The sequence below is a fragment of the Actinoallomurus sp. NPDC050550 genome, assembly GCF_040655075.1.
Taxonomy (GTDB): domain Bacteria; phylum Actinomycetota; class Actinomycetes; order Streptosporangiales; family Streptosporangiaceae; genus Actinoallomurus.
This window is the reverse complement of the sequence record NZ_JBFAJC010000026.1, coordinates 1-110,214: the sequence shown is the minus strand read 5'-3', so window position 1 is coordinate 110,214 and position 110,214 is coordinate 1. Positions and strand designations below refer to the sequence as shown.

Here is a 110,214-nt window from a genome sequence, read left to right as displayed (position 1 = left end):
CCACCAGGGCAACATCACCAGCCACGCCGAGGCGAACGTCTGGCACGATCCGGAGGCCGCCGAGCTGGTCCTGGGCGCGGGCTGGCCGATCACGCTGGTACCGCTCGACGCGACCCACCCGACGGCGGTCGACGGTGGGTGGCTGGACCGGCTCGCCGAGGCCGACTCCGAGGTCGCGCGCTTCGCCGCCCAGGTCCTGGAGTTCTACGCCACCGCCTACACCCGCTCGCTCGGCGCCCGGGGAGCGGTGATCCACGACGCGCTGGCCGCGATGCTCGCCGTAGACCCGTCCCTCGCGGAGTACGCCGAACGGCCCGTACGGGTCGAGCTGCGCGGCGAGCGCACCCGGGGCACGACGCTGTGGGATCGCCGCCGGTACGCCGACGAGGGCGACCGCCCGGCCGTCAAGGTCGCCGTCGGCGTGGACGCCACGGCCTTCCAGGAACGTCTGCTGGCCGCTCTGCTGTGACCGTCGCGCCCGTACGGGCGCTCGCACCTCGGGAACCGCGGCGGACTCTCGCCACCACGAAACGGCCGAATATCAAATACCGAAAAGTATTCTTCTCCCGAAGCGCCGCGAATCAGTTTTTCTCGGTTAACGGACGAAATTTGCACTATTCCGCTCTACGTTGCCTCTGGGCGATGTAGCGTCTCAGCCTCCTGGAAGTCTCGTTCCGATCAGGGGGCAATGCGTGCTGAGCATCGACGGGTGCCTTTCGCGGCTCATGGGCGTTCCCGGCGCGCGGAGTGTCACGCTCGTCGACTGCGCCACCGGCCTCTGCGTCGCGGCGGCCGGCCGTGAGGACGTGGTCGACCGGCATGAGAACGCCGCGGGCACCACCGAGGTCGTCCGCGCGATCCTGGCCGACCCGGCGATGAGCAGCACCTCCAGCGGCGATGACATCCAGGAGGTCATCGTCTGCGGTGCGAACGGATATCACCTGCTCGCCGCCGTGGACACGGACGTCGACGCATTACTCTTCCTGCACCTGCTGATCGACCGCGCGCAGGGAAATCTGGCATTGGCCCGGCATCGCCTGCAGAGAATGGTCCAGGAAATGGCGGGGCCCGAACGTGCGCGGTGATGACGCGGCCGGGAAAGTTCACGAACCAACGCACGCTGCGGCCGAGACGGTCCTTCCGCCTCCGGTGCCCGATGAGCACACATTGATCTCGGCATTACGCCGGACCGAGCAGAACCGCCGAACCGGCGTGCTGCGGGTCGGCGACGACGGTGTGCTCTACTTCGCAGACGGGGCCGTCACGTTCGCCGAGAGCCGCTGGACGCCCGCACCCGGCACGGCCCCACCGATTCCTGTGGAGCGGTCGCCCGCGCCCGACCAGCCCCGTGACGTACCTCCGCCCGTCTCGAGTGATCCCGTGGAGTGGCACCGGGAGGCGCGCGCGTTGTTGGCGATCTTCGACGCGGTGTACTTCCTGCTCGACTCGGACGCGGTCCCGTCCTTCGCCGAAGGCCCGCCGCGCCGGCCCGCCCCGGAATGCCGGATCTCCCCCGCCGCGCTGCTGCGCGAGTGCGCGCGTCGGCGCGAGGAGCCCGATGGCGGGTGGCCGCCGAGGCTGGTGGACCGGGCTCCGGTCGTCCCGGTCCGCACGGTGCGCCGCCGGCGGATCGTCCTGACGGCGCCGCAGCTCGAGGTCCTCCTCAGCGCGGACGGCCTCCGTACGCCCGCCGACCTGGCGCGCGACCTGGGGCGTACGACGTTCGGATGCCTCACAGCGGTCCGTGCCCTCACTGCCGCCGAGTTGGTCCGGCCGCCCCGGCGCGAGCCCGCCGCGCTTCCGGTCAGGCGGCGCCGTCGGCCGCCGTCAGGGGCCGGCGAAGGCGCGCCGGGCAAGCCAGGTGAGCCAGGCAAACCAGGCCAGCCGGACGGGCCGGGCACGCTGGGCGCGCCGGCACCTGGCCGGTGGGCGCCGGTCGAACTGGACGTGCTCCTCCGACTCCGGGCCGGGCTCGAGGAGCTGACATGACGAAGCGTCGGCTCGGCGGTCTGCGCGAAAGATTGACGAAGGTGACGATGCCCGGCCCGTGGCCCGCCGCATCGCCGATCACCTGGTCGGCACGGCGCCCGGCCCCCAGCGCCCCGCACTCCCATAACCCGAAAGGATCACGCATGTCCAACCTGGATCTGGCCCTGAAGAGCATGATGGCGGTCGATGGCGCGCTCGGCGCCGCCGTCGTCGACTACAACAGCGGCATGGCGCTCGGCATCCTGGGCGGCTCGAAGACGCTCGACCTCCAGGTCGCCGCGGCGGGCAATACCGAGGTCGTACGCGCCAAGATGCGCACGATGGAACAGCTCGGCATCAAGGAGGCGATCGAGGACATCCTCATCACCCTCTCCGGTCAGTACCACATCATCCGTCCCGTCACCGGACGCAAGGGCAAGGGCCTGTTCCTCTACCTGGCACTCGACCGGGCCAGGGCGAATCTGGCACTGGCCCGCCACCACCTCAAGGGCATCGAGGAGGAGATCGAGGTTTGACGTCCACGTCGCACGTACGACCCCGGGCCCCCGGAACCCTCGATCCGGGGGCTCCGGCCCTCCTGGCCCGCCCGGGGTGATCGCCGCGGGCACCGCGGAGGACGCCCTAAGCTCTCGAATCATGGGTGACACGAAACCGCAGGTGGCAGCATTCACGGAACTGGATTCCGGCACCCTCTACGCGCTGCTGAAGCTCCGGGTGGACGTCTTCGTCGTGGAACAGGAGTGCCCGTACCCGGAGCTGGACGGGCGGGACACCGAGCCCGGCAGCCGGCACGTCTGGCTGTCCGGGGACTCTGGGGCTCCGGAGGCGTACCTGCGCGTCCTGGACGATCCGGACGGCGCGCGGATCGGCCGGGTCGTGACGGCGCCGCACGCGCGCGGAGCGGGGCTGGGGGCACGGCTGATGGAGGCCGCGCTGGAGGTCATCGGCGACCGTACGGCCCGGCTCGACGCCCAGACGCAGGTGAGCGGCTTCTACGCGCGATACGGCTTCGTCGTCGACGGCCCCGAGTACATCGAGGACGGCATCCCCCACGTCCCGATGGTCCGCCTGACCGCAGACCGTTAGATCAACGATCACCTTCCTCTCGTTCGGCCAGGAGCAGGTCCAGGGGCGACACGTCGGCCGGTGCGGCGTATCGCGGAAGGCGGTCGAGGTCGCTGGTCGTCGTCGGCTTCAGCCTCAGTAGGCCCTTGGCCACAAGCGGGGAGTACCACCCGAGGGCGCCGGTGTCCGGAAGCAAGAGAGCAATGGCCTTTCCATGTCGGGTGGCCTGCGTCTCCAGCATGCCGCAGAACCGGCCGGCGTGGCGTCGCGCCTGGACAGTGGGCGGCGAATTCACGAAATCTGCTTCGTGGTTAAATGTGGCGAGCGATGACGAACGGAGGAATCGTCACATGTCCGTCACCGACGCACTCCTGGCGAACGCCCGGCGCTACCCCGACCACTTCGCGACCGGTGGGCTGTCGGCGGCACCGGAGCGGCACCTGACCGTCGTGGCGTGCATGGACGCCCGGCTCGATCTGTTCAGCCTGCTCGGCCTGGAGATCGGCGACGCGCACATCGTCCGGAACGCCGGCGGCGTCGTCACCCCCGACGTGATCCGCTCGGTGGCGATCAGTCAGCGGTCGCTCGGCACCAGAGAGATCATGCTGATCCACCACACCGGGTGCGGCCTGCTCAACGTCACCGACGAGGGGTTCCGTGCGCAGCTCAAGGCCGACACCGGCCTCGAGCCCGGCTGGGCGGTCGAGGCCTTCACCGACCTGGACGAGGACGTGCGCGAGTCGATCGCGCGGATCAAGGCCGACCCGTTCATCCCGCACAAGGACTCCGTCCGCGGCTTCGTCTTCGACGTCAAGTCCGGCGAGCTGCGCGAGGTGATTCCCTAGACGAGGCGTCGGGCGGCGGCCCAGCGGGACAGCTCGTGGCGGTTGGACAGCTGGAGCTTGCGCAGGACCGATGACACATGCGTCTCGACGGTCTTGACCGAGATGAACAGCTCCTTGGCGATCTCCTTGTACGCGTAGCCGCGGGCGATCAGCCGGAGCACCTCGCGTTCGCGCTGGGTGAGCTGGTCCAGCTCGGGGTCGATGGGCGGGGCGTCGGTCGCGGCGAAGGCGTCCAGCACGAACCCGGCGAGCCGGGGCGAGAAGACCGCGTCGCCCTCGGCCACCCGGCCGATCGCCTTCGTCAGCTCCGGCCCCGAGATCGTCTTGGTGACGTAGCCGCGAGCGCCGCCACGGATCACGCCGATGACGTCCTCGGCCGCGTCCGACACCGACAGCGCCAGGAACCGCGTCGTCGCGGCCTCGGCCGTGCCGCTGTTGCGGGCCCCGCCGAGGACCCGGCGCAGCACCTCGACGCCACCGCCGCCGGGCAGGTGGACGTCGAGCAGCACGACGTCGGGCCGGGTCGCCGCGATGACCTCGATGGCCTCGTCGACGTCGCCCGCCTCACCGACGATCTCCACCGAGTCGCCCAGCTCCGCCTTCACGCCGCTGCGGAACATCTGATGGTCGTCGACCAGCACCACACGCGTCATGTCCGTTTCAACTCCAGTCTCACTTCGGTGCCCTCGCCCGGAGCCGTACGGATCTCCGCCTTGCCGCCGTTGCGCTCCATCCTTCCGATGATGGACTCCCGGACGCCCATGCGGTCCGCCGGCACGGCGTCGAGGTCGAAACCCCGTCCCCGGTCCCGTACGAAGATCATCACATCGTCCCCGTCCACTTCGGCGTAGACCGAGACGGACGGCGGCGCGGTCTCGTTCCCCGCGTACTTGGCGGCGTTGACCATGGCCTCGCGGGTCGCCTGCAGCATCGCGCCGAGCCGCTCGTCCAGCGGGCAGTCGCCGACGCAGACGACCTCGATCGGCACGCCGTGGTGGTCCTCCACCTCCGCGGAGATCTTCCGTACGGCGGCGGCGAGCGCCTGCTCGGCGTCGGCCTTCGGCTGGTACAGCCAGGCGCGCAGGTCGCGCTCCTGGGCACGCGCCAGCCGCTGGACCTCTTTCGGGTCGTGCGCGTTGCGCTGGATGAGCGTGAGCGTGTGCAGCACCGAGTCATGTACGTGCGCGGCCACTTCGGCCCTCTCTTGTGATCGGATCCGCTCCCGGCGCTCGACGTCCAGGTCGCGCCACATGCGCAGCAGCCAGGGCGTCACGATGACGGCGACGCCGGCGAGGACGATGCCCGAGCCGAGCAGGACCTGCCCGACGTGCTTGAGGTTCTGGACGAGGAAGGCCACCAGCCCCGCGGTCACTAGGGCCGCGCCGACGACGCTGCGGATCCACAGGGAGCGGGTGTTGCGGACCCAGCGCCGCCGGTGTTCGGGGTCGGCCTGCTGCCAGATGATGCCGACGCCGATGCCGCCCGCCACCACCGGCCACAGGGCCCAGGCCTGCGTGGCCGAGGTCATGGTGAACGTCGACAGCGCGCCGATGAGCACGCCGTACGCGAGCAGCTGCGTCCAGTCGCGGGACGGCTGGGACTCGACCCGCGGGGGGACGAGCAGCCACAGCGCGACGTAGGCGATGACGCCCACCCCGGCCGCGACGAGCACGGCGAACGCCACGCGCACGACGACGAGGTCGAGCCCCAGATGTTCGGCCAGGCCACGGCAGACGCCGCCGACGACCCGGCCGTCGGCGCGTCGTTCGAGACGGGGGCGACCGTCGTCGGCCTCACCAGGGTTTTCGGGCACAGGTCGATCGTCACACGTTCCGCGCCGGATCGCATCGGGGCTCTCCCCGGACCGTCCCTCAGGGACGTGTCAGGGGTCTCCCGGATGGTGATCGGTGACGGCGTTCGGGACGATGTGTGCATGACCGAGGACAGCGGCGCGCCGCCGCGGCGGCTCACCCGCTCGAAGGAGGGCCGGCTCATCACGGGGGTGTGTGCCGGCCTGGCGCGTTACACGCGCATCGACCCGCTGGTCTTCCGCGTCGGGTTCGCGCTGCTCGTCCTCGCCACGGGGGTCGGCGTTGTGCTGTACATCGGGGCGTTCCTGCTCATGGGACAGCCCGACGGGGGCCCATCGAAGATCGAGCAGCTCGGTCGCCGGCTGTTCGACGGCGACACCGCGCTCGCGCTGCTCGGCGCCGCGCTGGGCGCGGGCGCCGTCCTCGGGATCGCGGGCGACTGGACCTCGCCCAACGCGCTCGCGGTGGTCGTGGTGTTCGCCCTCACGCTGTTCACGGCGCGCTCCCGCGGCGTCGACCTCGTGCCTCTCGCGCGCAGTCTCCCCGACCGCGTCAAGGGCCGGCCCCTGTCGTCCTGGACTCCCCCGGCCCGACCCGCCGCTCCGCCTTACCGGATGCCCAACGGTATGATCGATCTCGCTCGTCTGGCCGGCACGGAGCCGCTCGAAACGGCACCACATCCCCCCTCGCCGCCGACGCCTTCGCCGGTCCTTCCACGCCGGCGCCGGTCGTACCTGACGGCGTTCACATTGGTGACCGCGGTGCTGGTGGCGAGCGTGCTCTACGCCGCCGGCGATCGGCGGCCCGACCTGGACGGCCTCCAGACCATCATCGCCGGCGCACTCGTCGTGATCGCCGCCGGTCTCTTCATCGGCTCCTGGTTCGGCCGGGACCGCAAGCTGATCTTCGTTGGAGCCATCATGTCTCTCGCCCTCGCATCGATCTCGATCGCCGGCGATCCGTCCGTCGCGCGAAGGACGCACGCCTCCGCGTGGCGGCCCGCCGACGTGTCGCAGGCCGAGCGGTCGCACAAGGTTCTCGTCGGCGAGGGCGCCGTCGACCTGACCTCGGTACCGCTCGCTCCCGGACAGCGCATCCGCGTCACCGCCACGGTGACGGTCGGGGTGCTCACGGTCAAGCTGCCCGCCACGGCGCGCGTCGAGCTGAACGCCCAGGCGTTCCTCGGCGACATCACCGTGGACCGCCAGATCACCGGCGGCCCCCGCGCCCGGGTCGTCCGCGTCCTCGAACCGGACGTGTCGCAGAACGGCGCGGCGCCGATCATCGAGCTGCGCCTCCGCAGCACGGTCGGGGACATGGAGGTCAGCCGTGTTCCGGCATAGGTTCGACCCGTCGTCGCTGCTGGCGGCGGTCCTGTTCCTCGCCGTCGCGTGCGCCTATCTCACCGGGAAGGCTCCCGTCTGGGTCGCGCCGGGCCTCGTCGGCGCCCTCGGTGTGCTCTTCCTGTTCCGCGTCATGTTCCGGTCGCGGCGGCGCGAGCCCACGGACCCTCGGTACACCCGGTGGTTCGACGCCCAATACGGCAAGAAGAGCGACGGGCCGGCCTGACGGCGTCGCCTGATGGCGTCAGGCCGCCGGAGCGGTCGAGGACGACGACGCCGACGGAGGTGCCGGGGGCACGAGCGTCGGCGGCTCGGCGGGGGGTTCGGCGGCGGGGGCGCGGCGGCTCGTCCGCCACACGACGAGGACGAACACCGCCAGCCAGAGGAGGTTGGCCCAGCGCACGCCGAGGTGCTGGTAGCCGTTCACGCGGACACCGGGGAGGGTGAACACCCCGAGCATGACGCCGCGGACGATGACGGTCCAGTCCAGCCGCCGGTACGGCAGCAGCGCCAGCATCGGCAGCAGCATGGCGTCGTACCAGGGGTACTGCAGCGGCGACACGAGGGTGGTGCCGAACGCCAGCACGGCCACGGGCAGCACGTCGAGCGGCAGCCCTTGCACCTCGGCGGACGGCCGCCGCCACAGCGCGAAGGGCAGGCCCGACCGCCACCACAGGAAGGCCGTCAGCGCGAGCGCGAGCACGGCCATCCACACCATGTACATGCCGTGGTGGTTCAGGATGAACTCCGGCACCGGCAGGTACCGGTCCTTCTTGCGGCCGAGCCGGGCGTTGAGCGAGTTCAGTGCCGCCGGCCCGGCCAGCGCGTAGCCGCCGACGCCGACCAGGAGGAAGCCGACCACGGTGGCCGCCGCGCGCCGGTACCGCGCCGGGGACAGCCAGGCGGCGATCACCAGCCCGGCCGCGGGGAAGAGGAACGACGCCTTGACCGCGACCGAGGCCCCGCCGAGCAGCCCGCCCGCGAAGGCCGAGCGCCGCGCCGCGTACAGCGCGGCCACGAGGAAGAACACCGCGAAGGCGTCCGCGTGCCCGCTGCCCACCATCCAGAAGAGGATCAGCGGGTTGGCCGTCCACAGCAGGCAGGCGCGGAGCCGGCGCACCGGGTCGGGGCCGGTCATCCGGTCGAGGATCAGCCCGGTGCCGATGAACGCGGCCGCGTTGGCCCACTTGAGCACGAAGATGATCCGCGCCATCGAGTTGCCGCCGAGGTGCGCGGCGAGCCACTGGATGAACGTCATGACGGGCCCGTACACGGTGGGGACCCGCTGCCAGCCGCTGGGCAGCAGCAGGCCGACCGGGTCACCCGTGTGGGCGAGGCGCAGCGGCGTCGTGACGTACGGGTCCCGGCCCAGGTCGGCGATGCGCCCGTAGATGGCGTAGTTCATCATGTCGACGGAGCCGGTCGGCGGGAGCAGCGCGTACACGCACGCGACGACCGCTCCGGCCAGGAGCAGGCGGCGTGGGCTCACCCACGGGCCCTTGCGCAGGGCGTACAGCCCGGACAGCACTCCCGCTCCCGCGCAGCCCGCCGCGATCCACGTCAGGGTCGCGACCGTCGCCCAGGACGGAGAACCCCCGAAGGTCAGGAACGGCCAGGTCGGTCCGAAGTCGGGCACGGCCGCGGAGGTGCCGAGCATCATTGCCGCGCCCATCGCGACGATGCTCGCCCCCAGCATCACCCAGGAAAAGACGCGGGACATGGAATACGACGTTAAGGCCGGAATATAGGGGTCGCAGCCGGCCCCGCGGGGTGTTCACCCAACGCTCATCTGACGGTCGCGTGGAGGCTGAGCGCGTACCCCGGACCAAGATTCACCAGCTCACGCGGGTGGCCGCCGCCGTACACGCGGACCCGGTTGGCCCGCAGCGCGCGCTCGACGCCCCCCTGGTCCGTGATCGTGCGTTCGGACAGCTCGCCCGCGAGCACGGTGAGCACATCGGCGGTGGGAGCGGCGCGATGCCCAGGCGCCCAAGCGTACAGCCAGATCTCCTGCTCCCCGGGGAGCCGCACCGGCGTGCCGTCGAAGCGCGCGAGGTTCCACCAGTCGCCGGGGCGTGCGGCGAGCTCGCGGACGAGCCCGGCCAGCCGGCCGATGGTCACGGTGGGGCGGGCGGCGTACGGGCCGGTCTCGCCCTGCATGGTCAAGTCAGGTATGACGGACAGGTTCAACGGGAAGTCCTTCGTAGCGCGGCGGAGCCGCAGGCCTGGTGGTCGGTCTGAACGAGGTCAGCGACAACAACACGAAGGACACAGCGCGGCGACCGCGTGGCGAGAGGCCACGGATGCGGTCGGGATCTGGCGCGCTGGCATGGAGTCAAGTGTGCAGGCGGCGGACGGGTGCCGTCAAACGCACGTGCCGCCGTTCTTCGGCGAGGTCGCCATCGACGGCGGCGCGGAGGCGCTGACTGTACGGCTCCGCGACCTGGACGGCAAGGCCCTCTACATCGTCACCCTCGACCCGAAGCGCTGACGGACCCGTCGCCGGTCCCTCACGCTGAACGCCGTAGCTGAGCGGCGAACAGCGGCTCCAGCGCGTTCAGCATGAGGGTCCGGGCGCGGTCGGTTCCGCCGGCGATCCTGCTCGCCATCGCCAGCGACACGCATCCGTGCAGGAACGCCCAGAGCGTGTCGGTCGCCCCGGCCGGGTCGGCCAGCTCGGCGCCCCTCGCCTCCGCGATGCTCTGCAGGGCGACGCGGAACGTCCGGAAGGCGGTCTTGGCCTCGGCCGGGGTCTCGGCCGTGCCGAAGGGCACACCGTCCAGGCCGTTCATCGCCTGGTAGAGCTCGGGCGAGGCGAAGGCGAAGGCCCAGTAGGTCCCGGCGATCGCGGTCAGCCGGTCCTCCGGGGATGCCTTCGCCGCCTCGCTCAACCGGTCGGCGAGCTCGGCGAAGCCGACTGCCATCAGCTCGATGAGCAGCTGCTCCTTGCCGGCGAAGTGCTGATAGAGAATCGGCGCGCTGTATTCGAGCCTGCCGGCGATGCGGCGGATCGTGACCGCGTTCCAGCCCTCCTCGGCCGCGATGCCCCTGGCCGCCTCCAGGAGGCTCGCGCGCATCTCCTGACGCTCCCGTTCTCGCCGCTTCCTGCTGATGCTCGGCTCGGGCTGAGCCTTCGTCGTCATATCGCCCCCTTTCGTTGACATCCGCATCCTATCGCCGGTCTAATATCTAGCACTGTTAGATCTATGAACAATGTTAGGAGCGATCGTGATCGTCGTTTTCGGTGGTACCGGCAGGCTCGGCCGCCAGATCGTGGAGCGACTGCACAGCGATGGGAACGCGGTGCGGGTCGTCACTCGCGATCCGTCCTCCGCCAAGCCCCCGAGGGGCGTCGAAGTCGTCGCGGGTGATCTGCTCGACCGGCCCTCGCTGGTGCGGGCCGTCACCGGGGCCAGGGCGATCGTCTGCACCGCCCAGGGCGGCGGAGGCAAGGGTAAGAACGGCCCCAAGGGCATCGAGGGCACGGGCGTCCCCGCCCTGATCGAGGTCGCGCAGGACACCGCGATCGAGAACTTCGTCTACTTCTCCACCGCCAGCGCGCGCCCCGACAGCCCGGTCGCCTTCTTCCGGCTCAAGTTCGCAGCGGAGCGGGCACTGCGCGACAGCGGCCTGCCGTATTCGATCCTGCGGCCCACCCACCTCATGGACACCTGGGCGGAGATGCTCGCCGAGTCGCTGACCGGCAAGGGCAAGGCCACGATCTTCGGCTCGGGAGAGAACCCGGTGTCGTGGGTGGCCGGTGTGGACGTCGCCCGGGTCGCGGCGGAGCTGGCCGTGAGCCCGGGCCAGGGCTGGTCGGCCGACCTCGGCGGCCCCGAGGCTCTGACGCTGAGGACGGTCAACAGGCGCATCGCCGTCTCGCTGGGAGTGGAGATCAAGGGCGAGAACACGATGCCGGTCAGGATGCTCAAGACCATGAGCCCGCTGGTCCGGCCGTTCAACCCGGTCCTCGCCCGGCAGATGCTGATGGGCGCGACGCTCGACACCGAGCCCCAGGTCGTCGACTCCGGCGAAATCTGGGGCCGGTACGGCGAGCCGCTGTCGCTGTCGGCGTGGCTGGAGACTTATCGGCCGGGCGTCAGGGAAGGGGTCTGATCGGCGCCGTTCATCCGGTGCGGCATGTTCCAGCCGTCGGCGAGCCTCGACGGGTGGATGTTCTCGCCGCCGCCGAAGAACTCACAGAACTTCATGATCAGCGGGTCCCACCGCAGCGGGTCGACGTAGTGCGTCCCCGGGATGATCAGTTCTTCCTCGATGTGGGCGCGGACGACTCTGACCTGGAACGCCGTCGCGTTCAGATCCGGCCCCTCGAAGGGGTGGACCGCCTCGACGACGCACTCCAGCTGGATCGGGCACTCCGCGACGCGCGGCGCGCCCACCAGATCGGCGGGCTGCTCGGTCAGCCCGGCCGTCCCGAACTTGTCCCGCTCGAACCGGTAGCCCTGCTCCAGCTTGAACTCCGGGACCTCGGGCTTCCCGGTCAGCAGCGCGAGCCGGTCGACGGCGTCGACCATCGCCGATGACGCGAGGTTGAGCACGCACTCGCGTTCGCGCTTGAGGTTCGCGGTCGTCTGGCCGCTGTTGCCAAGGCCCAGCATGCAACAGTCGCCCAGCCACCAGGCGGACGACATCGGCGCGAGATTCGCCGAACCGTCCTCGTTCCGTGAGCCGATCAGGACCACCGGGGTCCCGAAGTAGAGCACCTTCAACGCGGCGACCTTGTGCATCTTCCCCGTCCTCGTTCGCGATGTACGGAACGACCCTGCCCGGAGTCCGCCGGGGACGCTGGCCGGAATGCGACGTGTGGTTCGCGACCGCCAGGCACGGCGGTCCGGGTGGTCGGGGGTGCAGGCCGGGCGAGGATCACTCGCGACGGTTGTTCGCGCCGGCGACGAGGCGTGCTTCGAGACCGTCGAGGATGGCCTGGAGGCCGAACTCGAAGCTGTTGTCCGGCGCCGCCGCGTAGCCGGCCGCGGCGGCGGTGTCGAGGCGCTCGCGCAGCCGCGGGAACCGCCTGGCGATCTCGGTGGCCTGGGCCATGGTGTCGGCCAGCAGTCGCTCGGCGTCTCCGCCGTTCCTGCTCAACCGCCGGGTCAGCGAGAGCTCCGCGGCGGGCCCGAGGGCACTGCCGAGTACGAAGACGAACACCGAGGCGGCCGCCTGATCCGCGTCCGTGCCGACGAATCCCGCCTTCTCGTGGATGGCGAGGGTGTGGTCGTCGTAGCGGCTCTTGGCGGGCCCGTAGAGCAGGTGACTGCCGAACGCCTGTCCCAGCCACGGGTGCCGGGTGAGCATGGCGTGCATGCCGGTGGCCGTGGCCGTGACGGCCGTGCGCCAGTCCGTGCCGTCGAGATCGGGCAACTCGACCTCGTTCCAGATCGCGTCGCCGGCGAGCCGGACCAGTTCGTCCTTGGTCTTGATGTGCCAGTAGATCGCGGTGGGTGCCGAGCCGAGCCGTTTGCCCAGGCTGCGCATGTTGAGGCCGTCCAGTCCCTCGTCGTCCAGCAACTCGATGGCGGCCCGGACGATCTGGTCTGCGGTCAACGTGTCTCGCGGCATGGCCGTCAGCCTACTTTAACTAAGTTCAGTGAAGTACTTGCACTTTGTTCGAGATCCGCCCTAGAGTCAACTCGTACTTAGTTCAAGTCACTGGAGGGGTGGACACGATGACGCAGGAGCAGCTGGCCGGTTTCGTCGAGGCGACGGCCGAGGAGTTCGGTGTCCTGGGAGCCGCCGTCGGCGTGCTGGCCGGCGGCCGGGAGATCCATGTCGCGCACGGCGTGACGAACCTGGACCACCCGCTGCCGATCGATGAGCACACGCTGTTCCCCATCGCATCGGTGACCAAGACCTTCACCGCGACCGCGCTGATGCGCCTGGCCGCCGAGGGCAAGGTGGACCTGGACGCGCCGGTGCGCCGGTACGTGCCCGAACTGCGGCTGGCCGACGAGCGCAACGCCGCCGAGATCACCGTGGCCAACCTGCTCAACCACACCGCGGGGCTGGACTGGAACCTCATCGACCCCGAGACCGGGGACGGCTCCCTGGCCGCCTTCGTCGCCAAGATGGCCGAACTGTCGATCATCGCGCCGCCCGGCGCGCGGGCCTCCTACAGCCAGGCCGGCTACAACCTGGCCGGACGCGTCATCGAGAAGGTCACCGGCCTGTCCTACGAGAAGGCCGTGGCGTCGCTGGTCCTGGAGCCGGTCGGCCTGACCGACACCGTCTTCGACCTGGACGACGTGGTCGTCCGGCGGTTCGCGGTGGGATACAACCGCGACGAGGACGGCACGCCGCATCCCGCGCGCCCGTGGAAGGCCTACCCGGCGGGCCAGCGCGGCAACAACCCCGGCGGGGGCGGTGTGTCCTCGGTGAGCGACCTGCTGCGCTGGGCCCGCTTCCACCTCGGCACCGGCGACGGCGTACTGCCCTCCGAGACACTGCACGCCATGCGGGAGCAGACCGTCGAACTGCGGGCCAGCACGCTCGGCGACGGCTTCGGCATCTGCTGGTTCCTGCGCCAGGTGGGCGATGTCGCCACGATCGGGCACGGCGGGTCGGGCAACGGCCAGTTCGCCGAGCTGCTCATCGCCCCCGACCACGACTTCGCCGTCGTCTCGCTGTCCAACCTCGGCCCCGACGGCCACCAGTTCAACCAGGCCATCGTCCGCTGGGCGCTGGAGCACTACCTCGGCGCGGTCGAGCACGACCCCGAACCCGTCCCGTACGACGAGACGCGGGCGCGGCAGGTCGCCGGACGCTATGAGATCGACGCCATGAACCTCGACATCGCCACCGACGGCATCGCACTCACCCTCGCGGTCGGCATCAAACCGGAGATCCGCGCCGCCTCCGAGGTCGACATGCCGGAGGACTACCCCGCCGCCACCATCGGCTTCCTGCCCGGCGACGGCGACGAGTACATCGTCACCGAGGGCGGGCTGAAGGGGCAGCGCGGCTACTTCACCCGCGACGACAACGGCACGATCGTGGGCGTCGACCTCGCCGGGCGCCTCTTCAGCCGGGCCCCGGAGGTACGGCGGTGAGGATCGTTCACTTGTGGTCGTGAAGGAATGACGGAATGTCGGTGCGGGTCGGGTAGTTCGGCAGGGGCGCCGGCCTGTTCTGGAGGAACGCGGTGATGACGGCGGAGGCTCGTTGGTCGTTGCCGCCGAGACCGTTCCACATGTGGTGTCCGACGCCGGGCATGTACTGGGTGCGCTCGATGGCGGGGTCATTGGCGAGGACGGTGGTCTCCCACTGACGGACCTGAGCGGAGCACTCGGCGATCATCAGCATCGCGGGGACACGGGAGCGCCTCAGCTCTCCCGCGATGGAGGGTGAGTCCTTGACCGTCTGATCGACCTGCAGGCTCGCGGCGGCGCTGAAGGAGAAGTTCTGCGCCGTGTCCTCGACGGGGATGCGGTGCGCGTCCCGCGCGCAGTAGGCGGACGCGGTGTCGCTGCCGAGGTCGGCGGCCGTGAAGGCGTTGTCGCCTTCGGCCTGCCCGATCAGGCCGGTGCCGGGGGTGAGGAGCCCGAGTCGCATGAGGCCGAACGCGACGGCGTACCGGGGGACGTGCGTGGACCGTGGCCCGGTCATGGCGGGTGCGAGGCCGCGCGCGGACGGTCGTCCCTTCGATCCGATGATCCGCGTGGTGGGGCCGTCCATCGGGCCGGGCTCGGCGATGATCGCCCGGTGGACGCGGGCGGCGATGTGCGGGTCCGCCAGGGCCCGGGTGAGCACGACCCCGCCTGAGGAGAAGCCGAGGACGTCGGCCCGGCCCTTGCCCAGATGGTCGATGAAGGCGCCGAGGTCGCGCACCGGCCTGGAGATCGTGTACTGCTCGATGGGGAACAGGTCGCTGCGTCCGCCGCCGGCCTGCTCGTAGGTGTAGACGTCGTAGCCCTGCCGGGCCAGGAGCTGCAGGAACCGGTGGTCGCGCACCGCGATGCCACGGACGGGTCCGCCGTTGAGGTACACCAGGGGCCTCGATCGCCGGACACCGCCGGGTGCGGGCGGATAGTGGTACACCGCGACCCGGCTTCCGGTGGCCAGGTCCCAGTGCTGCGTCGCCACGAACGGCAGGGCGGGCGGGTATCGCCGCTGCGTGGGCACGGTCGGGATGCACACCGACGCGGTGAGCGCCGCGGCGACGACCACCGGCAGGAACGGTATGAGGCGGGCCGGCCAGGTACGGCGGCGGCCCCGCCACAGTGCGGCGACGGCCCCGACGCCGAGAGTGGTCAGCCACGCGGCGAGCCCCGAACCTGCCCCGTCCGTCAGGACGATCAGTGCGAGGAACAGGCCGAGCAGCCCCACGACGGCAGCCAGGGCCAGGCCCAGACGCCCGGTGAAGCGGACAAGACGGATCAAGGCGTGCGTCATCACGATTCCCTGCGACGAGTTTCCAAACGCTGTTTCAAAACAACGTTATCAGCACGGGCTAGGCTGGCGTCGTGGGTAGGCCGAGAACGAACGACGACACCGTGAAGGACCGTCTTGTCGAGGCCGCGACCGAGATGTTCGCCACCCGGCCACGGGAGTCGATCACCGTCCGCGCCCTGGCCGCTGCCGCCGGAGCCTCGACCGCGGCCCTGTACTCGCTGTTCGGCGGCAAGGACGGGCTGATCGGCGAAGTGCGCAACAGGGCGGTCGCCGGGCTGTTCCGGGACCTGTCGGCGGTGCCGACCTCCGACGACCCCCTCACCGACCTCTACGAGGTCGCCGTCGCGTACCGGCGATGGGGGCGCGAGCACAGCCACCTGTACACGGTGCTGTTCGGTGGCGTGCAGTCCTTCGACCCGTCGGGCACGGTCGGTGCCGGCGACCCCGTCCGGCCGCTCATCGAGGCGATCGATCGCGCCCTGTCGGTCCCCGTGCTCGCCGGCGACGCGACCTCCATCGCCCTCTCGCTCTGGGTGACCCTCCACGGGCTCGTGACCCTCGAACTGGCCGGGGCGCTCGACACCGCCACGGCCGAGACCACCTTCCGGTCGACGATCCTCGCCACGCTGCGCGGCTGGACCACGCCAACGATGTTCGGCACCCTCCGGCAGGCCGAACCCGTCCCGTGATGCGCGGAGGCGGCGCCCTGTCCCGGCGCCACTTGAGCGCGAAGATCATCGCGTGTTATACGTGGATCGGTGCGATTCCAAGGTGCGGCGGTGACAGCCCGCCGGTTCCACTGATCACGGTGGGACGACTCGGTGTGATTCCGAGGCCACGCGGTGATACCCCGCCACCTCTCGGACCCGTTCGCTCGGGTCCCTGGTTCTCCATGCGGTGAGGATCGTCCTCCCGCCGTCGAGAGGTGGTGTCGGATGTTCACAGGGCACATCGACGAGATCGGTACGGTCGTGGCCGTCGACGAGGCTCGCATCGTGGTCAGGGCGCCGAAGGTCGCCGCGGGCACGCCCGGCTCGATCAGCGTGAACGGTGTGGGTCTCACCGTGGTACCGGCAGGGCCCGAAACGAACCTGCTGGAAGCGGCGCTTTCGGCCGAGACGCGGCGCCGGTCGACCCTCGATCAGGTCCGGCCGGACACACCGGTCAACGTCGAGGCCCCTCTCGCACTGGGCGATCCGCTCGGCGGCCATCTGGTACAGGGCGACGTGGACGCCGTGGGAAAGGTCGTCAGGGTCGACGACGAGGGCCCCATGCGGCGGTTGTGGATCAAGCCGCCGGAGCGCTTCCTCTCGCTGATCGTCGCCAAGGGCCAGGTCGCGGTCGACGGCGTCAGCCTGACCATCGCCGAGGTCGCCCGCGACCGGTTCTCGGTGGTGCTGATCCCGTTGACCCTACGGGCGACCACGCTCTCGGACCTGTCGGCCGGTGACCGGGTGAACCTGGAACCGGACCTGGTCACCCGACTGACCCGATGCCGGCCGTACGACCCGGTACGGGCGGTGAGCCAGGTGGTCGCGGCGCTGCCCTGGGCGGGACGCCTCACCGGAGCGGGCGGGGTTCAGAAGGCGGTGGCGCAGCTGGCGTCCGGAGGAGCGGTGCTCGTCTGGGACCCGGATCGCGAGGGCGAGGGTGATGTGGTGTTCGCGGGGGCGCGGCTGCGCCCGGAGGCGTTCACCTTCCTGCTCACCCAGGTGTGCGGGCATTCGACCGTGCCGTGCGCGCCGGAGATCCTCGACCGGTTGGAGATCGATCCCATCCCCGGTCCAGGCGACCGGCACGGCACCCGCCCGCACGTCCCGGTCGACCTGGTGGCCGGAACCGGCACCGGGGTGTCGGCCGCCGAACGCGCGGCGACCGTACGCCGGCTGGCGCACCCGGACGCCCGGCCGGACGACTTCCTGCGGCCCGGGCACGTCTTCCCCCTCGCCGCCCGGCCCGGCGGCCTCGCCGAGCGCGCGGGCCACACCGAGGCCACCGTCGCCCTGTGCGTCGCGGCCGGGCTGCCGCCCGTCGGGGTGTGCTGCGAGGTCATGAACCCCGACGGCACCATGGCCAAGGCCGCCGACCTGGAGATCTCCGCGCTGCGCTGGGGTCTCCCCCTGCTGGACGTCGCCGATCTCGTGAGGCACCTGTGACGGGGATCATGGGCCGGGATCTTTACGACGACCCGCGTTTCTTCGCGGGCTACCGACGGCTCAGGACGTCCGGTGCCGCGATCAATGACGCCATCGAGGTCCCCGCCATGGCCCGGCTGCTGCCCTCGGTGGCGGGCCTGTCGGTCATCGACCTGGGCTGTGGTACGGGCGCGCTCGCCCGTCGCCTGGCCGACGAGGGAGCCGCGGACGTACTGGCCGTCGACGCCTCGGAACGGATGCTGGCGTCCGCCGAGAAGCACCCCCGCGTCCGGTACCTGCGCGCGGACCTGGAGACGCTGACCCTCCCGCCCGGCTGTGCCGACCTGGTCGTCAGCAGCCTCGCCCTGCACTACGTCGCCGACTACCCGGCCCTGATCCGGTCCGTCGCCGGCTGGCTGCGTCCCGGCGGAGGACTCTTCTTCTCGCAGGAACACCCGATCTGCACCGCCCGCCGGCCGATGGCCGGCTGGCTGGAGACCGGCGACGGCATGGTCTGGCCGGTCGACGACTACGCCGCCGAAGGACCCCGGACCCAGAACTGGATCGTCGAGGGGGTCGTGAAACACCACCGGCGGATCGCGACCCTGATCAACGCACTGCTCGAGGCCGGTCTTGAACTGACCGGGATCGACGAGCCCGTTCCCGCCCTCGACCGCAGCCCCGAACTGGCCGAACACCTCAGGCGCCCCCCGATCCTGATACTCGCCGCGGTCCGGCCCCCGTGCGACCCGACCCGTACCAGCGCCCTTCGCGGCGACGTCGTGACCCGCCCTGTCCTCTCGCCGGCCGATGTCCGAGGATCGTTCCATGAGCGATCAGCCCGAAGCCTTCTACCTGCCCGCCGACGATGGTGTCTACGAGCCGACCAGCGCCACGGAAAGCCCCTGGGACCGCGACGCGCAGCACGGCGGACCCCCGACCGCGCTGCTGGCTCACGCCATCGACACCACGGTCGCGCCCGGCATGCGGATGGCCCGGATCTCGGTGGACTTCCTCGCCCCCATCCCGCGCCGCCCCGCCCGCGTCGAGGTCACCCCGCTGCGGCCCGGCCGGCAGGTCCGCCTCACCGAAGCCCACCTGATCGTCGAGGGGCAGGTCGCGGTGACCGCCCGCGCCTGGCACATCACGACCGGCCCGACCCCGCCCGTACGAACCGAGAGCACCCCGCCGCCTCCGCTCCCGCCCGAGCCGACCGAGCAGTACGACTTCGACGGCATGACCGACTGGGGCTACGGCCAGGCCGTCGAATGGCGTTTCACCCACGGCGGCCGTGACACCCTCGGCACCGCGCAGGTATGGACGCGCGTCCGCATCCCACTGATCGCGGGACGGAAACTCACCGGCCTGACCCGCACACTGATCGTCGCCGACTCCGCCAACGGCCTGTCGGCGACTCTCCCGTTCGATCAGTGGCTGTCCATCCCGCCCACCATGACCACCACCCTGCTGCGCCACCCCGACGGCGAGTGGGTGCACATGGACTGCCGCACCCACCTGGGCGACGACGGCCTCGGCCTGACCCAGGCCGCCCTCTCCGACCCCGACGGCCGCCTCGGCGACGTGGCCCAACCTCTCCTCATCCGCCGGCGCTGAACGGGTGGAACGCGGTGTCAGTCGTCGATCGCCTGGTAGAGGGTGGTCCAGAAGTCATGGATGACCCACGCCGGGTCCGGGACGGACATCCCGACCTGGGTGAGCAGGATTCCGGTGAGCTGGTTGTCCGGGTCGGCGTAGGTCGAGGTGCCGCTTCCGCCGTCCCAGCCGAACTGGCCGATGGAGGCGTAGTCGCCGCGGTAGGTGCGCACCGCCATCCCCATGCCCCAGCCGCCGTGCTGCCCTTGGCCGAACGAGACGTGGACGTTGTCGCGGGCCATGGCGTTTCGGGCGGCGTTCTGCTCGGGTGTGAGGCGGTTGGTGGTCATCAGCTCGACGGCCGGCCGGGACAAGATCCGTTCGCTCCCGTGCATCCCGCCGTTCAGCAGCATCCGGAAGTAGGCGTGGTAGTCATCGGCGGTGGAGACCAGCCCGCCGCCGCCGTCCTGGAACGCCGGAGGCTTGCTGTGGCGTCCCCCCTCGGCCGCGTCCCACACGATGAACTCTCCGGTCTGCGGGTCGGGGGTGTAGAGGGGCGGCAGCCGGTCGATCTTGTCGGCGGACACGTGGAAACCGGTGTCCTTCATCCCCAGCGGATCGAAGATCCGCTCACGCAGGAACGTCTCGAACGACTGGCCCGTGACCCTGGCGACGAGCACGCCGAGCAGATCGCTGCTGATCTGGTACTGCCAGCGCTCGCCGGGCTGGTGCATCAGCGGAAGCGTGCCCAGGCGGCGCATCCACTCGTCCGGCTCGGGCATCGGCTCCGGCAGATTGGGCGTGAGCCCCTGCTCGAAGACCGCGCCCATGATCGGAGTGCCCAGCGACGTCATGTCCATGCCGAGCCCGAACGTGGAGGTCAGCACGTCCCGCACGGTGATCGGCCGCCGCGCCGGCACGGTATCGTCCAGCGGGCCGTCGATCCGCTTCAGCACCTGACGGTCGGCGAGCTCGGGCAGCCACGGCTCTACCAGGTCATCCAGCCGTAGCCTGCACTCATCCAGCAGGATCATCGCCGCCGCCATCGTGACCGGCTTGGACGTCGAGGCCATCCGGAAGATCGTGTCCCGGCGCATCGGCGCGCCACCGTCATGACGCATCGTCCCGATCGCCTCGACGTGCGTCTCCTCGCCCCGGCCGACCAGAGCGACAAGCCCCGGAATCCTTTTGGACTCGACATGCCGAGCCAGCACGTCACGCAATCTGCGCAGCCCCGCTTCGGAGAAGCCGCTGTTGCTATTTCCCATCATGAATCTCCTTGTGTACGGCCCTACCGGTGGGGCCGGCACCAACCCTCGCTCTGGGGACTGGTCTGGATCAACGCCAACTTCGTTTATGTACTGTTAAGTCGCGGGTTATGACTGCAGGAAGAGCGCCGGTGGAGCGCGGGCCCCCTCAATGCTTCTCAGCGGCTGCGGGCGACGATGTCACCGTTGGAGGTGGTCGCGTGGATGTCGAGCTGGGCGGCGGCGCCTTCGGTGTTCTTGAGCGTGTTGTGGATCCGGCCGTGGGAGGTGCCCGCGTCGAGGGAGGCGGAGACGCCGGCGGCGGCTCCGACCGTGATGTCGCCGGAGTGGGTGGCCAGCACGACCGTGCCGCCCGTGGCTTCGGCGATGGTGATGTCGCCTCGTGAGGTGCTGATCTGGGCGGGGCCGCCGAGGCGGCCGACCTCGACGTCGCCGTCGGTCGCGGTGAGGCGGAGGCTCGCGGCCTCATCCAGCTTGATCTGGTGGTAGGCGCCTTCGAAGGCGACGTCGCCGAGGCGGCCGACGGTCCGCAGCTCGGTGCTGGCGGTCTTGGCCTCGACCCGGGAACCGGCGGGCAGCTTGACCGTCACCTCGACGGACCCCGACGGGCCGAAGTACTGGTTCTTCGCCGCCTGGGTCTCGATCCGCAGGACACCGTCGGCGAACTCGACCGTGGTCTGCTCGGCCGCCTTCACATCGCGGCTCTTGGAGGCGTCGGAGGGCAGGACCTCGACCATGGTGTCGGCCCGGTCGGCGGCGATGAACTGCACGCGCCCGGCGGGGACGTTCAGGACGGCGGTGATCGGGGCGGGGGTGTCGAACTTGTTCATCGTGCGCTCCTTGCGACTCGTTGTTTCGAACAATGGAAAAGCTACGTTGCCTTTCCAGATCTAGCAACCAGCTTGTTGCAAGTAAGCAGAGTCTATGCAGGTAGAAGCAAGAAAAGTGTTGCAGTGGTCTGACGCGTAACGCAACATCGGCCCACCTGTTCGTTGCAGTGGACTGAGAGTGAACGCTATGCCGAGGGCATCGTCCTTCTCACGGGCCTGAACCCCACCGCTTGGCGTGCGGTATCACGGGCGGGGCGTTCGGCGTGTTCGGCGGTCAGGCCGGCGAGCAGGCGCAGGGCGGATCGGGACGGGGAGTCCGGCTCGGCGGTGAAGATCGCCAGTCGCTGGCCTTCGTCGTCCGGCAGCTGCAGCAGTTCGTCGGTGAGGGTCAGCGGGCCCACGACGGGGTGTCGGTACTCACGGGTGTGATGGGCGCAGCGGCGTACGGGATGGGCCGACCACAGGGCGGAGAACTCCGCGCTCTTCATGGTCAGCTCGCCGATGAGTTCGGCGAGGAGGCGGTCGTCGGGATACTGGCCCGCGATGACGCGCAGGTCGGCGACCGTGTCCAGCGCCTTCTTGCCCCAGTCGGTGAACAGCGCGCGGATGTGCGGGTCGAGGAAGAACAGCCGCGCCCAGTTGGGCCGGTCGGCCGGCCGCTCGGGCGCGTGGAAGTCCAGGTGCCCGGCGAGGAGGGCGTGCCCCATCCTGTTCCAGGCGAGCACGTCGACGCGCCGTCCGAGGACCAGGGCGGGCACGTCCCCGAAGGACTCGACCATGATGCGGATCGTGGGGCGCAGACGCTCGGGAGCCGGGCGGCGTCGCGGCCCGGGCGCCGGGCGGGCCAGGGTGTACAGGTGCGTCCGCTCGTCGCCGTCCAGCCGCAGGACCCGGGCGATCGCGTCGAGGACGGCGTCGGAGGCGCCCGGGCTCTGTCCCTGCTCCAGGCGCGTGTAGTAGCCGACGCTGACGCCCGCGAGCCGGGCGAGCTCTTCACGGCGCAGGCCGGGCACCCGGCGCCGCCCGCCGTAGTCCACCAGCCCCGCGTCTTCGGGCCGGAGCCGCGCCCGCCGTGAGCGCAGGAACTCCCCGATCTCCGTACTTCGCTCCATCAGGTTTCCTTCGCGGGGACCATCCGGTGAGTGAATCGATGGCCACTTCGGGGCGGCCCGATATAGCCGGGACGGCCATCCATCACGTGTGTGGCGAGTCCAGAGATTGCACAATTCGTGTGTAGATGATGACCATGTGTTAGTAGTGTGATTGTTGCCAGGGCGGTTCGCCGGTTCTTCGGCGACATGTATGACCTCGGGTTGCACGTGGTGTGTGTTCGAAGTACCGCCGTCCAGTCCTGGGCGGCCGGGTCGCGGCCCGTCTGTAGGAGCTGATCGGGGTCAAGGCCGATGAACGGGGGTGGGAGATCGTGGCGCTGGAAGTGTTGCCCGACCTTGTCCACGTGTTCGTCAAGCACGATCAGAAGTCGTCGGCCTCGTGTGTTGCGAACCCGTTCGAGGGCTTGACCTCTCGCGTGCTGCGCCAGGAGTTCCCACGCCTGCAGCCAAAGCTGCCGACCTTACGGTCGTCGTACTTGGCGGCCTCGGCCGGGGCGGTAAGCGCCGAGACGGTGCGGCGGTACGTCGACACCCAGTCCGGACGCCACTGGAAGAAGGCTGGCGGCTCGTGATCCGTGCCTACAAGTTCCTCCTGCGTCCCACCGCCAGTCAGGCCCTCGCGCTGGGTGAGATGCTGCGGGATCACTGTTCGCTGTACAACGGCGCGCTGGAGCACCGTCGTACGGCCTACCACAAGGCGGGCGTGACGATCCGCTACGGCGAGCAGTCGGGGGAGCTGAAGGCGATCCGCGGCGAGGATCCCGGTGGTCAGGGCCGGTGGTCGTTCTCCTCCCAGCAGGCCACGCTGCGGCGCCTGGACAAGGCGTTCGCCGCGTTCTTCCGGCGGATCAAGGCCGGCCAGACGCCGGGCTACCCGCGGTTCAAGGGCCGCGGGCACTTCGACACCGTCGTCTTCCCCAGGGACGGCGACGGCTGCCGCTGGGACTCCACCCCGCACGAACCGCAGACCCGCGTACGCCTGCAAGGTGTCGGGCATGTGCGCGTGCACCAGCACCGGCCCGTGGCCGGCCGCGTCAAGACGATCAGCCTCAAGCGTGAGGGCAAACGCTGGTACGTCGTCCTGGCCTGCGACGACGTCCCCGCGCAACCGCTTGCGCCCACGGGCGCCCTCGTCGGCGTTGACATGGGGACGACACACTTTTTGACCACCTCCGGCGGCGTCCATGTCGCCAACCCGAGTTTTCTGAGCACGGCAGCCGGACAGCTTGCCGAAGCCCAGCGGCACCTGGCGACGTTCCCCAAACGCACCCGGCAACGCACCAAGGCCCACCGCGCCGCCGCTCGCAAGGTCGCCAAGCTGCACGCCAAGATCCGGCGGCAGCGCCTGGACTTCCACCACAAGACCGCCCGTACGCTGGTCCGCGACCACGACGTGATCGCCCACGAACGGCTGAACACAGCGGGCATGACCCGCGCACCCAAACCCAAACCCGACCCGGAAAACGATGGCGCGTTCCTGCCGAACGGCGCCGCCGCCAAGGCCGGGCTCAACCGCAGCATCCTCGACGCGGGCTGGGGGCAGTTCCTGGCGATCCTGGCGGACAAGGCTGAAAGCGCCGGTCGGCTCGTGATCCCGGTGGACGCCCGCAACACCTCCCGCACCTGCCCGCCTTCCGCCGGAGGCTGCGGGCACATCAGCGCGGACAACCGCCTCACCCAAGCCAAGTTCCAGTGCACGGCGTGCGGTTTCACCGCCAACGCGGACCACGTCGGCGCAACGAATGTCCTCAACAGGGCCGGGCTGGCCCTCTGCGACGTGGCCTAGCCACCGACACAGGAAGCCCGCGCGTTCACGCATGGGTGGAGTCACACGGCCAGTCTGCCGAGTCCGCGGGCGCGAAGCCTGCACCTGTCAGGGGTAGGAACCGCGGTCCTACCTCTCGCACAGGGCTCGGCACGATCCGCGACGGCCACCAGAGTCGGGTCGTGATCCCGATCGCCGGGACACGCACTGGCGATGGCCAGGCATGGAGGTGTGCTCGAGCATGAAGATCCTCGTAATCGGTGCGACCGGCACGATCGGGTCCGCGGTCGCCGCCGTACTGGAGTCGGGCGGTCACGAGGCCGTACGCGCGTCCCGGAACGGACCGGTGGCGGTGGACATGACGGACCCGGCCTCGATCGAGGCCGTCCTCACGTCGGTGTCCGACCTCGATGCCGTCGTGTGCTGCGCGGCGAGCGGCCGGTTGACTCCCCTGGCGTCCGCCTCGGACGAGGACTTCACGGCCGGCCTGGACGGCAAGCTCCTCGGTCAGGTCACCCTCGTACGCCGGGCGCTGCACCTCGTACGTGACGGCGGATCCATCACCCTCACCAGCGGCGTCTTCGCCGAACCCACGCCGGGAGGCGCGTTCGGCGCCCTCGTAAACGCCGGCCTGGAGGCCTTCGTCGAAGCCGCCGCGATCGAGATGCCCCGCGGCCTGCGCCTGAACGCCGTGAGCCCAGGCTGGGTAAGCGAGACCCTCGAGGCGATGGGCGAAGACGGCTCCCAAGGAACGCCGGCGATCGAAGTGGCCCGCGCCTACGTTCGAGCCATCGAAGGAACGATGCGGGGTCAGACACTCCTCCCGCGATGAGAGCGAGTCCGAAGCGAGGAAGACACGGCAGCTGGATCACCAAGGGGACGTCCCCGGCCGTGTGGCCGGGGACGTCAGGTCAGGCGTGGCGTTCGCCGAGCCTTTTGTTCCGGGCGTGGAGCGCGGAGTGCGCCGCCGCCGCCCCGATGATGACGGTGCTCGCAGCCATGCCGGTCCAGTCCGGGACATTCCCGGTGAGCCCGACGACGAGCTGTAAAGCGAGGATCAGCATCGTCCAGTAGGCGCCGGCCTCAAGGTGGATCAGCTCCGTGAGCCGTCCCCCCTTCGACAGGCGGACGTTCAGGCTGCGCATCAGCAGGATCCCGGCGAGGAGCCCGACGACGATCACGACGACGTTGGAGCTCAGCGACAGAGACCCGATCCCCGTGTCGAGGGAGAACACAGCCTCGATGGCCTCGATCAGCGCCAGCATCTTCCAGCCCGGCACATTCTTTCGGCCGTTCCCCGTGTTCCCCTCGGAACCTTCGATGACGTGCTTGAATATCTCGATTCCGAAGAACACGGCGATTCCCGCGAATCCCGCGACCGCGAACGGCCACGAGTACCAGAACGCACCCACGGCGCTGACCCCGGCGATGGCGATCAGCGTCGTGGCCCGCCAGACGTTGGCGTGCCGCCGGAGGACGTTCTCGATCGGAAGCCAGACGTGTTCCCTCTCGGCGTTCGTGAGGGTCCACACACTCGCCGCCGCCATGAACGCGGCGCCGAACGCGGCCACCTCCGGGTGGATCTGCTCCAGTACCGCGCTGTACCGCCCGGGTGCGGTGACCAGCATCGCGAACATCTCACCGATGCCGTGTCCGGTGAGGACCGCACCGGCGACCAGAGGGAGCGCCAACTGCACGAGCAGGGCGACCACTAGTCCGACACTTCGGTAGGCGAACTGCCATCCGGAGCTCAGTTTCCTGACATACGGAGATACGACAACCAGGTTGTCGATCCCGAATGCCACAGCGTAACCCGCGATGAGGCAGGCGGTGATCGCGGTCCCCGGTCCCTCGGCCAGGCACAGGAGAACCGGCAGGAGTGCCGGCAACCCGACCATCAGGGCTAAGGACAGTCTGCCTTTGAGCATGATTCGGCTCCTTCCTCTTATTTGTCGCACTTTTGTCCCGCCTGCGAAGGGCGGTCGAAGACGGACTGTCCGAAGCGTTCGCCCACCTGCAAGTCCGGCCAATGAGGGGCACCGGTCGAGGTGGCCGCGCCAGGTCGCGCGGGCGATCCGAGCGCCTCGGCGACGAGCGGCATCGTGGTACGTGCGCGGACTCCAGGCCGGTCAGCACCGGCAGGCGCGGGTCACGGCCGGTGGATGCGTCACCAGCCGGAATGAAGAATCCCCCGCCCTTGGCTCCGGTAAGCAAGGGCGGGGGACGACAGGGATTTGTTACTTGTCGCTCTTCTCCGCAACGGCGACTTCGACGCACGCACCGCCGTTGTTGGTGCTGTGGGTCGACTTACGCCAGTTCAGGGTGCCCATGATTCTGCTGCCCTCGCGATGAGTTCTATGGATGCCTCTTCAGGGAGCGCCTTAGCGCTCAACATCTGCCAGAGTCGGCGAATCGCCGCGACGTCTTCCGGTTTCTCTATCACATCCCCGCGTAGCGCGTTGTCGACGTAGGCCACATCCGTACCGTCGACGCTCGCCAGCACGATTCCCGCTCCGGCGAATCCGGCGTGCGCTCCGGCGGAGAACGGAATCACCTGGATGATGATCTCGTCGCATTGCGACAGTTCAACCAGCCGCATTAATTGATCATGCATGACCTTCGGCCCGCCGACCGCTCGCCTGATCACCGCCTCGTCGAGCACGGCGTGGAACAGCGGGGGATCCTCGCGCGCCAGAACCTTCTGTCTCGCCCGTCGTGCGCCCACCTGCCCCTCGAGGTCGAGCGGAGACGGCTTCCCGAGACGGAGCACGGCGCGAGCGTAGTCCTCCGTCTGCAGGAGACCGGGAATCACTAGGGGCTCGTACCAGAGCAGCGACGACGATCCGAACTCCGCTCTGGTCCACTTGCCGAGCCACTCCGGCGCGACCTCCCTGCTGACCAGATCATCGAGTATCCGCAGTATTACATCGGGAAGACCGAGAAGGTCCGTTAGGTGAGGAAGGTATTCCGTTTTCGGGATGATTCGTCCGGTTTCCCACGAGGCGACGAGGGATTCGGAGACCGGGAAGGTCTTCGCCAGTTCGGCGCGGGTGAGCTGCTTCGATTCGCGGGCGTGACGGATCTCCTTGCCGACGAACTGCCGCGCCGTCATGTGGTTTCCCGACATCTCGCTGCACACCTTCCGTACAAACGCGGGACGCGCCTCTTGTCTCTTCATGCTCCACGCGTTGGGGGCTCCCAGCGTACGACTTCTCAGTCATTCTGTGGAGTCAAACGACAACAGGGAGTCACCATGACCATCAATTCGCTCGAAGACGTCCACGAACTCGCCGGAAAACTCGTGACGGCCTGCCAGGCAGTCGGCCTGGACGCGCAGCAGCAGGGGCCGACGCGGGTTTACGTTCACGCGCCGGGGACCAGCAATCACCTCTCCGAGATCGTCACGGCGAAGCCGGACGAGAACGAGCGCCTCTGCTGGTGGTGGAGCTGGGACAAGCCGATCTGCGGCGCGGACGAAATCGAGAAGGCCGTCGAGATGATCAAAAAGGTCGTCTCCGTTCCGCTCCCACCCCGGAAATGACCTCGCCGGACGAGCTCATGCGCTCCGTCAACGAGTTCCTCGACATCCTGAACTCGATCGCAGGGGGTGTCCCAGGCCGCAGAGCTGACGCAGTTGGACCGACTCGTACGGCGGTATCCCGAGGCGGCGCGCAAGAGCCTCGAACTCTACGACCGGCAGTTCCGCACCGACCGGGGGCTGGTTTGATGACCGGATGCGAAAGTTCTTGTTCCTGATGGGCAGTGCGCGTTCGGGGGGTAACACCGAGGAACTGGCGCGCCAGGCCGCCGCGCACCTGCCCTCGGACGCCGCCCAGCAGTGGCTGCATCTTCGCGATCTCCCGTTGCCGGACTTCCAGGATGTCCGCCACGTGCCGGGCACCGTCTACTCCCAGCCGACCGGTAACGAGCGGGTTCTGTTGGACGCCACGCTCGAGGCGACCGATCTCGTCATCGCTTCACCGCTCTACTGGTACAGCGTCTCGGCCGCCACGAAGCTCTACCTCGACTACTGGTCGGGCTGGCTCCGCGTGCCCGGGGCGGATTTCAAGGCCAGGATGCGAGGCAAGACGATGTGGGCGATCAGTGCGATCAGCGAGGAGGACCCGGCCAGGGCCGACCCTCTGCTGGGCACCCTGAAGATCTCCGCTGACTACATGGGCATGCACTGGGGCGGGGAGCTTCTCGGCTATGCGAATCGCCCAGGCGACATCCTGGCCGACGAGAAGGCCCTGGGAGAGGCCAAGTGCTTCTTCGCGCTCAGCGGCTGATCCCGTACGCGGATCGTGCGGTCGAGCCACCTCACGGCCTGATGCGTTCGGGGAACCCGGTCCAGCGCAGGTCGGTCGGGAGATGGCTCATGTCGTTGAACATCACGATCGTGGGCGGCAGGCCGTTGCGGTACTCGATGACCGTCAGTGCGGTGTTGGCGCTGTTCAGCCCGAGCCACCGGGATTGCGGCGCGTCGAGCGCGTGCCGTACCAGCCACGCGATCGGGTAGGCGTGCGTCACCAGGACCTCGTGCGTGTCGGGCCGGGTCCGTTTCGCGCTCGCGTCGGGGACCTTCGCGAACCGGCCGACCAGGGCCTCGGCGAGCCTCTGACCCGAGGCTGCCTCGGTGTCGTCGTAGCCGTCGAAGAAGCCGGCCCAGGACGCGGGTGTTTCGGCCGCGCTGGGGACGTAGGGCACGTGGTCGACGAGTTCGGCGGCCTCGGTCACGGGCACGTTCGGTAGATGCCGGGCGAGTTCGTACGCGCTTGCTTCGGCGCGTGGCAGCGGAGAGTGCCACACGGCGTCGACCGGTACGCGGGCGAGCCGTTCGCCCAGCAGGTCTGCCTGCCGGCGCCCGATGTCGGTGAGCTTCCCGAACGCGTCGGCCGCGCCGTGGCGCGCCAGGTAGAGGACTCGGGTTGTCATCCGTGGTTTCCCGTCGTGATCAGTTACGCGTTCGTCGCGATGACGGTGCCGGCGGTGCCGTCGATGGTGATGACGGTGTCGTCACGGAGCCTGCTCGTTGCGTTGGGGATGCCGAGGACGGCGGGGATGGCGTGCTCGCGAGCGACGATCGCGGCGTGGGAGAGCACACCTCCGGTCTCGGTGACAACACCGGCCGCGATGCGCAGCAGCGGCGTCCAGGCGGGGTCGGTGAAGGGGCAGACGAGGATGTCGCCCGGGTGCACGCGCGCGAAGTCGCCGGGGCCACGGACGATCCTCGCGGTGCCGGTCACGGTCCCGTGGCTGCCCGGTGTTCCGGTGAGTGCGGCGGGTGGGGTGTCCAAGGTGCCGGAAGGCGGCGGTGGGGGTGCGGCGGTGACGGGCCGCGCTTGCAGAACCCAGGCGCGGCCGTCGGCGATCGCCCACTCGATGTCCTGTGGTCCGCCGAATACGGCGGCGATCTCCTTGCCCAGCTCGGCGAGGTGCGTCGCGGTCGCGTCGTCGATCGTCGGTTGGTGCCGGGCATTGGTGGGCACGTCGCGAACGACGAGCTGCGTGCCGCGCCGGTCGAGGCGGGTCCGTTTGTCCGCGAGGGTGCGTGTGATCGACCCGTCCGCGGCGACGCGATAGGCGTCCGGGGTGACCGTGCCTCCGACGATGCTGGGGCCGAGGCCCCAGGACGCCTCGATCTCGGTCGCGTCGTTCGGGCCCGCGGGTGTGAACGTGACCCCGGATACCTCGGCATCCAGATGGCGTTGGACGATGACGGCCATCACAAGATCGCCGGACGGCCGGCCGTCGCGGCCGGAGGCATCCCGGTAGCCGATGGCACGTGGAGACAGCAGCGAGGCCCAGCAGGCACGTACGGCATCGGCGACCTCGCCGACTCCGCGCACGGCGAGAAAGCTCTCGTACTGACCGGCGGCCGACGCCTGACCGGTGTCCTCGTCCGCCGCCGATGACCTCACCGCCACGGGCGGGTCGCCGAGCTCGTCGAGTGCGCGCCCCAGCGCGTCGATCACGGTGGCGTGGAGCGGGCGGGCCTGGATCGCCTGCCGCGCCGCGTCGAGATCCGCCGGCTCACCGGCGAACCGCCTGCGGCCCAGGTCGCCGACGGCGGCCAGGTAGGCGGCGAAGGGGACGACGAAGCCGTCGGGAACCGGCAGACCCGCGCGGAGCAGCACGCCGAGTGCGCCGGCCTTGCCGCCGCAGGTATCGGCGGCAGCCTCCATCAGGGAAACGATCACCGGCCCGCCTTTCAACGGATTATTGACAACGTTTTGTTGAGTCTCCATCATGAGTCGCATGCAGCGCAAGCAGGACTTCACTCACACCGCGCACGCCGACCACGTCCAGGCCCAGCGTGAGCAGGACGCGTCCGAGCGTCTGCTGGGCCTGGGCGCGGACGCGCTCGACGCCCGTCCGTGGCGGCCCTCGCCCGCCCCGCCGTCGGCGGTCGACCTCGTACAGTTCGCCGTCTGGCGCTGCGCCGACCTGGCCCCGGAGGACGTCCTGAGCGCGCTCGCCCTCCTGCAAGCCGCACGCGCCGAGGTCGAAGGACTCGAATCCGCCCTGCTGTTCATGGCCCGGGGTGCGGGACTGACCTGGGCACAGATGGCGGACGCCATGGGGTTCAACTCCCCGCAGGCGTGCCAGCAGCGGTACACCCGCCTGACAGCACGACAGGACGCCGACTCATGACGCGGGACTCTCCGCTCGACCTCCTAGTCCTGCACGCGGTGCGCATCACCGGGTTCGCGGACACCCCCGTTCTCGCTCATCGGTACGGGCTCGACGCGGCCGAAACGAAAGAGGTGCTGCGCGACGCCCAGGCACGCGGCTGGGTCGAGCACACCGCCTTCGCCGGCACCGAAGGTTGGTCATTGACCGAAACAGGCCGGGCCGAGGACGAGCGCCGGCTCGCGGCCGAGCTCGCACGCATCGGCGATGCCGACGAGGTCGGGGACGTCTACCGCGGGTTTCTCCCGCTGAACGCCCTCCTGCTACAGGCCTGCACCGACTGGCAACTCCGGCCCGCCGCCGGCGATCGGCTCGCCGTCAACGACCACTCCGATCCCGACTGGGACGCCGGCGTTCTCTCCGAGCTCGCCGGCATCGACCGCGCGCTCACGCCACTCGCGGACCGGCTCGGGAGCGTCCTCACCCGGTTCCGCGGATACAACGAACGATTCACCGCGGCCCTGGCACGCGCCCGCGCCGGGGAGGGCGCCTGGGTCGACGGCACCGATGTCGACTCATGCCATCGTGTCTGGTTCGAGCTCCACGAAGACCTCATCGCCACGCTCGGCCTCGACCGGCACACGGAACCCTGACCCCACGTCCTACCGACGCTTCTTCGTCGCCCAACCCGTCCCAGAACGCACGTAACCGCGCAGCAAGGCGACCACGCCACTTCCCGGCCCGGGAGCGGCGGCGTCTCGACGGGTATAGGCGAGGGCGGCGGCGATGCAGGCGACGGGGACCGCCGGGATGACGTAGCGGTAGTCGAACTCGGCGGTGGTCGGGGGCACGACGATCGCGACGACGGCCATCGTCCAGGGCAGCAGCGCCTCCCACCGCCGGCGCAGCAGCGCCCCCAGCCCGACGAACAGGATCAGGCCGAACATCGCGCCGCGCAGGAAGAAATAGCGCTGGTACACCTGCATGATCCGGGCGTACGGCCGTACGACGTGCGTGTTGAGGTGGCCCCGGTCGTACGGGCGCATCCGCCGGACCGCGGTGTGGAGCGGCTGCGGCGGGTGCTGCTGGAAGAGGTAGTAGCTGTAGGTGGTGTTCTCCGGGAACGGCGGGTGCTTCCACCGGAACGTCCGCAGCAGGTCGGAGGTCACGGTCGCGGCGTAGTCGCCGGGTTGGGCGAGGATCGCGCGCTTGGCGAAGTCGCCCGCGCGGGCCTCGGTCTCGGCCGTGAACTTGTGCTTGCCGAGCCGGTGGAACGGCGAGATCCGGCCCCAGATGTAGAACTGCGACCGTCCCCGCTTGTTCGGGGGCGTGTCGCTGCACAGCGGCAGCTCGTCGACCGGGGGCTTCATCTTCCCGCAGTCGGCGAACGGCATCGTCCTGCTGTAGAGGAAGATCCCCGTGCTGTACGTGAGCGCGAAGCGGTGCGTACGGGAGTTGAACCATCCGGCGTACAGGACGATCGGCAGCAGCCCGGCGACGAGTCCGGCGGCGACGGCGCGCCAGCCCGCCCGCCGTACGGCCAGCCAGGCCAGCAGGAGGATGAGGACGGGGAGACCCACGGAGCGGGTGACGGCCGCGAGGCCGACGAGGAGGCAGACGAGGGTCGCCCGCCGGGTGCTGAGGGTGTTCCGCCACATGGCGAGGGTCACGGCGAGGGTGACCAGGAAGGTGAAGAGCGTGTCGGACAGGACGAGGTGTTCGAGCTGGATGCCGAAGGCGTCGTACAGGGCGGGGATCGCCGCGGCGGACGCGAGCCAGGTGGGCAGCGCGAAGCGGTGGCGCAGCAACGCGTAGACCATGACGCCCACGGCCACGCCCATCGTGTGCTGGACGAGCACGACGAGCGTCAGGCTGTGGAACGGCGAGAGCAGCCACAGGAACAGGGAGTAGCCGCTGGGCCGGATCAGGTTGGGCGTGAGGGTCAGCGCCCCGCTGACGTAGTCGTACGAGTCGGGGAACCACAGCGCGCCGCGGTATCCGAGCATCGCCACCAGGCGCAGCCCGATGGCGGGTAGTAGCACGGCGAGGAAGACACGGTGCGCGGCCGCGTGCGTCAGGGCCTGGCGCACGCGGCCGCGCACCGTCCCCTCCGCCGCCGACGGATCGTCGGCGACGCGCTCCTCGACACTGGTCACAACCCCTCCGTTCAGAAGCGACGGAACAACACAATGCCACCGTTTTGGGTGATCTGTCGGATCCCCTGCGACGAAAGCGCGATCAGGGCGGCCTCCTGCTGGTCTGGTGGCACGGGGACGCCGCTCATCCACGTGATGTCAACGACGACCCGGTGAACGGCACACGGCGGGAAGAGGACGACCGCCGCCGTTCACCCCGCACGTATCGCGTCCACGGCGAAGAGCCCGACAGTAGCGAGGTTTACCGAAAAACCCGGTTAATTCGTCGCGGGCCGGCCGGCGACGGGGCGGGGCTGTGATGATCGCGGGCAGGTTCCCGCAAACGCTCCTGGTCAGACGGCCTCATGACCCGGCCGTGGTCTTCGCGGTGGCGTCCTGGGGGAAGCGTTCGCCGCAGCGCCCAGGCACGGTCAACCGGCGTCCACTTTTTGTCTTCCCTCTGGCCTAACCCGGCATTCCCGGCTTACGTTGAAACACACGCCTCCTGCCACTGGAGCCAGCGATGTCGCGTAATCGTGCGAAACGCATCCGACGAGCCAGCGCCAAGATCCGCCGCAAGCACCGCGAGGGCGCCCGGCGCAGCCACAAGGTGAACACGCACCACAAGTTCAACCACGGCTGACGCCCCGCGTCCGAACCGTGCTCCGGGGACCGCCGCGCCGCCCCGGCCTGGACGTCGGCACCCGTACGACGTCGGCGCCCGTAGGACGTCGGCGCCCGTGGGGCGGTCGAGCACGGGCTCGGCGCGCCCGAACGGCCTCCCCGGATCCGCATGTACGTGTCCGAAACGCACTTCCTGGGAGGACGAATGCCCCGTGTGTCGGTGGACGTCGACGGTGTCAAGTACGAAGACGAGGTCGAGCCACGCCTGTTGCTCGTGCACTATCTACGCGAACGGCTCGGCAAGGTGGGCACCCCCATCGGCTGCGACACGTCCAACTGCGGGGCCTGCACCGTCCTGATGGACGGCCTCAGCGTCAAGAGCTGCTCCGTCCTCGCCGTCCAGGCGGACGGCCATGAGATCACCACCATCGAGGGCCTGGGCGACGGGCAGAACCTCCACCCCTTGCAGCAGGCGTTCCACGAGGAGCACGCGCTGCAGTGCGGCTACTGCACCCCGGGCATGATCATGGCCGCGCTGGACCTGCTGCGGGAGAACGCCGACCCGTCCGATGAGGAGATCCGCGACGGTCTCGAGGGCAACCTGTGCCGCTGCACCGGATACCAGAACATCGTCCGCGCGGTCCACCGGGCCGCGGGCGGCATGCGGCAGGCCGAGGAGGCCCGCTCATGAGCGAGGTCGCGTCGGAAGCCGTCACCGATCAGGTCACGCCGGACGCGACAGGCGAGGTGGGGCGGGCCCGGAGGCGTTCGGAGGACGCCCGGCTGATCACCGGGAAGACCAACTGGACCGACAACATCCAGCTGCCCGGCCTGCTCCACGTGGCGTTCCTGCGCAGCCCGATGAGCCACGCCCGGATCAGCCGGATCGACGTCGAGGCCGCCCGCGCGCGGCCCGGGGTGGTCGCCGTCGTCACCGGCGCGGACCTCGCCGACGAGCAGGGCAGCCTGCCGTGCGCGTGGCCGGTCACCGAGGACATGGTCCTCCCCGACCACCCGCCGATCGCGGTCGACGAGGTGCGGTACGTCGGCGAACCGGTGGCCGCCATCGTGGCCCGGGACCGGTACGCCGCGACCGACGCGCTGGAGGCCATCGACGTCGACTACGAGGCGCTGCCGGCCGTCGTCGACATGGAGCACGCGATCGCGGCGGGCGCCGACCTCGTCCACGCCGACAAGGGCACGAACAAGAGCTACACGTGGGTCTTCGAGGCCGGTGACCTGGGCGCGGCGTTCCGGGACGCGCCCGTGGTCGTCGAGCGCCGCTACGTCCAGCAGCGGCTGATCCCGACGGCCATGGAGCCCCGCGCCGTGGTCTGCTCGGCCGTCGGCGACGAGTACACGCTCTGGTCGGCCACGCAGATCCCGCACATCCTGCGGCTGATGCTCGCCACGGTCACCGGTATCCCCGAGCACCGGCTGCGGGTGATCGCGCCGGACGTCGGCGGCGGGTTCGGCTCGAAGCTGCAGGTGTACGGCGAGGAGGTCGTCTGCCTCCTGCTGGCCAAGCGCCTCGGCCGCCCGGTCAAGTGGACCGAGTCGCGCAGCGAGGGCAACATGGCCGTCCACCACGGCCGCGACCAGATCCAGCGGTTGTCCCTGGCCGCCGACCGCGACGGCCGGATCCGCGGCCTGAAGGTCGACCTGCTCGCCGACATGGGCGCCTACCTGATGCTGGTCACGCCCGGCGTTCCGCTGCTCGGGGCGTTCATGTTCAACGGCATCTACAAGATGGACGCCTACTCCTTCCAGTGCACCGGGGTCTTCACCAACAAGACGCCGACCGACGCGTACCGGGGCGCGGGCCGGCCGGAGGCGACGTTCGGCATCGAGCGGATGATGGACGAGCTCGCCGCCGAGCTCGACCTGGACCCCCTGGAGGTACGCCGGCGCAACTGGATTCGGCACGAGGAGTTCCCGTACGAAACGATCGCCGGGCTGACGTACGACTCCGGCAACTACGAGGCCGCCACCGAGAAGGCGATGCGGCTGTTCGATTACGACAAGCTGCGCGCCGAACAGGCCGACCGGCGCGACCGGGGCGACCCCGTCCAGCTCGGCATCGGCGTGTCGACCTTCACCGAGATGTGCGGGCTCGCGCCGTCCCGGGTCCTCGGCTCGCTGGCGTACGGCGCGGGCGGCTGGGAGCACGCGTCCGTACGGATCCTGCCGTCCGGAAAGGTCGAGGTCGTCACCGGGTCCTCCGCGCACGGGCAGGGGCACGAGACCGCGTGGGCGCAGATCGCCGCCGACCGGCTCGGCGTGCCGTTCGAGGACGTCCGGGTCCTGCACGGGGACACGGGCATCTCACCGAAGGGCATGGACACGTACGGCTCGCGGTCCCTCGCCGTCGGCGGGGTCGCGCTCTACAACGCCTGCGACAAGGTGGTCGACAAGGCCCGCCGGATGGCCGCGCACCTGCTGGAGGCCGCCGAGGGCGACCTCGAGTTCTCCGGCGGATCGTTCAAGGTCAAGGGCGTCCCCGGCCAGGGCCGTACGCTGCAGGAGGTCGCGCTGGCGGCGTTCGCGGCGCACGACCTGCCCGAGGGGTTCGAGCCGTCCCTGGACTCCGACGCCACCCACGACCCGGACAACTTCTCCTTCCCGCACGGCACGCACCTGTGCGCGGTGGACGTCGACACCGAGACCGGGTTCGTGAAGATCCGCTCGTACGTCGCCGTCGACGACGTGGGGAAGGTCGTCAACCCGTTGATCGTCGAGGGGCAGGTGCACGGCGGCCTCGCGCAGGGCATCGCGCAGGCGCTGTACGAGGAGGCGGTGTACGACGCCGACGGCAACCTGACGACGACCACCATGGCCGACTACCTCATCCCGTCGGCGGCCGACCTACCGACCTTCACCACCGACCGCACCGAGACGCCGGCGACCACCAACCCGCTCGGCGTCAAGGGCGTCGGCGAGGCCGGCACGATCGCCTCGACGCCGGCCGTCGTGGGCGCGATCGTCGACGCCCTCCGCCCGTACGGGGTCGACGACGTGCCGATGCCCTGCACGCCCGAACGCGTCTGGCGCGCCCTGCACGCCGCACGCGGGCAGGCTCCACCCGAAGGCGCGCCTTCGCCGGGTGCCGGCGGCGGTCTCGGATCCGCAGGAGGTGCGGCATGATCCCGGCACCGTTCGAGTACGTCCGGCCGTCCTCGCTCGGCGACGCCGTCGCCGCGCTCCGCGAGGCGGACGAGGAGGGCAAGGTACTGGCCGGCGGGCAGAGCCTGATGCCGCTGCTGCGCCTGCGCCTCGCCTACCCCGAGGTGCTCATCGACGTCTCGAACATCCCCGAGCTGCGGGGCGTTCGCGACGACGGCGACTCGGTCTTCGTCGGGGCCATGACCACGCACTACGAGGTGCTCCGCGATCCGCTGATCCGCGCGCACGCCCCGCTGCTCGCCGCGGCGACCTCCACCGTCGCCGACCCCGCCGTACGCCACCGAGGCACCCTGGGCGGATCCCTCGCGCACGCCGACCCGGCGGGCGACCTGCCCGGCGTCGTGCTCGCCATGGACGGGGTCTTCGTCACGTCGGCACGGGAGATCCCGGCGGGCGACTTCTTCGCCGACTACCTGACGTCGGCCCTGGAACCCGACGAGATCCTCCTCGGCGTCCGGCTGCCGAAGGCCTACACCGGCTGGGGCTTCCACTACGAGAAGTTCCACCGTACGGCGCAGGCCTGGGCGATCGTCGGGGTCGCGTGCCTCGTCCGGCGCACGGACGGCGAGGTCGCCGAGGCACGAATCGGCCTGACGAACATGGGGCCGACGCCGGTACGGGCGTACGCCGTGGAGACGGCCGTCGCCGACGGCCCGGCTTCTCGGGAGGCGTTCCAGACGGCGGCCCAGGACGCCCCCGACGGCACGAACCCGCCCAGCGACCTGCACGGCTCGGCGGAGTACCGGCGACATCTCGCCCAGGTACTGACCGCCCGCGCCCTGGCGACCGCGTCGGGTCTCTGAACCACCAGTGTCGCTCCGCTCGCCCCGGGAAGGTCTCCCGGTGTGAGCGGAGTGCGGCGCCGTGTGGGACGCCGCGGGCGACATCCGCCGGGCCGGCCCCGCCGTCGGCCCGGGGCATGTCGTCCGCGCGCGGTCGCGACGGGTCTTCGCCACATTCAGTGGCATATGCGGCGAAGACCACCGTAATGTCGCCCGCAGACCACCGATCACGAGGAGGCAAGGCATGGAACTCGACCACGAGTTCACCGTTCCGGTGCCGGTGGAACAGGCGTGGCAGGTGCTGCTCGACGTGGAGCGCATCGCGCCCTGCATGCCCGGAGCGACGCTCGACGCGGCCGAGGCCGACGAGTTCACCGGCCGCCTCAAGGTGCGTCTCGGCGCGATGACCATCACCTACCGGGGCGCCGCCCGCATCGCGTCCCGTGACGACGCGGCCCACACGGTCACGATCGAGGCGTCCGGTAAGGAGGCCCGAGGTTCGGGCACCGCCACCGCGACGGTACAGGCCACGCTGCACGAGGACGACGGACGCGCCCGGGTCGCCGTCCACACCAAGCTGAACGTCACGGGACGTCCCGCGCAGTTCGGCCGGGGCATCCTCGCCGAGGTCGGCGGCAAGCTGATCAGCCGCTTCGCCGACAACCTCGCCACCGAGCTGGCGAGCGAGAAGCCGGCCACCGCCGAGACGGCGAGCGAGACCGGCGCGGGCACGCCGACCACGAGCGGGACCGCCGCTCCCGCCGAGGCCAGGGCCGAGGCGGAGGCCTCCACCGCGGCCACGACCGAGGAGGCGGTCCCCGCACAGCCCGCGACGAGCGCTCCCGCCGAGACACCGACCAGCTCCCCTCAACCGACCGCGGCCGAGATGGCACCCAGTGCGCCGGAAGAGGCCGCAGGCGAGGCGGCGGAGCGCGCCGCGGCCGAGACTACGGCCAGAGCCCCCGAGGAGACGGCGACCGGGACTCCGGCGGCGAACGGGGCCGGGGCCGGTGTCCCGGCGGAGTCGGCCACGGAGGCTGCTGGTGAGCCGGAGAAGGCCACCGCGAGCAAGCCGGTCGGGACCCCGGCGGCCCGCCCCGAGGCGGAACCGATCGACCTATTGGAGATCGCGGGGCCCTCCGTCGCGAAACGGGTCGTCCCCGTGGTCGCCGGGCTGGCTCTGCTGCTCGTCCTGTGGCGCCTTATCCGCGGCCGCGGACGCTGAAAGCCCGCTGTGGGCCCAGCCGGTACGATGCCACGGTGTCCGCTGAGACGCTCACCGTGGCCCTTGCGCAGATCTCGCCGGAGCGGGGGAATGTGACGGCGAATGCCACGTCGGCGGCCGCTCTGATCGGCACTGCCGCCGCTGCCGGGGCTAGGCTGCTCGTGTTCCCCGAGCTTTCCCTCGTAGGCTACGACCTGGTCCTTTTCGCCGACCCGTCGGCGTGGATCACCGAGGACGACCCCCGGCTCGACGTCGCCCGTAAGGCGGCAGCAGAGAACGGCGTGACCGCGGTGCTGGGCGGCGCGTACCGCGATGCGGACGGTACAGGCTCGATCGCCTCGCTCGCCATGCGCCCCGACGGAAACGTCCATGTCTACCGTAAGCACTACCTGCACGGCCGGGAACGGGATCTGTTCCAGCCCGGCCGGACAAGCAGCGTCCTCGACGTCGACGGCTGGCACGTCGCTCTCGCGATCTGCTACGACGCCGCGGTGCCCGGCCATGCCGAGGCGGCGGCACGACAGGGCGCCGAGATCTACGCCGCGTCGGCCCTCTACACCCTGCGGGAGGCACGACGCCTGGACGTCCACTTCGCGGCGCGAGCCATGGATAACCGGATGTTCGCCGTCGTCGCCAACTTCGCGGGCACCGGGCCGGGCTGGGAATCATGCGGCGGCAGCGGCGTCTGGCACCCGGACGGCACGCGTCTGACCCAGGCCGGAGCATCCCCGGGACTGGTCACCGCGTCGTTGGCCCGAAGCGAGCTCCGGCAGCTGCGTGACAATGACGCGCTCGCCGGATATACGCGCGGGGCCGTCTGACCCTCAGGCCGGCGGGCGCGGCTCATACGAGCCGGGCCGTCACTCCCACTCGATGGTGCCGGGCGGCTTGCTGGTGATGTCCACGACCACGCGGTTGATCTCGGCGACCTCGTTGGTGATGCGCGTGGAGATCTTCTGCAGCACGTCGTACGGCAGCCGTGCCCAGTCGGCGGTCATGGCGTCCTCGCTCGTCACCGGGCGCAGGACCACGGGGTGGCCGTACGTACGGCCGTCGCCCTGCACTCCGACCGAGCGGACGTCGGCGAGCAGCACGACGGGGAACTGCCAGATGTCGCGGTCGAGGCCGGCGCGCGTGAGCTCTTCGCGGGCGATCGCGTCGGCCTCGCGCAGCACGTCGAGACGCTCGCGCGTCACCGCGCCGATGATCCGGATGCCGAGGCCCGGGCCGGGGAACGGCTGGCGCCAGACGATCTCCGAGGGCAGGCCGAGCTCCTCGCCGAGCCGCCGTACCTCGTCCTTGAACAGGGTCCGCAGCGGCTCCACCAGCGAGAACTGCAGGTCCTCGGGAAGCCCGCCGACGTTGTGGTGGGACTTGATGTTCGCCGCGCCGGTGCCGCCGCCGGACTCGACGACGTCCGGGTAGAGCGTGCCCTGGACGAGGAACTCCACGGCCTCGCCGTGGTCCTCGACGATCTCGCGGGCCGCCTCCTCGAAGACCCGGATGAACTCCCGGCCGATGATCTTCCGCTTGGTCTCGGGGTCGGTCACCCCGTCCAGCGCGCCGAGGAAGCGGTCGGCCGCGTCGACGACCTTCAGGTCCACGCCGGTGGCGGCCACGAAGTCCTTCTCGACCTGCTCGGCCTCGCCCTTGCGCAGCAGCCCGTGGTCGACGAACACGCACGTCAGCCGCGATCCGATGGCGCGCTGCACGAGCGCGCCGGCCACCGCCGAGTCGACGCCGCCGGACAGCGCGCAGATCGCCCGCTTGTCACCGACCTGGGCGCGTACGGCCTCGATGGACTCCTCGGCGATGTTGACCATCGTCCAGGAGGGCCGGCAGCCCGCGGCGGAAAGGAAGTGCTTCAGCACCGTCAGGCCGTGCTCGGTGTGCATGACCTCGGGGTGGAACTGCACGCCGTAGAGCCCCCGGGCGGGATCCTCCATCGCGGCGACCGGGGCGCTCTCGGTGCTGGCCGTCACCACGAAGCCGACGGGAGGCACGCTGCAGGTGACGCGGTGTGACATCCACACCGACTGCTCGGTGGGCAGCCCCGCCAGCAGCGTGCCCTGCTCGATCACTGTGAGCGGGGTGGCGCCGTACTCGGCGATGTCGGAGTTGGCGACCGTCCCGCCGAGCTCCTTGGCCATCGACTGGAAGCCGTAGCAGATGCCCAGCGTGGGCACCCCGGCCTCGAACAGGCCGGTGGGCACGGCCGGTGCACCGGGCTCGTACACCGATGCGGGGCCACCGGACAGGATGATCGCCTTTGGCCGTTTGGCCAGCATCTCCTCGACCGGCATGGTCGAGGGCACGATCTCGCTGAACACGTGGCACTCGCGCACGCGACGGGCGATGAGCTGCGCGTACTGCGCGCCGAAGTCGACAACGAGGACCGTGTCGAAGGACTGCTCGACGGACACCGAGAACGCCTTTCGGAAGTCGGATCGACCCCAGTCTAGAGGCCCCCTGCCTGCGTGAACGCCGCGGCCGTCGGTACCGGCCGCGCGCAGCTGCCGCAGAGACGGCGATACATCCGGATTTCCCCGGCGCGCTTTAACCGCTTCGAGATCTTTATTTGGCAATATTTCCGGCTTCATCGCTTTTCCTCCGTCCCCCTCCCAGGAGGCCCCCCACATGCGTTCAGCCGCCGCGCTGACCGGACTCGCGTCCCTCACCCTCGCGCTGCTGCCGATCAGCGGCGCGACCGCCGCGACCGCCACTTCCAAAACGGCCGCGTCGTCGTGCACCACCCCGTCCGCCTCCGCGCGCGCCATGTCCGCAGGCGTCCACCGCCGCGACAAGAACGACGTCTCCCCCGCCCAGGCCGCCGCCCTGGACCGCGAGCTCAAGTCCCTGCTCGCCCACCGCTCGCCCATCTCCATCCAGGCGACCCACAAGATCCCGGTGTACTTCCACGTCATCCGCACCGGAAAGGGCAAGAAGGGCGACATCAGCCGCAAGCACATCGACCAGCAGATCGCCGTCATGAACAAGGCGTACGGCGGGTCGAAGACCGGCTTCTCCTTCGTCCTCAAGGGACGCGACTGGACCACGAACAGCAAGTGGTTCAACGCGCCCGACACGTACGAGAAGACGCTCAAGACGAAGCTGCACAAAGGCACCGCCGGGGCGCTCAACCTCTACAGCGCCGCGCTGCCGGACGGTCTGCTCGGCTGGTCGACGTTCCCGTGGCAGTACAAGAGCAAGCCGACGATGGACGGCGTCGTCATCCACTACGCCACGATCCCCGGCGGCTCCCTCACGCACTACAACCTCGGCCAGTCCGCGACGCACGAGACCGGACACTGGCTCGGGCTCTACCACACCTTCGAGGGCGGCTGCGACGCGCCCGGCGACTACGTGAGCGACACTCCGGCCGAGTCCTCGCCGGCGTTCAAGTGCCCGACCGGCCGGGACAGCTGTAAGGCGTCGGGCAAGGACCCGATCCACAACTTCATGGACTACTCCTACGACAGCTGCATGACGCAGTTCACCGCGGGTCAGGGCGCCCGCATGCAGAAGGAGTGGGCCGCCTACCGCGGCTGAGCGACCCGACGACGAAGCGGGCGGCATCGGCCGCCCGCTTTTGTCATTGCCGCGGACCATACTGATCCGGTGGACGCCGCCGACACCATCGCCGCCGAGCTCCGCGGCCTCGCCGATCCGGCCCGGGCCGAGCAGGAGAAGCGCTACCTCAAGAGCGACCTGGAGCACATCGGCGTGACCGTGCCGGCGCTCCGCAAGGTCGCCGTCCGTGCCGCCACCGGGCTGACCCGCGAGGAGACCCTCGCCCTCGCCGACCGGCTCTGGCGCCGACCGGTCCACGAGTGCCGCATGGCCGCGATCGAGGTCCTGATCCGCAACGCGCCGCTGCTGAAGGCGGACGACCTGGCGGTCGCCGAGCGGATGATCCGGGAGTCGCACACCTGGGCGTACGTCGACTTTCTCGCCATCAAGGTGGCCGGCGACCTGGTCGTGCGACACCCGCCGCTCGCCACGACCCTCGACCTCTGGTCGGCCGACGCGAACTTCTGGATCCGCCGCACCGCGCTCCTGGCCCTGATCCCGGGCATCCGCGCCGGCACCGGCGACCTGACCCGCCTGGCGAAGTACGGGGACGCGCTCATCGAAGAGAAGGAGTTCTTCATCCGCAAGGCGCTGGGCTGGGTGCTACGCGAGCTCTCCAAGAAGGATCCGGACTGGGTCACCGCCTGGGTCCGCGACCGCACCGACCGCATCTCCGGCGTCACCATCCGCGAGGCCGTCCGCCACCTCCCCGCCCACGACCGCGACGCCCTCCTGACCGCCTACCGCTCCTGACCGTCCGCGAACAACTCGTCGATGGACGTTGCGACCAGGGCACGCTTGATCCATGCCTTGATCTCCTCGACATCCGTAGACGCACAGATGCGGGCGCGAGCGCTCTCCGACAACTCGATGTGCCGACCCTCCAGCACCGTCAGGAGGGCGTCCACCTCGCCTTCTGTTTTCTCCTGCTGGGCCTCCATGATGATGCCGTGGACGGGATTCCGTCGGGGGCCGAGGGTGATCACCGCATCGGGCTGGAAGTCCTTTGACGGCCGGTCGTTGAAGTCGTTGCGCTCCACTTGCACCGGCACGGCGTCCGGCACCTCAAGACCGATCAGGTCTCGCAGCACCTCGACGGCGAACTCTGGACGCTCGCGGAACAACGCGTTGATCGCGTCATGTCGGGGGGACGGAATGACACGAAACGTTACAGTACACTCACAGTCAGTAGTGCACTGATTTTCGAATCTCGTGATGTTCGCCGCTCTCCACCAACGACAACGCGGCCGGACCGGCGGCGCGTTCGGCGACGCCGGTCCGGGATTTCGTGAGGGTACTCCCGCCCTGGTCCAGGGCTGAGAGGTCTGGGACGACGGCCGCGGAGGTGGACGGCCGGCCTGATCCGCGGCTACTTGCTGGCGTCCGCGAGGTGGACGATCGCCGTGGCCGCCTCGATGTACTTGTTGTGGCCCAGGTCGCCGATCGTCTTGATGTTGAACGCCTTCTTCAGGGCCGCGGCGTCGCCCTCGCTGATCCCGGCGATGGCCTCCACCGGGGCGTTGAGCAGAGCCTTGAGGTCCGTGTTCTCGTACTGCTTGTCCAGGAGCTTGTCCAGGTCGGCCAAGACTGGCATCGTCCATGCACCCCCATCTGCGTCGACTGCGCGATCCCCGCGCAGTAGGCAGCCTTCCCAGAAGGTGTCATCCAGGCACGCAGCGCCAAGGAGATCCTTATTAAGGCATCCGGGACGAAAGGGAAGTCAGGCCGGGGTGATGGGGAGGCGGAGGGCGGCGGGGGCGTCGGCGGGGACGGCCGGGTTCTTGGGAGCGATCGCGGTGAGGCGCGCGTACGGTGCGCCGAGTGTGGGGCGGGGGTCGTCTTCGCCGCGGTTGGGCCAGAAGGCCATGGCGCGTTCGGCCTGGGCGGTGATGGTGAGCGAGGGGTTGACGCCGAGATTGGCCGAGACGGTGGAGCCGTCCACGATGTGCAGGCCCGGGTGGCCGTACACGCGGTGGTAGGGGTCGATGACGCCCTCCTCCGGCGAGTCTCCGATGGTGCAGCCGCCGATGAAGTGCGCGGTGGTCGGGATGTCGAACAGGTCGAGCCAGGTGCCGCCCGGGAAGCCGTCCACCTCCTCGGCGAGCATGCGGACCGCGCGGTGGGCCTCGGGGATCCACGTCGGGTTGGGCTCGCCGTGGCCGCGGCGGGCGCGCAGCCCGCGCCCGGACGGTGACGGCTCCACGGTGATCGAGTTGTCGTTGGTCTGCATGACCAGCGCGATGATCGTCCGCCGTGACCAGTTGCGGAGGTTCGGCAGACGGACCAGGTCCCATGGACGCATGGCCACCCGGCCGAGGAACTTCGCCCACCGGGGGGCGCGTCCGCCGCCGTCGATGAGCAGGGAGCGGAGGGCGCCCATGGCGTTCGAGCCGGGGCCGTAGCGGGTGGGCTCGACGTGGGTGCGTTCGTCCGGATGGAAGGACGACGTGATCGCCAGTCCGCGTGAGTGGTCGTCTCCCTTGCTCCGGAAGCGTTCGGCGCCGAGGATCGCCTCGGAGTTGGTGCGGGTGCGGATGCCGAGATGATCGGACAGGCCGGGTAGCGTCCCGGCGGCCTTCATCCGGTGCAGCAGCCGCTGCGTGCCGTACGTTCCGGCGGCGAACACGACGTGCTCGGCAGTGACGGTGCGCCGCCAGCGCTTCCCGCGCCGCCCGGTGCGGGTGAACTCGACCTCGTACCCGCCGCCGGGGCGCGGCCGTACGGCGGTGACGGTCGCCAGCGGCATGATCTTCGCGCCGGCGTGCTCGGCGAGGTAGAGATAGTTCTCGGTGAGCATGTTCTTGGCGCCGACCCGGCAGCCGGTCATGCAGGATCCGCACTCGGTGCAGGTCGCGCGGCGCGGTCCGGCGCCGCCGAAGTACGGGTCGTCGACCGGCTTCCCCGCCTCCTCGCCGAACAGGACGCCGACCGGGGTCAGGTGGAAGGTGTCGCCGCGGCCCATTCGATCGGCGACCCGTTTGATCGCCTGGTCGGCGGGGGTCATGGTCGGGTTGGGCCGGACGCCGAGCATCCGTTTGGCCTGCGCGTAGAACGGGGTGAGCTCGGCCTTCCAGTCGGTGATGTGCCGCCACTGCGGGTCGTCGAAGAACGGCTGCGGCGGCTCGTACAGCGTGTTGGCGTAGACGAGCGATCCGCCGCCGACGCCCGCGCCCGCCATGATGAGGACCCGCGAGCCCTTCTCACCGCGCAGCAGGTGGATGCGCTGGATCCCGGTCATGCCGAGGGCGGGTGCCCAGAGGTACCGGGGCGTGCGCCACGACGTCTTGGGCAGGTCGCGGTGGCGTTCGCCGGGCGCGCCGTCGGGGTCGTCGAAGCGACGGCCGGCCTCCAGCACCGCGACGCGGTACCCCTTCTCGGTGAGGCGCAGCGCGGTGACGCTCCCGCCGAACCCCGATCCGATCACCAGGACGTCGTAGTCCATGTGCGCTCCTACCTGAGGCGAAGGCGTTTCAGCAGCTTCTGGCCCCCCGTGATCACTGCCGCGTAGGTCTCGTACGACATGCCGAGGACCGGTTCGAAGCCGAACCCGTGCTGGCTGGCGATCGTCTGGGCCTCGGTGTAGCGGAGAAGGCCCTCGGCACCGTGCCGCCGGCCGACCCCGGAGTCCTTCATACCGCCCATGGGCGCGTCGTACGAGCCGTACGCGGAGGCGTACCCCTCGTTGATGTTGACGGTGCCCGCCTTGATCCGCGCCGCGAGCCGGCGGCCGCGGGCGACGTCGCGGGTCCAGACGCTGGCGTTCAGCCCGTACGGCGTGGCGTTGGCCAGACGTACGGCCTCGTCGTCGGAGGCGAACCGGTAGAGCGCGACGACCGGCCCGAAGGTCTCGCCGCCGCAGAGCTCCATCGCGTCGGAGACGTCCTCGAGCACGGTGGGTTCGAAGAAGTACGGCCCGACGCCCGGGCGCGGCCGCCCGCCGGCGAGGACCGTCGCACCCTTGGCGACGGCGTCCTGCACATGCCGGGTGACCGTATCGAGCTGGCGCTGGGAGGTGAGCGAGCCCATGTCCGCGTCGAAGCCGGCACCGAGCCGCATGTTCTTGACGCGGTGGACGAAGCGTTCGGCGAACCGGTCGTAGATCTTCTCGTGGACGTACAGCCGCTCGATCGAGATGCAGAGCTGACCGGCGTTGGTGAAGCAGGCGCGGATGGCGCCCTGCGCGGCCTGCTCGACGTCGGCGTCGTCCAGGACGAGCATGGGGTTCTTGCCGCCGAGCTCGAGGGAGTAGCCGATCAGCCGGTGCGCGGCCTTGTCCGCGATCGCCCGCCCGCCCCGGGTGGAGCCGGTGAAGGCGACGTAGTCGGCGCCCTCGATGAGGGGATCGCCGATCTCCGCGGGATCGCCGACCACCACCTGCCACAGGTCCTCGGGCAGTCCGCACTCGACGAGCAGGTCGAGCGCCCACAGAGTGGACAGCGCGGTCTGGGTGTCCGGCTTGTGCACGACCGCGTTGCCGGCGAGCAGGGCGGGCGCCGCGTCGGTCAGGCCGAGCGCGAGCGGGTAGTTCCACGGCGAGATGACGCCGACCACGCCCTTGGGGTGGCGGAGCTCGACGACGCGGGTGGCGGCGGGCATGATGCCCTGGCGGCGGCGCGGCCGGAGCAGGCCGGGGGCCCGTCGCGCGTGGTAGAGCGTGGACCCCGCGGCGTCGAGGACCTCCTCGAATGCGTGGCGGCGCGCCTTCCCGGTCTCCAACTGGACGAGGTCGAGGATCTCCGCGCGGCGGTCGAGGATCGCGTCGTGGAACCGCAGGAACGGCTCGGCGCGCCGGGCCGGCGACAGCCGCGCCCACGACTCCTGGGCGGCGCGGGCGCGTTCGTACGCGGCAGCGACGTCGTCCCCGGTCGAGACGGGCAGGGTGGCGAACGGCTCCCCGGTGAACGGCGCGGCGATCCGTACGGTCGCGTCGCCGGCCGCGACACGGCGGGTCAGCCGTTCGACGATCTCGGGAGCGATGTCCGGGACGGTGGCGCGCGCGCCGGTGGACGCCGCTGCGGGTGCGTTCATGGAGGGAACTCTAAGACGTGAACCCTCTTCATGGCTACCGTTCAGTAATTAATTACTTCCGTGGTCAGCGCATCGCACCCTGTCCCTAATGCCATTTCGGTACGTTCCAGAGTCACCTTGTTATGCATTTGCTGGCTCGGATTGCGGTCCACGGTGTATTCCGGAGAAGGAGGCGAAGATGGACGACGACGAGGGGGAAGAATGATCTCCGACCCGGACGAGTCCGCTGTCACGGACGAGGCCCGCACACCCCGTCAGGAGCGGCGTGCCCAGACCCGGGCCGCTCTCCTCGACGCCGCGGAGCGCCTGTGGGCGGAACGCGGAATCCGCGGAGCCTCACTCGACGAGATCGCCGCCCGGGCCGGGCTCACGAAGGGAGCCGTCTACTCCAATTTCGCCAGCAAATCCGACTTGGTCCTCGCCCTACTCGAGCGCTACACCCAAGCCGATCCCGGCCTCGGCGCCCTCGCCGACCTGTGCGGCTCCGAACGCTCGCCGGACGAGCGGCGCACCGCCGCCGGCCGGCACTACGCCGAGCGGCCGTCCGACGATGAGACCCGCATGCGGGCGCTCCTGCTGGTCGAGCTCTGGCTGTTCGGAATGCGCGACTTCTCGGCCGGCTGGCGGATCGCCGACTGGTACCACGCCCGCCGGGAGGAGCTCGCCGCCGACCTCGCGGCCGGGTCCTCGGAGATGTCCCCCGAGGACCGGGCGTCTCTCGCGATGGCGATCGAGTTCGGGCTGGCGCTGCAGCACCTGCTCGACCCGGAGCGGGTCCCGGCCGAGCTGTACGGCTCCGGCGTCGGCCTCCTGATGGGATCGTCGGCGGCCGACGCGCCGTCCGAGCCATGACCCCGGCCGACACGGCGTCCGGGCCATGACCCCGGCCGACACGGCGTCCGGGCCATGACCCCGGCGGACGCGCCGTCCGGGCCGTAGCCCGGGCGGTGCGTCAGTTGTCGTTCTCGCCGGTGTCGTCGGCCTTGTCCGGCTCGATGACGCCCGCGGGCGGGTCGACCCTGGCGTCGGAAGACTTGATCGTCTTGCCGTGCGCGAACACCGTGCCGAAGTTGGCGACGTACTGCTTTTCCAGCGTGGCGTCGACGGCGCTGATCATCGCCTCGTCGTGGCCGTGGAAGCCGGGGTCGGTGTAGTTGCTGCTGCCGGTGAAGATGGCCTTCTGCTTCTTGCCCATGTACCGGCCGTCGATGAGCAGATACTTGGAGTGCTCGTACGCCTTGCCGTTCTCCGGCAGGTACCGAAGCTCGGGCCCGCCGTGGCGGCCGCCGGGTCTGGTCAGGTCCTTCAGGGCCGACTGCCCGATGTGGCCGAACACCACCTGCACCCGGCATCCGGCGTTGTCCAGCCTCCAGAGCCGCTGCGCGATCGGCTGCCAGGTGAAGTGGCCCATGACGAGGCGGATCCGGGTGCCGCCGGCGCACGACACCCTGTCGAGGTGCTGGCTGATCGGATCACCCGACGACCAGGGGAAGAAGTCCAGCCGGTACTTCCCCGTGTGCACGATCCGGTGGTAGTTGCCGGTGTGATGCTGCTTGGCGAGGTCGTAGAAGTAACGCCGGTACGCCGCGTACACGCCTGAGTTCCGCAGCACGAGCGCGTCGTTCCACTGCAGGTCACGGGAGTTGTACGTCGCGTTGGCCGAGGTCTGCAGCACGACCTTCTTCGCCCCGCGTGTGGAGGAGAACAGGAAGAACTTGTTGTGGTTGAACTTCGGCCCGATGCAGCCGCGTCCCTTGGCGCAGAGGGTCACCCAGGAGGACTTCTTCCGGTTCGAACCGAGCGCCTTCTTCAACGTCTTGTACGCCTTGTAGCGCGACGACTCGTAATCGAGCACCACCCGGACGTCGACCTTGCGCTTCTTCGCCTTGACGAGCTGCTTGGCGAGGTCCTTGGTCGAGAAGTGGTACATCGCCACATAGATGACGGCGCCCTTCGGGGCGCCGGAGATCAGCTGAGCGATCCTGGTCGCGATCGCGTGCTGCTTGGCCTTGCCGCCGGTGGGCGAGTTGAAGACCGGTCCCGTCCGTACGGCGGCCCTCCGGGAAGCCTCATCGCCGAGCAGCTCGCGCTCGCTGAGCGCCTGGTCGTCGATGTCCGACCCGGCCGCCCGTACGGCGGCCGCTGCCCGCCCGTGTCTGATCGGGGCGGCGTCGCCTTCCGTCGCCACTCCGGCGACCAACAAGCCGGTCGCGAGTACCCCCACCGTGCGCGTCAGCGACTTCGCCACACCAACTCCTGTCCGAACCGGGTTTATGGCCCAATAGCACCATTAGCCCGGACACGATACAGGAGTCTCTATGGACAGAAATCCCCAAAAGTGGGCATTCAACGAAAACTGAACGACCAGAACCGGCCGCTCATGTCTCACATTTCAGGAAACCTCGGGAGAGGCGGTCGGGACGATCTCCGGGGCCCCACGCCGGGTGGCGTCGGCCTCCTGGTCGTCGACCTGCGCCTGAGAGTCGCGCTCGGCCTCCACGCGCTTGTGGTAGTACTCGATCTCCCGCTCGGTCTGCTCCTTCGACCAGCCGAGCTCGGGCGCGACGAGTTCGGCGGCCTGCCGCGCCGCACCGACGCCACGGTCCCACGTCTCGATCGAGATGCGCGTCCGCCTGGTCAGCACGTCGTTGAGGTGCCGGGCGCCCTCGTGGCTCGCGGCGTAGACGACCTCGGCGCGCAGGTAGTCGTCGGCGCCTTCGAGGGGCTTGCCGAGGTCCGGCCGCTCCTCGATGAGGGTGAGCAGGTCCTCGATCAGCGTGCCGTACCGCCGCAACAGGTGCTCGATGCGCGCGACGTGCAGCCCCGAACTCTCCGCCAGACGGTGGCGGGCGTTCCAGAGCGCCTGGAAGCCGTTGCCGCCGACCAGGGCGATCTGGTCGGTGCAGGACCCCGGCACCTTGCCGTCCAGCCCATGGGCGACCGCGTCGACGGCGTCCTTGGCCATCACCCGGTAGGTGGTGTACTTCCCGCCCGCGATGACGACCAGGCCCGGCACCGGGTGGGCGACGACGTGCTCCCGGGAGAGCTTCGAGGTCTCCTCCGACTCCCCGGACAGCAGCGGGCGCAGCCCGGCGTACACCCCCTCGACGTCATCGTGGGTGAGAGGCACGTTGAGCACGGCGTTGACGTGTTCGAGGACATAGTCGATGTCGGCCTTGGACGCGGCCGGATGAACCTTGTCGAGGTCCCAGGCCGTGTCGGTCGTACCGATGATCCAGTGCCGACCCCACGGGATCACGAAGAGCACGGACTTCTCCGTGCGCAGGATCACACCGCTGGAGGAGTGGATGCGATCCCGGGGCACCACCAGGTGCACGCCCTTGGACGCGCGGACGTGGATCTGGCCGCGCCCGCCGACGAGCTCCTGGATGTCATCGGTCCACACGCCGGTCGCGTTGACCACCTGCTTGGCGCGGACGTCGAGCTCCCGATCCGCCTCCAGGTCCCGGATCCGTACGCCGGTCACCCGCTCGCCCTCCCGCAGGAAACCGACGGCCTGCGCGCGGGAGACGATCCGGGCGCCGTACGCCGCCGCCGTGCGCAGCACCATCATCACGTAGCGAGCGTCGTCGACCTGGGCGTCCCAGTACTGGATCGCACCGACGAAGGCGTCACGCCGCAGCGATGGCGCGACGCGCAGGGCCTGCGTACGCGTCAGGTGCCGGTGATGCGGCACCCCGCGGTCCCGCCCCATCGAGAGGGACATCCCGTCGTACAGGGCCACACCCGCCCCGATGTACGCCCGCTCCCACACGTGATGGGTCATCGGGAACACGAAGGGCACCGGCTTGACAAGGTGCGGCGCGATGCGGCCCAGCAGCAGCCCGCGCTCGGTCAGCGCCTCGCGGACCAGCTCGAAGTCGCGCTGTTCGAGGTAGCGCAGCCCGCCGTGGATCAGCTTCGACGACCGCGAGGACGTCCCGGAGGCGAAGTCACGGACCTCCACCAGGGCCACGCTCAGGCCGCGCGTCGCCGCGTCCAGCGCCACGCCCGCGCCCACGATGCCGCCGCCCACGACGACGACGTCGAACTCCTCGCCGCTCCCGATCAGGTCCAGCGCGGCCGTACGCTCCGCCGGACCGAGACGCGACCTGTTGACCTCGTTCTCGGGCTCCCCAACCGCCATGGCGCACTCCCTCGGACGTCTGCGGTGACCACGCTACGTCGCTACCTCATCCGTCACAAAACGCTTACCCAACGGGGGAGTGCACCAAAGATGGCGTCAGTGCGGCGCGACGACGACCTGGACGCGCTGGAACTCCTTCAGGTCGGAGTAGCCGGCGGTCGCCATGGCCCGCCGGAGCGCGCCGATGAGGTTCATCGAACCGTCGGCGACGTTCGACGGGCCGTACAGGATCTGCTCGAGCGTGCCGATCGAGCCGAGCTCGACCCGCTTGCCGCGCGGCAGCTCGTCGTGGTGCGCCTCACTGCCCCAGTGGTAGCCCCGGCCCGGCGACTCCGTCGACCGCGCGAACGGCGACCCGACCAGGACCGCGTCGGCGCCGACCGCGAGGGCCTTGGCGATGTCACCGGACTGCCGCATGCCGCCGTCGGCGATCACGTGGACGTACCGGCCGCCGGACTCGTCGAGGTAGTCGCGCCGGGCCGCCGCGACGTCCGAGATGGCCGTCGCCATCGGCACCGCGACGCCGAGGACCGTACGGGTCGTGTGCCCGGAACCGCCGCCGAAGCCGACGAGGACCCCGGCCGCGCCGGTGCGCATCAGGTGCAGCGCGGCGGTGTAGGTCGAGCAGCCGCCGACGATCACCGGGACGTCGAGGTCGTAGATGAACTGCTTGAGGTTGAGCGGCTCGGCCCGCCCGGAGACGTGCTCGGCGCTGACCGTGGTGCCGCGGATCACGAACAGGTCGACGCCCGCCTCGATGACCGCCTTGTGGTACTGGGCGGTGCGCTGCGGCGACAGCCGGGCCGCCACGGTGACGCCCGCGTCCCGGATCTCCTCGATACGCCGCCCGATCAGGTCCTCCTTGATCGGCTCGGCGTACAGCTCCTGGAGCCGCCGCGTCGCCGTCGCGTCGTCCAGCGAGGCGATCTCGGCCAGCAGCGACTCAGGGTTCTCATAGCGGGTCCACAGCCCCTCGAGGTCGAGCACGGCCAGGCCGCCGAGCCGCCCGATGGCGATCGCCGTCGCCGGGCTGACCACGCTGTCCATCGGGGCGACGACCAGCGGCATCTCGAAGCGGTAGGCATCGATCTGCCACGCGACGCTGACCTCCTCCGGGTCGCGGGTGCGCCGCGACGGGACGATGCCGATCTCGTCGAGCGCGTACGCCCGCCGACCGCTCTTGCCCCGCCCGATCTCGACCTCAGCCATGTACGTCCTCTTTCCATGCTTCGGCCGTGACCACGACGGGTCACGGCCGGTGAAACTCTCAGCGGACCTGGTAGTTGGGGGCCTCGACGGTCATCTGGATGTCGTGCGGGTGGCTCTCCCGCAGGCCCGCCCCGGTGATCGGCATCAGCACGCCGTTCGCCTTCAGATCGGCGACGGTGCGGGAGCCGGTGTACCACATCGCCTGGCGCAGGCCGCCGATGAGCTGGTGACCGACCGCCGCGACCGGACCCCGATAGGGCACCTGGCCCTCGATGCCCTCGGGGATCAGCTTGTCCTCGCTCGCGACCGTGTCCTGGGAGTAGCGGTCCTTGCTGAACGACCCGCCGCGCTCGCGGTTCTTCATCGCGCCGAGCGAGCCCATGCCCCGGTAGGTCTTGTACTGCTTGCCGTTGATGAAGATCAGCTCGCCGGGGCTCTCCTCGCAGCCCGCGAGCAGGGATCCCAGCATCACCGTGTCGGCGCCCGCGGCGATCGCCTTGGCGATGTCGCCGGAGTACTGCAGGCCGCCGTCGCCGATCACCGGCACCCCGGCGGGGGCGCACGCCAGCGCGGCCTCGTAGATCGCGGTGACCTGGGGCGCGCCGACACCGGCGACCACGCGCGTCGTACAGATCGAGCCCGGGCCGACGCCGACCTTTACCGCGTCCGCGCCCGCGTCGACGAGCGCCTGTGCCCCGGCCCTGGTCGCGACGTTGCCGGCGATGACGTCGACGTGGCTGTTGGCCTTGAGCTTGGCGACCATGTCGATCATGCCGCGCGAGTGACCGTGCGCGGTGTCCACCACCAGCGCGTCGACGCCGGCCTCGATCAGCGCCTTGGCGCGCTGCTCGGCCTCCGGCCCCACACCGACGCCCGCGCCGACGACGAGCCGCCCGGCCGCGTCCTTCGTCGCCAAGGGGTACTGCTCGCTCTTCGTGAAGTCCTTCACCGTGATCAGACCGCGCAGCCGGCCGGTGCCGTCGACGAGCGGGAGCTTCTCCACCTTGTTGGCGCGCAGCAGCGCGAACGCCTCGTCACGGGAGACCCCGACCGGCGCGGTGACCAGCGGCATCTTGGTCATCACCTCGCGCACCGGGCGCGCGGCGTCCGTCTCGAACCGCATGTCCCGGTTCGTGACGATGCCGACGAGGACGCCGTCGGCGTTGGTCACGGGGACACCGGAGATGCGGTAGTGGGCGCACAGCGCCTCGACGTCGGCGAGCGTGTCGTCCGGCGAACAGGTCACCGGGTTGTTGACCATGCCCGCCTCGGAGCGCTTGACCAGGTCGACCTGCTGGGCCTGCTCGTCGATCGGCAGGTTGCGGTGCAGCACGCCGAGGCCGCCCTGCCGCGCCATGGCGACGGCCATCCGCGCCTCGGTGACGGTGTCCATCGCCGCGGACACCAGCGGGATGCGCAACGTGATCGACCGCGACAGGCGCGTCGTCGTGTCGGCGTCACCCGGCGCGAGATCGGAGTACGCGGGCACGAGCAGCACGTCGTCGTACGTGAGGCCCTGCGGGGCGAACTTGGCGGACTCGGGCGCGGAAGTCATGGGCATCATCCGGAAAGGGTCGCGGTGTCGGGCCTGATCAGCGGAGCGTTGACCCCATCCTAGTCGGGGCCTCCTAACGGCCGCGAAGGGTCGCGACAAGGAACGAATCGGCGGCCGTTACTCGGGTAGCGTGGGTTTGTGCACGATGACGCTCCGCTCGACCCGTTCGCGAACGATCCCGAGGACCCGGCCGCCGCGCTCGGCGATCCGAGCGACGAGACCGCTCCGCTGAGCACGACGGAGCGGGAGGACGTGCTGGCCGACCTCGCCGACCTGGAGGTCTTCCGCGCCCTGCTCGAGCCGCTGGGCATCAAGGGGCTGACGGTCGACTGCGGCGACTGCGGCAGGGCCCACCACATCGACTGGGATCTCCTACACGGCAACCTGCGTCACCTGCTCGACGAGGGGCTGCCGCGCGTCCACGAGCCCGCGATCGCCGCCGCCCCGGAGGACTACGTCAGCTGGGAGTACGCCCGCGGTTATGTGGACGGCGTCATCGACAGTGAGGAAGGCCACTCGAACTGAGCCCCGAGAGCCTGCTACCGGTGGTCGCGGTTCCCTGACGCGCGGCCGGTCTTCGAAGAGCGCTTCTCGGCCGTGAGGCTGCGGCGCCGCGACGGGTCGGGGTCCGTGGCGGACGTCTCGCCCGATGGCTTCGACGTGGTGGGGGACGTGGACGGGCTCGGGGTGGAGCCGGTCGGCGCGCTCGGGGACGTCGTCGGCGACGGGCTGGTCGAGTGTCCGTCGTTCGGGCCGTGCGGCAGGGGATGCGTCGGCCCGAAGTAGCCGGGGGTGTTTCCCTTCGCCGGGGTTCTCACAGGCGGTTTCGTCGGCGCTTCGGACGTCTTCGTCCCGGACGAGCGGGGTGACGCGGTGGGCGTTCGGCCGGCGGACGGACGCGCGCCGCCGGGGAACGCCCGGACGACCGACTCGAGGCGAGCCCTGGAGCGTTTCGAGATCTCGTGGCGGGCCGAAGGCGCGTGGGCCTTCGGCTCGTGATCGCCCCCGGCGCCCGCGACGGCGGCGCCCGCCGTCGTCAACAGGACCGTGACCGCGCCGAAGGTGACGAACGCCCGGACGACCGGGCGGCCTGAGGTCTTCGAGCCCCCACACGACACGCGCGGTGGGGGCGCCGCTAGTGGCGGCGCGCCCGCGTCGACGTCGGCGGCCAAGGCGGCCAGCAGCCGCGCGGCCGGATCGTCGGATGGCTCGAATCCGGCACCCGGATCGGTGATGCGGCGCCCGGAGAGGGCGTCGAACAGATCGCCGCTACGGCTGATCTCACTGAGGTCGAGCGGCTCGGGAGTGGCGGTACCCCCACCGGTCAAGCGATCGACTCCTCACTCGCCATCGCTCGAAGACGGGCGAGAGCCCGGTGCTGGGCGACGCGGACGGCCCCGGCTGACATGCCCAGTACATTACCGGTCTCCTCGGCGGACAGACCCGCCACCACCCGCAGAAGCACCAATTCCTTCTGATGATCCGGCAACCGGTCGAGAAGGTCCCGGGCGCGCTCCGCCTCGATGTAGCGGACGACCGTCTCCTCGGGGCCCGGCCGCTCGTCGGGGCCGTCGGGCAGGTCCTCGGTGGGCACGGCGGCACGGATCGCGCTGCGCATCGCATCCGCGATCTTGTGCGACGCGATGCCGAACACGAACGAGGCGAACGGCCGGCCCATGTCGCGGTAGCGCGGCAGCGCTCCGAGCACGGCGATGCACACCTCTTGGGCCACGTCGTCCGCGATGTGGTACTGCCCCGACACCCGGCCGAGCCGCGCCCGGCAGTAGCGCACGACCATGGGGCGTACCCGCCCGATCAGGGACTCGACCGCCTCCGCGTCGCCTTGGACGGCAAGGCTCGTGAGTTCCCTGAGCTCGTTGTCGTCCGCTTTCGCCGGACGTCTCCCCCGTATTTCGTCGGCAGCACCCCGAACCGCGGCCCCGGCGATCGCTCCCTCGGTCACGAAAGCATGATGCCCACCGAGATCGCGCCTGTCTCCATCGTTGATGACAACGGAATGGTCACAGTACTGATCCCCACCCGCCTTTATCCCTCACAGTGACTGAATCACTACACACAGTCAGCGAATGGGCGTTCCGGAACGACGGATGCCCCCGCCATGTCCATGGCGAGGGCATCCGCGATCCGCCGGCCGTCGTACCGGCCGTACCGATGATCAGTGGCCGTGACCGTGGCCGTGGCCGCCCGCGGCGGCGTCCGGCTCTTCCTCCGGCTTGTCCGCGACGAGCGCCTCGGTCGTGAGCAGCATGCCGGCGATCGACGCGGCGTTGCTGACCGCGGAGCGGGTCACCTTGACCGGGTCGATGACGCCCTGGGCGATCAGGTCGCCGTACTCTCCGGTCGCGGCGTTGAAGCCGGAGCCGACCGGCAGCGCCTCGACCTTGGAGACCACGACGTAGCCCTCGTTGCCGCCGTTCTCGGCGATCCAGCGCTGCGGCTCGACCAGCGCGCGGCGGACGGCCTCCGCGCCGGTGGCCTCGTCGCCGGACAGCCCGAGCGCGTCGAAGCCCTCCTTGGCGACGTGCACGAGCGCGCTGCCGCCGCCGGAGACGATGCCCTCCTCGATCGCCGCGCGGGTGGCGGAGATGGCGTCCTCGAGACGGTGCTTCTTCTCCTTCAGCTCCACCTCGGTGGCGGCGCCGACGCGCAGCACGCAGACGCCCCCGGCCAGCTTCGCCAGGCGCTCCTGCAGCTTCTCGCGGTCCCAGTCGGAGTCGCTGCCCTCGATCTCGCGACGGATCTGACGGATCCGGTCCTCGATCGCGGCACCCTCGCCCTCGCCGTCGACGACGGTGGTGGCGTCCTTGGTGACGGTCACGCGCCGGGCGCGGCCCAGCACGTCGAGGTCGACGCCGTCGAGCTTGAGGCCGACGGCCTCGGTGACGACCTGGCCGCCGGTGAGGACGGCCATGTCCTCCAGCATCGCCTTGCGGCGGTCGCCGAAGCCCGGCGCCTTCACCGCGACGCTGACGAACGTGCCGCGCAGCTTGTTCTGCACCAGGAGCGCGAGAGCCTCGCCCTCGACGTCCTCGGCGACGATCAGCAGCGGCTTACGGGTCTGCGCGACCTTCTCGGCCAGCGGCAGGAACTCCGTCACGTTGGAGATCTTGCCGTCGTGGATGAGGATGTAGGCGTCCTCGAGGACCGCCTCCATCCGCTCCGGGTCGGTCACCATGTACGGCGACAGGTAGCCCTTGTCGAACTGGAGACCCTCGGTGAACTCCAGCTCCAGACCCATCGTGTGGGCCTCCTCGACGGTGATCACACCGTCCTTGCCCACCTTGTCGAACGCCTCGGCGATGAGCTCACCGATCTTGGCGTCCTGGGCGGAGATGGTCGCGACGTGCGCGATCGACTCCTTGTCGTCGACCTCGCGAGCCGACTTGAGCAGCTGCTCGGCGACGTAGTTGGCGGCGGCGTCGATGCCCCGCTTGAGGTTGATCGGCGACGCGCCGGCGGCGACGTTGCGCAGCCCCTCGCGGACGAGCGCCTGCGCCAGGACCGTCGCGGTGGTGGTGCCGTCACCCGCGATGTCGTTGGTCTTGGTGGCGACCTCCTTGGCGAGCTGCGCGCCAAGGTTCTCGTACGGGTCGTCGAGCTCCACCTCACGGGCGATGGTGACACCGTCGTTCGTGATGGTGGGGGCGCCCCACTTCTTGTCGATGACGACGTTGCGGCCACGCGGGCCGATCGTCACCTTGACGGCGTCCGCGAGGGCGTTGACGCCGCGCTCAAGGGCGCGGCGCGCGTCCTCGTCGAACTCCAGGATCTTCGGCATTGGGAAGCTCCAAGTATGGGTGTCCGTGGACGTGCACAGCCCCGGCCGCCCTCACAGGGGACGACCGGGGCAGCGCATCTCGTGGGTCTTACTTCTCGACGACGGCGAGCACGTCGCGGGCCGACAGCACGAGGTACTCCTCGTTGTTGTACTTGACCTCGGTGCCGCCGTACTTGCTGTAGAGGACGACGTCCCCGACCTTGACGTCGAGCGGGACGCGCTTCTCGCCCTTGTCGTCGAAGCGACCCGGCCCGACGGCGAGAACGGTGCCCTCCTGGGGCTTCTCCTTCGCCGTGTCGGGAATCACCAGACCCGACGCGGTGGTCTGCTCGGCCTCGAGGGGCTGGACGACGATGCGGTCCTCGAGCGGCTTGAGAACAACCTTGGTGGCGGTCGACACGATCTGACCTTCCCCTTCGATTGCGTATCCTCGGCCGACCGGATCGGCCAGCCGCATGTTGGAGACGCGACCACGGTGGCCTGCCGTCGCGGGTGCCAGACCAGCCTGTCGCTTGATTGGCACTCTCATGGGGAGAGTGCCAAGTTGGAGATTATGCCGTGGCCGGGAACGCGTCAACACGGACCCCCGCGCGCCGCCGACCTGTCGTTATATGCGGCATTCGTCAAAGCTTGCCCGGCGGTCCGGCACGGCCCGCACCCGCCCGGCCCGCGACCCGTCCAGTGGGCCGGTACGGTTCACGGCCGCGCGGCCACTACGGTCGTCGGGTGGACATCGCCGCATTTCAGGGGCTGCTCACCCCCGAAGGCCAGAAACTCCTCGGCGAGATCGGCGCCGCCGACGTCGACGAGCGCACACTCCTGGCCACCGCCTCCCGGCTGCGCGCCCGCCACCCCGCGGAGCTGGTCGGCGCCGCGCTCACGCAGGCGCGGCTCCGCGTGCGCGGGCGGGCCAAGTTCGGGGCCGACGCGGACCGCATGTACTTCACGCCGCAGGGGCTCGAGCAGGCGACCCGGACCGGCGTCGCCCGGCACCGGGCGCGGCGGTTCGCCGACCGGCTCGGCGGCCTCGCCCCGCGCGGCACGGTGCTCGACCTGGGCTGCGGCATCGGCGGCGATCTGCTGGCGCGCGCACGCGCGGGCGTCGGCGGCCTCGGTGTGGAGCTGGACCCGTTCACCGCCGCCGTCGCCCAAGCGAACCTCCGCGCCTTCGCCCTGGAGGACGTGGCGGACGTACGGCAGGGCGACGCGACCGCACAGGACCCGGACGGGCACGCCGCGGTCTTCGCCGACCCCGGCCGACGGACCTCCCGCGGGCGGGTCTTCGACCCGGAGGCGTACCTGCCGCCGCTGGGCACGGTGCTCGCCATCGCCGGACGGGCGCCCGGCGGCTGCGTCAAGGTGGCGCCGGGCATTCCCCACGAGGCCGTGCCCCCAGGTGCGGAGGCCGAATGGATCTCCGACGGCGGCGAGGTGAAGGAGGCGGCGCTGTGGCTGGGCGACCTGGCCGGCGACGCACGACGCCGGGCGACCGTCCTGCGGCCGGGCCGGGAGACCGCCACTCTGACGGCCGAGCCCGATCTCGGGCCGCCCCCTATCGCCGGCTGGCGCCGCTATCTGTACGAACCGGACGGCGCGGTGGTCCGGGCGCACCTGGTGGCCGAGATCGCGGCCCGGCTCGACGGAGCGCTGGCCGACCCTCGGATCGCCTACATCACCTCGGACGCGCTGCTGGCGACGCCGTTCGCGCGGCCGTACGAGATCCTTGACGTCCTGCCGTTCGCGGTGAAGCGGGTACGTGCGGCGCTGCGTGAGCACCGGACGGGCACCCTGACGATCAAGAAGCGCGGCTTCGCGGGCGACATCGAGCGGCTGCGCCGCGACCTGCGCACGGACGGCACCGAGGAACGCGTCCTCGTGCTGACCCGCGTGGGCGACGCCCCGACCGCCCTCATCTGCCGAGAGGCCTGAGCAAAACGACGCCGGGCACCGGAAAGGCGGTCCGGCCGCGGCAACTCCCGGCGGTCGCCGCACGAGCGCCGGCCACGCGGTACGCGACGCGAGCGTGACGCGACGCAGCGCGAGCGGCGCCGGACAGCGGTGGGTGCTTCCACGCGGGCGACGAGGTAGGCGGCGACAGCATGCCGCGTGGGCGACGCGGGACGTGCGGAACGCGGCGCGGGTGGCGCCGGACAGCGGCGGGCGGGGCCGCGCGGGCAACAAGGTAGGCGACGCGGTACGCCGCACCGAACTCGCGGGACCCGGCGCGGGCGGCACCGGACAGCGGCGGGCGGGGCCGCGCGGGCGGGACTCGCGGGACCTGGTGTGAGTGGCACCCGGCGGAGCGGGACGCGGGGAAAGCGGACGCGGCCGAGTGGGGCCGTGTGGGTGGGCGACACGCCAGAGTCCGGCAAAGACCATGGTCGCTACCGTGTCCGGCTGACTACTCTTGGCGACCGGAAGGCCGCGCCGCGGGCGCGATGACGGGTGCGCGCCGGGCGGGCGCGGGCGAACACAGGGGGCGAACGATGGCCGACGCCGTACTGCGGTGTCCGAAGTGCGGTGCCGGAATGGTGACTTTCCAGCGGGGCGGCATCGTGTTCGAGGAGTGCTCCCGCTGCCGCGGGGTGTTCCTCGGGCGCGGGGAGCTCGACCGCCTGATGTGGCGCGGCACCGGGCAGGTCGCCACCGTCTGCGGCCCTCCGGTGGGGCTCTCGTACGAGGGCCGACACCGTCGCGCCTGAAAAGGGCAATTTGCCGCAGGCGGCTAAGAATCTCTTTTCCCTGAATTTCTTTTCTTCGGCTCGATGACCTTGGTTCGCTCAATAGAGTGTCTCCTCGCGATCCACGCCGCTGCCATTTCCGCGCGCAGACCGGCGGCACGGCAAACGAAGGAGTACCCGGGTGGACACCAATCACAACTTCCTGCAGACAGGGGGTCAGCCGGTCTCGGACCGAATGCGAGAATTGCTAGCCCGCGCGGCGCAAGATCACGTCTATGAGCAGCGATCGACGGGGCAGCTCCTCGACGAGATCCACCAGCGGTTGGAGGGAATAGAGTGGCTGCTCCGCGAGGTCCGGGAGCGTGAGCTCACCGGGCTGACGACCCAGCTCGACACCGTCCGCGGGCAGGTCGACGAGCTGTTCGGCAAGCCTCCGGAGTGGGCCGAGGGGCTGGCCGAGCACATCGAGTCGGTGGGCGAGCGGGTCAAGCCCGTCGCCGAGTTGCCCTCTCTCTGGGCCGACGTCGGTGTCATCGCCGAGAACGTCGACGAGGGCCTGGCCCGCATCCAGGCCGTGCTCGACTCCAGCCGGAGCATCACCGATGCGACGTTGCAGGCCGCCCAGCAGATGGACGACCTGACCAAGCGTCTCGACCGGCTCGCGGGCACGATGGAGGCCGCGTCGGTCCGGTTCAACCGGCTGGACAAGACCCTCGCCGACCTCGGGCACCGGTCCGAGAAGCTCGAGCATGAGATCAACGGCGTGGCCGGCAAGGTCGACCAGTCGCTGAACGACATGGCCGAGCGCGTCGAGCAGGGCCTCGAGGCGGTCAACGGCCGGGTCGAGGGCGTCGGCGGGCGCCTCGACGGCATCGACGGCCGCCTGGAGGGCCTGTCCGGCAAGCTGCGCGGGGTCGAGGGGCATTTCCAGGCTCTGGAGGCCAAGGTCGACGGGGCAAGCGACCGCGTCGAGGGCGTCGACCAGCAGATCAGCCGGCTGCCGGTGACGCTGGAGATCACCGAGCTGCACCGCAAGATCGCCGCGATCGGCGACCGCCCGTTCATCGACCCCACCGACCGGTTCGACGCCTTGGAGAAGCGACTGTCCGAGGCGGTCGACCCACTGATCGACGAGTTGCGCGCCCGGCCCGACCGCGACGAGACCGAGGAGACGTTGACGAAGGTCATCGACGCCTCCCGCGTCGACCTGACCAAGCACATGGAGATGCTGCGCGAGGATCTCCTGCGCCAGGTCGTGGGGGTGCACGACGACGTCACCCAGCGGGTCACCGGTGTGCAGCACGACGTGACCAAGCAGGTGACGACCGTCCATGAGGATCTGATGAAGCGGCTCGTCACGCTGGAGGAGACGATGCTGGCGCTGGCCGAGGCGCTGCTTCGGCCGCGACGCGACAGCAAGGATTGATGGGATGGCCGCTCACAAATCACCCTAGAGCGGCCACCTCGTCAATATTCCACCATTAACCGCAATTTGTGCGGCCGACCCGCAAGGACATGCCGTTCGCACTACCTCGCATCGATAAAATCACTACCGATCCTCGGCCGAATCCGTTTTGATGGGGGCCGTGACCTTCCCCACGCTCTCCGATCCGCCGAGCGCCGCCACGCTGCGTTGGATCGAAAAATGCCTGGGGCCCGGCAGTGAGGTGAAAATGGTCCGGCCCATCGTCGGCGGCCTGGCCCATGTCAACCACGCGGTGCTGGCGGAGAGCCGCTCGGGCACCGTGCATCGCCTGGTGCTGCGGCGCTGGGCGTCGTCCGGCTGGCCCGTCATCGACATCGACTTCTCCCCCGAGCTCGAGATCGCGGCGCTGACCCTGCTCACCGCGTGCGAGATCCCCACGCCCGCGCTCGTGGCCGCGGACCCCTCCGGCGCCCACTGTGACGTCCCCGCGCTGCTGATCACCCGGCTGCACGGCCATCCGCCCCGACCGTCCCCTGCCGAGCTGCCCGAATACCTCATCCAGCTGGCCGCCGCGCTGCTCCCCGTGCACGCGGTCGCGGGGGCGTCCACGATGCCGCCCTACCGCCCGTACAACCGGCTCGAGATCAGACTCGCCCCGCGGCACGCCCGCCGACCGGCGCTGTGGGAGCACGCACTGGACGTCGCCGCCGGCCCCACCCCCGGAGCCGTGCCGCACTTCATCCACCGCGACTACCACCCCGACAACACGCTGTGGGCGGGCGGCCGACTGACCGGCATCGTCGACTGGTCCACCGCCACGTACGGCCCGGTCGCCATCGACATCGCCCATATGCGCCGCGCCCTGGCCCTCCGATACGACATCGCGGTCGCCGACCGGTTCTCCGCCTGCTTCGACCAGGTGTCCGGCGGCTACCGCCACGACCCGTACTGGGACCTGCGCACGGTCCTCGACCTGCTCCCCGAGCAGCCCGACCGGACGGTCGCCGCCCGCGACATCCCGGCCCTGGAGGATCTTCTCGATCACGCCCTCGCCGACCTCGGCGCCCCGGCCCGCTTCTGACCCTCAGCCGCCCGGGCCGAGGCGAGGTGACGTCATGATGACGTCACACCCTCTGGCTCGCTCCTCAGGCCCCTCCGGGTCGCCGAGCCCCGCGCCGGGATGGCGCGGGGCTCGGTCATGGGCGAGTACGTCCCCCTCCGGCCGTACCCGCCCACGTTCCGGCGGCCGTTGACCGGCTCAGGCCCTGGTGGCCTGTCCCACCCGGACCCGTGCCAGCAGGTCGTCGAGCTGGGAGATGGCGGGCTGCCAGTCGCGCGGTACGACGTGGCACCTGCTCGCGCGCTTCTCGCCGTAGGCGATCGAGTAGGCGATGTGGTCGGCGACGTCGCAGCCTGCCGGGGAGGACCACCAGGTCTGGATCCGGTCCAGGTTCGCGCGAAGGCCGTCGAGTTCGGTGGCGCTGAGGGTGATCTCCGTCGGCCTGGACGAGGTGCGGGCCACGCCCGCCGCGTCGACGGTCACCGTGTCAGCGAAGCCGGCGAACCCGCCCGTCCGCGTGTAGGTGACGAGCGTCGGCTCCCCTGCCGGTGCGGCCGGTTCCGTGGCGGCGTAAGCGCCACCGGCCATGGTCATCGTCGTTACGACTAGCGTGCAAATGGAAAGGAAAATGCGTCGCATGTCCACCTCTTTTTGGCGTGCGCCGATGAATTCGGCGATGCAGAACAAGACAGGATGGAGGTACGGCGAAATCGCGATTCACCGATATCACCGTTTGGCGCGGAGCTCCGTCGGCTCGGGACCCCGCCGCCCCGAGCCGACGTCCAGGAACGCTCGCGAAGTGACCGGATGACCTACCGGTCGACCTGGAATTTCTCCGTCAGAAGGCGAAGATGACGCCTCCCGTCGCGCGGATCGCCGCGCAGCGGTTGAAGAACGTCCGCGCATAGCGACGCGAACTGCCGTTCCACCGGCCCTGCGCGGTCACCCGCACGGGCGCGTAGATCAGCGTGCACGCGCCGGTCCCCTCGGGCAGGTCGGCGATCCGCCCCTCTACGGCGCGAAGCTGGTCGCAGGCCGCCGACGGGGCGAGGTGGGTGCCACCGTCTGGACCGCAGGTCAGAACGGCCGTTTGAGCAGGTTCTCCGCTCTCGACCGGGCTGACGGACAGGGTGTAGACGCCCTGCGGCCAGGTCGACGGCGCGGCCGGTGCCGCCATCGCGGCGGGGCCGGCGACCATGGCGGCCGCCCCCAGGGCGGTCACCGCGGCGAAGCGCCGTCCGCCGGTACACAGCGAATCAGGCATGCGCATTCCTACCTCCTTGCCAGGCCGGGCTGTGTTCGACAGCCATTTCGGCGTGACGAGAGTCGGCCTTTTGGGCGTTCCCTCGCCTTAATGATGGGACCTTTCTACAAAGACCATGACAACTTGTTTCGTCGCGAAGTCCTTGCAGTCACGGATGTTATGGCGGCGAAATCCGCGATTCAACCCCCGCCCGCCTGTCCGGACCCGGCCAGCGATCTAACAAGGGAACAATTGAAAGATGTACTTGTTCTGACCTGCACGCACATCCGAGCCGTCATCAGCCCTTCTGCGGTTAACGGGACGTGTCCTCGTCGCGCGGCGAATCAAAATATTCCGAATAATTGAACCGCATCAGTGGGCCACATCACACCGCCTCGCCCCACCCTGCCGCGGGCCGGCCGGTGACGTCACGTTGACCGCCGTGGAGCCATCACGACGTCAAAGTGACGTCACTTTGGTGTTGCCATGACGCCAAACGGTGTGCCATGCTGACGTCATGCACTTGGAGTCGTACGTCGCCCAGCTTCGTCAGGAGCTCGCGGTCGCCGCCGAGACCGGCGGCGATGAGGCCCGCGAGCTCGCCGAGCGCCTCACGGCGCCTCTGCAGTCGGCGGTCCGGCTCGTCCTGCTGGAGGCACTGTCGACCGCCGCCGAGGAGATCACGCGAGAGCTCGCGCCCGGCTCGGTGGACGTGCGCCTCCGCAGGGGCGAGCCGGAGTTCGTCGTGGAGCCGCCCCCTGGCGCCACGGAGGAGGACACCGCCGTCGCGGCGGCGCCGGCGGCGGAGCCCGCTCCACCGGTGTCGTACAGCACCAAGGACGGCGCCGTCTCCCGGATCAGCCTCCGCCTCCCCGAAGAGCTGAAGACCAGGGCCGAGCAGGCCGCCGACCGGGAAGGGCTCTCGGTCAACGCCTGGCTCGTCCGCACCATCGCCGAGGCCGTGGAGCGTACGGACCGTGAGCAGGACGTCCGCAGGCGCTCGTCTCCGCGCGGCAACCGCTACACCGGCTGGGCCCGCTGACCCGGGCCCTCTTCACCACCCCGACCACCGGCGGGGTCATCGACCCCGCGACCAGAGAGGCAGCACCATGCCCACATTCGCCAGCCCCGAGCCGATCGCCGCAACGGTCGACGTCGTCATGGGCGATGTCCGCATCACCGCGTCCGACCGCACCGACACCGTCGTCGAGGTTCGGCCCGCCGACGCGTCGAAGGCGAGCGACGTCCGAGCCGCGGAGGAGACCCGGGTCGAATTCACCGACGGACGGCTGCTGGTCAAAGGGCCGAAGAGGCGCGCCAGTATGATCCTGGGCCCCGGCAAGAGCCCCGCCGTCCAGGTCGACGTCGAGCTCCCCGCAGGCTCCGACCTCGACGCCAAATCCGGGTTCGGTAACCTCCACTGCGCGGGGCGGTTCGGCGACTGCGAGATCTCCAGCGGCGCCGGCGTCATCTGGATCGAGGACACTCGCGCTCTGCAGGCGAAGACCGGCGGCGGAGACGTCACGGCCGGACACGCGACGGGCGACGCGAAGATCATCACTGGCGTCGGCTCGGTACGTCTCCGCCGTGCCGACGGCGCCGCCTCGATCAAGAGCTCCGCGGGAGGCATCTGGGTCGGCGAGGCCGCCGGTGACGTCCACGTCCGCTCCGCCAGTGGCGACATCGTGATCGACCGGGCGCATGCCGACGTCGAGGCGAAGACCGCAGCGGGCATGATCCGCATCGGTGAGGTCTCTCAGGGCACCGTCGTCATGCAGGCCGGCGCCGGTCAGCTGGAGGTCGGTGTCCGGGAGGGCACTGCGGCCTGGCTCGACGTGCACTCCACCGCCGGAAGCGTGCACAACATGCTGGACACGACCGACGGCCCCGGAGAGTCCGACCGGACCGTGGAGGTCCGCGCCCGCACCTCACTCGGTGACATCGTGATCCGCCGCGCCGCGCTGACCCCTGAGGACTGAGCCGTACGAGAGGGACGCCGATCTGACACCTGATCCCCGGCGGGCACCGGCCCGCGACCCACTTCCCCACACCTTCTGACCGGGCTGCGATCTTTCGCCCGATTCCGTGACCCCACAGCGTCACGAGGCCCGGTCGCCCGTTCACCTCGCCGCGTACTCCCCTGGCAGAGGCCCGGGCGTTTCCCCGATCCCCGTTGATCCCCTCCCATCCAGGGCGGTGTGCCGGCGCCAGCGCGTCACACCGCGTCCTGACGCATCCTGCCGCCCGAACCCCAGCAAGGAGACCCCTCATGACAGACGCGATCACAGCCGAAGGACTGGTCAAGAGATACGGCGAGGTGACCGCTCTGGACGGGCTGAGCTTCTCCGTCCCGCAAGGGACGGTGCTCGCGCTGCTCGGCCCGAACGGCGCCGGCAAGACCACGACGGTACGGGTCCTGACCACACTGCTCCCGCCGGACGGCGGCCGCGCCACCGTCGCCGGATGCGACGTCGTCGGCGACGCCCGGCGGCTGCGCTCGCGCATCGGGCTGTCCGGCCAGTACGCCGCCGTCGACGAGCACCTCACCGGCGCCGAGAACCTGGAGATGGTCGGGCGGCTGTACCACCTGGGCGTCAAGCGCAGCAAGGCCCGCGCCCGCGAGCTGCTCGAACGCTTCGACCTCACCGAGGCCGCCGACCGCCCGGTCAAGGGCTACTCCGGTGGCATGCGCCGCCGCATCGACCTCGCCGGTGCGCTGGTCGCCGACCCGCCGGTCCTGTTCCTTGACGAACCCAGCACGGGCCTGGACCCCCGCGCCCGCGCCGCGCTGTGGGACACCATCTCCGAGCTCGTCGCGGGCGGCAGCACGCTGCTGCTGACCACCCAGTACATGGAGGAGGCCGACCACCTCGCCGACCACATCATGGTGGTCGACCACGGACGCGCCATCGCCCGCGGCACCGCCGACGAACTCAAGGACCAGGTCGGCGGCAACCGCATCGAGCTGACCGTGACCAGCGCCGCCGAGCTGGAGACCGCCCGGCAGACGCTCGCCTGGGTCGCCGTCGGCGCCGTGCAGACCGTGCCGGAGTCGCTGCAGATCACCGTCCCGGTCACCGACGGCCCCGAGGCGCTTCGGCAGGTCCTCGGCCGGCTGGCCGACGAGGGAGTCAAGATCCGGGACGCCGGGCTGCGGCGGCCGACCCTCGATGACGTCTACCTCACCCTGACCGGGCACTCGGCGTCCGGCACCGAAGAGCAGGTCCAGGAGGCCACCCGATGAACGCGTTCACCATGCCCATCGTCGATGGCTGGACCATCGCCAAGCGCAACACCCTGAAGATCAGGCGGTCACCGGACCTGCTCGGTAGCGTCATCATGCTCCCGATCGTGCTCGTGCTGATGTTCGCCTACGTCTTCGGCAGCGCCATCCACCTCCCAGGCATGTCGTACCGGGAGTTCCTGCTCCCCGGCATCTTCGTCCAAGCCGTCATCACGGGCGCGCAGATCACCGGCTACACGCTGACCCTGGACCTGCAGAAGGGCATCTTCGACCGGTTCCGCTCGCTGCCCATGGCCCCGTCCGCGGTGCTGATCGGCCAGACCGTCAGCGACCTGCTGATGAACCTCGTCGGCCTGGTCGTCATGGCAGTGATGGGACTGATCGTCGGCTGGCGCGTGCATACCTCGCCCTACGAGGCCGTCCTCGGCTTCGGGCTACTGCTGCTGTTCGCCTACGCCTTCTCCTGGTTCACCGCGACCGTCGCGCTGGCCCTGCGCACCCCGGAAAGCTTCAACAACATCGCCACCATGCTCTCCTTCCCGCTGGTGTTCGTCTCCAACGCTTTCGTCGACAGCTCCAAACTGCCCACACCGCTGCGCGTCGTCGCCGACTGGAACCCCATCTCCGCGTTCACCCGAGCCACACGCGAACTCTTCGGCAACACCAGCACCGCGATGAAGACCTCGAACGCCTGGCCCATGCAGCACGCCATCCCGGCATCACTGCTCTGGATCGGCGTCATGCTGATCGTTTTCGTCCCCCTGGCGACCCGCCTCTACAAGAAGACGGTCAGTGCCTGACCACCGACGCAACGAAAAAGGCGCCCCGTCCGGCACCCACGCCGGAGGGGCGCCTTCCTCAAATCGCTAGGCGAGCTGTTCGCCTGAACGCGACACCAGAGAGAGGAACCATGAAGACCCAATCCCCACCGGTCATCACAGCGACGGGGCGGCGCATCCACGGCGTGCGCCGGCTCCCGGTCATCGTCGGCAAGGCCGAGCATGAGGTTTCAGAAATGACCAGCGATACCAAGAACAACGGGGTCCGGACGCGACGGGTCTTCCGGCGAGTGGGGGTCGCGGCGCTGGCGGTCACGCTGCTGGCCGGGGTGGCCGCACCCGGGGTGGCCACCGCGGACAGCAGGGCCGTGCCGACGGCCGGTGCCGGGCAGGATCGCCCGGAGCTGCAGAAGGCCATCCAGGCGATGGTCGATTCCGGTCTCGCCGGGGTGCAGCTGCGCGTGCACGATCAGCGGGGCGGCTGGGTCGGCAGCGCCGGGGTGCGCAAGCTGGGCGAGGCCGCCAAGCCGCCGACGAACGGGCGGTTCCGAATAGGCAGCACCACCAAGACCTTCACCGCGACCCTGGTGCTGAAACTGGTGGCCAAGGGCAAGATCGGGCTGGACACCCCGGTAGCCGACTACCTGCCCCAGTTCGGACTGGACAAGCGGATCACCGTGCGGATGCTGCTGCAGCACACCAGCGGGTTGTTCAACTACGCCGGCGGCGAGCGGTACCCCGACGGGACGGTCGTGCCGGGGATCCCCTGGCAGGGCAAGGAGTGGGTGGACAACCGGTTCCACACCTACCGGCCGGAGGAGCTGGTCCGGTTCGCCTTGTCCAAGCCGGCGCGGTTCGCTCCGGGCACGGACTGGAGCTACTCCAACACCAACTACGTGCTGGCCAGGCTGCTGATCGAAAAGGTCACCGGCCACTCGTACGCCGAGGAGATGCAGCGGCGGATCCTGCGGCCGCTCGGACTGCGGGACACCGAGGTGCCGGGCACCCGGACGCAGATCCCCGGGCCGCACGCGCACAGCTACTACCGGTACCAGGACGCCGGCCAGTCGAAGACGATCGACGTCACCCGCCAGAACCCCTCCTGGATCTCCAGCGCCGGGGAGATGATCTCGACCACCAGGGACCTCAACACGTTCATCTCCGCACTGCTGGGCGGCAAGCTCCTCCCGGCCCCGCTGCTGGCCGAGATGCTCAAGCCGCATTCGACCGACGACCCGACGAGCGACTACGGCCTCGGGTTGTACGAGCTGCACGCGGACTCCAACTGCAGCGGCACCATCCTGATCAACCACAACGGCAGCGTCCAGGGCTCCGCGACGCTGATGTACAGCACACCCGACGCCAGTAAGACCATGGAGGCCTCGGTGACCTACGTGGACGGCGTAGACGCCCCTGTGGGTGCCTACCAGAAGCTGGTGCAGAGGCTCGTCAACACGGTGTTCTGCGGCGGGCAGGCCGCGGGCTGACGAGGCTCAGCCGACAGGGCCGAGCACCGTGGACCCGCACGTGTTCCCTTCCGATCGTGGCCCCCGGCCTAAACGATCAGGCCAGGACCTGGGTGATCGGGAGGGAGCTGTCGGCAGGCAGGTCGAGGTGGGAGGGGGCCAGGCCGGAGGCGACGAGCTCGGAGCCGAGTGCCGCGACCATCGCGCCGTTGTCGGTGCACAGCTTCGGGCGGGGCACCCGCAGCTGGATTCCCGCCGCGTCGCAGCGCTCCTGGGCGAGTGCGCGGAGCCGGGAGTTGGCCGCGACCCCGCCGCCGATGAGCAGGTGGGAGACCCCGTTGTCCCTGCAGGCGGCGATGGCCTTCTTGGTCAGCACGTCGACGACCGCCTCCTGGAAGGCCGCGGCGACGTCGGCGACCGGGACCGGCTCGCCGGCGCGCTCGCGGGCCTCGACCCAGCGGGCCACGGCGGTCTTGAGGCCGGAGAAGGAGAAGTCGTAGGTGCCGTCGTCGTACTTGCCGCGTGGGAAGAACACCGAACCGGGGTCGCCCTCCCGGGCCGCGCGGTCGATGTACGGGCCGCCGGGGAAGCCGAGGTCGAGCACCCGCGCGACCTTGTCGAACGCCTCGCCGGCGGCGTCGTCGACGGTGGCGCCGAGCGGGCGTACGTCCGAGGCGACGTCGGGGACGAGGAGCAGCGACGAGTGGCCGCCGGAGACGAGCAGCGCCACGCACGGCTTGGGCAGGGCGCCGTGTTCGAGCTGGTCGACGGCGACATGGGCGGCGAGGTGGTTGACGCCGTACAGCGGCTTGCCGAGGCCGAGGGAGTAGGCCTTGGCGGCGGCGACGCCGACGAGGAGGGCGCCGGCCAGCCCGGGGCCCGCGGTGACGGCGATCGCGTCGATGTCGTTCAGGGCCACGCCGGCGTCGGCCAGGGCGCGGTCGACGGTCGGTGTCATGGCCTCCAGGTGGGCTCGCGACGCCACCTCGGGGACCACCCCGCCGAACCTCGCGTGCTCGTCGACGCTGGAGGCGATGGCGTCGGCGAGCAGCGTGTGGCCGCGCACGATCCCGACGCCCGTCTCGTCGCAGGACGTCTCGATCCCCAGGACCAGGGGCTCGTCCCTCATCTTCTCACTTCCTGTCCGGCGGGCACTCCGCTCCGCCGCGCGTCACGGACCATCACGATCGCGTCCACCCCGGACGGCTGGTAGTAGCGCTTGCGAATGCCGACCTGGGTGAAGCCGAACCGCTCGTACAACCGCCGCGCCCGGTCGTTGTCGGCGCGCACGTCGAGGAAGACCTCGGGGCAGCCGCGGGCGGCGGCCTCCCCCAGCAGCGCGGTCAGCAGCCGGGTGCCGAACCCCCGCCCCTGCGACTCCGGCCGGACGCCGATGGTCAGCACGTCGGCCTGGTCACCGACGGCGGCCAGGCCGGCCCAGCCGGCGAAGCGCCCGTCGTCGTCCTCGATCACGACGTAGTGCCGCGTGCCGCTCAGGTCGGCCAGCTCCTCGCGGTAGGCGTCCTCGGACCAGGACTCCTCGGGGAACAGGACGGGCTCGAGCGCCAGGACGTCGGGCAGGTCGTCGGCGGTCATCGGGCGCAGCGTCATGCCGGCGTCACCCGTTTGCGCGGGCCGGGTTCACGGGCGTCGGGCTTGCGGAGGTACAGCGGGACGGGCGGCACCAGCGCGGGGCCGTCGCCGCCGTTCAACCGGGTGATCACCAGGTCGGCGAGCGCGGCCGCGGACGGCAGCGCGGGCTCCTGCCCGGCGAGCGTGTCGGCGTAGAGCAGCGCGCCCTCCCCGATCGCGGACAGCCCCGGCTCGGCCGCCTCGGCGGGCTTGCCGACGGCGGGCCCGGCGGCGCGGGTGCGGGCGCTGTCGTAGCTCGCCCAGTAGACCTCCTTGCGCCGGGCGTCGGTGGCCACGACGAAGGGGCTCGTACGGCCGGACTGCCAGGCGAGGACGTCGAGGGTGCAGACGCCGTGCACGGGGATGCCGAGCACGGCGCCGAGCGCGCGGGCCGTCGCCAGTCCGACGCGCAGCCCGGTGTACGGCCCGGGGCCGACGCCGACCGCGATGGCCGACAGGTCGGCCCGGGTCACCTCGGCCTCGTCGAGCACGGTCGCGATGGCGGGGGCGAGCACCTCGGCGTGCCGCCGCCGGTCGACCGCGTTCGACTCGGCGCGCAGGCGAACGCCGCCGGAGGTGCCCTCGCTCAGGGCGACGGTGACCGCGGCGGTAGCGGTGTCGAAAGCCAAGACCAGCACGACCTATGAGCGTAGCGCGCCCACGGCACCGGTCCGGCCGGGTCAGGACTGGGACTGGAGCTTGGAGATGACGTCGCGGGCGGCGGAGAGGGCGCCGTTCGTGGCGTCGGAGGACGGGAGGGGCTGCGCGGCGCTGTCCTGGCCGTCGCCGCCGGAGTAGTGGACGGTGACGAGGACGTTGGCGAGGCGGGCGTTGGCGACGGCCGCTCCGACCTCGCCCTTGTCCACCGTGTACACCACGTACGCCTGTTCACCGACGCCGCTGACGCCACGGCTGTCACGTACCTGGACGGTGTCGCCGAGGTCCTTGCCCGTGCGGTCGGACTCCCACTCCGCGCCGAACGTCTGGGTCGCGACGGCGGTCGCGCTGGTCTTGCCCTGGGCACTCATGGCGCGCAGCTCGACGGACAGCTGCCGGCCCGAATTCCCGTAGAGGCTCCACGCGCACTCGCTGTGCTGGTCGGACTGGTTCTCCTGGTCCATCTCGGTGCGCTCGGCGCTCGGAGCGAGTTGGTCGGCGACCTGCTGGCTCAGCGCGGTGCAGGCGTCGGGGACGATGTCGCGCTCGGAGCCTCCGGGGGCGCTCATGGGCGAGTTCTGCGGCCCGCCGCCTTGTTTCGACGACGCCGCGTGCCGAACGTTGTCGCCCGTACGAAGGAAGGCGAACGCCGCTGCGGCACAGACCGCGACGACCACTGCGAGGGCGCCCGCGACGGCCCAGACGCGTCTGCTGCGTCCGGCCGGGCGGGGGGCACGACGACGACCGCTCACCGGATCTCTCCCCCTCGACCCATATGTACTGATCTGCCTGGAAGGTGAGATTTATTCGAGAGGGTATTGCAAGATCTCTGAAACGTCTGCGTCAAGCGGGAAAGGAACCTGGCAACGTTCTGTCAATCGACTGAGTCGGTCACAGTACGTGATCGATCGGCGAGTCCGCCCAGCGAGCCCCGACACCGGCGATCCGGACGGTGCGCTCCTCCGAGTCACCCCGCTCGATGGTGACCTCCAGGCGGTCCTCGGACAGCTCCTCTACCAGGCCCTCGCCCCACTCGACGACGGTCACGGCGTCCTGCAGGTCGAGGTCGAGATCGTCGACCTCGTCGAGACCCCCGAGACGGTAGGCGTCGGCGTGCACCAGGGACGGTCCCCCGGCCAGCGACGGATGCACCCGGGCGATGACGAAGGTCGGTGAGGTGATCGGCCCCCGGACCTTCAGGCCCTCGCCCAGCCCCTGGGTCAGCGTCGTCTTGCCCGCGCCGAGCGGCCCGGACAGCACGACCAGGTCTCCGGCGCGCAGCGCGCCGGCCAGCCTGCGGCCCAGCTCACGCATCGCCTCATCGGTGGGAACCGGGATGGGTTTCACGCCGACCGCTCCTCTTCCTCGACGCGGCGCGCGCGGTCGATCAGCCGGACGAGCGCCTGGGTGACGATCTCAGGATGCTCCATCATGGAAACGTGGCCCGCCTCGGCCACCTCGACGAGTTCGACGTCGTGCAGTGCTTGCGCGATCGCCCGCCCGTGCGCGGCGGGCGTCAGGCGGTCCTCGTCGCCGACCACCACCAGCGCGGGCACGTCCTCGAACACCTCCAGCGCCGCGAGCTTGTCGTGGGCCGCGAGCGTCGGATAGAACTCCGCGATCACGTCGATCGGCGTCGCCCGGATCATCTGCTCCAGAAAGTCCACGACCGTCGGGCTCACGTTCTTGTCGCCGAAGGCGATCCGGCGGGTGACCATGAACGCCACGTCGGCGCCGACCCGCCGCCCCCGGTCGATCAGCTCGGCGGGCTTGCCGCCGAGGCTGCGCGTCACCCGGGGCAGCGCCGCCTTGAACACCTTCCCGAACGCCATCGGCAGGCCCAGGGTCAGCTCCGCCAGCTCGCCCGAGGACGTGTTGATCAGACCGACGGCGGCGATCCGGCCGCTCTCGAACAGCTCCGGGTGGGCGTCCGCCAGCGCCATGATCGTCATGCCGCCCATCGAATGGCCGACCAGGACCACCGGCGTGTCCGGCTCGACGGTGGCCGCCAGCACGGCGAACAGGTCCGCGCCGCACTGGTCGACGGTGGCGTGGGTCAGGTCGCTGCGCCCGGACCGGCCGTGACTGCGCTGGTCCCAGAAGACCATCCGCAGGTCGCCGTCCCGGCCGAGGTCGCGGCGCTGGTAGTGCCAGCAGTCCTGGTTCAGGGCGTAGCCGTGGCAGAAGACGACCGTGAAAGGGGCGTCGTCCGGTCCTTCGATCTCGACGTGGAGGGGCACTCCGTCGGTCGCCTCGACCGTCAGCGGACGCCCGCGCAGTTCGCCGAACGGCTCACCCGCGTCGGGGTCCGGGGCCAGCCGGGCCCGCCCGACGGCGTACTTGCGGGCGGCGACGACCGCGCCGACGCCGATCGCGGCGGACGTGCCGACCGCCGCACCGATCAGACCAATGCGCTTCTTGTTCACTCGGGGGATCCTTCGTACACGCGGGGGACGCGGGCGCCGATGCGGGTGACGATCTCGTACGAGATGGTGCCGAGCTGGTCGGCCCAGTCCTGGGCGGTGGGCTCGCCCCGATCGCCCGGGCCGAAGAGGATCACCTCGTCCCCGGCCTCGATCGCGTCGTCGCCCACATCGATGACGAACTGGTCCATGCAGACCGTGCCGGCGATACGCCGCCGACGCCCCGCCGCCCAGACCTCCAGGACGTTGGTGCCGCTGCGGGGGATCCCGTCGGCGTATCCCAGGGGGACGAGCCCGAGCGTCGTCTCTCCCTCGGTGAGGTAGCGATGCCCGTACGACACGCCTGTGCCCGGCGGGACCCGCTTGACGTTGACCAGCCGCCCGGTGAGGGTCATCGCGGGCCGCAGGCCGAAATCACGGCCCGGGATGGGGGTCAGGCCGTACGCGGCGATGCCGGGCCGGACGAGGTCGTAGTGCGCCTCCGGGATCGTGAGCGTCGCCGCGGAGTTGGCCAGGTGCCGGAGCTCCGGGCGTACGCCGGCCTTCTCGGCCAGTTCGACGGCCTCGGCGAAGATCTTCAGTTGCGCGGCGATCGACGGATGACCCGGCTCGTCCGCGCACGCCATGTGCGACCACAGCCCCACCACCCGCACCGGCCCGTCGGCCTGGGCGCGGAGCGCGGCGTCGACGACCGAGGGCCACTCGGCAGCGGGCGCGCCGTTGCGGGACAGCCCGGTGTCGGCCTTGAGGTGCAGCCGCGCCGTACGGCCGGCGCGCACGGCGGCCCGCGCGATCTCCTCCACCTGGCCCACCGAACTCGCCGTCAGGTCGACCCCGGCGCCGATGGGCTCCTCGAACGGCTCGCCCGGGCCGTACAGCCAGCACAACAGCGGCGCGTCGACGCCGGCCCGCCGCAGCGTCATCGCCTCGGCCAGCGAGGCCACGCCCAGCCAGCTCGCGCCGCCCGCCAGCGCGGAGTGCGCGACCGGGACGATGCCGTGCCCGTACCCGTCGGCCTTGACGCACACCATGACCTCGGCGCCCGCCGCCTTCTCGCGGAGGACGCCGACGTTATGCCTGATCGCCGCCAGGTCGACACGCGCTGTCGCGGGGACGTTCACCATGCGTTCCAGTGTGGCAGCCATCGGCGTGAGCTCCGGCCATCCTCGCGGCCCGGTCAGGCGAGACCGTGCCGGATACGCGGCGAAGGCCCCGGTCCGATCAGGCGGCCACGGAACACCACGACATCGGCCGTCCGTCCCGGTCAGACGAAAACCAACCGAACACGCGCCACAGATCGCCCTCCGATGAGCGGGTGCGCGGAACGCCTCGTACGACGCCGACCGCCTGTCTCGGTCAGGCGGACAGGGTGCGGAACGCGGCGGGTAGAGCGTCGACGACGTCGTACGCGCTGATCGGCGCGGCACCGTCGCCGTTCGGGTCGGCGGACAGCCGTCCGGCCAGGCCGTGCAGGTACGCCCCGGCCGCAGCCGCGTCGATCGCCGGCAGGCCGCCGGCCAGCAGCGCGCCGGTGAGGCCGGACAGGACGTCGCCGGTGCCCGCCGTGGCCAGCCAGGGCGTGCCGGTCGGGTTCACCCGGACCGGGCGTTCGGCCTCGGCGATGACCGTGGTGGAGCCCTTGAGCAGGACGGTGGCGTTCAGCTCTTCGGCGGCGCGGCGCACGTGCTCCAGCCGCCGCGCCTCGACCTCGGCGGCGTCCGTGCCCAGCAGCCGGGCCAGCTCCCCGGCGTGCGGGGTGAGCAGCGTCGGCGGGGTCCGCCACAGCAGGTCCCGGCGGCGCGACAGGATCGTGAGCCCGTCGGCGTCCACGAGAACCGGCAGGTCCGAGGCGAGGGCCTGGACGAGCAGCGCCTCGGCGCGCTCATCCGTGCCGAGCCCGGGCCCGGCCACCCACGCCTGCACGCGCCCGACCGAGTCCAGCGAGTCGCCGATGACGGTGGTGACGGCCTCCGGCCAGCGGTGCCGGACCAGTTCCACCGGGTGCTCGGACGACGCGAACCGCACCATGCCTGCGCCGCCGTGCACCGCCCCGCCGACGGCGAGGACGGCGGCCCCGGTGAAGGCCGCTCCGCCCGCCAGCACACCGACGACGCCGCGCCGGTACTTGTCCGACTCGTGGGTCGGCCGGGGCAGCCAGGCCGCGACGTCCTCGCCGCGCGGCGCGCAGACGTCCGGGTCGGGAAGGTACGGGCCGAGGCCGATGTCGACGAGCTCGACCACGCCCGCGTGCCGGGCGCCCGGGTCGACGAGCAGGCCCGGCTTGTAGGTGCCGAAGGTGACGGTGACGTCGGCCTTGACGGCCGCGCCGTCGACCTGGCCGGTACTCGCGTCGATGCCGCTGGGCAGGTCGCAGGCGACGACCACCGCGCCGCTGTCCGCCGCGCGTCCGGCCAGGGAGGCGTACGGCTCGCGCAGGCCGCCCCGGCCGCCGATGCCGAGCATGCCGTCGATGATCAGGTCGGCGCGGTCGATCTCGGCCGCGGCCTCGTCCGTGGCGGGCGCCGCCCTGCCGCCGGCGGCGCGGAGCGCGGCCAGCCCGCCCTCGTGGGTCTTGGTCCCGGCCAGGATCGCGGTGACCCGCGCGCCGCGCCGGGCCAGGCCCGCGCCCGCGTACAGGGCGTCGCCGCCGTTGTCGCCGCTGCCGACCAGGAGGACGATCGGCGCGCCGTAGACCCCCAGACCGACCTCGTGCCCGCTGCTGAGGAGCCGGGCGCAGACCGCGGCCAGGCCGGCCGCGGCGCGCCGCATGAGCGTGCCTTCGGGCAGGCGGGCCATCAGCGCTCGCTCGGCGGTCCGTACCTTCTCCACCTCGTGCGCGTACCGCATCACGCTCGCCTCCTCATCGGACGTTCTCGGCCATGACCACCGCGACGGCGACGCCGCCGTCGTGGCTGAGCGACACATGCCATGTGGTGATGCCCAGCCGGCGGGCCGCCTCCGCGATGGTGCCCTTGACGTGCAGAGTCGGGCGGCCGTTCTCGGCCCGGCGCACCTCCGCGTCGGTCCACTGGAGGCCGCCCGGCGCGCCGAGCGCCTTTGCGAGGGCCTCCTTGGCGGCGAACCGCGCAGCCAGGGACCGTACGGGCAGCTCGCGCTCGTGGTCGGTGAAGAGCCGGAGGGCGAGATTCGGCGTGCGCTCCAGCGACCTGGCGAATCGGGCGACGTCCACGACGTCGATCCCCACTCCGACGATCACTCGACCAGGTTTATCACTCCACGCGGGTCGTCACCTCGTGGACGTGGTCGACGGCGGGGGCGCCGGGGTGGTCGATCAGCCACTGGATGCGTTCGCGGCTCTCCGCGTCGGCCGGCGTGTAGACGGCCATCCGGGTCTCCGGGGTGGCGTTGACGGCGAAGTTGACCACCGACAGCCGGATCACGCCGACCGAGGCGTGCCGGAAGACCTTCACACGCGTCGACGGGACGGCGACGTCGTGCGCGGCCCACATCTCGGCGAACTCCGGGCTGGCCGAGGACAGGTTCTGGACGAGCTCCGTCCAGGACGGCTCGCCGAGGTGCCGGCCGAACGCCCCGCGGAAAGTCGCGACCATCTGCGGCAGCTCCTCGTCGCGGTTCACCATCGGGCTGCAGCACTCCGGGGTCACGAACAGCCGCCACAGGAGGTTCCGAGGCACGTCGTTCTCCCGCACCCTCGGCCACATCGCCGCATACGCGGTGTTCCACGCGAGGACGTCGTAACGGCTGTTCATCACCGCCGCCGGGAGGGGCACCAAGCCGTCGAGGACCGTCTGCACCTGGGGCTCGAGACGCTCGTGGAGCGCCGGGCCGGGCACCGAGGGGATGTCCGCCAGCCGGTAGAGGTGCTCGCGCTCGGTCTGGTCGAGACGGAGCGTGCGAGCGATCGCGTCGAGGATCTGGACGCTCACGTTGATCGGCCGGCCCTGTTCGAGCCAGGTGTACCAGGTCACCCCGACTCCGGCGAGCTGGGCGACCTCCTCGCGGCGTAGGCCCGGCGTACGGCGGCGCAGACCGGGCGGCAGGCCCACATCGGCGGGGGTGATGCGCTCCCGGCGGCTGCGCAGGAAGGCTGCCAGCTCGGTCCGCCGTCGCGGGGTGGTCACGGTCATCCGTCCATGGTGCGGCAACCCCGGCGGCCGTGCCAGGTGCTGTCAACACCAGTATCAGCGGACTCTCACCACCCGTACCGCGCGGCGCGCCACACGCCCGCGCCGCCGGTGTACGGTCCGGCCGGGACGACGGGCGTGCTCATCGCGGTCCCGGCGGGACGACGGGCACGCTCACTGCAGCCCCGCCGGGACGACGGGCGTGCTGATCGCGGCTCCGCCGGACGACGGGCGTGCTCACCGCGGCCCCGGCTCACCCCTTGGCGCGGCTCCAGCGATCCGCGGTGGTGAAGATCTTGCCGAAGGTGTCAGGGCGGAGACGGGCCCCCGTAACGCCTTCAGGGAGGAGCGCGCCGGCCGAGGTATAGGGCGCCTTGATGTCGTACTTGCGGCCGGTCTTGGGATCGGCCTTGGCGCTGAAGGCGGGGATGAACTGGAGCGCGGTGGCCGTGGCGGCGGTGGCGAGGGCGAGGATGCGTGAGTTCACGGCGTCTAGCTCGAAGGGGGATATGAGGTATGTCCCGGTTGCCCGGGAATCCAGCCCGATGATCATGACACGTTGATCACCAAGGCCTACTGTGAACCGGCGAATCCGGCCCCCGACGACGGACCGTCGTGGCGCGGGGCGCGGGGACTCGGCGGCGCGGAGACGCTGAATCGCGGTGGCGGGTGCTGGCAACACCAGTATCACTGGGCTCTCACCACCCGTACCGCGCCGCCCGCAGGCTCGACGCATGGCCCAGATCACCCTCGACGCCCCGGCGGCACCCACACCGGTCCGCCGCGGCGGTCTACTAACGATCATCATGCTCGGCCAGTTCATGGCGGTCCTCGACGTGACCGTGGTCAACGTGGCCGCCCCCACCATCCGTACCGACCTGCACGCCTCCGGCGCGGGCCTGCAACTCGTCATCGCCGGGTACACCATCGCGTACGCCATGCTGCTCATCACCGGTGCGCGGCTCGGCGACATCCTCGGGCACCGGCGCGCCTTCCTGGGCGGGCTGGCGGTGTTCACCGCCGCGTCCCTGGCGTGCGGGCTGGCCGGGACGACCGGCCTGCTCATCGCGTTCCGGTTCGTCCAGGGAGCGGGCTCCGCGCTCATGGTGCCCCAGGTGATGAGCCTCATCCAACGAACCTTCACCGGCACCGCCCGGGCGCGTGCGCTGAGCGTCTACTCGGCCGTGCTGTCCGGCGGCGCCGTCGTCGGGCAGGTCGTCGGCGGTGCCCTGGTCAGCGCCGACATCCTCGGCACCGGCTGGCGCCCGGTGTTCCTCGTCAACGTCCCGATCGGGATCGTGCTGCTGCTCGCCGGGCCGCGCGTCCTGCCGGGCGACACCGGTCAGCCGGGCCGCCGCCTGGACCTCCCCGGCGTGATCGGCCTGTCCGCGGCGGTCGTGTGCTTCGTCGTGCCGCTCGTGCTCGGGCACGAGGAGGGCTGGCCCGGATGGGGCTGGCTGATGCTGGCCGGCAGCGTCGTGCTCTTCGGCGTCTTCGTGGCCCTGCAGCGCCGGGCGGCCGCTCCGCTGATCCCGGGCCGGCTGCTGCGCACACCCGGCGTCCTCCCCGGTGCGGCCGCGATCTTCGTCTGCATGGCGACCTTCGGCGGGTTCCTGTTCAGCCTGGCCCTGCACCTGCAAGGCGGCCTGAGCGAGACGCCGCTGCGGGCCGGCCTGTCCTTCATCCCCGGCGCCGGAGGCTTCGCGCTGTCCAGCCTGAACTGGCGGCGGGTGCCCGCCCGGTGGCACCGCCTGATGATCCCGGCGGCCTTCCTGGTGGCGGCCGTCGGTTACGTCGGGCTGGGGACCTTCCAGTCCGGCGGGGCGGGGCTCGAGGTGGCGATGGGCCTGACCGGCCTCGGCCTGGGCGGGGCGTTCAGCCCGATGCTGACGATGGCGCTCGCCGACGTCCCGGTCTCGGACGCGGCGGACGCCAGCGGTCTGCTCGTCACGATGAGCCAGCTCGGTCAGGTGGTGGGCGTCGCGACGTTCGGCACGCTGTTCCTCAGCGTGGCACCGCCGACCGGTCACGCCCTGGCGGTGACGGGCGCCGCGCTGGCGGCGGTCGCGGTCTTCGGCGCCTGCTGCTCACTGTTGGTCGTACGGCCCCGGTGAGCGGGCGCGCGTCGTCTGGACTGAGGAGCGGCGGGAGCGAAACGACCGGAGCGTGAGCGGGCGCGCGCCGTCTGGACTGAGGAGCGCCGAGAGCGAAGCGACGAGGGAAGACGGCGCGTGGGACGCCCGCGACTCGCGGAGCGAGCGCCATCAGGTACGAGCCTCAGATGCGGCGGAGGCGTACGCGGTGGATCCGGTGGTCGCGGTCCTTGTGCAGGACGAGGGTGGCGCGGTCCCGGGTGGGCAGGATGTTGGCCACGAGGTTGACCTCGTTGACGTCCCGCCAGAGCTTCTCCGCGTACGCCGCCGCCTCATCCTCGTGCACCTGCGCGTACGGGTGGAAGAAGGACCGCTCGTCGGTGAACACCGTGCGCCGCAGGTCGAAGAAGCGGTCGATGTACCACCGGCGGATGTCGTCGATCCGGGCGTCGACGTAGAGCGAGAAGTCGAACAGGTCCGACACCGCGAGGCCGCCCGGCCGGGCGGTCTGCAGCACGTTCAGGCCCTCCACGATGAGGATGTCGGGCCGCCGGACGACCTGCCGGGCGCCGGGCGCGATGTCGTAGGACAGCGGGTCGTACACCGGGACGGACAGTTCGGCCGCGCCCGCCTTCACGGCGGACACGAACCGCAGCAGCGCCCGGCGGTCGTACGACTCCGGGAAGCCCTTGCGGCTCATGAGCCCGCGCTCGGCCAGTGTCGCGTTCGGGTAGAGGAAGCCGTCGGTGGTGACGAGCTCGACGTCCGGCTCGCCGGGCCCGCGGGCGAGCAGCGTCCGCAGCAGGCGCGCCACGGTCGACTTGCCGACGGCGACGCTGCCGGCGATGCCGATGACGAACGGGGTGGGTTCGACCGGGTCGCCGAGGAAGGCGCCCACCGCGTCCCGCAGGCGTCCGTCGGCGGCCCGGAACAGGCCGATGAGCCGGGCCACCGGCAGGTAGACCTGCTCGACCTCGCCGAGGTCGATGGGGTCGCTCAGCCCGCGGATGGCCTCCAGCTCGTCCGGTGTGAGCGAAAGCGGCATCCCCGCGCGCAGCTCTCGCCACTCCTCGCGGCCGAAGTCGACATAGGGGCTGGGCACGCTGCCCCCATCAGCGATCATGGCGAAACCTTAGCGTTCCCTGATGCCCACAAAGGGTGATCTTTGCCGGATGCGGACGCTGGCGGCCGCACTGGTCTAGTCGCTCAGCTGGAGCCATTACGCTGGCGTCCCATGTGCGGAATCGTAGGGTACGTCGGCTCGCAGTCCGCTCTCGACGTGGTCGTCGACGGGCTCGCCCGACTGGAATACCGAGGCTACGACTCGGCCGGCGCGGCCGTTCTGGCCGATGGGAAGCTGACGGTCACCAAGCGGGCCGGCAAGCTGGTCAACCTGCGCGAGGCGCTCGCCGAGAGCCCGCCGCCGCAGAGCCATGCGGGCATCGGCCACACCCGCTGGGCCACCCACGGGCCGCCGAACGACCGCAACGCCCACCCGCACACCGACTGCACCGGCGCGGTCGCGGTCGTGCACAACGGCATCATCGAGAACTTCGCGGCCCTGCGCCTCGAGCTGGAGGAGCGCGGCCACGAGCTGTCCTCCGACACCGACACCGAGGCCGTCGCGCACCTCCTCGAGGAGGAGGTCGCCAAGGGCGTGGGCCTGACCGAGGCGATGCGGCGGGTCTGCGGGCGCCTCGAGGGCGCGTTCACGCTGGTCGCGGTGCACGCCGGCGAGCCGGACCTCGTCGTCGGCGCACGCCGTAACTCCCCGCTGGTCGTCGGCGTCGGCGACGGGGAGAACTTCCTCGCCAGCGACGTGGCCGCCTTCATCGCGCACACCCGCGACGCGATCGAGCTCGGCCAGGACCAGGTCGTCGAGCTGCGCCCGTCCGGGGTGACCGTCACCGACTTCGCCGGCACTCCGGCGCAGGTGAAGGAGTACCACGTCGACTGGGACGTCTCCGCCGCCGAGAAGGGCGGCCACGACTACTTCATGCTGAAGGAGATCGCCGAGCAGCCGCGGGCGGTCGCCGACACCCTGCTGGGCCGCGTCGGCGCGGACGGGCGGCTGACCCTCGACGAGATGCGCCTGTCCGACCAGCAGCTGCGCGACGTCGAGAAGATCATCATCGTGGCGTGCGGCACGGCGTACCACGCGGGGATGATCGCCAAGTACGCCATCGAGCACTGGGCGCAGATCCCGTGTGAGGTGGAGCTGGCCAGCGAGTTCCGCTACCGCGACCCGATCCTCACCCGCACGACCCTGGTGATCGCGATCTCGCAGTCCGGCGAGACGATGGACACCCTGATGGCCGTGCGCCACGCGCGTGAGCAGCGCGCCAACGTGCTCGGCATCTGCAACGTCAACGGCTCGACGATCCCCCGCGAGTGCGACGGCGTGCTGTACACCCACGCCGGCCCGGAGATCGCGGTCGCCTCGACGAAGGCGTTCCTCACCCAGCTCGTCGCCGTCTACCTGATCGCGCTGTACCTCGCGCAGGTCCGGGGGACCAAGTGGGGCGACGAGGTCTTCGCCATGGTCCAGCTGCTCAACACTATGCCGGAGAAGGTCGAGGCCGTCCTCGGCACGGTCGAGCCGGTCCGCGAGCTGGCCCGCTCGCTGGCGAACGAGCGGTGCGTGCTGTTCCTCGGCCGCCACGTGGGCTTCCCGGTGGCCCTGGAGGGCGCGCTGAAGCTCAAGGAGCTCGCGTACATGCACGCGGAGGGCTTCGCCGCCGGTGAGCTGAAGCACGGCCCGATCGCGCTGATCGAGCAGGACCTGCCGGTCGTGGTCGTCGTGCCGCCGCGCGCCCGGCCGATCCTCCACGACAAGATCGTCTCCAACATCCAGGAGATCCGCGCCCGCGGGGCCCGTACGATCGTCATCGCCGAGGAGGGCGACGAGACCGTCGCTCCGTACGCCGACACGCTCATCCGGGTACCGGCCGTGCCGACGCTCCTGCAGCCGCTCGTGGCGACGGTGCCGCTCCAGGTGTTCGCCTGCGAGCTGGCCACCGCCCGGGGCCACGACGTCGACCAGCCCCGTAACCTCGCCAAGTCCGTGACCGTGGAGTAGGGCCATGGCTCGCTACGTCGCTCTCCTGCGCGGGGTCAACGTCGGCCGCGACACCAAGGTCGCCATGACCGACTTCAAGGACGTGCTGGCCGGGCTCGGCCACACCACCGTACGGACCCATCTGAACAGCGGCAACGCCGTGTTCACCGCGCAGGAGGCACCGGCGGAGGAGATCGCCGCCGCGATCGGGGACGGGCTCGCCGCGGTGGTGGGCCGTACCGTCCCGGTGATGGTGCGCACGGCCGAAGAGCTGCGCGCGATCGTCGAGAACAACCCTCTCGAGGTCCGGGACCCGGCCAAGTTCGCCGTGGCGTTCCTGGCCGAGCCCCCGGACCACGAGCGGCTGCGCGCCCTCGACCCGGCGGAGTTCGCCCCCGAGGAGCTCGGGTTGGGCGAACACGACCTCTATCTTTACTTCCCGAACGGCCTCGGCCGGGCGAAGCTCCCGCCGATCCTGGCCAGGCGCGTCGGCATCCGGGCGACCGTCCGCAACTGGAACACCGTCACCCGGCTCCTGGAGCTGGCGGACGGGTGACCCGAGTGGCCCGCCGGCGTCAGGGCACCCTGATCTGCGTGGTCCAGCTGCAGTATTTGGCGCCGCTCGTCTGCAGGACCTTGTTCACCAGGCAGACCCGCGCCTTGATGGTCCGGCCGCTCGTGTAGTAGTAGCCGAGCGAGCTGTAGTCCTTCCCCTGATCACCGTGCTTCGAGTCGTCCCACATCCTCCAGTACCGGGGGGCGTCGCCGGGCGCGTTGGTCGTCACCATCGCCCATTTCCCGTTTCTGTTCTTCGTCCAGAGGCTCGCGTAGGCGACCTTGTGGTCGTTGCCGTCCCGGTCCAGGACGACGAGCTTGGTCAGGCGGGTGTAATTGCCTCCCCACTTGCCGCCCCGCGACTTGAAGATCTCGATTCGGGCCCTTCCTCCGGCGCCACCGGAGTCCTTCGTATAGGCCCAGTTCGTGTGCTGCCAGACCGCGGCCGACGCCGGCGCGGCATTGACGACGACCATGGCCGCCCCGATGGCGCTCATGGCGCCCAAGGCCGCCAACCTGCTCTTCACATTGCCCATTGCGGAATTCCCTTCGGATATTTCGCCGGCGCCGACTCATCTCGGCGGAACGGCCGTCAACACGGATCGCCTCGCGAACCTGCGCGTGGATTGCGACCTCACGGCCCCGTACGGGCGTCCCGGGGGCCGGCTGCGCGCCAAGGACCGTAACGCCCTCATCGCTCAGTGATCAGCTAGCTGGACGAGGGTGAACCATCGGTTATTGGGACATGTCCGAAAGACCGCTGACCGCCGAACCGGAAGTGACAGCCTGCCCCACACGCGCTCGCCAGGGCGGGTTCAGAGTCGACCGCCTGCGCCATTGCGTGGCGCCCTGCGTCGCGCAGGCGACCTCAACGTCTGAACCGACCGCCCAGCCGACTTCGTCGGCTGGGCAGCGCGCGCCGAAGCCCGCTGGCGCTTACCCGTCGGCGCGTCGACGCAGCAGGACCGCTACCAGCAGCGCGCCGACCAGTGTGATCGCCGCGTTGACGAGCACGGCGAGCCGTACTCCGCCCAGGACCGCCATGGCGTGCGGGCCGCCGAGCACGCTCGTACGGGCGGCGGCGATCGCGCTCATGATCGGGATGCCGATGGTGATCCCGATCTGCTGGGTCATCGTCGCGAGCCCGGTGGCCAGCCCCTGCTCGTCGTCCGGCAGCCCGGACGTCGCCGTCACCATGAAGGCGACGATCGCCTGCATGTTCCCCACGCCACCGACGAAGGAGGCGACCAGGAACAGCGCGATCCAGTCACGGGCGTCGCCGAGCGCGACCAGTGACGCGGTCGCGGCCGCCTGGAGGACGAACGCGCCGACCAGCACCCGGTACGTCCCCATCCGGGCGATCACCCGGGCGCCGAGGAGTCCGCCGGTGACGGTGCCCGCGCCGAGGACGCCGAACGCGAGCCCGGTGACCAGCGGCGAGTAGCGGAGCACCTCCTGCAGGTACAGCGTCATCAGGAAGACCAGCGAGGTCTCGGTGAGGAAGGCGATGAGCCCGGCGGCGTTGCCCCACACCACCGTGCGCCGCCGCAGGATCCGTACCGGCACGAGCGGGGCCGCCGCCCGCGCCTCGGCGAACCAGAAGGCCACCAGCAGCGCCGCGGCGGCGGCCAGGGAGATGAGTGTGACCGGAGCCGTCCAGCCCCGCTCCCCCGCCGAGGTGACGCCGTAGACGAGGGTGAGGAGGCCTCCCGTCACCGTGACCGCGCCCGGAACGTCGAGCCGCGTTTCCCCGGCGGCCCGGCCCCCGGCGACGAGCTTCGGCGTGACGGCAAGGATGAACACCGCGATCGGCACGTTGACCAGGAACGCCCAGCGCCAGCTCAGCAGGTCGGTGAGCACGCCGCCCAGGACCGCGCCGGCGGTGAATCCGGCGGACATCAGCGCGCCGTTCAGCCCGAGCGCCCGGGAGCGCAGCGGCCCTTCCGGGAAGGACGTGGTGAGCAGCGACAGCGCCGCCGGGGTGCCGATCGCGGTCGCGACGCCCTGCAGCACCCGGCCGGTGAGCAGCATCGCCGAGGAGACGGCGAGGCCGCCGACCAGCGACCCGGTGGCCAGCAGCGCCATGCCGATGAGGAACATCCGCCGCCGTCCGAACAGGTCCGCGACCCGTCCCGACAGCAAGGTGAGGCCGGCGGCGGGCAACGCGAACCCGCTCGCCACCCATTGCAGAGTGTGCAGCCCGAAGCCCAGGCCCTCGCCGACGGCCGGGAGCGCGACGTTGAGGATCGAGAAGTCGACGGCGAGCATGAACTGCGCGCCCAGCAGCAACCCGAGGACCATGCGCTGCCGCGCCGTCATCCGCGCCGCCCGGCTGGGGACCTGTTCCAGAACGGCCATGACCGTCCCTTTCCGTGAGGGGAGTTCGTACGGGAAGAGACTCCGGCGCGCGGCGAGCCGTACCCAGCCCCCTGTCTCGCGTACGCCCCGGATTCGTACCACTGGCAGGGTCAGGCTCCGCGCCCGGCGCAGCGACATACTGGACGGCATGGACAAGCGGGCGGAACTGGGAGAATTCCTGCGGTCACGCCGTGCGCGGCTGCGCCCCGAGGACGTCGGGCTCACCCATTACGGCGGCCGGCGCCGCGTCCCGGGGCTGCGGCGTGAGGAGCTCGCGCAGCTGGCCGGGGTCAGCGTCGCCTACTACACGCGCCTGGAACAGGGACAGAGCCAGAACGCCTCCGACGCCGTCCTCGACGCGATCGCCCGCGCGCTGAACCTCGACGAGGGCGAACGCGCGTACCTGCACGGCCTCGCCCGCCCCACCCCGACCGCACGGCGGCGTCCCCGCCCGGAGCGGGTCCGCCCCGGCGTACGGCTGATGATCGAGTCCTTCGGGAACGTCCCCGCCATGGTCATCGGGCGCCGCACCGACGCCCTCGCGTGGAACCCGATGGCCCACGCACTGCTCGCCGGGCACCTGGACGTCGAGGCCCCCGAGCGCCCGGCCGATCGGCCGAACATGGCTCGGTTGCTGTTCCTCGACTCGCACACCCGCGAGCTGTACGCGGACTGGCGGAAGAAGGCGCGCGACGCCGTCGCCTACCTGCGCCTGGCCGCCGGCCGCTACCCGGACGACCCGGCGCTGACCGCGCTGGTCGGCGAGCTGGCGATGAAGAGCCCGGAGTTCGCCGCGCTGTGGTCCGCGCACCCGGTCGGCGACTGCATGCACAACACCCGCGAGTACCGCCACCCGCTCGTCGGCGCGCTCACCCTGTCCGAGGAGGTCCTGCCGCTCCCGGACGACCAGGGCCAGCGCATCATGGTCTGGAACGCCGAGCCGGACTCCCCGTCCGCAGCGGCCCTGCGCCTCCTCGCGGACCTGACGTCCGCTTTCGGCGGATCCGAACTCAGCCGCGGAAGCGGGCTTCGGCGGCCTCTGGGGAGTGCTCCACGTACTCGATGATCGCGCCGGTGACCCTCCGCCGCGACGACCTCGACGCCCGCTTCCCCGGCCTCCTCGAGGCCGTCCTCGATCACCTGCCGGTCCTTCAGACCCTCCTTACACACCTGCAGAGGTTCTGCAGAGATACCCCCACTGATTTCAACGTCACGCGCCGTCGAGAAGCGGAGCGAGGGCGGCTTGCAGGCGGCGGGTGTACTCGTCGGGCGTTCCGCGGAGGTCGGAGGGCCAGGTTGTCCGAGAGCGACCGCCAGGGCCTCGAGCTCGTCGCCGAGGACGCCATTCGAAGCGGAGGGAGCCGAGGTGCTCGTGGTGCTCGCGGGTGTACCAGCGCAGCGACCAGAGGGTTTCGGGGCGCGCCTGAAGAGTCTCGGCCAGGAGCGCCGCAGAGTAGAGGGCAAAGGCGCGGCTCCGCTCCTGGCGTTTCGTCGATTCGACGCCGTAGGCCGGCTCCATGGGAGCCAGCAGGAACCGGAGCATGTGCTCCAGGTTCTCGTGCGGCGTTTCGGTGCGGAGCTCGATCGGATCCCCGCCGGTGGACCGAGGGAAGGCCGTGATATCCGAGAGAGGCGGGGACGTCTCGCACCAGACCTCGACCTCGAGTCGCCCGGAGCGGCCGTCCGCGTCCAGCCACGGCAGGTCGAGCATGTACTGCGGGTACCCGTGCTCGAAGACGAATTCCAGCTCGTCCTCCCGCATCGAACGGTTGGTCTGCCGCGCCGAGGCACCGGACGCCTGGAAACGCGTCGCGCCCTCGCCACGCGGCTCCCCGTCGGCGACCGTCTGAATGATCTCCTTCAGCTTCCGCACTGCGTACCAATCGTTCAGGTAGTCCGGCCGGTCCCTGCCGATGAAGTAGAAGTCGTCGGCGGGGAAAACGGTCTCGCCGAGCCAGGCATTATGCAGAAGACCGCCACACATTATCAGGCCGTCGGCGAGCGGAGCGGTGGCGAAGGCGGCGAGAAAGTCATCCCGCGCCCGCTCGTAGCCGGGACCCAGCGGCTCCCATTCCTCGGACACCCTGATTCGCCGGTGCCGGCTCCCGTCAGCGAGGTCTTCGAAAAGGGGCATGCGCAATCCTCAGGTAGGCGATGGGCTCGGCGGCGGCGATTCAGGTTAGTACCGCTCACACTCCCATTACTCGAGTTCGGGTTCGCAACGGGCGTACTGTGTCGGGCATGAGCAAGTCGGCGGAGCCTGTAATCCACCTGCCGGGCAAGGTCAAGAACGGCGTTGCTATGCCGCTATGCGGCCCGCACGCTACTACCGAGGACATGATCTGCGACGACCCGGATCGCGTCACGTGCAGGCGATGCGTGGACACCGCCAGGGATGCCAGGAATTGGGAAGAACGCTGGTACCGCGCGCAGGAAGACCACTACGGCGAGACACTCTGATCAGCCGGCATGGATGTCGGTGCACGCGCACTCGTAGCCGCCCAGGGAGCCGGCCATCCGGACCCTGGTGACGGCGAAGTTCTGCCGCATGGTCAGCCCGATCAGGTCGTCGGCCACGACGGCCGTGCCGCCATCGCGCAGTTCGCTCGGGAACATCCACTCCGAGCACGCGTCGTACCGGCGGCGTAGCTCCTCCCGTACGGCCGTGTCCTCCCTCCGGAAACGGCCCGCGTCGCCGGTTCGGCCTAGTGCTCGCAGCCGGCGGCGGTGACGCGTCAACGCAGGTTCCCGTGGACGACGGTCCCCCGCTTGAGCACCGTCTCGACGTGCAGCCGGTCTGAGAGGACCACGAGGTCGGCGTCCTTGCCGGGGTGGATGCTGCCCGTACGGTCGGCGATGCCGAGCACGGTGGCCGGGGTCGTGGCCGCCGCGATCGCCGCCGTCGTGATCGGGAGGCCGACGCAGTGCACCGCATGCCGTACGGCGGCGTCCATGGTCAGAGTGCTGCCCGCGATCGTGCCGTCGGACAACGTCACCTTGCCGTCCCGCGCGAACACCGGAACCGGCCCGAGATGGAAGCTGCCGTCGGTCATCCCGGCGGCGGGAGTGGCGTCGGTGATGAGGGCGATCCGCTCCGGCCCCGCGGCGCCCACGGCGATGCGGACCGCCTCCTCGTGGACGTGGAAGCCGTCATTGATCAGCTCGCAGGTGACGGCGTCGTCGGCGAGCGCGGCGCCGGCCGGGCCCGGGTCGCGGTGGTGGAAGTCGCGCATCGCGTTGAACAGGTGCGTCGCCAGCCGTGCCCCGGAGGCGAACGCCTGCCGGGCCTGATCGAAGTCGGCCGTCGTGTGCCCGACGGCGGCGATCACATCCGCTGAGACGACCTCGCGCAGCAGGTCCATGCCACCGGGCAGTTCCGGCGCGAGCGTCACCACTCGGACGGTGCCGTCACCGGCGGACAGCAGGTGCCGCAGAGCCGTGACGTCCGGGGGCAGCAGGAACTCCGCGTGGTGCGACCCTCGCTTGGCCGGGTTGAGGAACGGCCCTTCCAGGTGCACGCCGACGATCGACGCGTCGTTGAAGCCTCGGATGATCTCCGCGATCGTACGGACCGACGCGGCCATCCGGTCGAGTTCGTCGGTGACCAGGCTGGCCAGCGTACGCGTCGTCCCGTGCGCGCGGTGGAACGCGACCGCCGCGAGGATCTCCTCCGGGTCATCGGTGGTGATCTGCGCGCCGCCTCCACCGTGCATGTGCAGGTCGACGAACCCGGGAAGGACATACCGGCCACCGAGGTCGTGCACCGGCCCGTCACCGGGCGGAGGATCACCCGCGCCGACACCGCGGATCCGCCCGTCCTGGACCGTCAGCCAGCCGGGATCAAGAACCCGTCGGACGGTCACGACCCGGGCGTTCGCAAATGTGATCACAAGTGCACATTATTCAGGCAGGCGGACCGGGCTCTCTTCGGCCTCGGCGATCCGCCGGACGAGGTCCCGATAATCGTCCTTCATCGGAAGATCGCTCTCGACGTGGAGCCGTCGCCGAACGGCGGTGACGGCACCCCGGACCGGATCGCGTCCCGGCCGTTCGAAGCTCTCCCACCAGAGCCCGATCCCGCGACGCTGCCAGACGGGCACGTCGTTGAAGTTGACGCCGCGCGCGAAGAGGAGCTCGTTCTTGTCCGCGACGCTCGTGTGCTGCAGCATCCGCGTTGCCTCCCGGCGTGACCGGCCTTCGCCTCGCAGCGTCCAATAGCACCAGCCGTTGAGGGCGCAGCGCGCCGCGTCAGCCTGCCGCCAGGAGAAATAGTCGACGACGTCGCCCACGCCGGTGCCCACCCACACGCGGGCGTCGAAGTGAACGGCCTCGCCGACGGCGAGAGTGAATGCGGCGGTGGCGACGCTCGCGGCGATCGAGACCAGCTTCTCCACCTCCCGTCCGAACAGGTCGGAGGACCGGTCGAGCAGAACGGAGATCTCGTCGCTCTCGGTGTAGGCGTAGCGGCCACCGAGCTCGGTCACCAGGGCGCGCGCCGTCTCGGTCATGAAGCCGGAGAACCGCGCGTCGAAGGGCTTGTCGAAACGATCCTCGGTGAATCGGGAGAAGGAACGCCCGTCGACCCGGATCACGGACCACGCGCCTGGCAGAACGGTCAGCGAGTGGAACCACTCGAGCGCCCGCATCCGCGCCTCGAGCTCGTTGCTCCTCACTCCGTCTCCTCCTCCGCCAGCCGGACGTCGAACCCACCCGCCCCGTCGAATCGGACGGCGTAGATCTCGTCGAACCCGTCAGGCCGCCGAGGACGGCGCAGGCGTTTGAGAGTGGCATAGATCCCGACGTCGGGCACCTGGGTTTCCCCCGTACGCGCCGCGTTGCGCCGCAGCGTGCCGGGAACATCCGGAGGAAACCAGTAACCGACGACCTTCGCCCCATGCCGCCGCGCAGCCTCGACCAACGGCCACCACTCCTCGGGCGCGGGATTGGTGTTGTCGACCGCGACGTCCCGGCCCTCTGCCAGCGCCTCCTCAACGAGCCGCATCTGCCGCCGCTGCCGATGCCGCGCCTTCGGGAAATTGTCCTTGCTGACGTGCATGTACGCGGGCGCGAGCTCTTGGCGATAGAACGTCGTCTTCCCCGACGCCTGCAACCCGATCAGGATCGCCAGCGTAGGCATCCCAGGATCCCGCCTGCCCGCACGAGCGCGTGGTCCGTCATAGATGCCGGTCTACCGCACCGTCGGTCCTCGGCTCACTCGGGGTTCGCGGCAGACGACCCGCCCAGCCGCAAGACCTCGACACAGTCGGTGCCTTCCTGACCGCTGTAGCTGCTCTTACGCCATGTCGCCAAGGCTCGGATAGTGCTCACAGATCCTCCAAGACCGCCCGGATGAGCTTCGCCGAGTCTCCGACCGGCAGCGCTTGTGCTCCAGCTTGATCGAACAGTACTTCAAGGTCGCTGACCTGTCTGCCGGGCTCGATGATCTGGCCGTGGCCGCCGACTCCCTCGACATAGGCGATACTCGGCGCGTCGTGAAAGCTGAGCAGATTGAACGCTCCTGACAAATAGACCGGAGCTCCCGATGGGACGATCCGGATGACCACGTTTGGGCCCTGCATCATGGCCAGGAGATGTTCCAGTTGCCGCTGCATGATTCCACGGTTGCCGACGACGCGGCGGATGACAGACTCGTCCAGCAGGATCGTCAGCCATGGCGGATCCTCACTGCGCAGGATCTCCTGTCGGTTCAGGCGCGCCGCAACCAGTTCATCAAGGCGATCCGGACGCTGACCCACCCGTAGGACCTCGCGCGCGTACTCCTCGGTCTGAACAAGTCCCTGAACCAGAAAATGCTGGTACGACTTGATGCCACATGCGAGCGATTCCTGCTCAGCGTAGTCCCAGAACTGAGACGGGATTCCGGACTCGCGTTTGATGGCGGCGTACATGCCCTCGAAGAATTCGCGCATGTCGAAGGCCTTGTCCAGTCCCTCGGACAGCCGGAGGGTCGGCGGGCGGTAGCAGTTCTCGACGTGACCGATGAGCTTGTCGGAGACCATGACCGCAGGGTGGCCGCCGAGTTCGGCCTGGGTCAGTTTGCGCTCGCTGCGCAGCCGCTTGAGCTGGACCGCGTAGAACGCGCGGGCGGAGGACTTCGGGTCGATCGGCTCGTTGCTCATGGGGGCTCCAGACAGATGGAGTGCTCGATCTTCACTTGGAGCGTTCGAGATGTAGCCGAGAGTAATTGGCTGAGGCCACGCTGTGCGCATGAATCCGAGAATTCCCGACGGCCGGTTCCCGGCGAAACGCACAGACAGCCGGCTCTTCCCCGCGACGCCCGAGACGGCGGCGGACGCGAGGAGGTGGCTCACCGAAATGCTCGGCGAGACCCATCCAGCGTGCGACGACGCCGTCCTGCTGCTCTCGGAGGCATTCACGAACAGTGTCCGGCACAGTCGCGGGAACACCGTCACGGTCCTCGCATTCGTCGCGGAGAGCAGCGTGCGGGTCAAGGTCATCGACAAGGGCGGCGACACCCTTCCGCACTACGTCGAGGACCCGTACAGCGAAGGCGGACGCGGCCTCCCGATCATGCAGGCACTGGCGCAAGATTGGGGCTTCGAAGTCCTAGGAAACGGCCAGGTCGTCGTCTGGTTCGACATAGCAGCAGCCACTTCGTAGCCGCCGTTGACTCGTTGCCGTCGGAATGGACGGCACGGGGTCCGCTTCGCCCGGTATCCGCCGTCAACAACGGCGGCAGGGACCGATCCTGGCCAACCTCCGGATCGAGAACCCGGGCAATCGCAGAATGAGGCAATGCGGATCCGAGTCGATGACGTCGTCCTCTACTTCGACGTCGACGGGTGTGAGCTGGTCCCGGAAGGGCCCAGGATGGTCGAGCGTCCGACGATCGTCGCGCTGCACGGCGGGCCGGGCGCCGATCACTCGGTCTTCAAGCCGGTCTTCCGCGCGGCCACCGAGTTCGCCCAGGTGGTCTACCTCGACCAGCGGGGAAGCGGCCGATCCGACCGCGGCTACCCCGGATCCTGGACCTGGGAGCAGTGGGCGGATGATGTCATCCACTTCTGCGACGCACTCGGCATCGCCGACCCCATCCTGGTCGGCACTTCCAGTGGCGGCTGGGTTGCTCTGATCACGGCCCTGCGCCATCCGGACCGAATCGGCAAGCTGGTGCTCGACAGTGCCATGCCGGGGCCCGTCGAGGAACGACTGTCCATCTTCGAACGGCTCGGCGGCAGCGAGGCCGGCGAGGTGGCCCGCCGCTACTTCGCCGGAGAGAAGGCTGAGAACATCCGTGAGGCGTGGGAGCGCATCTGTCTTCCGCTGTACTCCCGCAAGCCCGGCAGCGACCCCGATGGCGCCGACCGGCTGCGCCGGATCACATGGAACTACGACGTCCTCGAACACTTCCGGCACGTCCTCGTCACGCAGTTCGACCCGTGGGACCGGCTCGACAAGGTGACCTGTCCGACGCTCGTCCTCTCCGGCGCGGACGACCCGGTGGCGACCGAATCGGCCGCCCGGCGCGTCGCCGCCGGACTCACCAACGCTTCAGTGCAACTGCACGTCCTGCCGGACACCGGGCATGGTGTCTTCCGGGAGGCTCCCGACCAGGCGTTCGCCCTGCTCCGCGGCTTCGTCACCGGCGACCTCGGGCCGTACACCTGACGGTTCACCCCGCATACAGCCGATCGAGGTCGACCAGGAGAACACGATCGCGCTGTGCCGCAGCCCGGAGTTCGTCGTCGAAGCCTGCGCCTGAATAGCACGCGAGCCAGGTCTCCGATGTGTCGTACCCCTTCACCGAGAGCAGGTCGCGGGCCCGCCGTAGCCGGTCGAGATGGCGCATGCCCATGACGACGCCCCACTTGGCCTCGCCGAGCGACAGGATCCGCCGTTCGTCCGACGAAGACAGGACCGCGACGTCGACCTCGATCTGGGTCCTGTTGGCGGAGTCCGCGACGGCGCCGGCCGCCACCTCGCCTGGCAGGTCACCGAAGACGTCACCGTCTGCCTGGACCGCCCACGCACGGCACAGGGATTCGAAGTGTGGCCCCACTACCTGCGCCAGGAAGGTCGGACGACTCCGTTTCCACACCTGCGCCGCCTGACGCTGCTCCAACTGCGTCCACGCCCGGCGCATCACAGCCTCATAGAAGGTGATCAGCGGCTCGGTGATGCGGAAGCGAGACCGGCGCGCATGAAAGGGATCGGACTCACGAGTAATCAGGCCGGCGTCTTCCAGCACATTGAGGGGGTGCATCAGCTCCGACGACTTACGGCCGATGTAGTTCGCTATCCCTCCGCGCGTGGCGTTTCCGGCGGCGATCGCGCCCAGCACCGAGTTGTACAGCGCCGGATCCCGGATATCGGTCTCCTCGGCCAGGAGGTAGCGAGCCTCCCGGAAGAGCGGCACAGAGGAACTGAGGACCGTCCGCATGACCCAGTCATCGAAGTCGGCCAGGGACTCCGGAGTGTCCCCACCGACGAACTCCTGCCGATAGGCGGGCGTCCCGCCGACGATCGAGTGCACCAGCGCCGCGAGCTTGGGATCGTCGATCTGCCAGAACTCCGCTGCGGTCCGATAGTCGAACGGTTTGACGAGCAGTTCCATGCTCGCTCGTCCCCGCGGCGGCGCGTTCGCGGCGAGCAGCCGCCCCATGACGGACATCGCCGAGCCGCACAGGAGGAAGCGCGGGCTGGTCTCGCCGGGCCGCGACGCGAGCTCGTCGAGCCTTCTTTGGAAAATCGACGGGATGGCCCCGTCCGCCTTGATGAGGTAGGGGAACTCATCAATGATCGCCAGCCCGTCTCCGACGATGTCGCCAAGCACCCGAAGTGCGTCACCCCAGTCGGTCAGCGCGTACGGGGCCCGGCTGCCCGCGTGCTCGGCGAGGGCCGCTCCGAACTCGCGCAGCGAGTCCGTGGCTGTCGCCTCCACAGCGGTGAAGTAGAAACCCCCGGTGGCCTCGGCCAACGCTCGAAGCACAAAGGTCTTGCCCTGTCTGCGCCGACCGCTGACCAGGCCCAACCGGGCATGTGGACTCACCGACGTCGCGAACCGCGCCAACGCGGACCACTCGAACGAGCGGTCGAACACCCGCTCAGGCTTTTCCAGGGCCACCATGGCAGCAGTCTAACGCAACTGTACTTCTCACTAGTACAGCAATCATAAGTATAGTTACTATTATAGAGTCGGGTCGGCGATGCCCATCAGGAGGCGGCAGGACGGGTCGCCGGTGCGGAGGCAGGCGGTGGCGCAGTTGCGGGTGAGCTCGACGCCGAGCCCTTCCGACCAGCCGGCGTGGATGTCCGTGCACGGGCACTCGTAGCCGTCCAGCGATCCTGCCATCCGGACCATGGTGACGGCGAAGTTCTGCCGCATGGTCAGCTCGATCAGGTCGTCGGCGACGACGGCGGTGCCGCCATCGCGCAGCTCGCTCGGGAACATCCACTCCGAGCACGCGTCGTACCGGCGGCGCAGTTCCTCCAGGTCGGCGGCCGGGCCGCCGCCGAACTGGCGGCGGACCCGTTTGCCGACGTTGACGGCGACGTAGCGGAGGGCCTCGGCGTTGATCTCGTTGGCGGCGGCGTGCCCGAACCGCTTCGCCACCCCCTGGTACCAGCGCGCGTCGTGCAGCCACCACTGCCGGTACACGTCCATCGTGCGCGGGCGCGGTACAGCCAGGTCCGCGCCGTCCGCCGGGCTCGGGCTGCCCGGCGGTTCGGTGCCCTTCGCCACCGAGGCCACATCATCAGCCGGACGAGGGCCCGGCACCCCAGCCGCCGGACCCGTTTCGTTCACGGTCATTCGGGTGCTCCGCCGAACTCGCCGGCGGCCACGCGGGCGCGGAAGCGTTCGCGCATCTCACGCTTGAGGACCTTGCCGGTGGCGCCCTTGACCACGTCGCTCGCGTCCATGCGCAGGGCTCCCGTGAGCGACGGCAGGCCGCCCTCCTGCAGCACCCGGTTGATCCGGGCCGTCCACTCCGCGTCGAGCGACTCCGACCCGGCTCTGACCTGGAGGAGGACGTAGGCGTCGGCCAGGCCGTCGCCGTCCCAGTCGGCGCGTACGCCCTCCGGCGCGACGGCGACGACGGTGCAGTCGTCGAGGTCGGGCAGTTCGCGCAGGAGGAGTTCCTCGGTGCGGGTGCTGAAGACGACCCCGGCGGCGGTGCGGATGGCGTCCGGCGCGCGGTCGAGGTGGTAGAAGTTGCCGTCCTCGTCGCGGTAGCCGAGGTCGCCGGTGAGCCAGTAGCCGCCGAGCCGCAGCCGGTGGAAGGTCAGCGAGTCGTTCCAGTAGCCGGGGGTGAGCGTGGGCGAGCGGACGCCGATGCGGCCGATCTCGCCGGGTGGCAGCGGCCGGCCGTCTTCGGACAGTACCGCCGCCTCGGCGAAGCTCATCGGCTTGCCGACACAGCGCTCGAACGACGCGCGGCCCGGCCGGTGCCCGTTGTGGAAGAGCGAGTAGCCGGTCTCCGACGAACCCAGCCCGTCGGTGAAGACGGAACCCGGTACGCGGTGGCGTTTGAGGTCCTTGCCGACGGTCAGGTGGCTGCCCTGCGCGATCAGCGCCTTGATGTGCGCCTCGTGCGCCGCGTCGCCGGTGTTGTACCAGGCCTCGACGCTGGCCAGGTCGCGGGCGGACAGGTCGTGCGCGGCCATCTCCCCGTACGTGCCGGCGAACGCGAACACCGTCGTGGGACGGAACTCCTCCATGCCGTCCAGGACGTCGGCGCCGCGCTGGCTGGACAGCAGCAGGACCGGCGAGCGCAGGAGGAAGCCGAACAGCATGACCGAGATCGAGGCGTTGTGGGAGCCGGGCAGCGCGACCAGGAGCCGGCCCATCGCGGAGCCGACCGACAGCTTCAGCCGGTGCAGCTGCGCGTACAGCAGGGTCTCGTGGGTGTGCGGGACGGCCTTGGGCATCCCGGTCGTGCCGGAGGAGTGCGAGATGATGATCGGGTCGGTGGCGTGGTGGGCGTACGGGTAGGTCGCGGGCAGCGGTTCGCGGTTCTCCGAGCGGATGTCGGCGGCGGTGACGCAGAAACCAAGGTCCAGATCGGTGGCCAGCACGGCGTGGTGGGCCTGGTCGGTGATCGCGCCGACCGCGCCCTGGCGGCGCACGTACTCGCGGGCGATCTCCGGGCGGAGGTTGCCGTTGACGAAGGACGGGATGGCGCCCAGTGAGGTCAGCGCGAGGAAGTTGATCGCGAACTCGGTGCTGGAGTACGTCTGGATCGCCACCGGGTCACGGGGCCGGACGCCGCGCGCGTGGTACCAGCCCGCGTAGGTCTCGACGACCTCGTGCAGTTCGCCGAGGGTCAGGACCGTGGGATGGCCGCCGTCGGGGGCCTGCCAGGTCCCGTCCGTCCACAGCACGGGTTCGTCGAGCGGCCGGCCGTACGCCTTGATGCGGTGAATGACGTTGCCGGCGCCGAGGGAGGCGTCGGCGAAGATCTGCGCGCGTTCTTCCTTCGTGATCATTGCGTGGTCCCTTGGATCCGGGCGGCCAGCTCGACCAGGCCGCGCAGGTTGCCGTGCTCGGCCGACGGGGTGTCGGCGGGCGGGTCGGGGAACGGGTCGCCGCGGTCGATGAGGATCGCGACGGCCAGGTCGGTGGCGGGCGGGACCGCGCCGAGTTCGCGGTAGGCCGCGGCGGTGCGGTCGGTGCCGGTCAGCTCGACGCCGACGATGACGACCCGGTCGAGCTCCTCGTCCTCCAGCAGGAGCTCGGCGGTGGCCAGGAGTTCTGCCGCGACGTCGTCCATGGTGGACAGGCAGAGCAGCGGCCCGGTGACGGCGAACTCCAGGCTGAGCCGGCCGAGGATGGCGTTCGCGGTGCTCTGCATGAACAGCAGCGGGTTGTGCGTCTGCCCGGCGGACAGCAGGCGGCTGCCGAGGTCGAGGGTGGCTGCGTCGCCCATCATGCTGCCCAGGACGATCGCGGTCCGGGCGCCGTCACCCGGGCGCTCGGTCAGGCAGCGGTGCACGGCGTCGTACACCATCGGGTTGAAGGTCGACTCGACGAAGCCGGAGACGATGGGCGCGGAGGCGTCGGCGATCGCGGCGATCATGCTCGCTCCAGGACCAGCGCGGTGTTGGCGCCGCCGAACGCGGCGTTGATGGTCATCGCGCGGCGGATCTCGGCCCGGCGGGGCCGGTTCGGCACCCAGTCGAGGTCGCACCCCGGGTCCGGCTCGGTGAAGCCCGCGGTGGGCGGCAGCGCTCCGTCCCGGATCGCGAGCAGGGTGATGACGAGCTCGACCACCCCGGACGCCTCCAGCAGGTGGCCGGTCGTGCTCTTCGTCGAGCTGACCGGTACCGAGTCCGCGTCCGGGCCGAGGACCGTGCGCAGCCCGCGGGTCTCGGCGGGGTCGTTGTGCCGGGTGGCGGTGCCGTGGGCGTTGACGTAGTCGATCTGCGGGTCGCCCGCGCGGCTCAAGGCCCGGCGGGCCGCGGTGGCCAGGCCGACGCCTTTGGGGTGGGGGCGTGCGACGTGGTGGGCGTCGGCGGCGGCGCCCCAGCCGGTCAGCGCGGCGAGCGGCCGTGCGCCCCGGCTCCGCGCGCTCTCGGCCGACTCGAGGACGACGGCGGCGGCGCCGTCGCCGAGCAGCAGCCCGCTGCGGTCGGCGCAGAACGGCCGCACCATCCCGTCGTGGGACAGCGCGAGCCCGGAGCCGAACTTGGCGAGGTTCTCCTCCTCGACCAGGTAGCCGCCCGCGCAGACCGCGATCTCGGCCCGGCCGGAGGCGATGAGCGAGCAGGCGTGGACGACCGCCGTCGCGGAGGCGACGCAAGCGTTGGTGAACGCCAGGCGAGGGCCGCGCACGCCGAGCTCGTTCGCGAGGGCCCCGGCCTGCCAGGCGGGAACGGTCTCCGCGGTGTCGCCCGGCGACTCCGCCGCGCGCCAGAAGCCGGTAAGGCCGGTGAAGTCGCCGGCGGTCCCCACGAGAACGGCGGCCCGCGCGCCCTTCGGCAGTGCGGCCATGCCGGCCGCCGCCAAGGCGACCTCGGCCAGCACCTCGCGCAGCGGGGCGAGCGGCCCGTAGGCGGCGGCGACGGCGGTGCGGTACGGCGTGGTGTCGAAGCGGGTGATCGGCCTGAACGCGGGCCTGCCGTCGAACACGCCCTCCCGTACGGCGTCCGCCCCGGCGCCGAACGCCGTACGGACCCCGAACCCGGTGACGACGACCTCACGACTCATGGACGGCCGCCAGGTACTCGGTGATCCGGCGGATCGAGGTGAAGCCGGTGAGGTGCTCCTCGTCGGGTTCGATCTCCAGGCCGTAGCGCAGGTCGAGCTGGTGCAGGAACCACACCACGCCGAGCGAGTCCAGCGCGATCTCGGCGTCGTCGTCGAGCCCGGCGGGCACGCCGGGGAAGATCTTGGGATCGGACAGCAGCTCCCGTACGACGTCGGTCGTGATCCGTTCCCGGGAACCGGACTCCGCGGTCATGCCGTGGCGCCCCGCTCGACGACGTCGGCGACCAGCTCACTCAGCGTCATGGCACCGACCGGCTCGATGTCGGTGTCGGGGAACTCCACGCCGAACCGGCGTTCGAGCCGCATCGTCAGCTCGATCAGGCTGAGCGAGTCCAGGTCGATGCCGCCGGTCCCCATCGGGCTGGCGTCGGTGACCTCCTCGAGGTCCAGCGGATGGTTCATGTCCTCGACGATCGTGTGGAGCACGAACGCCCGGATCTCCTCCTGCAAGGTGGTCTGCATGGCAGGGCCCTTCTGTCGGTTATCGGCGGTCGGAAGACTGGGCGAGCAGCGCGTCGCGACGCCGGACGAGCTTGCCGTTGGAGGTGCGCGGCAGGTCGGCGAGCACCTGGATGACGCGGGGCACCTTGTAGTCGGCCAGCCGGTCCCGGCACCAGCGCAGCAGTTCGCCGGGCGACAGGGCGCCGTCCGGACCCGTGGCGACGTACGCCTCGACGGCGCCCGCGTGCACGACCACGGCCCCGGTGACTCCGGGATGCGCGCGCAGCACGGCCTCCACCTCGGCCAGGTCGAGCTTGAGGCCGCCGACGACGACCAGGGAGTCGCCGCGGCCGAGCAACCGCACGTTGCCGTCGGGGTCGAGCGCCGCCCGGTCGTGGGTGCGCAGCCAGCCGTCGACGTACCGGCCGCCGTCGGGGTCGACCAGGTACGGCGATCCCTCCGGGAGCCGTACCTCGACTTCGCCGGAGTGGATCCGCAATCGGATGCCGGGGGCGGCCGGGCCGACCGAGGGCCGCGTCGCCCCGCTCACGTCCATCGCGATGACGCCCGTCTCGGTCGTTCCGTACGACTCGCCGACCGCGAGGCCGAACCGGTCGGCGAACCGCGCGGCCGTCTCCGGCGGCATGATCTCCCCGCCGGAGACCGCCACCCGCAGGGCGGGCAGGTCGGGCAGCGTACGGGCGGTGCTGAGCAGCTCGTAGTGGAACGGCGTGCCGAACACCGCCTGCACGTCGTGCCGCTCGGCGGCGGCCAGGATGTCCTTCGCGGACACGCGGCGGGCGAACACCACCGCGCCCCCCGCGACCAGCGAGTGCAGCAGACCCGCGATCAGGCCGAAGCTGTGCGCGGTCGAGCTGAGCAGCAGCACCCGCTCGCCGGCCGTCGGCATGCCCGCGATCCGGGTGAACCGGTCGATCTCCTCCGACAGCGAGGCCGGCGTCCGCCCGATCACCTTGGGCACCCCGGTCGACCCGGAGCTGAACTGCACGAGCCGGTGCGCGGTGGCGGCCGGGGCGCCGTCCGGGCAGCACACGGTGACCAGCTCGTACCGCGGCTCGAACCCGAGCGGCGACCGGCCCGCACCGGCGCGGACCAGGTACTGCGGCCGGCACAGCGCGCGCAGCGTGTCCACCTCGGACGGTTTGAGCCGGTGGTCGACCAGCATCACCTGGGCGCCGAGGCTCCAGAGCGCCAGCAGCGCCTCGATCTGGGTGCAGCTGGGCGGCACCTGGAGCATGACCGTGTGCCCTTCGCCGACGCCGTGGCCGGCGAACACCCCCGCCTCCCACTCCACGGCGGCACGGGTCTCCGCACGGGTCACCGTGTGCTCGCCGTGCACGAGGAAGGGCCGCTCGCCCGGGTGGGCGTCGAAGAGTCCCCCGACGAGTTCCCGCATGTCGCCCATCAGGTCTCCCGGCAGAACTCGCCGATGGGGATGCCGACGTGCCGCTGGTCCGTGGCCAGGTAGCCGAGCAGCTCGTCGCCGGCCGCCAGCTCGGTGACGTTGCGGACCTTCCCTCCGGGGCCCAGCACCCGTACGTGCCAGTCGTCCTGCACGGTCAGGCTCACCACGACGCCGTCAGCGGACCGTGCGGTGATGGTCAGCAGCGGCCGGGACTCCAGCTTGGCCCGGCCGACGACGACGCGGCGGGTCCGGCCGTCGGCGCCCACGGCCAGCGTCGTGCTGCCCGAGCGCAGCTCGCTGAGGTAGTTGGTCCGGTTGTCCGGGCCGAGCACGTACGAGTGGAGGGCACCGGCGTTCACGCGGAACGGGCGCGTCGGCATGTACGGCAGCGGGTGGGTCTCGCTGCAGCACAGGATGAAGCCGGTGGAGTACGAGCCGACGAGGATGCCCTCGTCCTCGGCGAAGTGCGAGCAGGTGTCCACGCACACGCGGTCGCCCAGCCCGTGATGCTCGATCCCGTCGACGGTGAGGGTGGTCAGCTCCAGCTTCGGGGAGTCGGCCTCCAGCAGCCGGGCCAGTGCGAAGACCTCGTCGGCGCTCGAGGGCGCGAGCAGGACCCCCTCCGACCCGCGTTCCAGCACGTCCAGGACGATCGCCGCCTCCTCCAGGTCCGCGCAGACGGTGACCAGCTTCCCGGCGGAGCGGTCGGCGGCGGCGAGCACGATCTCCAGGGGGATCTTGGTGGGGTCCGCGAAGTGGACGACGGTGTAGGGCAGCGCGACGGCGGCGGCGCAGGCGAGGAGCAGCGTCGGCTCGTCCACCACGTCGACCCAGGCGACGGTGTCGTCGCCGAGGTCGGCGAACTGGGCCTCCTCGGTCACGGTCGTCGTCCTGACCCCGGTGACGGTCGGGGGCAGCGACGTCAGGACGGCCTCGTCATCGCTGAGCACGCCCTCGATCCGGGCGTGGATGGCGGCGTCGAGGACGGATTCGATCCGTGGCTGCGGGACGTTCCGCAGGTCGATCCATGCGAACTTCATACGGCACCTGTCGCGATCGTCGGGTCGGAGCCCTCCTTCGTCGGAGAGGCGACCCGTGCGGACTGTGTTTTCGGTTCCCTCGCTCCGCTCGGGGACTGGACAGCCGCCCTCCCCTGACCCGCATGGACCACGGCGGCGAGCCGCGACACCAGCGAGGCGGGCGAGGAAGACGAGAAGATCCGGCGGCCGACCGCGAGGCCTCGGCAGCCGGCGAGCATGAGCGCGGTCCCGTAGTCGATCAGATCCGAACCGTCGGGCGGTCCGCCCGCGGCGAGGATCGGGATGGGGCAGCTGTCCACCACCTCGGCCATCCGCTCGAGCGGCAGCGCGACCGCGGTCTTGACCACGTCGGCGCCGAGGTCCGCCGCGACGTTCACCGCGTGCGCGAGCAGCGCCGGATCGTGCGGGTCCGCGATGCGCGGTCCCCGCGGATAGACCATCGCGAGCAGGGGCATGTTCCAGGCGTCGCAGGAGGCGGCGACCGTCCCCAGGTCGGTCAGCTGCCGGTGCTCGGTGTCCGAGCCGAGGTTCACGTGCACGCTGACGGCGTCCGCGCCGAGCCGGACGGCCTCCTCGACCTCGCCGACGAGCACTTTCGCGTCGACGTCGGCGGCGTACGCGGTCCCGGCGCTCAGGTGGACGACGAGCCCGCAGCCGCGCAGCACGCCCGGCGGGATCGTGCGCGCCCGGCCCTTGTGCACCACGATCGCGTCGGCGCCACCGTCCACCAGGCTGCGGACGAGGCCGTTCCAACGTGCCTGCGGCACGACCGGACCGTCGGAGACGCTGTGGTCGAGCGGGACGAACAGGTATTTTCCATCGCCCGGCGCCGAGAGTCTCCGCATCCGCATTGACTTCCCGATATCTGCCATTGGCCTGACACACCTCTTCACACGGGCAGGACACCGTCATGATCACACCCGGGCACAGAATGACACGACCACGGCGAAGGGCAGCAGATATCACCTCGCGATAACTCGCGGGTTATGGCTTTCTGAGAAAACTCTGAGAATCGCCTGAGATGCTCCAGGGCGGCCATTCCCGCATCACGGGAACCGGGTACTCGAGGAGGCCGGCTTGACCGCATCCACCGACCCCGTACGCGTCGCCATCGCCTGCCACGGCGGGCGCGGCCACACCGGACGGCTGGCGGAGGCCGTCGCCGCCGGCGCGAACAGCGTCCCGCTGACCGAGGTCGGCCACGTGCACGTCGACCGGATCGGCGCCGCCGACTGGCACCGGCTGGACGACGCCGACGCGATCGTCTTCGGCGCCCCGACTTACATGGGCACCGCCTCGGCGGCGTTCCACACGTTCGCCGAGGCGAGCGCCAAGCGCTGGTTCACCCGCCGATGGCAGGACAAGGTGGCCGCCGGTTTCACGAACTCCGGCTCCATGGCGGGCGACAAGTCCAGCACCCTTGAATATTTCACCACGCTCGCGGCCCAGCACGGCATGATTTGGGTCAATCTCGGCCTGCCTCCGGGTTGGAATTCCTCGTCAGGCAGCGAGTTCGACCTGAATCGACTCGGCTTTTATCACGGAGCCGCCGCCCAGTCCAATGTCGACGACCGGACGGGCACGGTCCACAAGTCCGACCTCGCCACCGCCGAGCACCTGGGCCGCCGGGTCGCGGAGTTCGCCAGGATCGTCGTCGCGGGCCGCCGGGCGCTGGAGCCGTGAGCGAGAGGCAGTGGTGGACCGTCGCCGTGGCCGTCCTCGCGCAGACGCTCGTCCTGCTGGACAACACGGTCCTCAACATCGCGATGGAGACGCTCGCGGATCCGGTCCGCGGGCTGGGGGCCGACGCCTCGGACCTGGCGTGGGCGGTCGCGTCGTTCTCCTTCGTCTTCGCCGCCGGGAGCTTCGCGGGCGGCGCGCTGGCCGACCGCTACGGGCCGCGCCGCGTTCTGGTCGCCGGGCTGGCGACCCTGGCCGCCGCGTCGGTGCCGGCGGCGTTCTCCACCGACGCCGCGGAACTGATCGCCGCCCGCGCCGTCATGGGGGCGGGCGGCGCCCTGATCACCCCGGCGACGCTGGCGATCGTCACGCGCGGCACCGCGCCCGCCGTACGGACCCGCGCGATCGCGGTCTGGGCGTCCTCGGGCGGCGTGGCCGTCGCGCTCGGGCCGGTGGTCGGCGGCGTGCTGATCAGCCGGTTCTGGTGGGGAGCGATCTTCCTGGTCAACGTGCCGGTCGTGGCCGTGTGCCTCCTCGGCGCCGTCCTGTTCGTGCCCGCACTGCGGTACCCCGAGCGCAGGCCGCTCGACCTGCCGGGCCTGGCGCTGTCCATGCTCGGCCTGAGCCTGCTCGTGTACGGCGTGATCCAGGGCGGCCGCCGGCCCGGCTGGACGAGCCCGGCGACCCTGACGCCGCTGCTGGCCGGGCTCGCCGTACTGACCGTCTTCGTCCTCGTCCAGCGGGCGCGTGCCGGGTCGTCCCTCGACGTGCGCCTGTTCACCGAGCCGCGGTTCGCGGGCGGCAGCGTGACGCTGCTGCTCCTGTTCTTCGGACTGGCGGGCCAGCTCTTCTACTGCGCGTTCTACCTGCAGGGGGTGCACGGCCTGTCCGCCCCGGCCGCGGGCGCCGTCATGATGGCCGCCGCGGGCGGCATCGTCCTCGGCAACCAGGTCTCCCCTGCCGTCACACGGCTGCTGACCGTCCGCTGGGCCGCGGTGACCGGGATCCTCCTCGCCAGCGCGACGTTCGGCTCGTACGTGGCGTTCGACGCGGGCACCCCGGTGGCCTGGTTCGTGGTGATGCTGGTGGTCCAGGGAGCCGCCGTCGGGCTCGTCGTCGCACCGATGACCACGGAGATGATGACCGTCCTGCCGCCCGCCCAGACCGGTGCCGGCGCGGCGGTCAGCGCGGCGACGAGGCCGGTGGGCAGCACACTCGGGGTCGCCGTGCTCGGCTCGGTGCTCGCCGCCGGCTACCGCCGGGCGATCGGGCCCACGGTCGACGGACTTCCCCGCCGGCTCCGGGAGCGGGCCCTGGACTCGGCCGAGGAGACCCGCGCCCTGGCGAGGTCGCTGCACCGGCCCGACCTCCTCACCGCCGCGGACCACGCCTACCTGCACGCCATGCGCGTCACGGCCGTGTGGACGGCACTGCTGTCCCTGGCCGGCGCCGTACTCGTCATCGGGTTCTTCCGGCCACGGAGATCAGAACTGGGGGCAGGACGTGGACATCGCGCTACGCCACTTGCAGGTCGTGCTGACCGTCGCTGAGGCGGGCAGTATCAGCCGCGCGGCCGCCAGCATGAAGATCGCGCAGTCCGGCCTGACGACGCAGCTCAGGCGGATCGAGCAGGGTTTCGGCGGGCCGCTGTTCCGCCGCCGGGCGGACGGCGTCGTCCCGACCGAGCTGGGCATGCACGTGCTGGGCCGGGCGAGGGAGCTCCTCGACGATTTCGGCGACCTCGTCGCCACGGCGAGGACCCTGGCCCGGCCGGCCGAACTGCCGGAGGCGATCGCGCTCGGCGGAGTGGACGGGCCGTGGGTGCTCCGGATCGCCAGGCTGATCCAGGACCGGTTTCCCCGCCATGAGCAGCTGACCTACCTGGAGTCGTGCTCCGAGACGGTGCTGGATCTGCTGCGCACGGAGAAGATCGCGCTCGCGGTCGTCGGCGAGTTCCCGGACGTGGTGGCGCCCTCGCTGCGCGAGTTCAGCGTCCGGGATCTCGGCACCGAACCCCTGCTGGTCGGGCTGGCGCCGACGCATCGGCTGGCCCATCGGCGGGCGATCACGCTCGAGGATCTGGCCGGAGAGACCTGGGTCGCCCCCGGCGACCGCTCCGACGGCCTCGGGCTGAGCCTGCGGATCGCCTGCGAGCGGGCGGGCTACACGCCGCGGTTCCGGTACTTCGGCGCCGACCAGGCGACGGCGGCGGCGATCGTGAGCGGTGGCGGCGCCGTCGGCGTGTTCCCCGCGACCGGCGGCCCCTGGCCGGGTCTGGTGACCAAGCCGCTGGGCGACGGCCGGCTGTGCGCCGGACACGGCTGGCCTGGACCGCCGGATCGCCGCTGGCCTGGCTGGCCGCGACGATCGACGTGGGCGCGCTCCACGGCCGAGGGCATCAGCCCGCGTAGGCGGCGGCGAGGGTGTGGAAGGACTCCTTCGGCTCCCAGGCCATGTCCGGGTAGGCGGTCCCGTGGCCGTTCTCCAGCATCTTGACGACGCCGTACGACGCCATATCGAGGTCGTGGATCGCGTCGTCCGGGCGGTGCGGCAGCTGGTACCCGGCGAAGGTGAACCAGAAGGCGCTGTCCACGCCCTCCCGCTCGAAGATCTCCAGCAGTTCGCGCATGTAGGTCGCCTGCTCGGCCTCGTCCCGAACGTAGACGCCCTTCAGGCGGGGCGGGTCCGACTCGCGGTCGGCGATCGTCCAGCCGATCCCGCCGCGCGCGGCGGCGCCCCGGTAGGTGCAGCAGCCGAACTCCGAAGCCGCGACCGGCTTGCCGTGCCGGAAGTGCGACCGGAGCTCCTCGACGTACCGTTCGGCGTTCTCCTCGGCGCGGTAGGCGTCGACGGAGACGATGTCGAACGGCGTCCAGTCGAGGTCCTCCCAGGGGCCGGCGGCGTACGTGATCCGGCCGCCGAACCGCTCGCGGGCGGCCTTCACCGTCTCGGCGAAGAACGCGTTGACCTTGCCGGGGAGCTCACCGAAGGTCGCGTACACGGCCGGGTCGCCGGAGGTCAGGGCCGCGATCCGGGCGAAGACGTCATCGCCGGGGATGAACCCGTCGGCGAAGAGGGTGACCTCGCAGCCGGTGACCAGGACGGTCTCGGTACCGCCGCGCCGGATCGCCTCGGCGCGCTCGGCGCAGTCGGCGAACAGGTCCAGCATCCGCTCCGGGGTGAGCTCACAGGGGAACGGCGCGAACCAGACCTCCAGGCCGGCCGCTGCCGCGTGCTCGGCGGCGACGGTCAGCCGCTCGGGGTCGCCACCGGAGATCCGTACGGCGGTGCAGTGCAGGTCGTCGGCGATGATCCGCATCTCCCGTCGTACGACGTCGGGTTCGAAGACCTCTCGTGAGTTCTTACCGCCGGGGAAGAAGCCGGTGTCGTAGTTGATGCCCTTGGCGCGCATGGTCGTGTGCTCGTTCCTTCGCTCGGCTTGCTTCAGTGATGCGAGCTTCGCCGGAACGGGGGGTCACCCGGCAGATCCATCGATCCACAGTGGATCGGTACGAATGTCACTGCCGATCCCGGTCCGCCGGTCTGTGCCCGCCGTCGTCGATCAGTCGCCGTCCCTGCTGCCGCCGTGCCGGCTGTCCGCGCACCTGCTCGGATCGTCGCGCAGGCACACCTTGCTGCCGCTCACCCGCAGGCCGGTGTCGTCGAACGCTGTGACCCACCGGACCGCGATGGCCTGCTGCGCCCTCGCGAGCGGGACGAGGCCGGAGCAGACCGCGTCGTTGAGCTTGTGCTCGACCGAGTCCTTGGGGTTCGGGATGTGCCCCGGCTCGACCCACAGGTTGCGCGGGTCGTCCGGCGCGCCGCCCAGTTCGAGCGGCACCAGGTGGTCGTACTCGCCCTGCGTGCGGCCGAGGCTCACCAGCCGGATTAGCGATCCATGGCGATCTCGTGACAGAATGTCACATGCACGCCCGGTACCCAGGCGACGTCGGGCACCCTCCTCGGTGGGGTCACCAGACCTCATCGATTAGCGTCCGGAGGGACGTGCCACGAGGGCTGTCGGCTTCCGCCGTTCAGTACCAGGGCACGAAGGCGATTGGCTCACATCCCTGAGCGACATCGGGGATCACTAGGCTAGTCAGAGACGCTGTAGGAGCGCGCGGACTTGGCCTTCATCACCGGGCCACCGAGCGGCCAGCGGGCCGGGCGCCCTCGCCCGAAGGAGGCGGCGGCGCCCTACCGCACGGACGTAGCGCCTGACGGCATGTACGGCGCCGTCCGAAAGATGCGCCGAATCATCCCAAAGACGGGCAAGGCATAGTGCCGAAGAGTGACGACGTGGTCGCCGCCGCTCCACTAGGTTCGGATCATGTCCATCATCGCCACCCGGGGGCTCACGATGCGCTTCCCCGGCGTGCTCGCGTTGGATCAGCTGACCGTCGACATCGAGCCCGGAGTCGTCGGACTCGTCGGCGCCAACGGTGCGGGCAAGTCCACGCTCATCAAGATCCTCCTGGGCCTGCTCGAACCCACGAGCGGCCAGGCCCAGGTCCTCGGCTTCGACATCGCCCGCGAGTCCATGAAGATCCGCGAGCTGGTCGGCTACATGCCCGAGCACGACTGCCTTCCGCCGGACATGTCCGCCACCGAGTTCATCGTGCACGTCGCCCGGGTGTCCGGCCTGCCGGCCACCGCGGCGCGGGAGCGCGCCGCCGACACCCTGCGCCACGTCGGGCTGTACGAGGAGCGGTACCGCCCGATCGGCGGCTACTCCACGGGCATGCGCCAGCGCGTCAAGCTGGCCCAGGCGCTCGTCCACGACCCGAAGCTGGTCTTCCTCGATGAGCCCACCAACGGCCTCGACCCGGCCGGACGCGACGAGATGCTCGCCCTCGTCCGGCGGATCGGCAGTCAGTTCGGCATCAGCGTCCTCGTCACCTCGCACCTCCTCGGTGAGCTGGAGCGGGTCGCCGACCACCTGGTGATCATCGATGGTGGGCGCCTGCTGCGCTCGCAGGCGGTCGCCGCCTTCACGCAGGCGAGCGGCGTGCTCGCGGTCGAGGTCGAAGAGGAGATGGACCGCCTCGGCGAACACCTCGCGGCGACCGGGCTGCGCGTCCACCCGGACGGCCGCCTGCTGCTCATCGACATCGCCGGCGAGACCACGTACGACGTCGTCCGCGACTCGGTCGCCGACCTCGGCCTGGCCCTCGTCCGCATGGAGAACCGCCGACACCGCATCGAAGAGGTGTTCTCGACTTGACTTCCTCCCCCGACCGAAGCCGAGGGATTCCCACCGGCCTTAGGACCGGTCGCCGCTTGTGCGGCGCGCCTCGCGGCGCGGGTTTTCCTGCTTCGGTGCCGACTGCACCCGGGAGAACCCCGAGTGTCTGACATCAGCTCCACAGGCAGACACGGCAAGACCTGCCGCCAGGATGTTCTTGGCCGCGTTCAGGTCCCGGTCATGCCGGGTGCGGCAGCCCGGACACGTCCAGTGCCGGGTACTCAGCGACAGCTTGGCAAGAAGGTGCCCACACGCGCTGCACGTCTTGGAGCTGGGGTACCAGCGGTCGATCACCAC

At 70.5% G+C, this 110,214-nt stretch carries 119 protein-coding genes and 1 pseudogene (1 of these 120 only partly in view); 53 read left to right on the top strand and 67 right to left on the bottom strand.

Translation table 11 applies throughout. The annotated features are described in order from the left end of the window. The 5 genes from AB0I04_RS31325 to AB0I04_RS31305 form a co-directional block, all read left to right on the top strand. A protein-coding gene (locus tag AB0I04_RS31325; protein ID WP_360892406.1) for a nucleoside hydrolase crosses the window boundary here: on the top strand, window positions 1–469 show its end. Its footprint begins 473 nt before the window's first position; 469 of the gene's 942 nt are visible here — the last part of the coding sequence; its start codon lies off the left edge, out of view; the stop codon is at window positions 467–469. Window positions 470–692: 223 nt separating this feature from the next. Then, window positions 693–1,085: a hypothetical protein gene (locus tag AB0I04_RS31320; RefSeq protein WP_360892403.1), complete on the top strand. Its 393-nt coding sequence runs from the start codon at window positions 693–695 to the stop codon at window positions 1,083–1,085. Between the two features lie 82 nt (window positions 1,086–1,167). After that, entirely contained in the window at window positions 1,168–1,989 is an 822-nt protein-coding gene (locus AB0I04_RS31315) for a hypothetical protein (protein WP_360892400.1), read from the top strand. Window positions 1,990–2,132: 143 nt separating this feature from the next. Continuing rightward, the gene (locus AB0I04_RS31310; protein ID WP_360892397.1) at window positions 2,133–2,504 is read left to right on the top strand and encodes a hypothetical protein; all 372 of its coding nucleotides are present in this window, start codon (window positions 2,133–2,135) and stop codon (window positions 2,502–2,504) included. 121 nt (window positions 2,505–2,625) lie between these two features. After that, window positions 2,626–3,075: a GNAT family N-acetyltransferase gene (locus tag AB0I04_RS31305; RefSeq protein WP_360892395.1), complete on the top strand. Its 450-nt coding sequence runs from the start codon at window positions 2,626–2,628 to the stop codon at window positions 3,073–3,075. A gap of 1 nt (window position 3,076) precedes the next feature. On the opposite strand, the gene AB0I04_RS31300 is transcribed toward AB0I04_RS31305, so the two are convergent. Further along, entirely contained in the window at window positions 3,077–3,349 is a 273-nt protein-coding gene (locus AB0I04_RS31300; protein ID WP_360892392.1) for a hypothetical protein, read from the bottom strand. 55 nt (window positions 3,350–3,404) lie between these two features. On the opposite strand from AB0I04_RS31300, the gene AB0I04_RS31295 reads away from it, so the two are divergent. After that, window positions 3,405–3,899: a carbonic anhydrase gene (locus AB0I04_RS31295; RefSeq protein ID WP_360892389.1), complete on the top strand. Its 495-nt coding sequence runs from the start codon at window positions 3,405–3,407 to the stop codon at window positions 3,897–3,899. On the opposite strand, the gene AB0I04_RS31290 is transcribed toward AB0I04_RS31295, so the two are convergent. Together AB0I04_RS31290 and AB0I04_RS31285 are read right to left on the bottom strand one after the other, a co-directional pair. Continuing rightward, window positions 3,896–4,552 (bottom strand): response regulator transcription factor, encoded by a 657-nt coding sequence (locus AB0I04_RS31290; RefSeq protein WP_360892386.1) that lies wholly within the window; start codon window positions 4,550–4,552, stop codon window positions 3,896–3,898. The genes AB0I04_RS31295 and AB0I04_RS31290 overlap by 4 nt on opposite strands. Next, window positions 4,549–5,712, bottom strand: coding sequence for a PspC domain-containing protein (locus tag AB0I04_RS31285; protein WP_360892383.1), 1,164 nt, complete (start codon window positions 5,710–5,712; stop codon window positions 4,549–4,551). The genes AB0I04_RS31290 and AB0I04_RS31285 overlap by 4 nt, the downstream gene beginning before the upstream one ends. 120 nt (window positions 5,713–5,832) lie before the next feature. On the opposite strand from AB0I04_RS31285, the gene AB0I04_RS31280 reads away from it, so the two are divergent. Both AB0I04_RS31280 and AB0I04_RS31275 read left to right on the top strand, forming a co-directional pair. Then, window positions 5,833–7,053: a PspC domain-containing protein gene (locus AB0I04_RS31280; RefSeq protein WP_360892380.1), complete on the top strand. Its 1,221-nt coding sequence runs from the start codon at window positions 5,833–5,835 to the stop codon at window positions 7,051–7,053. Then, a complete protein-coding gene (locus AB0I04_RS31275; protein WP_360892377.1) occupies window positions 7,040–7,279 on the top strand; it encodes a hypothetical protein in 240 nt (79 codons plus the stop codon). The genes AB0I04_RS31280 and AB0I04_RS31275 overlap by 14 nt, the downstream gene beginning before the upstream one ends. A gap of 18 nt (window positions 7,280–7,297) precedes the next feature. On the opposite strand, the gene AB0I04_RS31270 is transcribed toward AB0I04_RS31275, so the two are convergent. Next, the gene (locus AB0I04_RS31270; RefSeq protein WP_360892375.1) at window positions 7,298–8,773 is read right to left on the bottom strand and encodes a hypothetical protein; all 1,476 of its coding nucleotides are present in this window, start codon (window positions 8,771–8,773) and stop codon (window positions 7,298–7,300) included. A 65-nt stretch (window positions 8,774–8,838) separates the two neighbouring features. After that, window positions 8,839–9,243: a cysteine dioxygenase gene (locus tag AB0I04_RS31265; RefSeq protein WP_360892372.1), complete on the bottom strand. Its 405-nt coding sequence runs from the start codon at window positions 9,241–9,243 to the stop codon at window positions 8,839–8,841. A gap of 151 nt (window positions 9,244–9,394) precedes the next feature. Between AB0I04_RS31265 and AB0I04_RS31260 the strand changes: the two genes are divergently transcribed. Continuing rightward, window positions 9,395–9,544, top strand: a complete 150-nt coding sequence (locus AB0I04_RS31260; protein ID WP_360892369.1) for a hypothetical protein — start codon at window positions 9,395–9,397, stop codon at window positions 9,542–9,544. A gap of 19 nt (window positions 9,545–9,563) precedes the next feature. Here AB0I04_RS31260 and AB0I04_RS31255 read toward each other — a convergent pair whose 3' ends face one another. Continuing rightward, on the bottom strand, window positions 9,564–10,196 hold the full coding sequence (locus AB0I04_RS31255) for a TetR/AcrR family transcriptional regulator (RefSeq protein ID WP_360892366.1): 633 nt from the start codon (window positions 10,194–10,196) through the stop codon (window positions 9,564–9,566). An 85-nt stretch (window positions 10,197–10,281) separates the two neighbouring features. On the opposite strand from AB0I04_RS31255, the gene AB0I04_RS31250 reads away from it, so the two are divergent. Next, window positions 10,282–11,169 (top strand): NAD(P)H-binding protein, encoded by an 888-nt coding sequence (locus AB0I04_RS31250; protein ID WP_360892363.1) that lies wholly within the window; start codon window positions 10,282–10,284, stop codon window positions 11,167–11,169. Here the strand turns inward: AB0I04_RS31250 and AB0I04_RS31245 are convergent. Then, a complete protein-coding gene (locus AB0I04_RS31245) occupies window positions 11,139–11,801 on the bottom strand; it encodes a flavin reductase family protein (protein WP_360892360.1) in 663 nt (220 codons plus the stop codon). The genes AB0I04_RS31250 and AB0I04_RS31245 overlap by 31 nt on opposite strands. A gap of 136 nt (window positions 11,802–11,937) precedes the next feature. After that, window positions 11,938–12,633: a TetR/AcrR family transcriptional regulator C-terminal domain-containing protein gene (locus tag AB0I04_RS31240; protein WP_360892357.1), complete on the bottom strand. Its 696-nt coding sequence runs from the start codon at window positions 12,631–12,633 to the stop codon at window positions 11,938–11,940. 107 nt (window positions 12,634–12,740) lie between these two features. On the opposite strand from AB0I04_RS31240, the gene AB0I04_RS31235 reads away from it, so the two are divergent. Further along, window positions 12,741–14,120: a serine hydrolase domain-containing protein gene (locus tag AB0I04_RS31235; protein ID WP_360892354.1), complete on the top strand. Its 1,380-nt coding sequence runs from the start codon at window positions 12,741–12,743 to the stop codon at window positions 14,118–14,120. 7 nt (window positions 14,121–14,127) lie between these two features. Here AB0I04_RS31235 and AB0I04_RS31230 read toward each other — a convergent pair whose 3' ends face one another. Next, complete coding sequence (locus AB0I04_RS31230) at window positions 14,128–15,462, bottom strand: alpha/beta fold hydrolase (protein WP_360892351.1); 1,335 nt, start codon at window positions 15,460–15,462, stop codon at window positions 14,128–14,130. A 71-nt stretch (window positions 15,463–15,533) separates the two neighbouring features. Between AB0I04_RS31230 and AB0I04_RS31225 the strand changes: the two genes are divergently transcribed. The 4 genes and pseudogenes from AB0I04_RS31225 to AB0I04_RS31210 all read left to right on the top strand — a co-directional run bounded on the left by AB0I04_RS31225 (window position 15,534) and on the right by AB0I04_RS31210 (window position 19,211). Continuing rightward, window positions 15,534–16,151: a TetR-like C-terminal domain-containing protein gene (locus AB0I04_RS31225; protein ID WP_360892348.1), complete on the top strand. Its 618-nt coding sequence runs from the start codon at window positions 15,534–15,536 to the stop codon at window positions 16,149–16,151. A 246-nt stretch (window positions 16,152–16,397) separates the two neighbouring features. Then, window positions 16,398–17,618 carry a riboflavin synthase gene (locus tag AB0I04_RS31220; protein WP_360892345.1) on the top strand — a complete coding sequence of 407 codons (1,221 nt, stop codon included), beginning with the start codon at window positions 16,398–16,400 and terminating at the stop codon, window positions 17,616–17,618. 8 nt (window positions 17,619–17,626) lie between these two features. Next, window positions 17,627–18,040: pseudogene (locus AB0I04_RS31215) on the top strand (class I SAM-dependent methyltransferase); the annotation flags it as partial. Window positions 18,041–18,425: 385 nt separating this feature from the next. Continuing rightward, window positions 18,426–19,211, top strand: coding sequence for a thioesterase family protein (locus AB0I04_RS31210; protein WP_360892342.1), 786 nt, complete (start codon window positions 18,426–18,428; stop codon window positions 19,209–19,211). A gap of 17 nt (window positions 19,212–19,228) precedes the next feature. Here AB0I04_RS31210 and AB0I04_RS31205 read toward each other — a convergent pair whose 3' ends face one another. From AB0I04_RS31205 to AB0I04_RS31195, 3 genes are all read right to left on the bottom strand, one after another. Beyond that, entirely contained in the window at window positions 19,229–20,458 is a 1,230-nt protein-coding gene (locus tag AB0I04_RS31205; protein WP_360892339.1) for a serine hydrolase domain-containing protein, read from the bottom strand. Between the two features lie 158 nt (window positions 20,459–20,616). Continuing rightward, window positions 20,617–21,288, bottom strand: a complete 672-nt coding sequence (locus tag AB0I04_RS31200; RefSeq protein WP_360892336.1) for a DUF4097 family beta strand repeat-containing protein — start codon at window positions 21,286–21,288, stop codon at window positions 20,617–20,619. Window positions 21,289–21,473: 185 nt separating this feature from the next. Continuing rightward, window positions 21,474–22,400: a helix-turn-helix transcriptional regulator gene (locus tag AB0I04_RS31195; RefSeq protein WP_360892333.1), complete on the bottom strand. Its 927-nt coding sequence runs from the start codon at window positions 22,398–22,400 to the stop codon at window positions 21,474–21,476. Window positions 22,401–22,711: 311 nt separating this feature from the next. On the opposite strand from AB0I04_RS31195, the gene AB0I04_RS31190 reads away from it, so the two are divergent. The 3 genes from AB0I04_RS31190 to AB0I04_RS31180 all read left to right on the top strand — a co-directional run bounded on the left by AB0I04_RS31190 (window position 22,712) and on the right by AB0I04_RS31180 (window position 24,997). Then, a complete protein-coding gene (locus tag AB0I04_RS31190; RefSeq protein WP_360892330.1) occupies window positions 22,712–22,972 on the top strand; it encodes a transposase in 261 nt (86 codons plus the stop codon). Further along, complete coding sequence (locus AB0I04_RS31185) at window positions 22,969–24,186, top strand: transposase (RefSeq protein WP_360892327.1); 1,218 nt, start codon at window positions 22,969–22,971, stop codon at window positions 24,184–24,186. The genes AB0I04_RS31190 and AB0I04_RS31185 overlap by 4 nt, the downstream gene beginning before the upstream one ends. A gap of 220 nt (window positions 24,187–24,406) precedes the next feature. Next, window positions 24,407–24,997, top strand: coding sequence for a short chain dehydrogenase (locus AB0I04_RS31180; RefSeq protein WP_360892324.1), 591 nt, complete (start codon window positions 24,407–24,409; stop codon window positions 24,995–24,997). A gap of 79 nt (window positions 24,998–25,076) precedes the next feature. Here AB0I04_RS31180 and AB0I04_RS31175 read toward each other — a convergent pair whose 3' ends face one another. The 3 genes from AB0I04_RS31175 to AB0I04_RS31165 all read right to left on the bottom strand — a co-directional run bounded on the left by AB0I04_RS31175 (window position 25,077) and on the right by AB0I04_RS31165 (window position 27,277). Continuing rightward, entirely contained in the window at window positions 25,077–26,093 is a 1,017-nt protein-coding gene (locus AB0I04_RS31175) for a DUF475 domain-containing protein (protein ID WP_360892321.1), read from the bottom strand. Window positions 26,094–26,402: 309 nt separating this feature from the next. Further along, a complete protein-coding gene (locus AB0I04_RS31170) occupies window positions 26,403–26,495 on the bottom strand; it encodes a DUF397 domain-containing protein (protein WP_360892318.1) in 93 nt (30 codons plus the stop codon). Continuing rightward, complete coding sequence (locus AB0I04_RS31165; RefSeq protein ID WP_360892315.1) at window positions 26,483–27,277, bottom strand: helix-turn-helix transcriptional regulator; 795 nt, start codon at window positions 27,275–27,277, stop codon at window positions 26,483–26,485. The genes AB0I04_RS31170 and AB0I04_RS31165 overlap by 13 nt, the downstream gene beginning before the upstream one ends. Before the next feature lie 141 nt (window positions 27,278–27,418). Here AB0I04_RS31165 and AB0I04_RS31160 point away from each other — a divergent pair, with 141 nt between their 5' ends. Next, window positions 27,419–27,706, top strand: a complete 288-nt coding sequence (locus AB0I04_RS31160) for a hypothetical protein (protein ID WP_360892312.1) — start codon at window positions 27,419–27,421, stop codon at window positions 27,704–27,706. Between the two features lie 193 nt (window positions 27,707–27,899). Continuing rightward, a complete protein-coding gene (locus tag AB0I04_RS31155) occupies window positions 27,900–28,454 on the top strand; it encodes an NAD(P)H-dependent oxidoreductase (RefSeq protein ID WP_360892309.1) in 555 nt (184 codons plus the stop codon). Window positions 28,455–28,485: 31 nt separating this feature from the next. Here AB0I04_RS31155 and AB0I04_RS31150 read toward each other — a convergent pair whose 3' ends face one another. Further along, entirely contained in the window at window positions 28,486–29,100 is a 615-nt protein-coding gene (locus AB0I04_RS31150) for a histidine phosphatase family protein (RefSeq protein ID WP_360892306.1), read from the bottom strand. A 23-nt stretch (window positions 29,101–29,123) separates the two neighbouring features. Next, window positions 29,124–30,365 carry a PEP/pyruvate-binding domain-containing protein gene (locus AB0I04_RS31145; RefSeq protein WP_360892303.1) on the bottom strand — a complete coding sequence of 414 codons (1,242 nt, stop codon included), beginning with the start codon at window positions 30,363–30,365 and terminating at the stop codon, window positions 29,124–29,126. Window positions 30,366–30,423: 58 nt separating this feature from the next. Here AB0I04_RS31145 and AB0I04_RS31140 point away from each other — a divergent pair, with 58 nt between their 5' ends. Together AB0I04_RS31140 and AB0I04_RS31135 are read left to right on the top strand one after the other, a co-directional pair. Next, complete coding sequence (locus tag AB0I04_RS31140) at window positions 30,424–30,819, top strand: DNA-binding protein (protein WP_360892300.1); 396 nt, start codon at window positions 30,424–30,426, stop codon at window positions 30,817–30,819. Next, a complete protein-coding gene (locus tag AB0I04_RS31135; protein WP_360892297.1) occupies window positions 30,816–31,451 on the top strand; it encodes a transcriptional regulator in 636 nt (211 codons plus the stop codon). Before AB0I04_RS31140 ends, AB0I04_RS31135 begins: the two co-directional genes overlap by 4 nt. 9 nt (window positions 31,452–31,460) lie before the next feature. Here AB0I04_RS31135 and AB0I04_RS31130 read toward each other — a convergent pair whose 3' ends face one another. Beyond that, window positions 31,461–32,954, bottom strand: a complete 1,494-nt coding sequence (locus AB0I04_RS31130) for a hypothetical protein (RefSeq protein WP_360892294.1) — start codon at window positions 32,952–32,954, stop codon at window positions 31,461–31,463. Window positions 32,955–33,762: 808 nt separating this feature from the next. Here AB0I04_RS31130 and AB0I04_RS31125 point away from each other — a divergent pair. The 5 genes from AB0I04_RS31125 (at window position 33,763) to AB0I04_RS31105 (ending at window position 39,568) form a co-directional block, all read left to right on the top strand. Beyond that, window positions 33,763–34,248 carry a (2Fe-2S)-binding protein gene (locus tag AB0I04_RS31125; RefSeq protein ID WP_360892292.1) on the top strand — a complete coding sequence of 162 codons (486 nt, stop codon included), beginning with the start codon at window positions 33,763–33,765 and terminating at the stop codon, window positions 34,246–34,248. Then, on the top strand, window positions 34,245–36,701 hold the full coding sequence (locus tag AB0I04_RS31120) for a molybdopterin cofactor-binding domain-containing protein (RefSeq protein ID WP_360892290.1): 2,457 nt from the start codon (window positions 34,245–34,247) through the stop codon (window positions 36,699–36,701). The genes AB0I04_RS31125 and AB0I04_RS31120 overlap by 4 nt, the downstream gene beginning before the upstream one ends. Then, the gene (locus AB0I04_RS31115) at window positions 36,698–37,543 is read left to right on the top strand and encodes a xanthine dehydrogenase family protein subunit M (protein WP_360892287.1); all 846 of its coding nucleotides are present in this window, start codon (window positions 36,698–36,700) and stop codon (window positions 37,541–37,543) included. The genes AB0I04_RS31120 and AB0I04_RS31115 overlap by 4 nt, the downstream gene beginning before the upstream one ends. 223 nt (window positions 37,544–37,766) lie before the next feature. Continuing rightward, on the top strand, window positions 37,767–38,747 hold the full coding sequence (locus AB0I04_RS31110; protein WP_360892285.1) for an SRPBCC family protein: 981 nt from the start codon (window positions 37,767–37,769) through the stop codon (window positions 38,745–38,747). Window positions 38,748–38,782: 35 nt separating this feature from the next. After that, window positions 38,783–39,568, top strand: coding sequence for a carbon-nitrogen hydrolase family protein (locus tag AB0I04_RS31105; protein WP_360892282.1), 786 nt, complete (start codon window positions 38,783–38,785; stop codon window positions 39,566–39,568). A gap of 39 nt (window positions 39,569–39,607) precedes the next feature. On the opposite strand, the gene guaA is transcribed toward AB0I04_RS31105, so the two are convergent. Next, window positions 39,608–41,170, bottom strand: a complete 1,563-nt coding sequence (gene guaA, locus AB0I04_RS31100; protein WP_360892279.1) for a glutamine-hydrolyzing GMP synthase — start codon at window positions 41,168–41,170, stop codon at window positions 39,608–39,610. A 214-nt stretch (window positions 41,171–41,384) separates the two neighbouring features. Between guaA and AB0I04_RS31095 the strand changes: the two genes are divergently transcribed. Together AB0I04_RS31095 and AB0I04_RS31090 are read left to right on the top strand one after the other, a co-directional pair. After that, window positions 41,385–42,296: a zinc metalloprotease gene (locus tag AB0I04_RS31095; RefSeq protein ID WP_360892276.1), complete on the top strand. Its 912-nt coding sequence runs from the start codon at window positions 41,385–41,387 to the stop codon at window positions 42,294–42,296. Between the two features lie 69 nt (window positions 42,297–42,365). After that, window positions 42,366–43,070 (top strand): DNA alkylation repair protein, encoded by a 705-nt coding sequence (locus AB0I04_RS31090; RefSeq protein ID WP_360892273.1) that lies wholly within the window; start codon window positions 42,366–42,368, stop codon window positions 43,068–43,070. Here the strand turns inward: AB0I04_RS31090 and AB0I04_RS31085 are convergent. The 4 genes from AB0I04_RS31085 to AB0I04_RS31070 all read right to left on the bottom strand — a co-directional run bounded on the left by AB0I04_RS31085 (window position 43,058) and on the right by AB0I04_RS31070 (window position 47,345). Continuing rightward, a complete protein-coding gene (locus tag AB0I04_RS31085) occupies window positions 43,058–43,441 on the bottom strand; it encodes a hypothetical protein (RefSeq protein WP_360892270.1) in 384 nt (127 codons plus the stop codon). The genes AB0I04_RS31090 and AB0I04_RS31085 overlap by 13 nt on opposite strands. A 245-nt stretch (window positions 43,442–43,686) precedes the next feature. Then, entirely contained in the window at window positions 43,687–43,911 is a 225-nt protein-coding gene (locus AB0I04_RS31080; RefSeq protein ID WP_360892267.1) for a hypothetical protein, read from the bottom strand. A 126-nt stretch (window positions 43,912–44,037) separates the two neighbouring features. Next, the gene (locus AB0I04_RS31075; RefSeq protein WP_360892264.1) at window positions 44,038–45,759 is read right to left on the bottom strand and encodes a GMC family oxidoreductase; all 1,722 of its coding nucleotides are present in this window, start codon (window positions 45,757–45,759) and stop codon (window positions 44,038–44,040) included. Window positions 45,760–45,767: 8 nt separating this feature from the next. Then, complete coding sequence (locus AB0I04_RS31070; RefSeq protein WP_360892261.1) at window positions 45,768–47,345, bottom strand: succinic semialdehyde dehydrogenase; 1,578 nt, start codon at window positions 47,343–47,345, stop codon at window positions 45,768–45,770. Window positions 47,346–47,546: 201 nt separating this feature from the next. On the opposite strand from AB0I04_RS31070, the gene AB0I04_RS31065 reads away from it, so the two are divergent. Then, the gene (locus AB0I04_RS31065) at window positions 47,547–48,197 is read left to right on the top strand and encodes a helix-turn-helix domain-containing protein (RefSeq protein WP_360892258.1); all 651 of its coding nucleotides are present in this window, start codon (window positions 47,547–47,549) and stop codon (window positions 48,195–48,197) included. Between the two features lie 100 nt (window positions 48,198–48,297). Here AB0I04_RS31065 and AB0I04_RS31060 read toward each other — a convergent pair whose 3' ends face one another. From AB0I04_RS31060 to guaB, 4 genes are all read right to left on the bottom strand, one after another. Beyond that, the gene (locus tag AB0I04_RS31060; RefSeq protein WP_360892255.1) at window positions 48,298–49,593 is read right to left on the bottom strand and encodes a phospholipase D-like domain-containing protein; all 1,296 of its coding nucleotides are present in this window, start codon (window positions 49,591–49,593) and stop codon (window positions 48,298–48,300) included. 144 nt (window positions 49,594–49,737) lie between these two features. Continuing rightward, window positions 49,738–51,492, bottom strand: a complete 1,755-nt coding sequence (gene glpD, locus AB0I04_RS31055) for a glycerol-3-phosphate dehydrogenase (RefSeq protein ID WP_360892252.1) — start codon at window positions 51,490–51,492, stop codon at window positions 49,738–49,740. A gap of 96 nt (window positions 51,493–51,588) precedes the next feature. Then, window positions 51,589–52,701 (bottom strand): GuaB3 family IMP dehydrogenase-related protein, encoded by a 1,113-nt coding sequence (locus AB0I04_RS31050; RefSeq protein WP_360892249.1) that lies wholly within the window; start codon window positions 52,699–52,701, stop codon window positions 51,589–51,591. Between the two features lie 58 nt (window positions 52,702–52,759). Beyond that, the gene (guaB, locus tag AB0I04_RS31045) at window positions 52,760–54,262 is read right to left on the bottom strand and encodes an IMP dehydrogenase (protein WP_360892495.1); all 1,503 of its coding nucleotides are present in this window, start codon (window positions 54,260–54,262) and stop codon (window positions 52,760–52,762) included. Window positions 54,263–54,394: 132 nt separating this feature from the next. Here guaB and AB0I04_RS31040 point away from each other — a divergent pair, with 132 nt between their 5' ends. Further along, window positions 54,395–54,781, top strand: a complete 387-nt coding sequence (locus tag AB0I04_RS31040; protein ID WP_360892247.1) for a DUF5319 domain-containing protein — start codon at window positions 54,395–54,397, stop codon at window positions 54,779–54,781. A gap of 14 nt (window positions 54,782–54,795) precedes the next feature. Here AB0I04_RS31040 and AB0I04_RS31035 read toward each other — a convergent pair whose 3' ends face one another. The 4 genes from AB0I04_RS31035 to groES all read right to left on the bottom strand — a co-directional run bounded on the left by AB0I04_RS31035 (window position 54,796) and on the right by groES (window position 58,458). After that, window positions 54,796–55,584 (bottom strand): hypothetical protein, encoded by a 789-nt coding sequence (locus AB0I04_RS31035; RefSeq protein WP_360892244.1) that lies wholly within the window; start codon window positions 55,582–55,584, stop codon window positions 54,796–54,798. Then, window positions 55,581–56,168, bottom strand: a complete 588-nt coding sequence (locus AB0I04_RS31030; RefSeq protein WP_360892492.1) for a sigma-70 family RNA polymerase sigma factor — start codon at window positions 56,166–56,168, stop codon at window positions 55,581–55,583. Before AB0I04_RS31030 ends, AB0I04_RS31035 begins: the two co-directional genes overlap by 4 nt. A 264-nt stretch (window positions 56,169–56,432) precedes the next feature. Then, entirely contained in the window at window positions 56,433–58,055 is a 1,623-nt protein-coding gene (gene groL, locus AB0I04_RS31025) for a chaperonin GroEL (protein WP_360892241.1), read from the bottom strand. 88 nt (window positions 58,056–58,143) lie between these two features. Further along, window positions 58,144–58,458 (bottom strand): co-chaperone GroES, encoded by a 315-nt coding sequence (groES, locus tag AB0I04_RS31020; RefSeq protein ID WP_252785891.1) that lies wholly within the window; start codon window positions 58,456–58,458, stop codon window positions 58,144–58,146. A 323-nt stretch (window positions 58,459–58,781) separates the two neighbouring features. On the opposite strand from groES, the gene AB0I04_RS31015 reads away from it, so the two are divergent. From AB0I04_RS31015 to AB0I04_RS30995, 5 genes are all read left to right on the top strand, one after another. Then, a complete protein-coding gene (locus AB0I04_RS31015) occupies window positions 58,782–59,984 on the top strand; it encodes an SAM-dependent methyltransferase (RefSeq protein ID WP_360892238.1) in 1,203 nt (400 codons plus the stop codon). 94 nt (window positions 59,985–60,078) lie between these two features. Continuing rightward, on the top strand, window positions 60,079–60,342 hold the full coding sequence (locus AB0I04_RS31010; RefSeq protein ID WP_360892236.1) for a hypothetical protein: 264 nt from the start codon (window positions 60,079–60,081) through the stop codon (window positions 60,340–60,342). 151 nt (window positions 60,343–60,493) lie between these two features. Then, window positions 60,494–60,757 (top strand): zf-TFIIB domain-containing protein, encoded by a 264-nt coding sequence (locus tag AB0I04_RS31005; RefSeq protein ID WP_360892233.1) that lies wholly within the window; start codon window positions 60,494–60,496, stop codon window positions 60,755–60,757. 160 nt (window positions 60,758–60,917) lie between these two features. Further along, window positions 60,918–62,162 (top strand): hypothetical protein, encoded by a 1,245-nt coding sequence (locus AB0I04_RS31000; RefSeq protein ID WP_360892230.1) that lies wholly within the window; start codon window positions 60,918–60,920, stop codon window positions 62,160–62,162. A gap of 160 nt (window positions 62,163–62,322) precedes the next feature. Then, the gene (locus AB0I04_RS30995; protein ID WP_360892227.1) at window positions 62,323–63,243 is read left to right on the top strand and encodes an aminoglycoside phosphotransferase family protein; all 921 of its coding nucleotides are present in this window, start codon (window positions 62,323–62,325) and stop codon (window positions 63,241–63,243) included. 177 nt (window positions 63,244–63,420) lie between these two features. On the opposite strand, the gene AB0I04_RS30990 is transcribed toward AB0I04_RS30995, so the two are convergent. Next, window positions 63,421–63,810, bottom strand: a complete 390-nt coding sequence (locus tag AB0I04_RS30990) for a hypothetical protein (protein ID WP_360892224.1) — start codon at window positions 63,808–63,810, stop codon at window positions 63,421–63,423. A gap of 250 nt (window positions 63,811–64,060) precedes the next feature. Beyond that, window positions 64,061–64,486 (bottom strand): SSI family serine proteinase inhibitor, encoded by a 426-nt coding sequence (locus tag AB0I04_RS30985; protein ID WP_360892221.1) that lies wholly within the window; start codon window positions 64,484–64,486, stop codon window positions 64,061–64,063. A 496-nt stretch (window positions 64,487–64,982) separates the two neighbouring features. Between AB0I04_RS30985 and AB0I04_RS30980 the strand changes: the two genes are divergently transcribed. The 5 genes from AB0I04_RS30980 (at window position 64,983) to AB0I04_RS30960 (ending at window position 69,975) form a co-directional block, all read left to right on the top strand. Beyond that, a complete protein-coding gene (locus AB0I04_RS30980; protein WP_360892218.1) occupies window positions 64,983–65,507 on the top strand; it encodes a toxin-antitoxin system HicB family antitoxin in 525 nt (174 codons plus the stop codon). A 67-nt stretch (window positions 65,508–65,574) separates the two neighbouring features. After that, window positions 65,575–66,444, top strand: a complete 870-nt coding sequence (locus tag AB0I04_RS30975; RefSeq protein WP_360892215.1) for a DUF4097 family beta strand repeat-containing protein — start codon at window positions 65,575–65,577, stop codon at window positions 66,442–66,444. A gap of 290 nt (window positions 66,445–66,734) precedes the next feature. Further along, the gene (locus AB0I04_RS30970) at window positions 66,735–67,709 is read left to right on the top strand and encodes an ATP-binding cassette domain-containing protein (RefSeq protein ID WP_360892212.1); all 975 of its coding nucleotides are present in this window, start codon (window positions 66,735–66,737) and stop codon (window positions 67,707–67,709) included. Next, complete coding sequence (locus AB0I04_RS30965) at window positions 67,706–68,509, top strand: ABC transporter permease (RefSeq protein ID WP_360892208.1); 804 nt, start codon at window positions 67,706–67,708, stop codon at window positions 68,507–68,509. Before AB0I04_RS30970 ends, AB0I04_RS30965 begins: the two co-directional genes overlap by 4 nt. 110 nt (window positions 68,510–68,619) lie before the next feature. Next, the gene (locus AB0I04_RS30960) at window positions 68,620–69,975 is read left to right on the top strand and encodes a serine hydrolase domain-containing protein (RefSeq protein WP_360892205.1); all 1,356 of its coding nucleotides are present in this window, start codon (window positions 68,620–68,622) and stop codon (window positions 69,973–69,975) included. Between the two features lie 76 nt (window positions 69,976–70,051). Here AB0I04_RS30960 and tsaD read toward each other — a convergent pair whose 3' ends face one another. The 11 genes from tsaD to AB0I04_RS30905 all read right to left on the bottom strand — a co-directional run bounded on the left by tsaD (window position 70,052) and on the right by AB0I04_RS30905 (window position 79,325). Further along, window positions 70,052–71,083: a tRNA (adenosine(37)-N6)-threonylcarbamoyltransferase complex transferase subunit TsaD gene (tsaD, locus tag AB0I04_RS30955; protein WP_360892202.1), complete on the bottom strand. Its 1,032-nt coding sequence runs from the start codon at window positions 71,081–71,083 to the stop codon at window positions 70,052–70,054. After that, the gene (rimI, locus tag AB0I04_RS30950; protein ID WP_360892199.1) at window positions 71,080–71,565 is read right to left on the bottom strand and encodes a ribosomal protein S18-alanine N-acetyltransferase; all 486 of its coding nucleotides are present in this window, start codon (window positions 71,563–71,565) and stop codon (window positions 71,080–71,082) included. Before rimI ends, tsaD begins: the two co-directional genes overlap by 4 nt. Next, on the bottom strand, window positions 71,562–72,224 hold the full coding sequence (gene tsaB / locus AB0I04_RS30945; protein ID WP_360892196.1) for a tRNA (adenosine(37)-N6)-threonylcarbamoyltransferase complex dimerization subunit type 1 TsaB: 663 nt from the start codon (window positions 72,222–72,224) through the stop codon (window positions 71,562–71,564). Before tsaB ends, rimI begins: the two co-directional genes overlap by 4 nt. 42 nt (window positions 72,225–72,266) lie before the next feature. Then, complete coding sequence (locus AB0I04_RS30940; RefSeq protein WP_360892193.1) at window positions 72,267–72,995, bottom strand: hypothetical protein; 729 nt, start codon at window positions 72,993–72,995, stop codon at window positions 72,267–72,269. 139 nt (window positions 72,996–73,134) lie between these two features. Continuing rightward, on the bottom strand, window positions 73,135–73,557 hold the full coding sequence (gene tsaE / locus AB0I04_RS30935; RefSeq protein WP_360892489.1) for a tRNA (adenosine(37)-N6)-threonylcarbamoyltransferase complex ATPase subunit type 1 TsaE: 423 nt from the start codon (window positions 73,555–73,557) through the stop codon (window positions 73,135–73,137). Window positions 73,558–73,586: 29 nt separating this feature from the next. After that, window positions 73,587–74,669, bottom strand: coding sequence for an alpha/beta hydrolase (locus tag AB0I04_RS30930; protein ID WP_360892190.1), 1,083 nt, complete (start codon window positions 74,667–74,669; stop codon window positions 73,587–73,589). Continuing rightward, window positions 74,666–75,811 carry an alanine racemase gene (gene alr, locus AB0I04_RS30925; protein WP_360892187.1) on the bottom strand — a complete coding sequence of 382 codons (1,146 nt, stop codon included), beginning with the start codon at window positions 75,809–75,811 and terminating at the stop codon, window positions 74,666–74,668. Before alr ends, AB0I04_RS30930 begins: the two co-directional genes overlap by 4 nt. A 211-nt stretch (window positions 75,812–76,022) precedes the next feature. After that, entirely contained in the window at window positions 76,023–77,513 is a 1,491-nt protein-coding gene (locus tag AB0I04_RS30920) for an NAD(P)H-hydrate dehydratase (RefSeq protein ID WP_360892486.1), read from the bottom strand. 13 nt (window positions 77,514–77,526) lie between these two features. Beyond that, window positions 77,527–77,883: a holo-ACP synthase gene (locus tag AB0I04_RS30915; RefSeq protein WP_360892184.1), complete on the bottom strand. Its 357-nt coding sequence runs from the start codon at window positions 77,881–77,883 to the stop codon at window positions 77,527–77,529. A gap of 13 nt (window positions 77,884–77,896) precedes the next feature. Continuing rightward, window positions 77,897–78,775, bottom strand: coding sequence for a helix-turn-helix transcriptional regulator (locus AB0I04_RS30910; protein ID WP_360892181.1), 879 nt, complete (start codon window positions 78,773–78,775; stop codon window positions 77,897–77,899). Window positions 78,776–79,025: 250 nt separating this feature from the next. Beyond that, on the bottom strand, window positions 79,026–79,325 hold the full coding sequence (locus AB0I04_RS30905; protein WP_360892178.1) for a hypothetical protein: 300 nt from the start codon (window positions 79,323–79,325) through the stop codon (window positions 79,026–79,028). A gap of 181 nt (window positions 79,326–79,506) precedes the next feature. Here AB0I04_RS30905 and AB0I04_RS30900 point away from each other — a divergent pair, with 181 nt between their 5' ends. Beyond that, window positions 79,507–80,886 (top strand): MFS transporter, encoded by a 1,380-nt coding sequence (locus tag AB0I04_RS30900; RefSeq protein WP_360892175.1) that lies wholly within the window; start codon window positions 79,507–79,509, stop codon window positions 80,884–80,886. A 163-nt stretch (window positions 80,887–81,049) separates the two neighbouring features. Here the strand turns inward: AB0I04_RS30900 and coaA are convergent, their stop codons facing one another. Then, a complete protein-coding gene (gene coaA / locus AB0I04_RS30895) occupies window positions 81,050–81,988 on the bottom strand; it encodes a type I pantothenate kinase (RefSeq protein WP_360892172.1) in 939 nt (312 codons plus the stop codon). A gap of 111 nt (window positions 81,989–82,099) precedes the next feature. Here coaA and glmS point away from each other — a divergent pair, with 111 nt between their 5' ends. Beyond that, window positions 82,100–83,944, top strand: a complete 1,845-nt coding sequence (glmS, locus tag AB0I04_RS30890) for a glutamine--fructose-6-phosphate transaminase (isomerizing) (protein WP_360892169.1) — start codon at window positions 82,100–82,102, stop codon at window positions 83,942–83,944. Window positions 83,945–83,948: 4 nt separating this feature from the next. Beyond that, window positions 83,949–84,479 (top strand): DUF1697 domain-containing protein, encoded by a 531-nt coding sequence (locus tag AB0I04_RS30885; protein WP_360892166.1) that lies wholly within the window; start codon window positions 83,949–83,951, stop codon window positions 84,477–84,479. A gap of 19 nt (window positions 84,480–84,498) precedes the next feature. Here AB0I04_RS30885 and AB0I04_RS30880 read toward each other — a convergent pair whose 3' ends face one another. Further along, complete coding sequence (locus AB0I04_RS30880) at window positions 84,499–84,975, bottom strand: hypothetical protein (protein WP_360892164.1); 477 nt, start codon at window positions 84,973–84,975, stop codon at window positions 84,499–84,501. Between AB0I04_RS30880 and AB0I04_RS30875 the strand changes: the two genes are divergently transcribed. Continuing rightward, the gene (locus tag AB0I04_RS30875) at window positions 84,974–85,183 is read left to right on the top strand and encodes a hypothetical protein (protein WP_360892160.1); all 210 of its coding nucleotides are present in this window, start codon (window positions 84,974–84,976) and stop codon (window positions 85,181–85,183) included. The two genes, AB0I04_RS30880 and AB0I04_RS30875, sit on opposite strands and share 2 nt — an antisense overlap. Window positions 85,184–85,414: 231 nt before the next feature. Here the strand turns inward: AB0I04_RS30875 and AB0I04_RS30870 are convergent, their stop codons facing one another. Further along, window positions 85,415–86,836: an MFS transporter gene (locus AB0I04_RS30870; protein WP_360892158.1), complete on the bottom strand. Its 1,422-nt coding sequence runs from the start codon at window positions 86,834–86,836 to the stop codon at window positions 85,415–85,417. Window positions 86,837–86,984: 148 nt separating this feature from the next. Between AB0I04_RS30870 and AB0I04_RS30865 the strand changes: the two genes are divergently transcribed. Next, entirely contained in the window at window positions 86,985–87,902 is a 918-nt protein-coding gene (locus tag AB0I04_RS30865) for a helix-turn-helix transcriptional regulator (protein ID WP_360892156.1), read from the top strand. Between the two features lie 144 nt (window positions 87,903–88,046). On the opposite strand, the gene AB0I04_RS30860 is transcribed toward AB0I04_RS30865, so the two are convergent. Beyond that, window positions 88,047–88,970: a hypothetical protein gene (locus AB0I04_RS30860; RefSeq protein WP_360892153.1), complete on the bottom strand. Its 924-nt coding sequence runs from the start codon at window positions 88,968–88,970 to the stop codon at window positions 88,047–88,049. A 107-nt stretch (window positions 88,971–89,077) separates the two neighbouring features. Here AB0I04_RS30860 and AB0I04_RS30855 point away from each other — a divergent pair, with 107 nt between their 5' ends. Further along, a complete protein-coding gene (locus tag AB0I04_RS30855; RefSeq protein ID WP_360892151.1) occupies window positions 89,078–89,296 on the top strand; it encodes a hypothetical protein in 219 nt (72 codons plus the stop codon). On the opposite strand, the gene AB0I04_RS30850 is transcribed toward AB0I04_RS30855, so the two are convergent. From AB0I04_RS30850 to AB0I04_RS30825, 6 genes are all read right to left on the bottom strand, one after another. Then, a complete protein-coding gene (locus AB0I04_RS30850) occupies window positions 89,297–89,575 on the bottom strand; it encodes a hypothetical protein (protein ID WP_360892148.1) in 279 nt (92 codons plus the stop codon). After that, window positions 89,572–90,726 carry an N-acetylglucosamine-6-phosphate deacetylase gene (gene nagA, locus AB0I04_RS30845; RefSeq protein ID WP_360892145.1) on the bottom strand — a complete coding sequence of 385 codons (1,155 nt, stop codon included), beginning with the start codon at window positions 90,724–90,726 and terminating at the stop codon, window positions 89,572–89,574. The genes AB0I04_RS30850 and nagA overlap by 4 nt, the downstream gene beginning before the upstream one ends. 9 nt (window positions 90,727–90,735) lie before the next feature. After that, window positions 90,736–91,509, bottom strand: a complete 774-nt coding sequence (locus AB0I04_RS30840; RefSeq protein ID WP_360892142.1) for a tRNA(His) guanylyltransferase Thg1 family protein — start codon at window positions 91,507–91,509, stop codon at window positions 90,736–90,738. Then, window positions 91,506–91,973 (bottom strand): ATP-binding protein, encoded by a 468-nt coding sequence (locus AB0I04_RS30835; RefSeq protein ID WP_360892139.1) that lies wholly within the window; start codon window positions 91,971–91,973, stop codon window positions 91,506–91,508. Before AB0I04_RS30835 ends, AB0I04_RS30840 begins: the two co-directional genes overlap by 4 nt. A 74-nt stretch (window positions 91,974–92,047) precedes the next feature. Beyond that, entirely contained in the window at window positions 92,048–92,164 is a 117-nt protein-coding gene (locus AB0I04_RS30830) for a DUF397 domain-containing protein (RefSeq protein WP_360892136.1), read from the bottom strand. After that, window positions 92,161–92,976 (bottom strand): helix-turn-helix transcriptional regulator, encoded by an 816-nt coding sequence (locus tag AB0I04_RS30825; protein WP_360892133.1) that lies wholly within the window; start codon window positions 92,974–92,976, stop codon window positions 92,161–92,163. The genes AB0I04_RS30830 and AB0I04_RS30825 overlap by 4 nt, the downstream gene beginning before the upstream one ends. A gap of 88 nt (window positions 92,977–93,064) precedes the next feature. Here AB0I04_RS30825 and AB0I04_RS30820 point away from each other — a divergent pair, with 88 nt between their 5' ends. Beyond that, window positions 93,065–93,478, top strand: coding sequence for an ATP-binding protein (locus tag AB0I04_RS30820; RefSeq protein ID WP_360892130.1), 414 nt, complete (start codon window positions 93,065–93,067; stop codon window positions 93,476–93,478). Between the two features lie 135 nt (window positions 93,479–93,613). Then, window positions 93,614–94,486 carry an alpha/beta hydrolase gene (locus tag AB0I04_RS30815; RefSeq protein WP_360892127.1) on the top strand — a complete coding sequence of 291 codons (873 nt, stop codon included), beginning with the start codon at window positions 93,614–93,616 and terminating at the stop codon, window positions 94,484–94,486. 4 nt (window positions 94,487–94,490) lie between these two features. Here AB0I04_RS30815 and AB0I04_RS30810 read toward each other — a convergent pair whose 3' ends face one another. From AB0I04_RS30810 to AB0I04_RS30765, 10 genes are all read right to left on the bottom strand, one after another. Then, window positions 94,491–95,945: an ATP-binding protein gene (locus AB0I04_RS30810; protein ID WP_360892125.1), complete on the bottom strand. Its 1,455-nt coding sequence runs from the start codon at window positions 95,943–95,945 to the stop codon at window positions 94,491–94,493. 60 nt (window positions 95,946–96,005) lie between these two features. Then, window positions 96,006–96,560, bottom strand: a complete 555-nt coding sequence (locus AB0I04_RS30805) for a hypothetical protein (RefSeq protein WP_360892123.1) — start codon at window positions 96,558–96,560, stop codon at window positions 96,006–96,008. A gap of 65 nt (window positions 96,561–96,625) precedes the next feature. Then, window positions 96,626–98,305, bottom strand: coding sequence for a class I adenylate-forming enzyme family protein (locus tag AB0I04_RS30800; RefSeq protein WP_360892120.1), 1,680 nt, complete (start codon window positions 98,303–98,305; stop codon window positions 96,626–96,628). Continuing rightward, on the bottom strand, window positions 98,302–98,895 hold the full coding sequence (locus AB0I04_RS30795) for a beta-ketoacyl synthase N-terminal-like domain-containing protein (RefSeq protein ID WP_360892117.1): 594 nt from the start codon (window positions 98,893–98,895) through the stop codon (window positions 98,302–98,304). Before AB0I04_RS30795 ends, AB0I04_RS30800 begins: the two co-directional genes overlap by 4 nt. Continuing rightward, a complete protein-coding gene (locus AB0I04_RS30790; RefSeq protein ID WP_360892114.1) occupies window positions 98,892–100,025 on the bottom strand; it encodes a beta-ketoacyl-[acyl-carrier-protein] synthase family protein in 1,134 nt (377 codons plus the stop codon). The genes AB0I04_RS30795 and AB0I04_RS30790 overlap by 4 nt, the downstream gene beginning before the upstream one ends. Beyond that, the gene (locus AB0I04_RS30785) at window positions 100,015–100,278 is read right to left on the bottom strand and encodes a hypothetical protein (protein WP_360892111.1); all 264 of its coding nucleotides are present in this window, start codon (window positions 100,276–100,278) and stop codon (window positions 100,015–100,017) included. The genes AB0I04_RS30790 and AB0I04_RS30785 overlap by 11 nt, the downstream gene beginning before the upstream one ends. After that, on the bottom strand, window positions 100,275–100,547 hold the full coding sequence (locus tag AB0I04_RS30780; RefSeq protein ID WP_360892108.1) for an acyl carrier protein: 273 nt from the start codon (window positions 100,545–100,547) through the stop codon (window positions 100,275–100,277). Before AB0I04_RS30780 ends, AB0I04_RS30785 begins: the two co-directional genes overlap by 4 nt. 19 nt (window positions 100,548–100,566) lie before the next feature. Continuing rightward, complete coding sequence (locus tag AB0I04_RS30775) at window positions 100,567–101,952, bottom strand: fatty acid--CoA ligase family protein (RefSeq protein ID WP_360892105.1); 1,386 nt, start codon at window positions 101,950–101,952, stop codon at window positions 100,567–100,569. Then, window positions 101,952–102,992, bottom strand: coding sequence for a 3-dehydroquinate synthase II (locus AB0I04_RS30770; RefSeq protein ID WP_360892103.1), 1,041 nt, complete (start codon window positions 102,990–102,992; stop codon window positions 101,952–101,954). The genes AB0I04_RS30775 and AB0I04_RS30770 overlap by 1 nt, the downstream gene beginning before the upstream one ends. Further along, the gene (locus AB0I04_RS30765; protein ID WP_360892100.1) at window positions 102,989–103,864 is read right to left on the bottom strand and encodes a 2-amino-3,7-dideoxy-D-threo-hept-6-ulosonate synthase; all 876 of its coding nucleotides are present in this window, start codon (window positions 103,862–103,864) and stop codon (window positions 102,989–102,991) included. Before AB0I04_RS30765 ends, AB0I04_RS30770 begins: the two co-directional genes overlap by 4 nt. Window positions 103,865–104,069: 205 nt before the next feature. Here AB0I04_RS30765 and AB0I04_RS30760 point away from each other — a divergent pair, with 205 nt between their 5' ends. The 3 genes from AB0I04_RS30760 to AB0I04_RS30750 are packed head-to-tail and all read left to right on the top strand — an operon-like array spanning window position 104,070 to window position 107,168. Next, a complete protein-coding gene (locus AB0I04_RS30760; protein WP_360892097.1) occupies window positions 104,070–104,675 on the top strand; it encodes a flavodoxin family protein in 606 nt (201 codons plus the stop codon). Beyond that, window positions 104,672–106,222 carry an MFS transporter gene (locus tag AB0I04_RS30755; RefSeq protein WP_360892094.1) on the top strand — a complete coding sequence of 517 codons (1,551 nt, stop codon included), beginning with the start codon at window positions 104,672–104,674 and terminating at the stop codon, window positions 106,220–106,222. The genes AB0I04_RS30760 and AB0I04_RS30755 overlap by 4 nt, the downstream gene beginning before the upstream one ends. After that, a complete protein-coding gene (locus AB0I04_RS30750; RefSeq protein ID WP_360892091.1) occupies window positions 106,176–107,168 on the top strand; it encodes a LysR family transcriptional regulator in 993 nt (330 codons plus the stop codon). Before AB0I04_RS30755 ends, AB0I04_RS30750 begins: the two co-directional genes overlap by 47 nt. On the opposite strand, the gene AB0I04_RS30745 is transcribed toward AB0I04_RS30750, so the two are convergent. Next, window positions 107,071–108,084 (bottom strand): hypothetical protein, encoded by a 1,014-nt coding sequence (locus AB0I04_RS30745; protein ID WP_360892088.1) that lies wholly within the window; start codon window positions 108,082–108,084, stop codon window positions 107,071–107,073. The two genes, AB0I04_RS30750 and AB0I04_RS30745, sit on opposite strands and share 98 nt — an antisense overlap. Before the next feature lie 150 nt (window positions 108,085–108,234). Next, on the bottom strand, window positions 108,235–108,552 hold the full coding sequence (locus AB0I04_RS30740; RefSeq protein WP_360892085.1) for a hypothetical protein: 318 nt from the start codon (window positions 108,550–108,552) through the stop codon (window positions 108,235–108,237). 450 nt (window positions 108,553–109,002) lie between these two features. Between AB0I04_RS30740 and AB0I04_RS30735 the strand changes: the two genes are divergently transcribed. Beyond that, window positions 109,003–109,896, top strand: coding sequence for an ABC transporter ATP-binding protein (locus AB0I04_RS30735; protein WP_360892082.1), 894 nt, complete (start codon window positions 109,003–109,005; stop codon window positions 109,894–109,896). Window positions 109,897–109,935: 39 nt separating this feature from the next. On the opposite strand, the gene AB0I04_RS30730 is transcribed toward AB0I04_RS30735, so the two are convergent. Next, window positions 109,936–110,214, bottom strand: a 279-nt coding sequence (locus AB0I04_RS30730; RefSeq protein ID WP_360892079.1) for a zinc ribbon domain-containing protein, incomplete at its 5' end; no start/stop codon positions are given.

Excerpts from the sequence above, each read along its gene's own strand:
- AB0I04_RS31310 (WP_360892397.1), top strand. The coding sequence starts at position 2,133 with ATGTCCAACCTGGATCTGGCCCTGAAGAGCATGATGGCGGTCGATGGC.
- AB0I04_RS31305 (WP_360892395.1), top strand. The coding sequence starts at position 2,626 with ATGGGTGACACGAAACCGCAGGTGGCAGCATTCACGGAACTGGATTCC.
- AB0I04_RS31295 (WP_360892389.1), top strand. The coding sequence starts at position 3,405 with ATGTCCGTCACCGACGCACTCCTGGCGAACGCCCGGCGCTACCCCGAC.
- AB0I04_RS31290 (WP_360892386.1), bottom strand. The coding sequence starts at position 4,552 with ATGACGCGTGTGGTGCTGGTCGACGACCATCAGATGTTCCGCAGCGGC.
- AB0I04_RS31280 (WP_360892380.1), top strand. The coding sequence starts at position 5,833 with ATGACCGAGGACAGCGGCGCGCCGCCGCGGCGGCTCACCCGCTCGAAG.
- AB0I04_RS31270 (WP_360892375.1), bottom strand. The coding sequence starts at position 8,773 with ATGTCCCGCGTCTTTTCCTGGGTGATGCTGGGGGCGAGCATCGTCGCG.
- AB0I04_RS31255 (WP_360892366.1), bottom strand. The coding sequence starts at position 10,196 with ATGACGACGAAGGCTCAGCCCGAGCCGAGCATCAGCAGGAAGCGGCGA.
- AB0I04_RS31245 (WP_360892360.1), bottom strand. The coding sequence starts at position 11,801 with ATGCACAAGGTCGCCGCGTTGAAGGTGCTCTACTTCGGGACCCCGGTG.
- AB0I04_RS31240 (WP_360892357.1), bottom strand. The coding sequence starts at position 12,633 with ATGCCGCGAGACACGTTGACCGCAGACCAGATCGTCCGGGCCGCCATC.
- AB0I04_RS31235 (WP_360892354.1), top strand. The coding sequence starts at position 12,741 with ATGACGCAGGAGCAGCTGGCCGGTTTCGTCGAGGCGACGGCCGAGGAG.
- AB0I04_RS31230 (WP_360892351.1), bottom strand. The coding sequence starts at position 15,462 with ATGACGCACGCCTTGATCCGTCTTGTCCGCTTCACCGGGCGTCTGGGC.
- AB0I04_RS31220 (WP_360892345.1), top strand. The coding sequence starts at position 16,398 with ATGTTCACAGGGCACATCGACGAGATCGGTACGGTCGTGGCCGTCGAC.
- AB0I04_RS31210 (WP_360892342.1), top strand. The coding sequence starts at position 18,426 with ATGAGCGATCAGCCCGAAGCCTTCTACCTGCCCGCCGACGATGGTGTC.
- AB0I04_RS31205 (WP_360892339.1), bottom strand. The coding sequence starts at position 20,458 with ATGGGAAATAGCAACAGCGGCTTCTCCGAAGCGGGGCTGCGCAGATTG.
- AB0I04_RS31200 (WP_360892336.1), bottom strand. The coding sequence starts at position 21,288 with ATGAACAAGTTCGACACCCCCGCCCCGATCACCGCCGTCCTGAACGTC.
- AB0I04_RS31195 (WP_360892333.1), bottom strand. The coding sequence starts at position 22,400 with ATGGAGCGAAGTACGGAGATCGGGGAGTTCCTGCGCTCACGGCGGGCG.
- AB0I04_RS31180 (WP_360892324.1), top strand. The coding sequence starts at position 24,407 with ATGAAGATCCTCGTAATCGGTGCGACCGGCACGATCGGGTCCGCGGTC.
- AB0I04_RS31175 (WP_360892321.1), bottom strand. The coding sequence starts at position 26,093 with ATGCTCAAAGGCAGACTGTCCTTAGCCCTGATGGTCGGGTTGCCGGCA.
- AB0I04_RS31170 (WP_360892318.1), bottom strand. The coding sequence starts at position 26,495 with ATGGGCACCCTGAACTGGCGTAAGTCGACCCACAGCACCAACAACGGC.
- AB0I04_RS31165 (WP_360892315.1), bottom strand. The coding sequence starts at position 27,277 with ATGACGGCGCGGCAGTTCGTCGGCAAGGAGATCCGTCACGCCCGCGAA.
- AB0I04_RS31160 (WP_360892312.1), top strand. The coding sequence starts at position 27,419 with ATGACCATCAATTCGCTCGAAGACGTCCACGAACTCGCCGGAAAACTC.
- AB0I04_RS31155 (WP_360892309.1), top strand. The coding sequence starts at position 27,900 with ATGCGAAAGTTCTTGTTCCTGATGGGCAGTGCGCGTTCGGGGGGTAAC.
- AB0I04_RS31150 (WP_360892306.1), bottom strand. The coding sequence starts at position 29,100 with ATGACAACCCGAGTCCTCTACCTGGCGCGCCACGGCGCGGCCGACGCG.
- AB0I04_RS31140 (WP_360892300.1), top strand. The coding sequence starts at position 30,424 with ATGCAGCGCAAGCAGGACTTCACTCACACCGCGCACGCCGACCACGTC.
- AB0I04_RS31135 (WP_360892297.1), top strand. The coding sequence starts at position 30,816 with ATGACGCGGGACTCTCCGCTCGACCTCCTAGTCCTGCACGCGGTGCGC.
- AB0I04_RS31125 (WP_360892292.1), top strand. The coding sequence starts at position 33,763 with ATGCCCCGTGTGTCGGTGGACGTCGACGGTGTCAAGTACGAAGACGAG.
- AB0I04_RS31120 (WP_360892290.1), top strand. The coding sequence starts at position 34,245 with ATGAGCGAGGTCGCGTCGGAAGCCGTCACCGATCAGGTCACGCCGGAC.
- AB0I04_RS31115 (WP_360892287.1), top strand. The coding sequence starts at position 36,698 with ATGATCCCGGCACCGTTCGAGTACGTCCGGCCGTCCTCGCTCGGCGAC.
- AB0I04_RS31110 (WP_360892285.1), top strand. The coding sequence starts at position 37,767 with ATGGAACTCGACCACGAGTTCACCGTTCCGGTGCCGGTGGAACAGGCG.
- AB0I04_RS31095 (WP_360892276.1), top strand. The coding sequence starts at position 41,385 with ATGCGTTCAGCCGCCGCGCTGACCGGACTCGCGTCCCTCACCCTCGCG.
- AB0I04_RS31080 (WP_360892267.1), bottom strand. The coding sequence starts at position 43,911 with ATGCCAGTCTTGGCCGACCTGGACAAGCTCCTGGACAAGCAGTACGAG.
- AB0I04_RS31075 (WP_360892264.1), bottom strand. The coding sequence starts at position 45,759 with ATGGACTACGACGTCCTGGTGATCGGATCGGGGTTCGGCGGGAGCGTC.
- AB0I04_RS31070 (WP_360892261.1), bottom strand. The coding sequence starts at position 47,345 with ATGAACGCACCCGCAGCGGCGTCCACCGGCGCGCGCGCCACCGTCCCG.
- AB0I04_RS31065 (WP_360892258.1), top strand. The coding sequence starts at position 47,547 with ATGATCTCCGACCCGGACGAGTCCGCTGTCACGGACGAGGCCCGCACA.
- glpD (WP_360892252.1), bottom strand. The coding sequence starts at position 51,492 with ATGGCGGTTGGGGAGCCCGAGAACGAGGTCAACAGGTCGCGTCTCGGT.
- AB0I04_RS31050 (WP_360892249.1), bottom strand. The coding sequence starts at position 52,701 with ATGGCTGAGGTCGAGATCGGGCGGGGCAAGAGCGGTCGGCGGGCGTAC.
- guaB (WP_360892495.1), bottom strand. The coding sequence starts at position 54,262 with ATGCCCATGACTTCCGCGCCCGAGTCCGCCAAGTTCGCCCCGCAGGGC.
- groL (WP_360892241.1), bottom strand. The coding sequence starts at position 58,055 with ATGCCGAAGATCCTGGAGTTCGACGAGGACGCGCGCCGCGCCCTTGAG.
- AB0I04_RS31005 (WP_360892233.1), top strand. The coding sequence starts at position 60,494 with ATGACGGGTGCGCGCCGGGCGGGCGCGGGCGAACACAGGGGGCGAACG.
- AB0I04_RS30990 (WP_360892224.1), bottom strand. The coding sequence starts at position 63,810 with ATGGCCGGTGGCGCTTACGCCGCCACGGAACCGGCCGCACCGGCAGGG.
- AB0I04_RS30985 (WP_360892221.1), bottom strand. The coding sequence starts at position 64,486 with ATGCCTGATTCGCTGTGTACCGGCGGACGGCGCTTCGCCGCGGTGACC.
- AB0I04_RS30980 (WP_360892218.1), top strand. The coding sequence starts at position 64,983 with ATGCACTTGGAGTCGTACGTCGCCCAGCTTCGTCAGGAGCTCGCGGTC.
- AB0I04_RS30975 (WP_360892215.1), top strand. The coding sequence starts at position 65,575 with ATGCCCACATTCGCCAGCCCCGAGCCGATCGCCGCAACGGTCGACGTC.
- AB0I04_RS30970 (WP_360892212.1), top strand. The coding sequence starts at position 66,735 with ATGACAGACGCGATCACAGCCGAAGGACTGGTCAAGAGATACGGCGAG.
- AB0I04_RS30965 (WP_360892208.1), top strand. The coding sequence starts at position 67,706 with ATGAACGCGTTCACCATGCCCATCGTCGATGGCTGGACCATCGCCAAG.
- AB0I04_RS30960 (WP_360892205.1), top strand. The coding sequence starts at position 68,620 with ATGAAGACCCAATCCCCACCGGTCATCACAGCGACGGGGCGGCGCATC.
- tsaD (WP_360892202.1), bottom strand. The coding sequence starts at position 71,083 with ATGAGGGACGAGCCCCTGGTCCTGGGGATCGAGACGTCCTGCGACGAG.
- rimI (WP_360892199.1), bottom strand. The coding sequence starts at position 71,565 with ATGACGCTGCGCCCGATGACCGCCGACGACCTGCCCGACGTCCTGGCG.
- tsaE (WP_360892489.1), bottom strand. The coding sequence starts at position 73,557 with ATGCGTGAGCTGGGCCGCAGGCTGGCCGGCGCGCTGCGCGCCGGAGAC.
- alr (WP_360892187.1), bottom strand. The coding sequence starts at position 75,811 with ATGGCTGCCACACTGGAACGCATGGTGAACGTCCCCGCGACAGCGCGT.
- AB0I04_RS30920 (WP_360892486.1), bottom strand. The coding sequence starts at position 77,513 with ATGCGGTACGCGCACGAGGTGGAGAAGGTACGGACCGCCGAGCGAGCG.
- AB0I04_RS30910 (WP_360892181.1), bottom strand. The coding sequence starts at position 78,775 with ATGACCGTGACCACCCCGCGACGGCGGACCGAGCTGGCAGCCTTCCTG.
- AB0I04_RS30905 (WP_360892178.1), bottom strand. The coding sequence starts at position 79,325 with ATGATCATCGGGCTGGATTCCCGGGCAACCGGGACATACCTCATATCC.
- AB0I04_RS30900 (WP_360892175.1), top strand. The coding sequence starts at position 79,507 with ATGGCCCAGATCACCCTCGACGCCCCGGCGGCACCCACACCGGTCCGC.
- coaA (WP_360892172.1), bottom strand. The coding sequence starts at position 81,988 with ATGATCGCTGATGGGGGCAGCGTGCCCAGCCCCTATGTCGACTTCGGC.
- glmS (WP_360892169.1), top strand. The coding sequence starts at position 82,100 with ATGTGCGGAATCGTAGGGTACGTCGGCTCGCAGTCCGCTCTCGACGTG.
- AB0I04_RS30885 (WP_360892166.1), top strand. The coding sequence starts at position 83,949 with ATGGCTCGCTACGTCGCTCTCCTGCGCGGGGTCAACGTCGGCCGCGAC.
- AB0I04_RS30875 (WP_360892160.1), top strand. The coding sequence starts at position 84,974 with ATGGCGCCCAAGGCCGCCAACCTGCTCTTCACATTGCCCATTGCGGAA.
- AB0I04_RS30880 (WP_360892164.1), bottom strand. The coding sequence starts at position 84,975 with ATGAGCGCCATCGGGGCGGCCATGGTCGTCGTCAATGCCGCGCCGGCG.
- AB0I04_RS30870 (WP_360892158.1), bottom strand. The coding sequence starts at position 86,836 with ATGGCCGTTCTGGAACAGGTCCCCAGCCGGGCGGCGCGGATGACGGCG.
- AB0I04_RS30865 (WP_360892156.1), top strand. The coding sequence starts at position 86,985 with ATGGACAAGCGGGCGGAACTGGGAGAATTCCTGCGGTCACGCCGTGCG.
- AB0I04_RS30860 (WP_360892153.1), bottom strand. The coding sequence starts at position 88,970 with ATGCCCCTTTTCGAAGACCTCGCTGACGGGAGCCGGCACCGGCGAATC.
- AB0I04_RS30855 (WP_360892151.1), top strand. The coding sequence starts at position 89,078 with ATGAGCAAGTCGGCGGAGCCTGTAATCCACCTGCCGGGCAAGGTCAAG.
- AB0I04_RS30835 (WP_360892139.1), bottom strand. The coding sequence starts at position 91,973 with ATGCCTACGCTGGCGATCCTGATCGGGTTGCAGGCGTCGGGGAAGACG.
- AB0I04_RS30825 (WP_360892133.1), bottom strand. The coding sequence starts at position 92,976 with ATGAGCAACGAGCCGATCGACCCGAAGTCCTCCGCCCGCGCGTTCTAC.
- AB0I04_RS30820 (WP_360892130.1), top strand. The coding sequence starts at position 93,065 with ATGAATCCGAGAATTCCCGACGGCCGGTTCCCGGCGAAACGCACAGAC.
- AB0I04_RS30815 (WP_360892127.1), top strand. The coding sequence starts at position 93,614 with ATGCGGATCCGAGTCGATGACGTCGTCCTCTACTTCGACGTCGACGGG.
- AB0I04_RS30810 (WP_360892125.1), bottom strand. The coding sequence starts at position 95,945 with ATGGTGGCCCTGGAAAAGCCTGAGCGGGTGTTCGACCGCTCGTTCGAG.
- AB0I04_RS30800 (WP_360892120.1), bottom strand. The coding sequence starts at position 98,305 with ATGATCACGAAGGAAGAACGCGCGCAGATCTTCGCCGACGCCTCCCTC.
- AB0I04_RS30795 (WP_360892117.1), bottom strand. The coding sequence starts at position 98,895 with ATGATCGCCGCGATCGCCGACGCCTCCGCGCCCATCGTCTCCGGCTTC.
- AB0I04_RS30790 (WP_360892114.1), bottom strand. The coding sequence starts at position 100,025 with ATGAGTCGTGAGGTCGTCGTCACCGGGTTCGGGGTCCGTACGGCGTTC.
- AB0I04_RS30785 (WP_360892111.1), bottom strand. The coding sequence starts at position 100,278 with ATGACCGCGGAGTCCGGTTCCCGGGAACGGATCACGACCGACGTCGTA.
- AB0I04_RS30780 (WP_360892108.1), bottom strand. The coding sequence starts at position 100,547 with ATGCAGACCACCTTGCAGGAGGAGATCCGGGCGTTCGTGCTCCACACG.
- AB0I04_RS30775 (WP_360892105.1), bottom strand. The coding sequence starts at position 101,952 with ATGGGCGACATGCGGGAACTCGTCGGGGGACTCTTCGACGCCCACCCG.
- AB0I04_RS30770 (WP_360892103.1), bottom strand. The coding sequence starts at position 102,992 with ATGAAGTTCGCATGGATCGACCTGCGGAACGTCCCGCAGCCACGGATC.
- AB0I04_RS30765 (WP_360892100.1), bottom strand. The coding sequence starts at position 103,864 with ATGGCAGATATCGGGAAGTCAATGCGGATGCGGAGACTCTCGGCGCCG.
- AB0I04_RS30745 (WP_360892088.1), bottom strand. The coding sequence starts at position 108,084 with ATGCGCGCCAAGGGCATCAACTACGACACCGGCTTCTTCCCCGGCGGT.
- AB0I04_RS30735 (WP_360892082.1), top strand. The coding sequence starts at position 109,003 with ATGTCCATCATCGCCACCCGGGGGCTCACGATGCGCTTCCCCGGCGTG.